Annotated in this window: 98 protein-coding genes, 4 tRNA genes and 1 other annotated feature (1 of these 103 running past the window's edge); of the genes, 15 read left to right on the top strand and 87 right to left on the bottom strand. The window is 42.6% G+C overall.

The window, feature by feature from the left end:
• From EDD59_RS00510 to EDD59_RS00400, 23 genes are all read right to left on the bottom strand, one after another.
• Positions 1 to 927, bottom strand: the 5' portion of a protein-coding gene (locus tag EDD59_RS00510) for a sensor histidine kinase (RefSeq protein ID WP_206172759.1). It extends 96 nt beyond the left edge of the window; the window shows 927 of its 1,023 coding nt (coding positions 1-927); its start codon is at positions 925 to 927; its stop codon lies beyond the left edge, outside the window.
• Complete coding sequence (locus EDD59_RS00505; RefSeq protein ID WP_128751582.1) at positions 917 to 1,603, bottom strand: response regulator transcription factor; 687 nt, start codon at positions 1,601 to 1,603, stop codon at positions 917 to 919. Before EDD59_RS00505 ends, EDD59_RS00510 begins: the two co-directional genes overlap by 11 nt.
• A gap of 18 nt (positions 1,604 to 1,621) precedes the next feature.
• The gene (locus tag EDD59_RS00500; protein WP_330571835.1) at positions 1,622 to 3,553 is read right to left on the bottom strand and encodes an ABC transporter permease; all 1,932 of its coding nucleotides are present in this window, start codon (positions 3,551 to 3,553) and stop codon (positions 1,622 to 1,624) included.
• Between the two features lie 115 nt (positions 3,554 to 3,668).
• The gene (locus tag EDD59_RS00495) at positions 3,669 to 4,445 is read right to left on the bottom strand and encodes an ABC transporter ATP-binding protein (RefSeq protein ID WP_128751580.1); all 777 of its coding nucleotides are present in this window, start codon (positions 4,443 to 4,445) and stop codon (positions 3,669 to 3,671) included.
• A gap of 524 nt (positions 4,446 to 4,969) precedes the next feature.
• Positions 4,970 to 5,054: transfer RNA gene (locus tag EDD59_RS00490), tRNA-Leu, on the bottom strand.
• A 120-nt stretch (positions 5,055 to 5,174) separates the two neighbouring features.
• Entirely contained in the window at positions 5,175 to 5,531 is a 357-nt protein-coding gene (gene rplT / locus EDD59_RS00485) for a 50S ribosomal protein L20 (protein ID WP_132377897.1), read from the bottom strand.
• A gap of 30 nt (positions 5,532 to 5,561) precedes the next feature.
• The gene (gene rpmI / locus EDD59_RS00480) at positions 5,562 to 5,759 is read right to left on the bottom strand and encodes a 50S ribosomal protein L35 (protein WP_009004123.1); all 198 of its coding nucleotides are present in this window, start codon (positions 5,757 to 5,759) and stop codon (positions 5,562 to 5,564) included.
• A gap of 61 nt (positions 5,760 to 5,820) precedes the next feature.
• Positions 5,821 to 6,315: a translation initiation factor IF-3 gene (gene infC, locus EDD59_RS00475; protein ID WP_132377895.1), complete on the bottom strand. Its 495-nt coding sequence runs from the start codon at positions 6,313 to 6,315 to the stop codon at positions 5,821 to 5,823.
• Positions 6,316 to 6,732: 417 nt separating this feature from the next.
• Positions 6,733 to 7,596, bottom strand: coding sequence for a DegV family protein (locus EDD59_RS00470; RefSeq protein ID WP_132377893.1), 864 nt, complete (start codon positions 7,594 to 7,596; stop codon positions 6,733 to 6,735).
• A 108-nt stretch (positions 7,597 to 7,704) separates the two neighbouring features.
• The gene (locus tag EDD59_RS00465) at positions 7,705 to 9,072 is read right to left on the bottom strand and encodes a spore germination protein (RefSeq protein ID WP_132377891.1); all 1,368 of its coding nucleotides are present in this window, start codon (positions 9,070 to 9,072) and stop codon (positions 7,705 to 7,707) included.
• Between the two features lie 105 nt (positions 9,073 to 9,177).
• Positions 9,178 to 10,323, bottom strand: a complete 1,146-nt coding sequence (locus tag EDD59_RS00460; RefSeq protein WP_132377889.1) for a glycoside hydrolase family 5 protein — start codon at positions 10,321 to 10,323, stop codon at positions 9,178 to 9,180.
• A gap of 4 nt (positions 10,324 to 10,327) precedes the next feature.
• Positions 10,328 to 12,193 (bottom strand): hypothetical protein, encoded by a 1,866-nt coding sequence (locus tag EDD59_RS00455; RefSeq protein WP_132377887.1) that lies wholly within the window; start codon positions 12,191 to 12,193, stop codon positions 10,328 to 10,330.
• The gene (locus EDD59_RS00450; protein WP_132377886.1) at positions 12,190 to 13,764 is read right to left on the bottom strand and encodes a glycosyltransferase family 2 protein; all 1,575 of its coding nucleotides are present in this window, start codon (positions 13,762 to 13,764) and stop codon (positions 12,190 to 12,192) included. The genes EDD59_RS00455 and EDD59_RS00450 overlap by 4 nt, the downstream gene beginning before the upstream one ends.
• A 10-nt stretch (positions 13,765 to 13,774) precedes the next feature.
• Entirely contained in the window at positions 13,775 to 14,488 is a 714-nt protein-coding gene (locus tag EDD59_RS00445; protein WP_132377884.1) for a GGDEF domain-containing protein, read from the bottom strand.
• 344 nt (positions 14,489 to 14,832) lie between these two features.
• Entirely contained in the window at positions 14,833 to 15,690 is an 858-nt protein-coding gene (locus EDD59_RS00440) for a tyrosine-type recombinase/integrase (RefSeq protein WP_132377882.1), read from the bottom strand.
• A gap of 318 nt (positions 15,691 to 16,008) precedes the next feature.
• On the bottom strand, positions 16,009 to 16,530 hold the full coding sequence (locus EDD59_RS00435; protein WP_132377880.1) for a dCTP deaminase/dUTPase family protein: 522 nt from the start codon (positions 16,528 to 16,530) through the stop codon (positions 16,009 to 16,011).
• Positions 16,531 to 16,542: 12 nt separating this feature from the next.
• Entirely contained in the window at positions 16,543 to 17,034 is a 492-nt protein-coding gene (gene nrdG, locus EDD59_RS00430) for an anaerobic ribonucleoside-triphosphate reductase activating protein (protein WP_132378217.1), read from the bottom strand.
• A gap of 1 nt (position 17,035) precedes the next feature.
• Complete coding sequence (gene nrdD, locus EDD59_RS00425; RefSeq protein WP_132377878.1) at positions 17,036 to 19,156, bottom strand: anaerobic ribonucleoside-triphosphate reductase; 2,121 nt, start codon at positions 19,154 to 19,156, stop codon at positions 17,036 to 17,038.
• Between the two features lie 182 nt (positions 19,157 to 19,338).
• Positions 19,339 to 20,358 (bottom strand): alpha-hydroxy-acid oxidizing protein, encoded by a 1,020-nt coding sequence (locus EDD59_RS00420; RefSeq protein ID WP_132377876.1) that lies wholly within the window; start codon positions 20,356 to 20,358, stop codon positions 19,339 to 19,341.
• A complete protein-coding gene (locus EDD59_RS00415; protein WP_132377874.1) occupies positions 20,345 to 21,373 on the bottom strand; it encodes a GntR family transcriptional regulator in 1,029 nt (342 codons plus the stop codon). Before EDD59_RS00415 ends, EDD59_RS00420 begins: the two co-directional genes overlap by 14 nt.
• A gap of 8 nt (positions 21,374 to 21,381) precedes the next feature.
• Positions 21,382 to 22,887: a xylulokinase gene (gene xylB / locus EDD59_RS00410; protein ID WP_132377872.1), complete on the bottom strand. Its 1,506-nt coding sequence runs from the start codon at positions 22,885 to 22,887 to the stop codon at positions 21,382 to 21,384.
• Positions 22,888 to 22,901: 14 nt separating this feature from the next.
• A complete protein-coding gene (locus tag EDD59_RS00405; RefSeq protein ID WP_132377870.1) occupies positions 22,902 to 25,286 on the bottom strand; it encodes a pyruvate formate lyase family protein in 2,385 nt (794 codons plus the stop codon).
• A 101-nt stretch (positions 25,287 to 25,387) separates the two neighbouring features.
• Positions 25,388 to 26,254, bottom strand: a complete 867-nt coding sequence (locus EDD59_RS00400) for a glycyl-radical enzyme activating protein (RefSeq protein WP_132377868.1) — start codon at positions 26,252 to 26,254, stop codon at positions 25,388 to 25,390.
• A gap of 383 nt (positions 26,255 to 26,637) precedes the next feature.
• On the opposite strand from EDD59_RS00400, the gene mgtA reads away from it, so the two are divergent.
• Positions 26,638 to 29,283 (top strand): magnesium-translocating P-type ATPase, encoded by a 2,646-nt coding sequence (gene mgtA, locus EDD59_RS00395; RefSeq protein WP_132377866.1) that lies wholly within the window; start codon positions 26,638 to 26,640, stop codon positions 29,281 to 29,283.
• A 54-nt stretch (positions 29,284 to 29,337) separates the two neighbouring features.
• On the opposite strand, the gene EDD59_RS00390 is transcribed toward mgtA, so the two are convergent.
• On the bottom strand, positions 29,338 to 30,426 hold the full coding sequence (locus EDD59_RS00390) for a radical SAM/SPASM domain-containing protein (RefSeq protein ID WP_132377864.1): 1,089 nt from the start codon (positions 30,424 to 30,426) through the stop codon (positions 29,338 to 29,340).
• Positions 30,427 to 30,564: 138 nt separating this feature from the next.
• Between EDD59_RS00390 and EDD59_RS00385 the strand changes: the two genes are divergently transcribed.
• Positions 30,565 to 30,987 carry a winged helix-turn-helix transcriptional regulator gene (locus EDD59_RS00385; RefSeq protein ID WP_132377862.1) on the top strand — a complete coding sequence of 141 codons (423 nt, stop codon included), beginning with the start codon at positions 30,565 to 30,567 and terminating at the stop codon, positions 30,985 to 30,987.
• A 49-nt stretch (positions 30,988 to 31,036) separates the two neighbouring features.
• Here the strand turns inward: EDD59_RS00385 and EDD59_RS00380 are convergent, their stop codons facing one another.
• The 4 genes from EDD59_RS00380 to EDD59_RS00360 form a co-directional block, all read right to left on the bottom strand.
• The gene (locus tag EDD59_RS00380; RefSeq protein WP_132377860.1) at positions 31,037 to 31,648 is read right to left on the bottom strand and encodes a DsbA family oxidoreductase; all 612 of its coding nucleotides are present in this window, start codon (positions 31,646 to 31,648) and stop codon (positions 31,037 to 31,039) included.
• A gap of 152 nt (positions 31,649 to 31,800) precedes the next feature.
• Complete coding sequence (locus tag EDD59_RS00375; RefSeq protein ID WP_074180249.1) at positions 31,801 to 31,980, bottom strand: hypothetical protein; 180 nt, start codon at positions 31,978 to 31,980, stop codon at positions 31,801 to 31,803.
• A 310-nt stretch (positions 31,981 to 32,290) separates the two neighbouring features.
• Complete coding sequence (locus EDD59_RS00370; RefSeq protein WP_279233309.1) at positions 32,291 to 33,292, bottom strand: collagen-like domain-containing protein; 1,002 nt, start codon at positions 33,290 to 33,292, stop codon at positions 32,291 to 32,293.
• Positions 33,293 to 33,368: 76 nt separating this feature from the next.
• On the bottom strand, positions 33,369 to 34,442 hold the full coding sequence (locus EDD59_RS00360; RefSeq protein WP_243117304.1) for a tetratricopeptide repeat-containing glycosyltransferase family 2 protein: 1,074 nt from the start codon (positions 34,440 to 34,442) through the stop codon (positions 33,369 to 33,371).
• Between the two features lie 326 nt (positions 34,443 to 34,768).
• Between EDD59_RS00360 and EDD59_RS00355 the strand changes: the two genes are divergently transcribed.
• Positions 34,769 to 36,790, top strand: coding sequence for a methyl-accepting chemotaxis protein (locus EDD59_RS00355; protein ID WP_132377856.1), 2,022 nt, complete (start codon positions 34,769 to 34,771; stop codon positions 36,788 to 36,790).
• Here the strand turns inward: EDD59_RS00355 and metA are convergent.
• From metA to EDD59_RS00325, 6 genes are all read right to left on the bottom strand, one after another.
• Entirely contained in the window at positions 36,787 to 37,710 is a 924-nt protein-coding gene (metA, locus tag EDD59_RS00350; RefSeq protein ID WP_132377854.1) for a homoserine O-acetyltransferase MetA, read from the bottom strand. The two genes, EDD59_RS00355 and metA, sit on opposite strands and share 4 nt — an antisense overlap.
• Positions 37,701 to 39,056: an AI-2E family transporter gene (locus tag EDD59_RS00345; RefSeq protein ID WP_132377852.1), complete on the bottom strand. Its 1,356-nt coding sequence runs from the start codon at positions 39,054 to 39,056 to the stop codon at positions 37,701 to 37,703. Before EDD59_RS00345 ends, metA begins: the two co-directional genes overlap by 10 nt.
• A gap of 140 nt (positions 39,057 to 39,196) precedes the next feature.
• Positions 39,197 to 39,544, bottom strand: coding sequence for a DUF1540 domain-containing protein (locus tag EDD59_RS00340; protein ID WP_132377850.1), 348 nt, complete (start codon positions 39,542 to 39,544; stop codon positions 39,197 to 39,199).
• 56 nt (positions 39,545 to 39,600) lie between these two features.
• Positions 39,601 to 41,526 carry a threonine--tRNA ligase gene (gene thrS, locus EDD59_RS00335; RefSeq protein ID WP_132377848.1) on the bottom strand — a complete coding sequence of 642 codons (1,926 nt, stop codon included), beginning with the start codon at positions 41,524 to 41,526 and terminating at the stop codon, positions 39,601 to 39,603.
• Positions 41,527 to 41,841: 315 nt separating this feature from the next.
• Entirely contained in the window at positions 41,842 to 42,558 is a 717-nt protein-coding gene (locus tag EDD59_RS00330; RefSeq protein ID WP_132377846.1) for a YdcF family protein, read from the bottom strand.
• A 9-nt stretch (positions 42,559 to 42,567) separates the two neighbouring features.
• On the bottom strand, positions 42,568 to 43,083 hold the full coding sequence (locus tag EDD59_RS00325) for an SEC-C metal-binding domain-containing protein (protein WP_132377844.1): 516 nt from the start codon (positions 43,081 to 43,083) through the stop codon (positions 42,568 to 42,570).
• A gap of 143 nt (positions 43,084 to 43,226) precedes the next feature.
• Between EDD59_RS00325 and EDD59_RS00320 the strand changes: the two genes are divergently transcribed.
• Complete coding sequence (locus EDD59_RS00320) at positions 43,227 to 43,451, top strand: hypothetical protein (RefSeq protein WP_132377842.1); 225 nt, start codon at positions 43,227 to 43,229, stop codon at positions 43,449 to 43,451.
• A gap of 4 nt (positions 43,452 to 43,455) precedes the next feature.
• Here EDD59_RS00320 and EDD59_RS17650 read toward each other — a convergent pair whose 3' ends face one another.
• Together EDD59_RS17650 and EDD59_RS00315 are read right to left on the bottom strand one after the other, a co-directional pair.
• The gene (locus EDD59_RS17650; RefSeq protein WP_165920824.1) at positions 43,456 to 43,623 is read right to left on the bottom strand and encodes a hypothetical protein; all 168 of its coding nucleotides are present in this window, start codon (positions 43,621 to 43,623) and stop codon (positions 43,456 to 43,458) included.
• Positions 43,624 to 43,821: 198 nt separating this feature from the next.
• Positions 43,822 to 45,102, bottom strand: coding sequence for an adenylosuccinate synthase (locus EDD59_RS00315; protein ID WP_132377840.1), 1,281 nt, complete (start codon positions 45,100 to 45,102; stop codon positions 43,822 to 43,824).
• 195 nt (positions 45,103 to 45,297) lie between these two features.
• On the opposite strand from EDD59_RS00315, the gene EDD59_RS00310 reads away from it, so the two are divergent.
• Entirely contained in the window at positions 45,298 to 45,597 is a 300-nt protein-coding gene (locus tag EDD59_RS00310; protein ID WP_243117303.1) for a hypothetical protein, read from the top strand.
• Positions 45,598 to 45,653: 56 nt separating this feature from the next.
• Here the strand turns inward: EDD59_RS00310 and pdxR are convergent, their stop codons facing one another.
• From pdxR to EDD59_RS00295, 3 genes are all read right to left on the bottom strand, one after another.
• Positions 45,654 to 47,063 (bottom strand): MocR-like pyridoxine biosynthesis transcription factor PdxR, encoded by a 1,410-nt coding sequence (pdxR, locus tag EDD59_RS00305; RefSeq protein WP_132377838.1) that lies wholly within the window; start codon positions 47,061 to 47,063, stop codon positions 45,654 to 45,656.
• A gap of 21 nt (positions 47,064 to 47,084) precedes the next feature.
• Positions 47,085 to 48,752: a glutamine--tRNA ligase/YqeY domain fusion protein gene (locus EDD59_RS00300; RefSeq protein ID WP_132377836.1), complete on the bottom strand. Its 1,668-nt coding sequence runs from the start codon at positions 48,750 to 48,752 to the stop codon at positions 47,085 to 47,087.
• 113 nt (positions 48,753 to 48,865) lie between these two features.
• Positions 48,866 to 49,207: a hypothetical protein gene (locus tag EDD59_RS00295; protein WP_132377834.1), complete on the bottom strand. Its 342-nt coding sequence runs from the start codon at positions 49,205 to 49,207 to the stop codon at positions 48,866 to 48,868.
• A gap of 274 nt (positions 49,208 to 49,481) precedes the next feature.
• On the opposite strand from EDD59_RS00295, the gene dtd reads away from it, so the two are divergent.
• Positions 49,482 to 49,928, top strand: a complete 447-nt coding sequence (gene dtd, locus EDD59_RS00290; protein WP_132377832.1) for a D-aminoacyl-tRNA deacylase — start codon at positions 49,482 to 49,484, stop codon at positions 49,926 to 49,928.
• Positions 49,929 to 49,995: 67 nt separating this feature from the next.
• Positions 49,996 to 50,068: transfer RNA gene (locus EDD59_RS00285), tRNA-Thr, on the top strand.
• 103 nt (positions 50,069 to 50,171) lie between these two features.
• Here the strand turns inward: EDD59_RS00285 and EDD59_RS00280 are convergent.
• From EDD59_RS00280 to EDD59_RS00240, 9 genes are all read right to left on the bottom strand, one after another.
• Positions 50,172 to 50,690 (bottom strand): superoxide dismutase family protein, encoded by a 519-nt coding sequence (locus EDD59_RS00280; RefSeq protein ID WP_243117302.1) that lies wholly within the window; start codon positions 50,688 to 50,690, stop codon positions 50,172 to 50,174.
• 52 nt (positions 50,691 to 50,742) lie between these two features.
• Entirely contained in the window at positions 50,743 to 51,357 is a 615-nt protein-coding gene (locus EDD59_RS00275; protein WP_132377828.1) for a sigma-70 family RNA polymerase sigma factor, read from the bottom strand.
• Positions 51,358 to 51,404: 47 nt separating this feature from the next.
• On the bottom strand, positions 51,405 to 52,175 hold the full coding sequence (rlmB, locus tag EDD59_RS00270) for a 23S rRNA (guanosine(2251)-2'-O)-methyltransferase RlmB (RefSeq protein WP_132377826.1): 771 nt from the start codon (positions 52,173 to 52,175) through the stop codon (positions 51,405 to 51,407).
• A 1-nt stretch (position 52,176) separates the two neighbouring features.
• Positions 52,177 to 52,617, bottom strand: a complete 441-nt coding sequence (locus EDD59_RS00265; protein WP_132377824.1) for a Mini-ribonuclease 3 — start codon at positions 52,615 to 52,617, stop codon at positions 52,177 to 52,179.
• Positions 52,602 to 54,008, bottom strand: coding sequence for a cysteine--tRNA ligase (gene cysS / locus EDD59_RS00260; protein ID WP_132377822.1), 1,407 nt, complete (start codon positions 54,006 to 54,008; stop codon positions 52,602 to 52,604). Before cysS ends, EDD59_RS00265 begins: the two co-directional genes overlap by 16 nt.
• 26 nt (positions 54,009 to 54,034) lie before the next feature.
• A complete protein-coding gene (epsC, locus tag EDD59_RS00255) occupies positions 54,035 to 54,745 on the bottom strand; it encodes a serine O-acetyltransferase EpsC (protein ID WP_132378215.1) in 711 nt (236 codons plus the stop codon).
• A gap of 48 nt (positions 54,746 to 54,793) precedes the next feature.
• Positions 54,794 to 55,020, bottom strand: a binding site (T-box leader).
• Between the two features lie 284 nt (positions 55,021 to 55,304).
• The gene (locus EDD59_RS00250) at positions 55,305 to 56,441 is read right to left on the bottom strand and encodes a GNAT family N-acetyltransferase (RefSeq protein ID WP_132377820.1); all 1,137 of its coding nucleotides are present in this window, start codon (positions 56,439 to 56,441) and stop codon (positions 55,305 to 55,307) included.
• Between the two features lie 17 nt (positions 56,442 to 56,458).
• Complete coding sequence (gene ispF, locus EDD59_RS00245; protein WP_132377818.1) at positions 56,459 to 57,004, bottom strand: 2-C-methyl-D-erythritol 2,4-cyclodiphosphate synthase; 546 nt, start codon at positions 57,002 to 57,004, stop codon at positions 56,459 to 56,461.
• A gap of 39 nt (positions 57,005 to 57,043) precedes the next feature.
• On the bottom strand, positions 57,044 to 57,382 hold the full coding sequence (locus EDD59_RS00240) for a hypothetical protein (protein ID WP_132377816.1): 339 nt from the start codon (positions 57,380 to 57,382) through the stop codon (positions 57,044 to 57,046).
• Positions 57,383 to 57,706: 324 nt separating this feature from the next.
• Here EDD59_RS00240 and EDD59_RS00235 point away from each other — a divergent pair, with 324 nt between their 5' ends.
• Positions 57,707 to 58,048: an FAD-dependent oxidoreductase gene (locus EDD59_RS00235; protein ID WP_132377814.1), complete on the top strand. Its 342-nt coding sequence runs from the start codon at positions 57,707 to 57,709 to the stop codon at positions 58,046 to 58,048.
• Between the two features lie 129 nt (positions 58,049 to 58,177).
• On the opposite strand, the gene EDD59_RS00230 is transcribed toward EDD59_RS00235, so the two are convergent.
• The 11 genes from EDD59_RS00230 to allE all read right to left on the bottom strand — a co-directional run bounded on the left by EDD59_RS00230 (position 58,178) and on the right by allE (position 73,455).
• Positions 58,178 to 59,155: an electron transfer flavoprotein subunit alpha/FixB family protein gene (locus EDD59_RS00230; protein ID WP_132377812.1), complete on the bottom strand. Its 978-nt coding sequence runs from the start codon at positions 59,153 to 59,155 to the stop codon at positions 58,178 to 58,180.
• Positions 59,156 to 59,950 (bottom strand): electron transfer flavoprotein subunit beta/FixA family protein, encoded by a 795-nt coding sequence (locus tag EDD59_RS00225; protein WP_132377810.1) that lies wholly within the window; start codon positions 59,948 to 59,950, stop codon positions 59,156 to 59,158. It abuts the gene before it with no gap.
• Positions 59,951 to 59,982: 32 nt separating this feature from the next.
• Positions 59,983 to 61,143, bottom strand: a complete 1,161-nt coding sequence (locus EDD59_RS00220) for an NAD(P)/FAD-dependent oxidoreductase (protein ID WP_132377808.1) — start codon at positions 61,141 to 61,143, stop codon at positions 59,983 to 59,985.
• 26 nt (positions 61,144 to 61,169) lie between these two features.
• Positions 61,170 to 62,411 carry a Zn-dependent hydrolase gene (locus EDD59_RS00215; protein WP_132377806.1) on the bottom strand — a complete coding sequence of 414 codons (1,242 nt, stop codon included), beginning with the start codon at positions 62,409 to 62,411 and terminating at the stop codon, positions 61,170 to 61,172.
• A gap of 192 nt (positions 62,412 to 62,603) precedes the next feature.
• On the bottom strand, positions 62,604 to 64,274 hold the full coding sequence (locus EDD59_RS00210; protein ID WP_132377804.1) for a PucR family transcriptional regulator: 1,671 nt from the start codon (positions 64,272 to 64,274) through the stop codon (positions 62,604 to 62,606).
• A 219-nt stretch (positions 64,275 to 64,493) separates the two neighbouring features.
• A complete protein-coding gene (locus EDD59_RS00205; protein ID WP_132377802.1) occupies positions 64,494 to 65,735 on the bottom strand; it encodes a M20 family metallo-hydrolase in 1,242 nt (413 codons plus the stop codon).
• 253 nt (positions 65,736 to 65,988) lie between these two features.
• Positions 65,989 to 67,599 (bottom strand): L-lactate permease, encoded by a 1,611-nt coding sequence (locus EDD59_RS00200; protein WP_132377800.1) that lies wholly within the window; start codon positions 67,597 to 67,599, stop codon positions 65,989 to 65,991.
• A 15-nt stretch (positions 67,600 to 67,614) separates the two neighbouring features.
• Complete coding sequence (gene arcC, locus EDD59_RS00195) at positions 67,615 to 68,550, bottom strand: carbamate kinase (RefSeq protein ID WP_132377798.1); 936 nt, start codon at positions 68,548 to 68,550, stop codon at positions 67,615 to 67,617.
• A gap of 16 nt (positions 68,551 to 68,566) precedes the next feature.
• Positions 68,567 to 71,569, bottom strand: coding sequence for a bifunctional FdrA/YlbE family protein (fdrA, locus tag EDD59_RS00190; protein WP_132377796.1), 3,003 nt, complete (start codon positions 71,567 to 71,569; stop codon positions 68,567 to 68,569).
• A gap of 19 nt (positions 71,570 to 71,588) precedes the next feature.
• A complete protein-coding gene (gene allD / locus EDD59_RS00185) occupies positions 71,589 to 72,641 on the bottom strand; it encodes an ureidoglycolate dehydrogenase (RefSeq protein WP_132377794.1) in 1,053 nt (350 codons plus the stop codon).
• Positions 72,642 to 72,666: 25 nt separating this feature from the next.
• Positions 72,667 to 73,455: a (S)-ureidoglycine aminohydrolase gene (gene allE / locus EDD59_RS00180; RefSeq protein ID WP_132377792.1), complete on the bottom strand. Its 789-nt coding sequence runs from the start codon at positions 73,453 to 73,455 to the stop codon at positions 72,667 to 72,669.
• Positions 73,456 to 73,748: 293 nt separating this feature from the next.
• Between allE and EDD59_RS00175 the strand changes: the two genes are divergently transcribed.
• Entirely contained in the window at positions 73,749 to 74,606 is an 858-nt protein-coding gene (locus tag EDD59_RS00175; RefSeq protein WP_132377790.1) for an alpha/beta hydrolase, read from the top strand.
• A gap of 6 nt (positions 74,607 to 74,612) precedes the next feature.
• Here the strand turns inward: EDD59_RS00175 and EDD59_RS00170 are convergent, their stop codons facing one another.
• From EDD59_RS00170 to allB (EDD59_RS00155), 4 genes are read right to left on the bottom strand one after another with little or no spacing between them, the layout of a single operon-like run.
• Positions 74,613 to 76,013: an NCS1 family transporter gene (locus EDD59_RS00170; protein ID WP_132377788.1), complete on the bottom strand. Its 1,401-nt coding sequence runs from the start codon at positions 76,011 to 76,013 to the stop codon at positions 74,613 to 74,615.
• Between the two features lie 34 nt (positions 76,014 to 76,047).
• Positions 76,048 to 77,421 carry an allantoinase AllB gene (gene allB, locus EDD59_RS00165; protein ID WP_132377786.1) on the bottom strand — a complete coding sequence of 458 codons (1,374 nt, stop codon included), beginning with the start codon at positions 77,419 to 77,421 and terminating at the stop codon, positions 76,048 to 76,050.
• Positions 77,422 to 77,441: 20 nt separating this feature from the next.
• Positions 77,442 to 78,806, bottom strand: coding sequence for an NCS1 family transporter (locus tag EDD59_RS00160; RefSeq protein ID WP_132377784.1), 1,365 nt, complete (start codon positions 78,804 to 78,806; stop codon positions 77,442 to 77,444).
• A gap of 23 nt (positions 78,807 to 78,829) precedes the next feature.
• On the bottom strand, positions 78,830 to 80,233 hold the full coding sequence (gene allB, locus EDD59_RS00155) for an allantoinase AllB (RefSeq protein ID WP_132377782.1): 1,404 nt from the start codon (positions 80,231 to 80,233) through the stop codon (positions 78,830 to 78,832).
• A 266-nt stretch (positions 80,234 to 80,499) separates the two neighbouring features.
• Here allB (EDD59_RS00155) and EDD59_RS00150 point away from each other — a divergent pair, with 266 nt between their 5' ends.
• Complete coding sequence (locus EDD59_RS00150; protein WP_132377780.1) at positions 80,500 to 81,351, top strand: oxamate carbamoyltransferase subunit AllH family protein; 852 nt, start codon at positions 80,500 to 80,502, stop codon at positions 81,349 to 81,351.
• 94 nt (positions 81,352 to 81,445) lie between these two features.
• Here EDD59_RS00150 and EDD59_RS00145 read toward each other — a convergent pair.
• The 4 genes from EDD59_RS00145 to EDD59_RS00130 all read right to left on the bottom strand — a co-directional run bounded on the left by EDD59_RS00145 (position 81,446) and on the right by EDD59_RS00130 (position 85,573).
• Positions 81,446 to 81,519 (bottom strand) — tRNA-Met (locus EDD59_RS00145).
• 23 nt (positions 81,520 to 81,542) lie between these two features.
• A tRNA-Val gene (locus EDD59_RS00140) sits at positions 81,543 to 81,615 on the bottom strand.
• Between the two features lie 146 nt (positions 81,616 to 81,761).
• Positions 81,762 to 83,618: a hypothetical protein gene (locus EDD59_RS00135; protein ID WP_132377778.1), complete on the bottom strand. Its 1,857-nt coding sequence runs from the start codon at positions 83,616 to 83,618 to the stop codon at positions 81,762 to 81,764.
• Positions 83,615 to 85,573 carry an efflux RND transporter permease subunit gene (locus EDD59_RS00130; protein ID WP_132377776.1) on the bottom strand — a complete coding sequence of 653 codons (1,959 nt, stop codon included), beginning with the start codon at positions 85,571 to 85,573 and terminating at the stop codon, positions 83,615 to 83,617. The genes EDD59_RS00135 and EDD59_RS00130 overlap by 4 nt, the downstream gene beginning before the upstream one ends.
• Before the next feature lie 184 nt (positions 85,574 to 85,757).
• On the opposite strand from EDD59_RS00130, the gene EDD59_RS00125 reads away from it, so the two are divergent.
• Both EDD59_RS00125 and EDD59_RS00120 read left to right on the top strand, forming a co-directional pair.
• The gene (locus EDD59_RS00125) at positions 85,758 to 86,297 is read left to right on the top strand and encodes a TetR/AcrR family transcriptional regulator (protein ID WP_165920823.1); all 540 of its coding nucleotides are present in this window, start codon (positions 85,758 to 85,760) and stop codon (positions 86,295 to 86,297) included.
• 144 nt (positions 86,298 to 86,441) lie between these two features.
• Positions 86,442 to 88,175 carry a methyl-accepting chemotaxis protein gene (locus tag EDD59_RS00120; protein ID WP_165920822.1) on the top strand — a complete coding sequence of 578 codons (1,734 nt, stop codon included), beginning with the start codon at positions 86,442 to 86,444 and terminating at the stop codon, positions 88,173 to 88,175.
• A 12-nt stretch (positions 88,176 to 88,187) separates the two neighbouring features.
• Here EDD59_RS00120 and EDD59_RS00115 read toward each other — a convergent pair whose 3' ends face one another.
• The 12 genes from EDD59_RS00115 to EDD59_RS00060 form a co-directional block, all read right to left on the bottom strand.
• Entirely contained in the window at positions 88,188 to 89,426 is a 1,239-nt protein-coding gene (locus EDD59_RS00115; RefSeq protein WP_132377770.1) for a M28 family metallopeptidase, read from the bottom strand.
• 23 nt (positions 89,427 to 89,449) lie between these two features.
• Entirely contained in the window at positions 89,450 to 91,942 is a 2,493-nt protein-coding gene (locus EDD59_RS00110) for a transglutaminase domain-containing protein (protein ID WP_132377768.1), read from the bottom strand.
• A gap of 5 nt (positions 91,943 to 91,947) precedes the next feature.
• Positions 91,948 to 92,703 (bottom strand): copper homeostasis protein CutC, encoded by a 756-nt coding sequence (locus EDD59_RS00105; protein WP_132377766.1) that lies wholly within the window; start codon positions 92,701 to 92,703, stop codon positions 91,948 to 91,950.
• A 23-nt stretch (positions 92,704 to 92,726) separates the two neighbouring features.
• A complete protein-coding gene (locus EDD59_RS00100; RefSeq protein WP_132377764.1) occupies positions 92,727 to 93,488 on the bottom strand; it encodes a DeoR/GlpR family DNA-binding transcription regulator in 762 nt (253 codons plus the stop codon).
• 17 nt (positions 93,489 to 93,505) lie between these two features.
• Positions 93,506 to 94,810, bottom strand: a complete 1,305-nt coding sequence (locus EDD59_RS00095) for an alpha-L-fucosidase (protein ID WP_132377762.1) — start codon at positions 94,808 to 94,810, stop codon at positions 93,506 to 93,508.
• On the bottom strand, positions 94,803 to 95,792 hold the full coding sequence (locus EDD59_RS00090) for an ABC transporter ATP-binding protein (RefSeq protein WP_132377760.1): 990 nt from the start codon (positions 95,790 to 95,792) through the stop codon (positions 94,803 to 94,805). The genes EDD59_RS00095 and EDD59_RS00090 overlap by 8 nt, the downstream gene beginning before the upstream one ends.
• Positions 95,789 to 96,790, bottom strand: a complete 1,002-nt coding sequence (locus tag EDD59_RS00085) for an ABC transporter ATP-binding protein (protein WP_132377758.1) — start codon at positions 96,788 to 96,790, stop codon at positions 95,789 to 95,791. Before EDD59_RS00085 ends, EDD59_RS00090 begins: the two co-directional genes overlap by 4 nt.
• Positions 96,791 to 96,801: 11 nt before the next feature.
• Positions 96,802 to 97,704, bottom strand: a complete 903-nt coding sequence (locus EDD59_RS00080) for an ABC transporter permease (protein ID WP_132377756.1) — start codon at positions 97,702 to 97,704, stop codon at positions 96,802 to 96,804.
• 11 nt (positions 97,705 to 97,715) lie between these two features.
• A complete protein-coding gene (locus EDD59_RS00075; protein ID WP_132377754.1) occupies positions 97,716 to 98,636 on the bottom strand; it encodes an ABC transporter permease in 921 nt (306 codons plus the stop codon).
• 94 nt (positions 98,637 to 98,730) lie between these two features.
• The gene (locus EDD59_RS00070; RefSeq protein ID WP_132377752.1) at positions 98,731 to 100,398 is read right to left on the bottom strand and encodes an ABC transporter substrate-binding protein; all 1,668 of its coding nucleotides are present in this window, start codon (positions 100,396 to 100,398) and stop codon (positions 98,731 to 98,733) included.
• 141 nt (positions 100,399 to 100,539) lie between these two features.
• A complete protein-coding gene (locus EDD59_RS00065) occupies positions 100,540 to 104,301 on the bottom strand; it encodes a phosphoribosylformylglycinamidine synthase (protein ID WP_132377750.1) in 3,762 nt (1,253 codons plus the stop codon).
• Between the two features lie 99 nt (positions 104,302 to 104,400).
• Entirely contained in the window at positions 104,401 to 105,099 is a 699-nt protein-coding gene (locus EDD59_RS00060) for a TIGR01906 family membrane protein (RefSeq protein ID WP_132377748.1), read from the bottom strand.
• 136 nt (positions 105,100 to 105,235) lie between these two features.
• Here EDD59_RS00060 and EDD59_RS00055 point away from each other — a divergent pair, with 136 nt between their 5' ends.
• From EDD59_RS00055 to EDD59_RS00045, 3 genes are all read left to right on the top strand, one after another.
• A complete protein-coding gene (locus EDD59_RS00055) occupies positions 105,236 to 106,111 on the top strand; it encodes a LysR family transcriptional regulator (protein WP_132377746.1) in 876 nt (291 codons plus the stop codon).
• Complete coding sequence (locus tag EDD59_RS18365) at positions 106,075 to 106,305, top strand: helix-turn-helix transcriptional regulator (protein ID WP_132377744.1); 231 nt, start codon at positions 106,075 to 106,077, stop codon at positions 106,303 to 106,305. Before EDD59_RS00055 ends, EDD59_RS18365 begins: the two co-directional genes overlap by 37 nt.
• 196 nt (positions 106,306 to 106,501) lie before the next feature.
• Positions 106,502 to 106,921 carry an Hsp20/alpha crystallin family protein gene (locus tag EDD59_RS00045; RefSeq protein ID WP_132377742.1) on the top strand — a complete coding sequence of 140 codons (420 nt, stop codon included), beginning with the start codon at positions 106,502 to 106,504 and terminating at the stop codon, positions 106,919 to 106,921.
• 61 nt (positions 106,922 to 106,982) lie between these two features.
• Here the strand turns inward: EDD59_RS00045 and EDD59_RS00040 are convergent, their stop codons facing one another.
• From EDD59_RS00040 to EDD59_RS00005, 8 genes are all read right to left on the bottom strand, one after another.
• Positions 106,983 to 109,340 (bottom strand): ATP-dependent DNA helicase, encoded by a 2,358-nt coding sequence (locus EDD59_RS00040; protein WP_132377740.1) that lies wholly within the window; start codon positions 109,338 to 109,340, stop codon positions 106,983 to 106,985.
• Between the two features lie 30 nt (positions 109,341 to 109,370).
• Positions 109,371 to 110,222: a sensor histidine kinase gene (locus EDD59_RS00035; protein WP_132377738.1), complete on the bottom strand. Its 852-nt coding sequence runs from the start codon at positions 110,220 to 110,222 to the stop codon at positions 109,371 to 109,373.
• Positions 110,219 to 110,938, bottom strand: a complete 720-nt coding sequence (locus EDD59_RS00030) for a LytR/AlgR family response regulator transcription factor (protein WP_132377736.1) — start codon at positions 110,936 to 110,938, stop codon at positions 110,219 to 110,221. The genes EDD59_RS00035 and EDD59_RS00030 overlap by 4 nt, the downstream gene beginning before the upstream one ends.
• A 29-nt stretch (positions 110,939 to 110,967) precedes the next feature.
• Positions 110,968 to 111,903, bottom strand: a complete 936-nt coding sequence (locus EDD59_RS00025; RefSeq protein WP_132377734.1) for an SPFH domain-containing protein — start codon at positions 111,901 to 111,903, stop codon at positions 110,968 to 110,970.
• Positions 111,904 to 111,905: 2 nt separating this feature from the next.
• On the bottom strand, positions 111,906 to 112,349 hold the full coding sequence (locus EDD59_RS00020) for an NfeD family protein (protein WP_132377732.1): 444 nt from the start codon (positions 112,347 to 112,349) through the stop codon (positions 111,906 to 111,908).
• 123 nt (positions 112,350 to 112,472) lie between these two features.
• Positions 112,473 to 113,234 carry a TIGR03915 family putative DNA repair protein gene (locus tag EDD59_RS00015; protein ID WP_132378213.1) on the bottom strand — a complete coding sequence of 254 codons (762 nt, stop codon included), beginning with the start codon at positions 113,232 to 113,234 and terminating at the stop codon, positions 112,473 to 112,475.
• 13 nt (positions 113,235 to 113,247) lie between these two features.
• A complete protein-coding gene (locus EDD59_RS00010) occupies positions 113,248 to 114,579 on the bottom strand; it encodes a putative DNA modification/repair radical SAM protein (protein WP_132377730.1) in 1,332 nt (443 codons plus the stop codon).
• 162 nt (positions 114,580 to 114,741) lie between these two features.
• Positions 114,742 to 115,343, bottom strand: a 602-nt coding sequence (locus tag EDD59_RS00005; RefSeq protein WP_132377728.1) for a putative PEP-binding protein, incomplete at its 5' end; no start/stop codon positions are given.

The raw sequence follows: 115,343 nt of genomic DNA, 5'->3' as shown, positions 1-115,343 counted from the left end.
ATTCGCGAGATACAATCCCATGCCGGTTGCCTTTTTTCGGGCTTTACCAGTATCACCGGTAAAGCCTTTTTCAAACAGAAATGGTAAATCCCATGGTTGCACCCCGATTCCATTATCCCTGATGCGAAGAATGACGGACCGTTCAGTTTGTTCTGCGGTTAGATGCAGTTCCGGTACTTCTGTATTTTGCGTATACGTGACGGCATTACTGAGAATCTGATTGATGATGAACAGCAATCCCCGGCGGTCTGAAAGGATAAAGAGCCGGGGCAATTCTTTGGTGATTCGAAAGCCTCGTTCATTCAGCAGCGGTTGGTAGTTCTCCAATGCTTCCTCGCAGCATTCTATAAGGGATAGCGATTCAAACAGATAATCCTTTTGTCTGCTCTTGAGCCTTGCATAGTAGAGCATCTGCTCTACAAATCCCTGCATCTGTGCACGTACATAATCGAGCCGTTGATAGACAGCGAGCGGCAATTCATCTCTGCGGTTGTCCAGCAGAAAGGTCAGAAGGGAAAGCGGCGTTTTGATCTCGTGTGCCCAAGATTCCACATATTCCTCATAGTCATTCACCTGTGTCATCAAAGTCCGGTTCGCTTGCTCATTTTCCCGCAGCAGAACCCCGATGTGATGGACAAGCTCACCGTCCCGCCTGCCCACCAACCGCAACAGGTTCGCTTCGGTAATTTCGTCCGGGTGATTGAGAAACTCCAGAAAAGTTTTTTCGCGCCGTTTTTCCAAACGGCAGGCAAAAAGAAGTGCTATTGAAAACAGCAGCAGCGAACCGAATACAAGCATAAGCCAAAGCCGGTGAAACGCATCGCTGTCTGAAAGCCACAAAGCCAGAGCGTACAGAAGATTAAGCCCCATAGGGAGCAGAAACCAGACAGCATATTTTTTTAATGTATGCAGGAGATTATTCATCATCTATTTTCTCCTCCGCTGTCAGTCGATAGCCAAGTCCGCGCACCGTCTCGATCTGCTGTACCATTTCCAGTTCTTTCATTGTCTTTTTCAGCCGGGTCAAATTCACCTGCAAAGCATTTTCATCAATATATTCGGTTGTTCCCCATAGCGCCATGCAGAGTGTTTCTTTCGTTACAAGCTCATCAGGGTGCGCTAAAAAAGCCGCCAGCAATTTACCCTGATTCTGTGGAAGCACCACAGATTGATCGTGGATATACAGCGTATAGGTCTGGCTATCCAGTAAAAAGTCCTTACCGGGACGCAGATGTCCGCGCCCCTCATACCGGCGCAGCAGATTGGCAGCACGGGCAAGCAGTCGTTCCTTTCGGCAGGGCTTTGTCAGGTATTCATCCGCACCCAAATTCAGCGCATGAAGCTCGTCCTTCATCTGATCACGGGAGGTTAGCACCAACACCGGCAGCATTGCTTTCCGCTTCAGCTCCCGACAAATCTCAAAACCGCTGATTCCGGGTAAATTGATATCCAGTAATACAAGGCCGGGAGCCGCCTGCAGAATATCATCCGTTACATGGCCAAATTCTGCAATACAAACGACTGGGTATCCCTCTTTCTCAAAAATCTCACGCAGTTCCTCCCGCATAAAAGGCTCATCTTCTACAATAACAATCTTCTTTATGGCGGCTCCCTCCTTTCTTTATTCTTCTCGACCTGCTTCCATACGTGTCAGGATATACTTTGAGCTGGCTCGTGTCACAACAAGCATATATCCGTATTCTACCACACAAAGCAGGAAAAGTATCACAAAAGCGATGCGATAGAGCCCATGGATGTTTTCGGCCAGATCCGGCGGCAGGAATCCGGAGAATAGTGCCCGAACGCCGAACACACTTCCCACTGCTGCAACGACTATTGGCAAAGCAAAAAACCAGCGGATTTGACGATTTGCAGAGAGACAAATCGCCTCATAATGACTGCCCAGTCGTACCAGCGTGCGGTAGCGCCGCCCCGTCTTGCGCTGCTGCGTTAGGAATTGCATGCCAATGACGGTATTCGCGATGATGAGGAAAATGACCGCAAGGTACAGTGTAAGATAGCTGGATGCCACCTGATAAAATAGCTGCCGTCCCATGCTTTGCAGGTAGCTTTCATAGTGAATATCCGTTGCATCCAGCTTGTGGTTAATCTGCTGAATGGCTTGCATCCTCCCGTTCTCCTGCACAAACCCGGGAGACAAGGTCGCATCCCAGTAGTGGGTGTACCTTTCCTCTGCCAATCGGTCAAAGGTCTCATCCGGAACGATGAGGGCAAAGTAAAGCGTTATCGCGCGGTCTGTTACAGGATTTCTGGTCTGTATGGTACCTGTTAATTGGAGGCGCTCTCCATTTGCTACTATTTCCGGCTCCTGCGAAAGGACATGGTTTATCAGTTCCGCTTTTTCTCTGTTGGTAAAAGAATCGTAGCCATAAAGAGCTGCCTGATTGTTATTCAGTGTGATTGGAGGCTCGCCTGCCGCCGCCAAAAGCTGATTATAGCCCGAAAGAGAGATAACATACGGATTGTCAATATTGCTGTACGCATTTAAAAGATCTGACCTTGCAGAAGAATCTGCCTGCTGCTCGATCAGTTCCAGCATCTCATCCATATGAATTGCTTCTGCCGGATCGTTACTCTCACTGCGCATTTGTCCAATTCTCATATCAAAAACAGATGCAAAGTACTCCTCCAATCCAGCGCTTTTCAGCTTTTCCGGAAGTTCCGATGGATTTTCTGAATTTTGAAAGGTGTAATCCAGCGTATGGGTATCGTTGCTACCGTAATACAAGGTCATGGAAGCACCGTACCCGAAGCAGCAAAGTGCTGCAAGAATTAAAAGAGAGCTGACCGCAAGGGAAAGCGGCTGACCAATTACATTCTCCTGAAGTTGGCGGAACGTGAACACTCCCAGCCCGGATTTGCCACTCTGGCGCTGTGCCAACATGCCCAGTACCGTTCGCAGGCCATAGAAAAGCAACAGCGTTCCTGCGATTCCAAACGCTAAAGTTATTCCCATAACAGCCAACGAATACCATGCTTCGCCGCTGATTGCCAGCAGGTAGGCCGCCGCCAAAAGCAGCACACCCAAAGCCAGCGCAATTCGATACAGGACTGCCGGACGCTGCCTTTTTGCGCCTTCCGGGGTGGGAGAAAGCAGAGCGCCAATCTCTTTGGATGCAAATTTGCCGCTGAGCAGAAGAAATGCAGCCAACTTAATGAGCACAAACCCCGCTATCGTCCAAAAAATAGCTGAGAGAGAAACGGCGGACTGGTGTCCCAGAATCCCCATGCCCACCGCCCGCGCAGTAACAAGGCTTATAACCTCAGAAAGAAGTATCGCCACCGGGATACCGACGACTATGGATACAAGGCTGCTCCACAGATCTTCAGCCAGCAGCATCGTGAACAGCTTGGTACGGCGCATCCCCATCATCAGGTACATGCCAAGCTCATGGCTTCGGCGTTCCAGCTGGTACCTGCTTGCAAAATAAATGAGGAAGAAAAGAATGAACAGCGTTACAGCATAAAAGGCGGGAATTAAGCTTAAAAGCCTATCCACAGCACCGCTCTCCATCTCCCGGAGAAAACCCATAATGTCCTGATTCGGCAGCGAGAGGATGATGTAAAAGGCCACGATAGCTGCTAAGAGCGAAAAGAAAAAAAGCCCGTTTTCCCGCCGGTTACGTTTGCTGTTGCGGCGTACCAGGTTAAAGAACATTTGCGCTCCCTCCCCCCAGTTGTGCCATGACTGCAAGGATGCGCTCGTAAAACTGCTCCCGTGTCTCATTCGGTACTTTTCTGCGCAGTTCATGAAAAATGACGCCGTCCTGAATAAACAGAATCCGGCTGCAGTAGCTTGCCGCGTTGGAGTCGTGTGTAACCATTAGAATCGTGGTCTGCTGCATTCGGTTGAGGCCGGCCAGCTTTTCCATCAAAACACGAGCATTTTTGGTGTCCAGTGCGCCGGTGGGTTCGTCTGCCAGAATGATTTGGGGATTCAGAATCAGCGCCCGGGCCGCAGCCACTCGCTGTTTTTGGCCTCCGGACATCTGAGAGGGAAATTTATTCATTACACCGGTGATTTCGAGATATTCCGCGAGCTCCCGCAGGCGCTTATTTCCCTCTTTTTCAGTCACACCATGGATGCCGAGAGGCAAAAGGATATTCTCCTGACCTGTAAGATTGTCCAGCAACTCAAAGTTCTGAAATAAATATCCGATTTCTTTTCCTCGGTAATCTGCCAGCTTACTGCCTTTGAGCGCACTAACTTCCACACCGTCCATCAAAATATGTCCCGCCGTAGGGCGAATGACTGTGGCGATACAGTTGAGCAGTGTGGATTTTCCCGATCCGCTGGCACCCATAATGCCAAGGTATTCACCGGGCATCACCGTAAATGAGATGCCGTCCAGAGCTTTTGTTTGATTTTCCTGTCTGCCATAATATTTTCGCAGAGATTCGATCTCCAGAATTGCCTGTTTCATAAAAACAACCTCCTTTGCTTTTGATTTTATTATAACGGAGCAAGACGATGAAAAACACTTACATTGCATGTAAGGTTTTGGGGGCTCAATAAATGACGGGCGGCTGAATCGTAAATTAAGCGTGAACATTTCCTAAATGAATCGGCCATTATATAGGAAACGATTGTTTTGTGTTTCCGTTTTGAATGTTTTTTATAGGAATGTGTGCTAATCTCAACGCAAAATACATGGTTTGCAATTCATCTTCGTGGGGTAATCCTTTTTCTTAAATTTTGAGCGCAAAGAACGGTTGTGTTTTTCTATAACCAAGAACACATCTATTTAAAGTTACCTATCAGATATATGAGCTTTATTTGTTTTCCGGACTGATTCCCGCCAAAAACGAGAAACACCCCGCTTTCTTGTTAAAAAGCAGGGTGCATCTATGAAAAACGAGGGTCTTGAATTTTTCATTCAAAACCCTCGTCAGGCCGCATAAACACTGGCTTTTTCAGCCCTGCATCTATTTTGACCTAATCTTCTGATGCGGAAGAAGGGACTTGAACCCTCACGAGCGCATTGCTCACAAGATCCTTAGTCTTGCTCGTCTGCCAGTTCCGACACTTCCGCATTTCCGGCGGTGAAAGAGGCTCCTCAATCACACGCCACAAACGATATCTTACTATTTATTTTTCCAAATGTCAACATATTTTTATATCTTTTTACATGTTTTGTAACAGTCAGCCTTTATTATGCAATCTTTTCTTTTGCAAGCTCTGCCAGTGTGGCAAATCCTTCTTTGTCACTCACTGCAAGTTCTGCCAGCATTTTTCTGTTTACATCAATATCAGCCTGTTTCAATCCATACATAAACTTGCTGTAGGAAAGCCCGTTCATTCTTGCAGCTGCGTTGATACGTGCAATCCACAGCTGTCTCATCTGACGTTTGCGCTGTTTTCTCCCTGCATAAGAAGAGGTAAGAGCTCTCATGACAGACTGCTTTGCAACTCTATACTGTTTAGAGCGTGCTCCCCTGTATCCTTTTGCCAATTTCAAAGTTCTGTTATGTTTTTTCTTAGCGTTCATTCCGCCTTTAATTCTTGCCATTTCCTAATCCTCCTTATCAATTTCCAAATCTTACAGATATGGTAATACTTTCTTCATGTTTTTTACATTTGTAGCATCTGTAATAGCCGGATGTCTGAGATTTCTTTTTCTCTTAGTAGACTTCTTGGTTAAGATATGGCTCTTGTATGCTTTATTTCTTTTCAGCTTTCCTGTACCTGTTACTTTGAAACGTTTTGCTGCCGCTCTATTTGTTTTGATTTTTGGCATGATAAGTTCCTCCTTCATTGTGTGATTACTGGGAGCTAAAAGCGCCCGTAATGATTTATTTTTAACGTTTTTCAGTTAAAACCATGCTCATATTTCGGCCTTCTAACTTCGCCGGCTTTTCGATAGACGCGACGTCCTCCAGTAAAGCAGCAAAGTCGTCTAAAATATGTCTGCTCTGCTGTACATGCGCCATCTCTCTTCCACGGAAACGCAAAGTTACCTTCACTTTATTACCTTTGGCAATAAACTTCTTTGCATTGTTGACCTTTGTATTCAAGTCATTGGTATCAATATTCGGTGATAAACGTACTTCCTTTAACTCAACAGTCTTCTGCTTTTTCTTAGCCTCTTTTTCTCTGCGTGTCTGCTCATACCTGTATTTCCCATAATCAATAATCTTGCAGACCGGCGGCTTTGCCATCGGTGCGATCTTCACCAAATCAAGCTCTGCATCCATAGCCTTCTTCAGGGCCTCTCTGGATGACATGATTCCTAATTGTTCCCCATCCTCACTGACCAATCGAACTTCCTTGTCCTTGATCTGCTCATTAATCATTAAATCGCTAATTGTCGTATACCTCCGTCAAATGAATTCTTTTCAGGTTCTTTCCGCGAAAACAAATTTAAAAATAAGAATTGTAGCTTTCTTTCACATAAAAAAACGAGTGAACATTATCCACCCGTATCTTGACATACACACTTTACAATAAAAAACATGTAAATGCATCAATATCAAACCAATAGTCACCCGTTTGTGCTATGGTGAGAGTGGACACTCTACTTTCTTTTTTGCTTTACGCACTGTTTAATTTATCATATCCCGAAATAAATGTCAATATGTTTTCCTATAAAACTCAATTAATTGGTAACAGTTCAGCCATGCGAATCTTCGACAGTGTAGGCAGGAGAAAGCTTGCTTTCGTATGCATATGCTGCCGAAAATTCATATGGCTGAACTGTTACATTTTGTCTTTTACCGCTCATTTCCCATAAAGAAAAGTGCAACGACACCGGGACCTGTATGGCTTCCGATTACTGTACCTATATTGTTAACCAAAACGTCTTTTGCTCCCAGCTTCTCTTTTGCGAGCTTTGCCACGTACTCGGCGTCTTCTATGCAATCGCCGTGTGTAACCATAATCATATCGTTTTCCCAGCCTTTGGACTGTTCCACTGCCATGTCTATAATCTTGTTCAGAGACCTTTTACGCCCCCGCTCTTTTCCGATTACCTGCAGAGCACCCGCATTGTCCATATGGATAATGGGCTTAATCTGTACCAGAGTCCCTACAACTGCAGTTGCCTTTGACACCCTGCCGCCGCGGTGCAGGTGATTCAAATCATCCACAGTGACATTGTGACAGATATGAAGCTTGTTCTCTTCCACCCACTCTGCAATCTCATCAATATTCTTTCCCGCATCTCTTAGCTGCAGTACTTTATAAAGGAGGAGCCCTTCGCCAAGGCAGGCACACAATGTGTCAATAACAATAACCTTTGCCTCGGGATACTCATCTGCCAGTTCTTCCCCCGCAATTCTCATACTATTATATGTACCACTTAATGCGGAAGAAAATCCCAGATGAAGCACATCCTTTCCTTCTTTTAAAAACGGCTCCAGAGCAACCTTTGCCTCTTCAGGGTTAACCTGGGATGTAACTGACATCTGTCCTTCCCGCAGTTTTGTAAAAAACTCCTTGCTGGTCAGACCCTCCATATCAGTATAGGTCTCTCCAGCAATTGTATATTTTAAAGGAATTACCTGGACATCCCTCTCCTCAAGCCACTCTTTCGGCAAATCAACAGTGCTGTTTACTGAAATTACAAATTCTCTCATCCCCGTCCTCCTGTTCTTCAGTTCATTTTTTTTATCATACCACCTTTTTCTCCTTTGCGCAAAATCTTTTTGTCTGCGTGGAGAAAAAGGTGTATTTAAAGCTCTCCATCACCGCAATTTTACATTCAGATAGTTCCTGCCGGACAGTGTTTTATTGAATGCAAGGAAGCATAGAATCAAAATACAACCGATAATGAACCCGGGTAAATTCAAACAAGCTGTCAGTATCAGGAGCAAAAGCCGCATAAACTTCAATGCGTAACCGAGTTCAAAGTTAGGCTGAGTATAGTTGGCAACCGCCACAAAGGCCATATACAGCATTACCTCCGCATTAAACCAGCCCGACTGTACAGAAAACTCACCCATAACAAGGCCTGCAATTACACTTAAAGGCGTGCTGAGCATACTCGGTGTATTCAATGCCGCAAGCCGCAGTCCGTCGATAGACAGCTCCAGTATCAGAAACTGAAATATTAAAGGAATATTAATAGTGTCCTTAACAGCCACAAAGCTAAATATATCTGGAAGCCAGCCGGGATTCTGCATAAACAGCATAAACGTCGGGGTTAAAAACATGGTGAGAATTGTAATCAATACTCTGGTAAACTTTAAGTAAACCCCTGTCACTGTAGGAAAATAATAATCATTGGCCTCCTCAATCATATCCAGAATAGAAGTAGGCAGGATCATCGCCGAAGGAGAATTATCTACCAGAATTACAACCTTTCCCTCCAAAAGGCACGCCACCGCTGTGTCCGGTCTTTCTGTAAATTTGAATTTTGGAAAAGGATTAAACCATTTTCTTTTGAACATCTCCTCTGCCAGTGTCTGCTGGTTCATCCGCAAATCGTCTATCTGAAGCTGATTGATGCGGCTTTCTATATTTTTCAGCAGCTCCTCGTCCACACGGTCAGACATATAGCAGATTGCAATATCCGTTCTGGTAGTATTGCCTGCCTCCACCATCTCCATAATCAGGTGAGGATCCCTGATACGTCTCCGTATCATCGCTGTATTACATACAATTGTTTCTACAAAGCCGTCCCTGGAGCCATGTAAGGATTTATCCTTTTCCGGCTCCTCCACACTCCTGGCTGGATAGGTACGGCAGTCAATAGCAATGCAGACCTCATACCCTTCAATAAAGAGACAGGTAATTCCGGACAGAACATTTTTTATCACCTGATCGAAGTTGGAAATAATATCCACCGAATCATAAGATATATATTTTTGAGAAAATGAAGTGGCATCTTTTGGCATTTCCCTATCCTTCACACCTAAAAAAGAAGCCATAATCTTCTGCATAGTCTCGTCTTTCATAAACCCGTTAATAAAATAGAAGGAAGCCTGCCTTCCTCCGATTATAATATCCCGCCGAAGCACATCAAAACTTTCCCCTACAGGCAGAACCTGATTCATATATTCAATATTTTCCTGGAAAGAACTGCCTACCTTTCCTTTTTCTTTCTTTACCATAGAATATTTAATCCTTTCTTATCGCCTGATATTCTATGGATATAATACCCAGAACTTTCCAGATTATTCTTAAAAGGGGAATGAGCCTTTAAAAAAAATTAGCTTCTATTCGGTTAACGCTTCCGTCAAATCAGGAAACAGCCATTGGCGGGTATACCTGTCATAAAGTGGGAACGGCCTGCCTGTCTTTTCACCCGAACCGGCATCCCACCAGATACAGGCGATCCCAAGTTTTTTTGCTTTTCCTCTGACATAGCGGGCCCAAGCTGTACGCTGCCGTTCGTTTTGTTTATCGACGGCGCCAAATTCTGTGATTATGACAGGCATACCCTTACTTATAAAAAATCGATCCAGGTCCTCAAACATCTGGTCCATCTCTTTTGTGTCCAGCGGGTCTTTAGGGTCAAACCCAGGCGGCCCCTGTATGTTTAAAGAAAAGTCATATGGGGAATAAAAATGTACCGATAAAATAAGTCTGCTCCCCTCAGGAAATTGAAAATCCTGTAATACCTCCCTATATGTCTTTGCACAATAGGTAGAAAGAATCAGGTACCTGTCATTGTTTTCTCCGCCGCTCTCGCGAATGGTGCGCACAAAAACTGCGTTTAATATATTGACTATTTCCCGTGAACGTGGGGTGCCCCCGCTCCATTCCTCGATTTCTCCAATCAGGCGTGGTTCATTCATGCCTTCAAATAAAAGTCTTTGGTCATATGCCTGAAAACGCTGAGCAAGCTGGCTCCACAGATGCCGTGTCTTCTCAACTGCCGTTGGCAAATGTACATCATCAGGCATATACCAGCTGTCATGATGTGCATTGATAATCACATACATACCTGCCTCTAAGCCATAATCCACCACCTGAGCGACACGGTTAAGCCAGGCCTTTTCTATATGATCATTTTCATCCATATGTTCCTGCCAAGTGACAGGAATACGCAGCACATCAAAACCTGTTTGTTTGATATCTTTGATCATTTCCCTGGTTGTAACCGGATTTCCCCAATATGTTTCAAAATCAGAGGGGTTTTTTGTCTCAAGGTGGAGGTCATGTGTATCCAGGGTGTTGCCCCAATTCAACCCCGGGCCCAGCTGCTTCACAAAGTTTCTGGTTTCTTTTTCCTGATATTTCATCATCCACCCTCTCTCTATCCCACGCCAACTGCTCAGCGCCAGAATTCCTGTTGCAGCAATGAAAATGACCGTTGAGATATGTTTGTAAACATAGAATCGGTAATTATGCCGTTTCATTCGATTACTTTCCCCCGCTTCCCTCCAAGATAAGCACTGCCTGCCCTTCCCTGCTTACAATCCTGTAAATTCCCTCCTTCCCAGTCACACCATAATGCTTTCGAAGCAAATACCGCGCACTGGTATCGCTTTCCACTATAATCAGATAATCATAGCTGCTCAATAAGTTTTCCATATTGTCCTCATAGAACAGGCAAATGCCATCCACCTTGGGTGCATATAGAAAATACCGTCCTGCATATTGCATGTAAAAATTGGTAACCTGTGCGTCTTTGTCCGGCGCATAAAAAAGATATCTGCTTTCATCCTCCTTACCATTTCCATACCAGCGGTCTCCTGTCACTATTTTAATCTTATGCGGCAGCGAGGTATTATAGCTTTGTATAGTCGAAAGAATGCCGTTATACTCCGACAGAAGCAGAGTAATTGCAAGCGCCATGCAAACCAGGACACCCTGTTGATAGAGGCGCTTGCTTTTTGCATCGTAAAATGCATGTCCGTCAGGCATCTGTCCAACTCTGTAGTAAAATGAATTCTCAATATCAACCGTGGCAGTAAGAACCAGTCCTCCTGCAAAAAGTACAACGATGCTGGAGGTGTACCGCTCAAATCCAGCCAGCCAAAGTGCCTCGTCCAGAGGCATCGAAAAAATATACAAACCTAAAATGCCCACATAGTACAGAACCAGTACAGCGTCAAGCGCAATGAGCGCCTTCCATAGCCTCCATTTCTTTTTCAGCACAAATGCATTGAAAATGATTGCCGCAATAGCCACAAGGTTGAATGCAAGGATTCCCATCGCGGATCTTGTTGTGATGTCCGTACTGGAGCGGAGAAACAACGTTACAATTTTCTGTACCTGTACAGCTGTTTTTTCTTCCGGCATATTTTGAATGTCAAACTTATTTGTCACACCGTTCAAATCTGTGTTCATACGCCATGACCATCCTATATATGGCAAAACTGCCACAAGCAATGTGATAACGGAAAAAGCCAAAATACGCCGTTTTGCTGTTGCCCCTCCATGCGAAAACACCATATATAATAAAAAAAGCAGACCAATTACCGCAAAAATAATACCTGTACTCTTGGTGACAGTCAACAGACCTGCAAGAGGTAAAACACTGATAAAAGCCCTCTTATGGTCTGCACGGTAATAATATGCCATCGCAAAAATAGCCAATGTATAGATTGGCAGCAAAAAATCCACCAATAAATTATTGATGCGGATGGTAATATTAAAAAGAGAAAGGGAAGCACAGCCCAGTCCTAAAAAAGCATACAACAAAAATCTTTTTTTCTCGGATATAATGCCAAACATGGCATAAAAACAAGAAAAAATCAGCATCCCCTGGGCCACAAGCATAACCTGCTGATCATGACCCACAAAACGGCAGACATAATATAGGAATGCGGATATGCCAAGGGGATAATTTTTAAAGTCGATTAGCTGAGAATCCGCCGTGGGAAACATATTGGTGCTGAGCATCTGCTTCACCACGATAGCCCAGTGGGAAAAATTGTCATAATGTATTAATTCACTTCGCAGCAGCAGTGAAAAGAATAGCAGAACGCCTCCAATCCAAAAAAAGTGAAACAGAGAAAATGAAATCTTAAAAGGCGGTTTTCTTTTCAGGCGCTGCACCAAAAGAATCCCAGAGGCGGTTAGGCCTGCCGCCATGACCACAATAGAGCCGGCAAAGAGGATATGCGCTAAGCCGCAAAAATAGACCATACAGGCCACTGCCGAAAAAACGAATACGGGGATAAACTCCCATCTCATCCCAATCACCTTTCGGGTCAGCAGCATATAGCCAAGAAAAGAACATGCTAACAACAGTGTAAAAACAACCCTAAATATAATTGTCATTTCAACGTCCTCCTACTTCTTTTTTTCATAAAGGGACTTGTCACACGCTTTCTTATGTTGCGGAGCATGTCGTCATAAAATGTCACCCAGGGGTCAATCTTTTTCGGCAGAGAATGAAGACGGTCATATATAATCTGCATATATTGACGTTTATCAGTCTCGTCCAGCGGTGTAACTGTGGCAGAGTAACGCCATACCTCTTTCTCCTGTCTCACGTAAACGATGGAGCCTTCCAGCCTTGCCTTATAACGCTCGGTTTCAATAACTATTTGAATCACATCTTTCTCCGGCAGATAAATTGGGGAGGAGGCATAAAATGAGATGCCTTGCTCAGACACATCCCCCGTCACCGCTTGATAGCTTTGGTTCTTATATCGAATATACACAGTCTCACTTGCCTGAATGCGCTCAGACCGTCGATAAGCGCGTCGTCCAAGCATAAAAAAAATAGCATAGCACAGAGAAACAATGTTGTAGGCCAGCCAAAAAATAATAATGCTGCTGTAAAAAAGGGTCCAGCCGTATTTTTCATGAACAAAACGAAACATAGCAATGATTGACAGCGCCAGTAAAAGAATATGGGGGATGGCATACCAAAAATCATACGGCCTGTCTTTGCCTGCCTCTTTCTCTTTATTCGTTACTTTAAACTTCTTCTCATGGATATGCAAAGTTTCAAGCAACACTGGAAGAATCAGATAAGGCATGAAAATCGTATCCACCACTTGGCTCCAGTGCTGGGTTCTGATGTCGCTGGACAGATAGCGCATTGCCCTGCCATAACATAAATAGGGGGGCAGCCAAAAAATTACAATGTTCCAGAACTTTGTATTGACAATCTGAAAATCAAACAGGGCAAACAAAATAGGGGCCATAATAAAAACCAACCGGTTAAAAAAAGACCACCAATACAGAAAACTGTTTAAATAAGTAACCCTGGCTGAGGAGGAAAACTTTTTTGAGAAGATGGCCCCGGTGTTCTGCAGACTTTGTAAAACACCTCGTGCCCACCTGACCCTCTGCTTAATCATATCGGGAATCATTGTCGTGGTCAGGCCGGCCGCCTGAACTTCTTCCGTTGCATATGTAATGTAGCCGGCCTGCTGTAATCGTATGCTCGTCTCAAAATCTTCCGTAATGGTTTTCAACGGGAAACCCTCAATGTCTTCCATTGCCTGACGGGAAATCACTGCATTGCTTCCAGTATAAGCCGCCGCATTGGATGCGTTCCGCAGAACATTGACCTCTTTCGAAAAGAAATCCTGCTCATTTGGAATAATTCCTTCCGCGAAAAGGTTAAACTGAAACAAGTCCGGATTGTAAAAGCTCTGAGGGGTCTGCACCAGACCCAGCTTCCATGTATTATCTTTTTCACCCTCTTTGCGAAGCCTCCATACACCATCCTCTTTGATGAATTCTGAAAGCAGAAAATAGGGACCGGAGCCGTCATCTACAATAATAATATCCAAAAGGCCATGTTCCTGTAACGCATTCACATAAGATAGGAGGCTCTGATCAGGTTCAAAGGCTGGAATCAAAATAATGGCTTTTTTATGATTTTGATCTTTCATTTGCTTCTTCTTAATTCCTCTTATTTCTTGCTCTGCCTTTATGATGTACACGCTTATACTCGTACATTTTCTCGTCTGCAATACTTAATATATCACTGGCTGACAGAGTATTATCTGTGCGGATCTCAACAATACCGTAACTAATATTGCGGTAGTAATGACGGCCGCTTATATGTTCGCAGTTTATCACTCTATTCCTCAACATCTCCATCTGTTCGTTAGCGCTGTCACCGCTCCAGTCTTGTGCCAGAATCATAAACTCATCTCCACCTATGCGGCAAAGAACAGCTTCTTGTGAAAAACCGCGCAATATATCGGCAACCGCTATAATATACTTATCTCCTTCACAGTGGCCGAACTGATCGTTTACGTATTTAAGATTATCAATATCAGCAAAGCAAAGGATGAATAATCTGTTGTCGCCGAGCCACTCATTTAGTGTCTTCATACCATAACGGCGGTTAAATAATTGTGTCAGATCATCTGTATATGCGGCAACCTGCAGATCATAAAGACGCCTCTTTTGAGAGCTTATATCATTGAACATAAAAGCGTGCTCTTTTACCAAACCGGCTGTTTCAATGGCACACTTAGAAAAATAGACAAGGCCTTCCCCAAACTCCCGAAATTCCTCCGGCAGCTGCCTCAAATCCAAATATGCATGTTCAGGATCGTTAATCACATTGTCGAGGTAATTCTGCAAAAGCGCAGCAACTGATTCCATAAATATTTCGCCTCTTCTCACATTATGTCAATTGAATTATTCTCATGCATCCTTTTTGCAGCATGAATCACATCATAATTTCTATTTTGTTGTAGTTCCTGCGTAATAAATGCAGCTTTTCGCTGGCGGAGAATATAAAAAATATAAAAAGGCACAGCAATCAGGCCGGCTGGAAAATATAGCTCCCACCGGCTTTATCTTCATGCATAAATTTCTAATTATGATTGATACAGATTGGATACTGTTATTAATTCATATAAAAATGCTTGCTATTTCTATATCAAATGGTATAGTATTATGTAAATATTGGTCGAATGGCAACTCATGCTACAACAAAATAGAAATTATGTGATAGCCAGCCGCATACGGTCAATCTGACGTGCGTGAATAGTACCGCTCTCCATAGTATAAATTCGGGTGGTATTTACGTTGGAGTGGCCGAGTATATCCGCCAGCCGAAACAGATCTTTTTCCAGCTTATAGTAAGTTCGTGCAAACAAGTGTCGAAGATTGTGGGGAAATACTTTCTCCGGCGCTACGTCTGCGCTTGCACAAATGCCTTTCATATCTCGCCAGATATTGGAGCGGTCAAGTGGTTTTCCCGTTTTTGTGATAAAAACCATCCCTGAGGTTCTCTGCTGTTTCCGAGTATATGCAATCAAGGTATGGCAGAGCTTTTTAGGCAGAAGGATGGTACGTGTTTTGCCCTTGCAGTTTACGACCGCCCGTCCCATGTGTGCCGCTTCTATGGTGATAAACTGCAGTTCAGAAACTCGGATTCCTGTGGCACAGATGGTTTGTAAAACAAGGCAGAGGCGCTCATTACCCTCTCTTTTGGCCGCTTGTACCAGACGCAGATATTCTTCCCGCGTAAGCTCCTTTTCCTCCCTGCAAAACAAACTTCTCTGTATTTTCAGGGGTTTTACCTTACAGTCAATCCAACTGACAAAGTTCAAAAAGGCGTTGACTCCAGCCAGCATAGTATTGACTGTTGTCGCTGCGTATTGCTGTGTCAGGGTCTCTTTCCACTTGATCAAGACACTTTTTGTGACCGGCTCACCGCCAAGAAATTTGCATAGTGAAGAAAGACTGCGCTGATAGAGTTCAATGGTGGAAACGCTTTTCTCCTGTTCTCGCAGGTAGACGGCGAAGCACTCTCTCATTTTAGGGGTAATTACCCGTTTCTTTCCTTTTTGCAACATAATTTAGATCCTCTCCTTTTCATATGGCAGGTTTATTGTGTTATTCATATTTTTTATAAGAAACACGATATACATGACTGCCTCTGTATCCTATATATTTTTATTCTATTTTCATAATTTATACAGTCTCCAGAAACGAATACCATTTACTAATATCGTCATCAATACCATAGAAGTAACCATATTTTTACCAAAGTTTGTGATGCATGATTGCAGCGAGCTGCGGGCAAACAAAAAGCCATAGGATAATTGATCCTATGGCAAATCTCAAAAGCTGAAAATATTCTTATTAATCCGGGAACTAACTTCCTGGTGCATTTAGCTTACGGTACGGGTTGTGCTTCCAAAACCTCCATTTCTGATTTCTGTGGCATCGTCATCTACTGTAATTCCATATTCTACGAATATGCCCTGCATGAAACCTTCTCCGCTGCTGATGTCTACTGTCTTATCCTCTTTTGTGTCGTTGGTCATTTTGGAAAAAATGTGTCCCTCATTGTCAGAGTAATAATAGTCACTGTCAATGATTCCCACAGTATTATTCATCTGCAGTCTGTATTTGAATGCAAGTCCGCTTCTGGGGTAACATTTCAAGACCCAGCCTTCTTCCATCTCTGCACGAATACCCGTGGGAACTTTTACTGTCTCACCGGGTTTTAATACCAAGTGCACCGGTGCATAAAAATCATAGCCCGCCGAACCAGAAGTGGCTCTTTTGGGCAGCTTGATTCCTTCATATATATTTCGAAGTGTCTCTTCATCTTCCAATCCAAAAGTGTCTGTCCAATCATTCTTAAATTGCTCCAGGCTTACTTTGTGAAATTTTGCAATTCTCTGCATATTCATCTCCTTTTACTCATCGTGCAGCACAACTGTACTGCCCTTAAGGCTCTGCTGTACATTAATTACTTTTTGATTTGCACTACCCTTCCAGTGCAGTTTTGTGTCTTTTAAATCCACTTCAAACCTTCCATCCACTACTACATCAAGATATTTCATAACCGGCAGATTTTTGACATCATCCCACTCATACCCTGTGTAAAGCCACTGGGTTTTATCCGGAAATTCTCCCTTTATCTCCTCCGCCAATGCCGTAATGCCGGATCTGTTGGAGAGAAGCAACGGGTCACCTCCGCTGTACGTAATACCTCTTATATAGTCTCTTCTCAAATACTCAAAAATTTCTTCCTTTGCATTATGGTCAAATATGATTCCTCCATCGGGATCCCATGTGACAGGGTTATGGCACTCTCTGCATCCATGAGAACAGCCGGCAACCCAGAGAACCACCCGCAGCCCATCACCGTTGAGCATATCATCCTTTGTAATGTTATGGTACTGCATGTTACATACTTTTCCTTTCTGCAATCTCCGCCATCTTGGCGTCATTAAGCCTTGTGTCCCCCTTCACACGGGAATAAGACAGATATCCATTCATTCGGTCTATTTTTGTCAGGTTTTTACTGCCGCACTCCGGACACACATCCATATCCAGTTCTTCATGTCCGCAGTCGTCGCAATAAGAAAGAGAAAGGTTCACCCCCTCGTAAAAGCCCTTTGCCATAGCTCTTCTCACCAGGGACTTCACAGCCTCTATATTGTAGTTAATCGGATACTTTACATACTGAATCTTTCCGCCGTTGCTCAGGTTCCAGAACCGCCCTTCCAGATCCTGTTTTTCTATAGGTGTAATGTCCTCACTCACATGACAGTGAAAACTGTTGCTTATATATTCTCTGTCAGATACATTTTCAATAATTCCGTATTTCTTGCGGAACTGCTGTACCTGCACACCGCAGAGATTCTCGGCAGGGGTGCCGTAGATTGCATACAGATGCCCATCTTCCTTCTTAAACTCATTGATTTTGTCGTTGATATAACTTAAAGTCTCAACGGCAAAGCTTCCGTCTTCAACCAGAGATTTTTTGTTGTACAGCTCCTGCAGTTCATTCAGTGCCGTAATGCCAAAAGAGGCTGTTGCCGACTTAAGGAGAGGTTTTATTTTATCATATAACCCGAGATGTCCGCCATAGAATCCGCCTTCACAGTACGCCAGCGGGTTGGTAGATGCCTTCAATTCTCCCAGATAATCATAGGTTCTCTGGTGCAGCTTCCGGATCAGATTCAGATAGTAATCCAACACTTCAAAAAACGGTTTATTTTCCTGCTGAGACTTTGCATATATCATGGGCAGGTGCAGACTGATAGCCCCAATATTAAATCTACCCACAAACACCGGCTCGTCCTTCTCATCTGCAGGTTCCATTCCTCCCCTTTGGTACCACGGAGATAAAAATGCCCGGCAGCCCATAGGGCTGATGATTTTACCATACTTCTTATACATGCCCGGAACATACCCTTCCCCGGTCAGGCTGAGCCAATCGGGGTACATAGTTTTCCTGGAGCATTCAATTCCGGCCTCAAACAAATCCTCCATAGGTTTTCCCGGCCCGTGAAGATTCTCGTCATATAAGAATACGATTTTTGGAAAAAGAACCGGCTTCTTGTGTCCTTCCTTTCCCTGTCCCTTGCGGCGCACCTCCAGCATCTTAACTGTTGCCAGCCTGCCGTATATACTGGTGCGGGTTCCCGCGCTCACTGTAATAAAGGGGTAGTCACCACGGCTGGAGGAAACAGAATTAAACTTGTACTCCCAGCCCTGAAAGCCCTGCTCCATCTCCTTCTCCAGATCCTTCCACGCAACCTCCTGAGCCTTCTCTTCGGGGAGTCCAAGTTTCCTGTACTTTTCGAGAAGCCGTTTGTGTGACTTTTCGGCATAGGGCTCCAAAATCTCATCTACGCTTGGAACGGTAAAACCGCCGTACTGCTGACTTGCAGCACTTAAAACAATGTCTCCTATAACATCAAAGGCTGTGTCCAAAGTTTTTGGCTCATTGTACCAGAGATTTCCCATCTCAAAGCCGCCGCTCAGCACGCTCTTTACATCAAAAAGGCAGCAGTTCATAGTATCTCTTCTAGCAGACATATCATGAATATAGATATACCCTTCGCGGATAGCCTGTATTTCCTCCACGGTCAGGAAAAATTTCTTATATAATTCTTTGTTCAGTTCATTAAAAATAAGGCTGCGCTTAGTGGATACAAGTGCACTGTCGGTATTGCTGTTCTCTTTATCACCAATGTACATAATGGACTGGCTCTTCTTGTATACCTCATCCAGCATCTGCACAAAATCTTGCTTGTAATTCCGATAGTCCCTGTAACTCTTTGCCACAACCGGATTCACTTTTTCGAGGGCGCCCTCCACAATGTTATGCATTTCTGCAATGGGAATGTCCATGACATTTAAGGACTTTGCCTTTTCCTCAACAAATTGACAGATATAATCCAGCTCCTCATCTGTAAATTTAATCAGGGCACGATAAGCTGACTTATTGACTGCTACCACAACCTTTTGTACATTAAAGTCTTCTTTTGTCCCGTCTTTTTTGATAATTCTCATCATAAGCCCCACTCCATTCATTCATTGATTCATCTACATTTAGTGTTTAGTCATCTCTGATTAACTATATACTGTGTCTTTATTAACAATACTACCACCCGACCGAACACAGAGTCAATACAGAATCTTTCACAAAAAAGAGAAGAGATTTTTGAAGAAATTCTATAAAAAAAGAGGTTATTTTCTTAATACTTCCAAATCATATCTTTTTGAATTTCAGAGATGGAAAATGCACCGCACATCGCCATGGTATCTTTCAATTCCTCTCCAATCTTTCTTATATATGCGGCAACTCCTTCTGCCGCTCCTCCGTACACCGCTGTCACGAAAGGACGTGCAATCAGAGCTCCGTCGGCTCCCAGAGCCAAAGCTTTGAACAGATCAACTCCAGAGCGGATTCCGCCGTCCACAAATATCTTCATTTCATCGCCCACAGCTTCCACAATGGAAGGCAAAACCTCGGCTGTTGACGGACACTGGTCAAGTACACGGCCCCCGTGGTTTGATACGACAATTCCCTGAACTCCTGCTTCCTTTGCCTTGTATGCCGCCCCGGGAGTCATGATGCCCTTTAGAATAAATGGTATCTCTGCCATCTTTACGATTTCTTTTAACTCTTCCACGGATTTACTTCCAGCCGGAGGATTTAAGTTTTGCAGAAATGGCAGCCCGGCCGCATCAATATCCATCGCCACAGCAAACGCACCCGACTTCTTTACCAGCTCCATCTTCTCCCGTATCGTTCCTAAATCCCAGGGCTTCACAGTAGGAACCCCTGCACCGTCTGCATTTTGAATCGCCTTTGTGGCCTCTGTCATCACAACAGGATCCGTCCCGTCACCGGTAAACGCAGCAATTCCGTTTTTTGAACAGGCCGAAACAAGAATGTCGTTGTACTCCTGTTCTTCATATTTGTCTCCGTAGTGAAGTTTTACTGCGCCTACCGGGCCCGCAAAGAACGGATAATCAAAGGTCTTCCCAAAGAGTTTGGCTTTTGTCTGTACCGATTTTTGTTCACAGAGGGTGTCCATATTGATACGTACCTCCTGCCACTTCCGGTAGTTTCTTATGGCCAGATCTCCGGTGCCCTTTCCCCCTGGGCCGGGTATTGTATTCTTGCATACAACCCCGTTGCAGACATTGCACGCCTTGCAATATGGCCCGATGCATCCTCTTGCATTTTTAATCACTTCACTGTATTCCATTCTTATACCCTCCACTCTTTAAATAAACATCTGATACCCAATGGGCCCCTTTTTGATTCTGCTCTTGCAGACATTCATAAATCTGCCTCACGCACTCCTTCAGATTCTGGACATACGTAATCACATGCCGCTTTCTAGCCTCCGGAAAATCATCTACGGACGCTATCTGCATCTGCAGTTTCAGACGGCCGGCCGCACTCGATACCACCATTCCGCTTTCTCTGTCACCGCAGATAATCGCCTGCGGAAGTTCCCCTTTGAAGGCGTTCAGACGCTGCAATACAAAGTTACAGCTGCTGTTACGACATTCCCAGGGAAGTCTAAGAAAAATCTCTTTTTTCCCTGATATCTCCAAGTAAGCCTTTTCACGTCCCCCGATACTGTAAATATCGCTCCGGTCCCAGCCTGCATACCCAATATCGGTGTACCCTGACTCTCTCAGTTTCTGATAAATCTCACAAATTGCCCTATTATTGTCCAATGCCACACAGTCTGCATAAGGAATTCCTTTATCTGTGTCAAAAAACACCATATTCATACCCAGTGCCCTAAGCCTTTTCAGCTTTTCTATATCCACCGGGAGATCCTCCAGCCACACTGCCACATTCTGAAGCCCTCTCTTATAAAGCCGGTACAGACAGCTTTCCAGGGATTCTCTGTGAGGCTTTTCTACATAAAGTAGCATGGAGCCCTTCTGCTCCGCATACATCTGAAAGTGGGCAATAAACTCAGAAAAAAACGGATTTTTAGCTGGAGCAATCAATACAATCATATCCATGCTGCCGGCAGTTCCGTAATTGTGAAAGCAAATCCTCGTTCCACTGCCCACTTCTCTTACAATTAGGTTGTCTTCTTCCAAAAGCGCCAGTGCCTTGCGCAGAGTTACCCGGCTTACGTCCAGCTCCTCCGCCAGAATACGCTCCGCCGGTATTCTTTCTCCTTCTTTATATGTGCCGTTGAAGATGGCATCACATATCCGGTTTTTCACATTGATATATAAATTTTCTTCGCCCATATGTGTTATTATAGTCCTTCGCAATGATTTCTGCAACCAAACAGATCCTTGTTCCTGGGATATAGTTCCTTATAAACCGCATATCTTTCCTCATATATTTTCTGATTTTCAGCATCGGGAATTACTACATCTTCACTGAGGCGGACAACACAGCCGCATGCCTCTTCATAGGAGGCGTATCCCCCAGTACCCACTGCTGCTGTAATGGCCGCACCCACACATGCCTGTTCTTTTCCCACGCTTGTATAGATTTCTTTGCCAAACATATCTGCCTGAATCTGCCGGAACAGATGCCCCCTCGCTCCGCCGCCGGAGGCAAAAATACGCTGAAACTCTATCCCCATGTCCTGAAAAATTTCCAGAGAATTTCTCAATCCGAAAATGATTCCCTCCATGGTGCTCCGAATCATCTCGGCCCTGGCATGCTTCAAAGTAAGCCCCAGATAAATCCCCTTTGCATCGGGATCATTATATGGGGTTCGCTCTCCGCTTAAATAAGGCAGGAAAAGGAGATCTCTGCTGCCTGCGGGAACCTTTTCTGCCAGTGCAGTCATCTCGTCATAGGACTGCATATCCAGAACATTTCTCATCAGCCATTTTAGTGCCACTCCGCCGCTTAAATTAGCGCCCATGAGCATCCACCTGTCCTCCCGCACATGGCAGAAGGTGTTCGTGCGGTACCGGCTGTCATACAAAGGCTCCGGGAGGGCACAGGAAAGCTGGCTGGAAGTTCCGATGTTGGCAGAAAGTGTTCCGGGAGATATAATTCCGTTTCCTATCCCCTGCATCAGACTGTCGCCGCCGCCGTACACAAGTTTCGTGCCTTCCCACAGGCCTGTATTCTTTTCACACCCGGCCGTCACCTCCCCGGCAATTTCATAAGCCTCATGGCAGGGGACGAAGAACTCCCTCTCCAGCCCAAGTCTGTCAATAAACTCCCAAGCCCACTGCCTGTTTTTTGTATCAAAAATGACTGCACTGGAGGCATCAGACATGTCTGTCCCCAGCTCGCCGCACATTTTATAACGCAGGTAGTCTTTTGGGAGCATGACTTTAAAAATCTTTGCATAAACCTCCGGCTCATGCTTTTTTACCCACATCAGAGAACTAATCAAAAAACCTGTGCTCAGCGAATTAAGAACCACTTTTTTATACTCTTCTTCCGGTATCACCGAATAAATATCCCGGATTTCTTCCCCGGAGCGCTGATCGGCCCATATAATTGCATCTCTGATGAGATTTCCGTCTTTATCAATCATCACCAGACCGTGCATCTGCCCGGAATAGCCGACTCCCCGGATATTGTCTCTTGTCCCGGGATGCTTCTTTAAAATTGCCTGTATTGTTCTTTCCGCTGCCCGACAAAGCAGGTTCATATCCTGCTGGGCATACTGCTGGTCGGGCTTTATAATATCGTATCCTTCCTGTGCGGTGTCGATAATCTCACCGTCTTCTCTCATCAGGAGGGATTTCACGCTGGAGGTTCCCAGGTCTATTCCAATATAATACTGCATCTTCTTTCTCCTTTTCACATGCTGGTGGATGCCGGATCCAGTCTTTTAATAATATCCTCCTGAATATCCGGTGATAAATCCAGGAAATTTACGAACGTCCCGTGAATCCTCACAATATATACACCACTGGGTGCATATTTTTTGGGTTCTGCCAAAACTTTCCTCAACATCTCAGGAGTGGCTACGTTCACATATAAATAAAACGGGGAGATTCCTTTTTTCTGCGGGTTATAGAACAGTGGGCCTATAATTTTGTCCCGGAATTCAAGACCCTTGCTTTCAAATGCAGGCGTCTTGAAATAATTTGGATTAATCCCCAGATGAGATGCATAGCCCCCGTTCATCTTCTCAAAGGGCAGCTTCATATTGGACAGCATACGAAAGCCCAGGCCCTGATGCGCCTCTCCATACAGTGGATCCACTCCATATCCCAGCTGCTCTCTTGTTTTTCTTCCGTCCGGTGTTGCCCCAACCCAGTATCCATACAAAAGATGGGTGGAAGGTGTGGACCAGTCTGCCCTGAATGGATTTTCCAGATAATTCTTTCTGGATGCAACCATGTCACTGACCTTGCCTGCAATCTCTGCCGCCTCATCATCCACCGAGGCTATATGGTTTCCGAATTTTGGCGCAGTCAAAAGGTATTGCTGCATTTCAGGATCGTTTTCAAAGTTTGTACGAAGCGCTTCTATCAGCCTGTCGACATCCTGAGGGCGTTCCTTTAATAAAGTGTCAATTGCAATGAAAGAATCTGCCACTACAGACAATCCGTGAATCAAACATCCGCTTCCGTTATATTTTGTGCCCTGTTTCTTTGTGTCTCTGGCATCAATACCGCTTTTTACGCCCCCCATCATAGTGGACAAAAATGGGACCTGAAGAAGGCCGATTGCCTCAGATGCTGCATTTGCACAGGCGGTCATTTTGTCCAGATATTTGTCCAGATTTTGATAAAATATTTCTCTGATATTCTCAAGCACCGTCTTCTTATCTGCATATCCCAGTTCTTCATCGCTCTTGCCCAGTCTTTTTCCGGTAATGGTGGATACCCCTCCGTTTAATGACAGCTCAAGCACCTTTCCTAGATTCAGCCAGCTGTTCGTTGTATTTCCATTGTCCTTTCCCATAATCAGCGGCTCCTGGCAGCCTGCTACAGCATAGTCCTCCAAATCTTCGGCACTTACACCGCTCATGTTCTGAAGTACAGAGAAAACAGCGTCGTCATTAAAAAGCGACGGTGTCAGACATCCGGGTGTAAAGAAAAATCTTCCCAGACTTTCATACAATTTTCTTGGTGTGTTCTTGTGGAGTTTTACGGAAAGTATGGGTTGAGGAAGATTCATGTCAAAGTAGGCATCTAAAAGAGCATAGGAAGTTAGATTTGTCATATCCTCCCCTGTATTTGATTTTCCACCAACAATGAGATTCTGGGAAATTGCCCAACTTCTGTCAGCCACATTAAAGAAAACGAGCAGATGTTTGAACAGTGCCGCTGCCGTCTCACGGTCTGTCTCCTCCCTTGCACGGTAGGTCTCAAATATTCTGTCTGCATTTCCCACTGAAAAGGCAAATGGATTAGGCGTCTGCTCCAGACACATAGTCTGCCAGATTAAAATGAAGGACTGGATAGCCTCATATAAATTATCTGCTCCTTCTCCCGGAACTTTTCTCAAAGTCTCTTCCATCAATGCGTATCGCGGCTTATCTTTCTCGTCTGCCGCTTCATACTTTTTATGTGCCAGTTTGGCATACCTGTCGGCCAAAATCAGTACTGCATCCAATGCAGTATCCATAGCCCGGAAATAAACCTTCTTCTCCTCATCTGTTTCTGCTTCCATGTTCCGGCGGATCTCAGCCTTTACACCCTGCACTCCATATCTAAGCAGGGGCCGCACATCCGGAACAAGATGTCCTGTTACCTGTTCAATGAAAAAGATAGCTTCACTTGTACTGTCCCCTGCAATGTCATATGCCCGGCGCAGCGCATCTGCAAATGCCGTATGATTATTATACTCCTTCAAATCGTCAATTCTTTCCTGTGTAATATCCCCTATAGGGTCAATATCCCCGAACACTGCCACAGGATCACAATATCCGCTGAAAGAGTCCACGGTGAAGGCAGGATTAATCAGCGCATAAGAACGGGCAAAAGAATCATCCTGTGTCCCTGCAAACAAATGATAATCACTAATCCACAGAGGAAGTTCCCCTGCAATCTTCTTCAGCGTCTTTGCAATACGGATAGAGTCCGGTTCATCCTGAAATTCCTCATCACAACGCCTCATAATCTCCTTTGCCAGAAACCACCCCTCCAGGTGGTCGATACTGCGTTCTTCCTGAAACCTTTCTTTTGCCAGCTCCGTAATTTCAGAAGCTGATAATCCAATTCTTGATACCATAATTCCATCCTTTCTAAAAGGGGACTGTCCCTTTTGCGCTCCGTTTTCAGAATATTCTCATTATTTCTTGTTAAAAGGGTCTGCCCCCTCCCCGCTCCATCTTATGTCCTCATATATTGAAGTCCTGATTCCGCAATTGCCTCCCTGAACTGCTTTACCCGTTCACCACTCACATGGGCTTCATCTGTCATCTGGTACTCCCATCCACACTGATGCCATTTTTCTTTACCGAATTCATGATACTGCAGTACTTCAAACGTTACATTCTTCTCATTTATAGATTTGAAGAACTCCAGAAATTCTTTCTGTTCCTCATCACTATCATTGACACCGCCTATCAGCGGCACACGGATGTGTACACAGGGATGTACTCTTGCGGCCTCTCGTATATTTTCCATAATCTTTACATTGGAGACCCCTGTAAACTGACGGTGCTTTGCATCATCACACAACTTGCAATCCATGATAAGCTGGCTGATATATGGAAAGCACTCCCGCAGACGTAGATGAGTTCCGTTAGTCTCCAGTGCAGTATGTATTTCCTCAGCCCGCAGCTTTTTCAACACCCCCAAAAGTTCTGAAAATTGTACGGTAGCTTCGCCCCCGGTAAAGGTAACTCCTCCGCCGTCATAGAACATCAAAGAATTGGACACGGCCTCTTCCACCAAAGCGTCTGTATTTACATCCTCATAAGAAAGCCGGATTCCCTTTGTCCGGTGTTTTGTAATGCACTGACGCTCCCGGCAGCTTCGGCATATTTCTCGTTCAAGCTTGCCATCTTGAATGGCATGCCGGGGACAGACCTCCTCCAGCAGCCACTCCTTTTCTGTAACTAATACCCCCTCTGGCTTCATACCTTCGGGGTTAGAGCACCATGGGCATTTCATATTGCAGCCCTGCAAATGGTAAACCAGCCGGTTTCCAAAGCCATCCTGAGAATAGTTGAAACCTTTCTGAAAAACTCTCATAAAATCTTCTCCTTTTAATTGGTATTATATAATAATACCAATTATTTGTCAATATGATGTAGGGAGCAAAATACCTTTTGCCCCTACATCATATGATTGCTTTCTAAAAATTGACATTCTGCATAAACATGTTATAGTTATAAAGTCACTGGTGACATAACTAATTATTTTTAAAGGAAGTGAGATAATGGATAGTAACCCTCGAAACCCGATAAACAATTTTAAATCTCAATATAAAAGCTTTGACCGGCATGTCGGTTCTTGTCACGGGCTGTTATCCATTATATTTATATACTAATGGTGTAACTTGCCTGTATACTCTACCCGCCGTCTGCCCGGCGGGCTTTTTATTGGGAAATTCTAATCAGAAAGGACTGGTTCCAATGAAATTTTTAAACAGAACTTCCTACAACAAGCAGCTTCAAAAAAACAGGCGTGATACCGAAATGAAACTCAGCTCTTATTCTTTTATGACAGAAGATGAATTATTTGCACTTCTCTCTGCCAGGCAAACCGGGCTTACAAGCGAAGAGGCTCTAAACAGGCAAGGTGAAAGCGGGAAAAATGTCATCACAACAGGAAAGAAAAATACAGTACTGCACCGTCTGAGAGAGGCCGTAATTAATCCTTTTAACGTGATCCTGCTTGTAATTGCTGTGATCACATATTTCACGGATGTTGTCGCATCATCAAAGCCTGATTACCTCACTGTTATTATTATTATATCACTGGTGCTCCTGTCAAGTCTGGTTGCCTTTGTGCAAGATTGGCGCTCCAACGCTGCGGCAGAGAAATTGTCAAAAATGATTTCCAATAATGCAGATGTGTGGCGGGATGGAAAGCTTATCAGCATTTTCATGGATGAAATAGTCCCCGGGGATATTGTCCGGCTCTCAGCCGGTGATATGCTTCCGGCAGATATCCGTTTTCTGACAACAAAGGATACTTTTATTGCACAGGCGGCATTGACAGGGGAATCCAATCCTGTAGAAAAATTCAGCATTTCAAAAAACAAACCGGAGGATGGACTGACAGATTTAACAAATCTTGGTTTTACAGGCTCCAATGTAATCAGCGGCAGCGCAACTGCCGTGGTACTTGCCACCGGCAATGACACCTATCTGGGTTCTATGGCAAAGTCCTTGTCCGGCGACCGGGCAAAAACCAGTTTCGAACGAGGTGTTGATTCCATCAGCCATCTCCTGATACGCATGATGCTGGTTATGGTCCCTGTCGTATTTATCATCAATGGATTTGCAAAGGGCGACTGGCCAAATGCCTTTCTTTTTGCCATTAGCATTGCTGTCGGGCTTACGCCGGAAATGCTGCCCGTAATTATGACTTCAACACTGGCTAAGGGCGCCGTTTCCATGTCAAAGCACAAGGTAATTGTCCGCACACTCGGCGCAATACAGACTTTCGGAGAAATGGATGTACTCTGTACAGATAAAACCGGGACACTGACTGAGGACAAAATTGTACTGGAAAAGTACATGAACCTTCACGGGGAGGACGATACCCGTGTACTTCGGCATGCTTATCTCAACAGTTACTTCCAAACTGGTCTGAAAAACTTAATTGACCTTGCTATTATCAACCGTGCTTCAGAAAATGGGCTGGAATCCATCCTGGAGAAATATAGCCGTATAGATGAAATCCCTTTCGATTTCTCCCGCCGCAGAATGAGCGTAGTTTTGACGGACAAAAGTGGAAAACGACAGCTCATTACGAAAGGTGCCGTGGAAGAAATTGCCTCCATCTCCTCCTTTGTGGAGATGAACGGACAGATCGTACCTATGGATGAAGAAACCCGGCGTATGGCTCTGTCTACTTATGACAAATACAATGCCGAAGGTCTGCGTATGATTGCTGTTGCCCAGAAAAACAATGTCCCCGGCAGCGGTGCATTCAGTGTGACCGATGAACAGGACATGGTTCTGATTGGCTTTGTAGGCTTTCTGGATCCGCCTAAGGACAGTGCAAAAAGCGCTATTTCCACACTTCGGGAACACGGCGTGCGCACCGTTGTCCTCACAGGCGACAGCGAAGGTGTAGCATTGAAGGTCTGCGGCAAAGTAGGAGTAAACACAGCAAGCCTTATAACCGGCCGCGATGTGGAGCACATGGATGATGCCCAATTATTGAAGACTGCCAAAAGCTGCGACTTGTTTGCAAAATTGTCCCCCTCCCAAAAAGAACGGGTGGTCAAAGCCTTTCAGGCGGTGGGCCATACCGTAGGCTATATGGGGGACGGCATCAATGATGCCTCCGCCCTGCGTCAGGCAGACGTTGGAATTTCGGTGGACAGTGCCGTGGACATCGCCAAGGAAACTGCAGATATCATCCTTTTGAAAAAGGACTTAATGGTGCTCGAAGAAGGTGTCATTGAGGGAAGACGTACCTTCGGAAATATCATGAAATATATTAAGATGGCCGCAAGCGGCAATTTCGGCAATATGATTTCAGTCATTGCAGCCAGCATTTTCCTGCCCTTTCTGCCCATGCTGCCCGTACAGATATTAACACAAAATCTGCTGTGTGACTTTGCCCAGATGGGTATTCCCTTTGACAGTGTGGACAAAGAATACATGAAAAAACCGCGAAAATGGGAAACACACTCTATCAAATCCTTTATGAGCTATATGGGCCCCTTAAGCTCCGTATTTGATATTCTGTGCTTTGCCGTTATGTGGTGGGTGATTGGTGCAAATACGATGGATAAGTCTCCTTTGTTTCAATGTGGATGGTTTGTATTTGGAACGGTATCGCAGGTGCTGGTCATTTACATGATCCGCACAGCAAAAATACCGTTCCTTCAAAGCAAACCCTCGGCGCCTCTTTTCCTGTCCACACTTGTGATAACCACTGCCGCGCTGATAACGGGCTTTACAGATTTTTCCATAGGCCTGGATATGTACCGCCTGCCGCCCCGGTTTGTTGTATGGTTAGCTATAATTCTGGCGGGTTACCTTCTGTGTGTTCAGCTTGTGAAAAAAATATATGTGCACAGACATGGAGAATGGATGTAAAAAACAGCGGGGTATCCGCCCCGCTGCCCGCTCTCAACCGCCCTTTTCCACTTTTTATATCACTGCCTGCTTCACTTCATCCTCACACTGAAATAAGGTACATCCTCCTTTATGATTCAAAACTTCTGCCGCACTTATTTCACGTACATTTTTGAAAAAGGATGACTGAAGTGTCTCTAAAATTGTTTCTTTCTTCAAGTTCATGACAGAATAAGGGGAAAAAGGACATGGCTCTGCCCCGCCGCCGGCGTTGATATGGAAAAAGCCTCTTCCTGCCGCCAAGCAGCCGCCCATCGCCTCTTCATCACCGGGAAAGGATAACATAATCATCCCCTTGTTTTTCTTGTCCACCCGAAGCATGCTAATTCTTTCCTGCAATTCTTTCAGCTCTTGAGAGTTTAGTATAAGGTACTCTGTACCTTTTTCTGCCGGCACATATTCAACATAAAATATCAAACCACAGCCTTGCTCTTTCAAGTTATGTACAAACCTGCTGTCGGCAACTTTATCTTTATTTACGCTCGTCACCGTGATGGATGTTCCGTACAAAATGCCTCTCCCTTTCAATTCTTCAGCAACCATTTTTATTCGTTTTGACACTCCGCTGCCGCGCCGTTTGTCGGTCTCTTTTTCGTTGCCCTCAATGCTCAGAACAGGAATCAAATTTCTGTGTTCATCAAACAGTTTCAAATATTCATCATCTATCATGGTACCATTGGTAAATATAGGGAAAAATAGATTATCGTACTTCGCTGCCAGCTTTATAATATCACGGCGCAGCAACGGCTCGCCGCCTGCCAGTAAAATGAATGACACCCCTATTTCAGACGCTTCCGTAAAAACACGCTGCCAATCATCAACAACCATTTCCCCCTGCACGTCTCCGCTGGAGCAGCCACCGTTTGCTCTCGCATAACAGCCGGCACAGTGTAAATTGCAGCTTGATGCAATACTGGCAATAAGGAAAGGCGGAATATGTATACCCTGCTGTTCGTACTGCTCTCTCATCTTTGCCTCTGAACGCAGGGTTGAGGCCATGCGGATCATAAAAGACCGTCCCCTCCGGCTGTCCGTATAAAACCGCCCGGCAGTATTTATAATATTTTTAATCCCCGTGTTCATAAAATCATTCAAATTCAACATAAGTTAATGCCCTCCCTTTTTGCTTGTGTTTTAAAAAACTTATGATATAATTATATTATAAAGTAAGTTTTATGCAATAACGCAGTTACTTCTTACTTAGTAAGATAAATCATACTATTAGAATTGAGGTGAATCAAAATGAGTTCAGCCAATAAAAAAAATGAAATTATAAAAGAGATTACTACCAGTAAGGAAACTACTGAAATAGAAGAATTGCTGTGTCCAATACGGTATCTTTTAAATATATTTGGCGGCAAATGGAAATTGCCTATTATTTGCATCCTGTCGGGCGGAACTGCCTTAAGATATAGCTCAATTAAAAGAAAATTAGATGACATCACAAATGTGATGCTGTCACAGTCCTTGAAAGAATTGGAAGCATCTGGGTTAGTCCACCGTGAACAGTATAATGAAGTTCCCCCCAGAGTCGAATATACCTTAACGGAAAAGGGAAAAAGCATTCTGCCTGCACTTGCACAGGTTGCAAAATGGGCAACAGAAAATATGGAAACCGAAACTGCCTGTCAAACAAAGTGCAGTGAATGCCAGAAAACAGTTTGAAATACCTTTTGACCCCTACATCATAAAATGGCGCTATTGGTACCTTCCATCACTTCTTCTGCTTAGCTTCACTCTCTTTATCCAAAAAATTAAGCACCTGCTGCCGTACAAGGCCCACACCGGGAACCGCATTCAAAAGTGCATCTCCAAGTCTGAACGAGGGAACCGCCTCCAGAGCATTTTCCTCCCAGCTATACTTATCCAGCATCAGCCGCTTTTCGCTGTATTTTGCAGACGTCAGTGACTGACGAAATGCCGGGACATTTCCTCCTGCCAAAACAGCACAGTCGCTAAGTACATCTATATCTTCAATATTTTTTCGTTCCCGAAAGACAGCAGCATACACTGCATCATTGTATCGTCTGAGGTCTGCCCCCTGCTCCTCAAGGCAGAGCAGACCTTGAATTGCCAAATCACTGTAATTGCCAGGCTCAAACGGACGATTTAACGGTAATCCCACATTTTCCAGGCGGCCTTTGAGTTCAGAAAGCCACTCCGAAGAGTCTTCCCAGTGAGATGGCACAGGTTCCGGACGCATATGGAGTTCGCAGGGACACCATTTCACGGACAAGCCAGGATAATCCGGCAGTATTTGGTTTAACTCATGAAGCCCTAGATAGCAATAAGGACAGGTGTAATCAAAAAATACTTCTAATTGCACAGAAAAGTACCTCCTCTTTTGTTTTTTCTGATTGTACCGTAAATACTAAGCTCGAAAATACCTCGCCAAGTAAGAGCATTATATCATCTTTTGCTGATGCCCGCAAAACATTTTATGCTGTAGTTATCCTTGACAAACATTTTATGCTGTAGTTATCCTTGAAACATATTTTCTACATAATTTCTCATCGCCTCATGGCTGTGCTTTTGCTTTGCACCCTCAACCACTTTTTCCTGCTCTTCTTTTGAAAGATGTGAAAAATGGTTCAGAGCATCAGAATGCTGTGCAAGCGCCATGGTAAAGCCGATAGGAAGTTCTTCATTATTAATCATAGTAAAATCTCCTTTCACAGGTTTTTTGTTAGTATGTGTTAGTTGCCATATTTCATACCAATATATGTTCTTTTTGCTTTGTTTTTGCAATGACTTTTATATAACAGACCACCGGCTATGATATGATACCCTCAAGCAGAACATTGAAATATAAAAGTCTGTCTGGGGGGGGATTTTATCATAGCCGGTGGTCTTAATTCATTTACAAATTATAACATATATGCGTTTCTTTGGTATATGAGGCTTTCACAGTTTCTCGAATTTTTAGATAGTCCTTCATCAGGGATTTAGGTTTCAGTTACATAATTATTTAGGAAATCTGGATAATAGTAAGGTTGGCCTGAACATCTGATGTTCCATAAGTGACTGGTACCCCGGTGTTGTTGAAAAGACTGAATGCGGTAGGCACGGTGGTTACCGTTATCAGGGCGCTTCCGGTTAATTGCAGTGTTGTCATTGGTGAAGGCGATGAGGATAAAATAGTGCCAGAACCTCCAGAAAGGATTCTTATCCCGAAAACAACAGAAGTTTCTGTCTGTGCGCCATCGGTGTTCACCCACCATGAAATATAATAATTTCCTGCTTCATTGATAAAGAAAGTTCCTGTCCCCGCATTATACGTGATGGCAGATGCAGGGGCATTAATAGTCGTGTCAAATAAAACATTGATGTTATTGTTAATTGTACCGCTACTACTGTTCTGCAGTTGGACTTGCAGCCCTGAAAGTGCTGCGGTGTCACCTGCCGGGCCTGTTGCTCCCGTAGGGCCTGTTGCTCCCGTAGGACCTGTTGCTCCCGTAGAGCCTGTTGCTCCCGTAGAGCCTGTTGCTCCGGTTGGACCTATCGCTCCTGCGGGGCCTGCTGCTCCGTCTGCTCCCGTTGCCCCTGTAGGACCTGCCGGACCTGCTGCTCCATTTGCCCCTGTTGCTCCCATCGGGCCCGTAGGACCTGCCGGACCTGTTGCTCCCATGACTCCTGCCGGGCCAGTTGCTCCCGTGGCCCCTGTTGGGCCTGTTGCCCCTCTTGAGCCTGTCGGGCCTGTTGCACCGGTTGAACCTGTTGCCCCTCTTGGACCTACATCACCTCTTGGGCCCACGTCACCTCTTGGGCCTGTATCACCCGCAGGCCCTTGACTGCCAGTAGGGCCTGCCGGACCTTCCGGACCCATTGGGCCCCTCGGTCCCATCGGGCCTCTTGGTCCCACAGGGCCTGTAGGACCCGTTGGGCATATAGGTCTTGGACGGCAATTGCAGGGATTACAGTTTGCATTATTATAGCAACTTTGTTGTTCTATATTTTCATTTTCTCTCATAATTTTAACTCCTTATACTAAAACTAATGTTCTTTTAGTATAGTATATACAGTATCCATAATGTTGGTTACCTTTGTCAAAGTTCTTTTGGTATTGCAGATTGCCGTTTATTCTCAAAATACCGCTTATTCTGTAACACTGCATCAGAACCGGGCTTATAGCTTTCTGCAAGATTATTATAAAACTCAGCTTTTTCATACTCTCCTAATTTATCATAGCAGACACAGCACTCTAGGGCAGGAATATATCCCCAATAATCTTCCTGGTGAAATCCCCATGAAATCGTTGGTTTTTCAAGCCTGAATACAAGTTCAAACCAAAAAACTGCCTGTCGATATTTCCTCTCTTCTTTAAAATATGTTCCAATCTGACAGCACATTTCTCCTCTGGGAGTGTCATACCAAAATCCCCTGAACATGCTCTGCAGTGCCTTTTGAGGGTTTCCCGTAAGCTGGTAACAATCCGCCAGTTCACTGCAGGCCACAATATTATCCTCCACCCAGCCCGATCCTGAGTCAAGAAATTTAGTAAACATCAAAATGGCATCCTCATATCTTTTATGATCCTTTAACTCTCTTGCATAGTAGTAAGTCCCCCTGGCAGAAAGCTCTTTTCCGTCTGCCAACAGCCTTTCGTATATTTTAAGGTTCCTATCGTTTATGTTTTCTTCCGGCTTTGCATGTGTAATTCCTATATCCGCATGAATGATATTTCCCCCGAACTGCAGGCATTCGTGAACCGGCTCAAACCATTTAAATTTATTACTTCTCTTTACCAGTCTTTCTCTAAAATAGGAAAATGTCACCCTTTCACTTTCATCAAATCCAATATTATAATGCATCATCACAACATCGGTCTCGAACGTAAGCTCTTTTTTTAAAGCCATAAATTTTTCCTGGTCTGACTGCATAATAATATCATCCGCATCCAGCCACAATATATAGTCCATAACCGCCTTATCAAAAGCAAAATTGCGGGCTGCGGAAAAGTCATCAATCCATTGAAAATCAAAAATCTTGTCAGTAAATTTCCCTGCTATTTGTTTGGTTTTATCTGTGGAACCGGTATCCACAATAATAATCTCATCGACCAGCCGGGCGACAGAACTAAGACATCTCTCTAAAACATTTTCTTCATCTTTTACAATCATACACAAACTTATAGTAATCAATATCTGCTCCAGAATCTACTTTTACCTATAATTTATGCAGAAAATATGTTATGTTGCTTCACCCGCTTCAAAGTTTGTTGTGGAGTCTGTATTATAATTAAGTACAATTGTGCCGATATATGTAATAGAAAGGGAAAAGATACCGAGATGTTTTATCCACCGCCCCTTTTTGCCGAGTAAGTATATGATTATTATGTGACTCAATTAGCATTTTAAATAGACAAACACAGATGAAAGTTGTAAAATGGATAGATATAAATGCTTAAAAAATATAAACAAATATCTACAAAAAAGGAGAGCCAGACATGAAGCTAAAGAGGAAACACAAAAGTGCTGTGAAAGAGGTGAAAACAACAACAATCAAACGGGAAATTCAAAAAATCATCATTGGCCTGCTGACAGTAGCATTGCTATTGTCAGGCGGAATATCCTGTTACATGAATTATATATCCATTACCAGTATATTGAAAGAAAGTATGCCGGTCACGGCAGCTGAAGCAGCCGGGGAGGTGAAGGCCAACTTAAAGACCACCATGAATACTGTGGAGATGCTTGGTACAATTCCTCAGTTATCATCAGATGCGGTTTCTGCGGATGAGAAACAGTATCTGATGAACAGATATAAGCAGCGCTACCAATGGGATACTGTGTTTGCCACAGACAAAAAAGGATTAAATAAGGCAAACAATGCAGATATTTCTGACAGGCCATACTTCAACAAGGTTTTGTCGGGCGCTACAGTTATAAGTGACCCTGCATACAATAAGGTGACCGGAAAATTTACCGTTGTCATCGCAGCTCCCCTGTGGAAAGACGGCAAACAGAATACACAGATTTCAGGTGTTGTGGGTGTCTCTATAGATGCCACGTTTCTTTCAGATATTGTATCAGATATTAAATTAAGCAAGAATGGCGACGCCTATATTATAAACGGTGCCGGCAAGACAATTGCACATGAAAATTTCGATTTAGTTACGAAAGAAGAGAATAATATTGAGGCCGCCAAGGAGAATGCCTCCTTAAAAGAACTTGCTACCTTGCAGAAAAAGATGACCCAGGGCCGGTCCGGATTCGGAAAATATGCCTATAATGGTAGATCCGAATATCTGGCTTATGCTCCTATCGGAATTAATGGCTGGAGTCTGGGAATCACCGCTCCGACCTCCGACTATCTGGGTAATACCTTTAAAGGTCTTATTGTTATTGCTGTATCTACAGTAATTATTCTGCTTTTTGGTGCCCTTATGGCAAGAAGAACCGGCAAACATATCGGAGAGGCCATCAGTTTATGTACAGAGCGTCTGAAGCTGTTGGCTGTAGGAGATTTAACTACGGAAGTCCCGGATATTAAGTCGAAGAACGAAACATTGGTTCTGTCACAGTCAACTTCTGCGATAGTTTATGCCCAACAGACTATTATCGGTGATGTAAGTTATCTTCTTTCAGAAATGGCAGAGGGAAACTTCAATGTACATTCCAGGGTGAATGAAAAAATCTATATCGGGGAATACCACGAAATATTACTATCCATGCAGAAGCTGCGGCAGACACTTTCCGGAACAATCCAATCTATCAGAGATGCCTCCGCACAGGTAGAAGCCGGCTCCCGCCAGCTGGCCTCGGGTGCCCAGGGACTTGCCCAGGGAGCAAATGAACAGGCCGGTGCTGTAGAAGAACTGCTCTCTACCACAACAACTGTAACAAAACAGGTGGAGGACACGACAAAAGCAACAGATATGGCCCATACTAAAGCAAAAATGGTCAAAAAGGAAGCCGCTGTAAGCCAGGATAAGATGACGGAATTAACTGAAGCAATGGAACGTATAGAAAATACTTCCAATGAAATCAAAAATATCATTGGAGGAATCGAAGATATTGCCGCTCAGACCAACCTTTTATCTCTGAATGCTTCTATTGAAGCTGCAAGAGCCGGGGCAGCAGGAAAAGGGTTTGCTGTAGTGGCAGATCAAATTGGAAAGCTGGCAGAACAAAGTGAACAGTCCGCAGTCAATACAAGAAACCTAATAGAAACGTCCATTTCTGAAGTGTCCGGCGGCAGCCAAATTACAAGTGAAACCGCCGATGCACTGAAACGGGTGATTGATGGTCTGAATGAAATTGTTCAGTCAATGGCTGACGTCCAAAGTGCCTCTAACAAGCAAACCACTGCCATAGAACAGATAGAAGAAGGAGTATCCCAGATATCCACTGTTGTACAGAGCAATTCTGCCGCTGCTGAAGAAAGCTCGGCTACCAGTGAAGAGCTGTCCGCACAGGCACAGTCATTGAACGACTTAGTATCCCAGTTTAAACTGGAGGAAGGTTAGAACGCCGGCGCTCCATACAGGTCATAAGGGGTCATTTGATATACATAATAATTCAGCCAGTTAGAGTACAGATTATTTGCATGTGCCCGCCAAATCAGTTCCGGTTTATTTTCGGGATCATTGTCAGGATAATAATTGGCAGGTACCTGTATATCCAGCCCCTTTACCCTGTCTCTTTTGTACTCTGAGTCCAGTGTCATTCTGTCATACTCGGGATGCCCCATGACAAAAATCTGCCTTCCGTCTTTTGCCATACATAAAAAGACACCGGCTTCCTTGGAATCAGCCAATATAGTAATTCTTTCATCCTTTTCAAGAAGCTCCTGGGAAATCGTAGTGTGTCTGGAATGAGGGGCGTAAAAAACATCATCAAAGCCTCTCACGAGCGGAATCTTGCGATTCCTGACTTTGTGTTTAAATACACCAAACATTTTTTCCGGGAGCTGTACTTTATCAATTCCATAATGATAATACAAGCCTGCCTGCGCCCCCCAGCAAAGATGCAGGGTGGAGGTCACGTTTGTTTTTGTCCACTCCATAATATCTTCCAGCTCTCTCCAATAATCCACATCCTCAAAAGGCATCTGCTCAATTGGCGCTCCTGTAATAATAAAACCGTCAAATTTATTGTCTGCGATGTTTTTAAACGGCTCGTAAAACTTTAAAATATGACTGGTGGAGGTGTTTTTTGACACATGGCTGCTGACCCGCACGAAGGTTACATCTATCTGTATAGGTGTATTGGACAGAGAGCGGAGAATCTGAAGCTCCGTGTCCTCCTTTAAAGGCATCAGATTCAACAGCCCAATGCTTATAGGACGTATATCCTGATGTGTGGCACGGTATTCGTCCATTACAAATATATTTTCTCTCTCCAGTATTTCTTTCACCGGCAAGTCATTTTGTACTCTTATTGGCATCTTTCATTCCCCTCTTCTTCCTGTACTTCTTTTTCTTCCTGATGTATATATTTTCCTTCGGAATTCACATAGCTTTTTTCTCCGTAAGCTTTCGTATTCACAGGCAGTTTCTTTTTCTCCAGCAAATGGTCAAGCAGCATGTTTACAATATAATAGATTACCGCAAAAGTAGGCACACCCAATATCATACCCGGAATACCAAACAAACCTCCACCCAGCATAATTGCAAAGATTACCCAGAAGGATGAGAGGCCCGTTGTATCCCCTAATATTTTCGGTCCTATTATATTTCCGTCAATCTGCTGCAGCACTATGATAAATATAATGAAATAAATTCCCATCCTGAAATCTGCCAGCATGATTAGAATGGCACTCGGTATGGCACCGATGTATGGGCCGAAAAAAGGAATCACATTAGTGACACCCACTATCACACTGACCAACATCGTATAGGGCATCTTCATCAGCGAAAGACCTAGAAAGCATAATACACCGATAATAGCAGAATCTATAATTTTTCCAATAATAAAACCGCCAAATATCTCATTACCTTTAGCCGTCAGGTGAAGAATCATATTTGCCTGGGACGGGCGGAAAATCGCATACATTATTTTTTTGCACTGACTTGCAAACTTTTCCTTACTAAACAGTACATATATAGATACTATAATACCTATGACAGCATTCAGCAGTTCGCTTACAATATTAATGACCCCAACCGTCAGGTTAGACATCACAATATTAATCCGGTTCAGCAAATCACTGCGCATCCAATTCTGTATATATTCCGTGCCCTCTTTTAGTATATTATTTAAAAATCGGCTTAAAGTAGAGTTTTGTGAGTTCATCTCCATGACCTTATCAACCAAATGACTTAACTGACTGGGTACAGTAAGAACCATATCTCTGATACTTGTATACAACTCCGGAATCATCATATTTAACAAAGTAACAATCACAAAAATGAGTACAATAATCGCGGCAAAAATTCCAACACACCTGGCAATTCCACGTACCTTCTTCCGGCTCGAAATCTTTTTCTCCAGAAACGGAGTTAACTGGGAATCTACGAACTTGACGATGGGATTCAAAAGATAGGCAATTGCAAGCCCATATATAATTGGTTTCAAAACCTGAAAGATTTCCCTGATCACTCCTGAAATGACAGGGAGCCTAAGCAAAGCGAAATAAAAAAGAAGACCTGCTGCTATCACCAGAAAAACAGACATTCCCCGGCCCACTTTGCGTCGGAATCTTGAAGAACCATTTTCTTCTAATACCGGTCCGTCTGAATAATATCTCCTTTCCTCTTTCTTTTTTGCTTTATCCTGTGTTTTATCATCCATTCACTTTATGATTCCTTTCCGTTTTTATGCAGATATAATAATTATAGCTCCACCTGTGCTCACTCGTCAACAAAAGAAAGGAGCGATTTCTTGTCAATCGCTCCTTTTTGGTATTCATATATTCATTTTGTTTTTCTAAATCAGCCTTTACATGTAAAGGTTGCACAGGCGGTGCCTTCACTTTGACAGGCATCGCTTCCTTCTACACTGATTTTACCGGCGTGGCACTTACAGCTGTCATTGTACTCGCAATCTGTTGCCTCACAGTCAACATCACTGCGGTCAGATGCACTTCCCGTGATATCATCCCCATAGCTGTTCGAATAGTTGCCGCTTGCATAAGCGTCCCCCGTTCTCTCCTGAAAACTGTCACAGGATGTTTCCATCGGCGTTTTTGCATCGCTTCCGCCTACTTGGATTTTATCAAGGTCACATAAAAACTGCTTGTTGTGCGTACATGTCTGCACGGTACATTTCAAATCTGGCATAATCATACCTCCTCTTATAATGAAATCAGTATCATTATGCCCCGGCAACAGTCAAATTATTCTGTGCCCTTCTTTTCATGGACAGACTTTTCTTCAATTTCTTTTTTTAGAAATATAATAAATTCATCCAGATTCATCTGTCCTTCATCTCCCGCTCCTCTGCTTCTTACCGAGACAAGTCCTTCCTCTTCTTCCTTAGCGCCCACTACAAGCATATATGGAATTTTTTTCATTTGGGCCTCACGGATTTTATACCCAATCTTTTCTGCACGGGTATCAACTTCTGCGCGGATACCGGCATCTTGTAATTTTCCCAAGACTTTTTCGCCATACTCTTTATGCTTATCTGAAATTGGCAGAATATTTACCTGAACCGGTGCCAGCCATGTGGGAAATGCGCCTGCAAAATGCTCGATTAAAATGCCGATAAAACGCTCGACAGAGCCGAATGCCACACGATGGATCATAATCGGTCTATGTTTTTCCCCGTCTGCTCCTGTATATTCCATTTCAAAACGCAGCGGAAGCTGAAAGTCGAGCTGGATTGTACCACACTGCCATGTTCTTCCAATGGAATCCTCCAGATGAAAGTCAATCTTTGGTCCGTAGAATGCACCGTCTCCTTCATTTACAACATAAGGAAGACTCAGCTCTTCCAGTGCATCTTGCAGTGCATTTGTAGCCATATTCCAGTCCTCATCGCTTCCCATACTGTCCTCAGGCCTGGTAGAGAGCTCAACATGGTACTTGAATCCAAAGAGTGCGTACACTTCATCAATAAGTTTTGCAACCCTTTTAATTTCATCACGGATTTGTTCCGGTGTCAAGAAAATATGGGCATCATCCTGTGTAAAGCATCGTACCCGCATCAGTCCATGGAGCTGGCCGGATTTCTCGTGGCGATGGACAAGTCCCAGCTCTGCCAGACGAAGCGGCAGGTCACGGTAGGAGCGGGGTTCTGACTGATATACCAAAATGCTGCCCGGACAGTTCATTGGCTTAATTGCAAAGTCCTCATCATCAATTACCGTTGTATACATATTGTCCTTATAATGATCCCAGTGTCCTGATGTCTCCCACAGATGGCGGCTTAGCATAATCGGAGTATTGATTTCCTGATATCCGTTTTTATTGTGTATCTGACGCCAGTAATCCAGCAGTGTATTCTTGAGTATCATTCCATTTGGAAGGAAGAACGGGAAACCAGGTCCCTCATCGCGCATCATAAAAAGTCCAAGCTCTTTGCCTAATTTCCTGTGATCGCGCTTCTTTGCCTCCTCCATCATTGTCAGGTATTCATCCAGCTCAGCCTTCTTTGGAAATGCTGTGCCGTAAATTCTCTGCAGCATTTTATTTTTTTCACTGCCTCTCCAGTAAGCGCCTGCCAGGCTTGTAAGCTTAAATGCTTTTATGGGTTTTGTACTCATCAGATGAGGCCCTGCGCACAAATCTGTAAATTCTCCCTGGGAATAAAAGCTGATCACAGAATCCCTTGGAAGATCCTCAATGAGTTCCACTTTATATGGTTCATCTTTTTCCTTAAAATATTCAATTGCTTCCTCCCTCGGTTTTGTAAACTGCTGGATAGGAAGTGCTTCTTTTACAATCTTTTTCATTTCCGCTTCAATCTTTTCCAGATCATCGGCGGCAAGCGGCTCATCCCTGTCAATGTCATAATAAAACCCGTCTGCTACGGAAGGCCCAATCGCAAGCTTTGTATCCGGGTACAGTCTTTTTATAGCCTGCGCCATAATGTGAGATGCAGTGTGACGAAATGCTCCCTTCCCTTTCTCATCCTGGAAGGTCAGTATATTCAGATTACAGTCCTTGTCAACAACTGTCCTTAAATCCACAACCTCACCATTTATTTCTCCGGCTGTGGCCATTCTTGCCAACCCTTCACTGATATCTTCTGCAATCTCAATCACTGACTTGCTTTCTGCATATTCTTTACTTGATCCATCTTTTAAAGTAATCTTCATATTCTTCTCCTCTCATAACATTTTTGCACGAAAAAATCCCTTCCTGCAGAAAAACCTGTAGAAAGGGACGAGCTTACAATAATCTCGCGGTTCCACCCTAATTGAGCCGGCAGACTCGCTGCCAGAACCACTTCATTTTGATGATAACGGAATCACCGGACTGTTTTCAGCCACTCAGAGGTAGTTTTCAGATGTTTCCGCAATCGGAAGCTTCCAGCCTTTGACTTCCTTCTCTGTATCCTTTCACACCCTACTCGTCTCGTCAATGTGTTTTCTTCTAAATCTAGACTCATTATAACACTGCTGCCATTTTTGTCAACCGATTTTTTTCATCCAGATCACGGCAAAAAATTCTCTTACCAGATAATTTAACTGTAACACCGGGTTCGATGTGGCAACAATTCCCCGGATATTTGTAAACCCGGCCTTTCTGCCAATCTGCAATGCACGGTACATATGAAAATCATTTGTCACAACTCCAACCGGCAGGCTTAACTTATCTATTATTTTACCACTGTTTTGTAAGTTTTCCCATGTGGATCTGGAAGTATCCTCCAGAACAATACGCTCATCAGCAATTCCATGCTGATGCAGATATTCTGCCATAGCAGATGCTTCGCTGATATCTTCCCCTTTGCCCTGCCCGCCTGAAACAATCACGTTCGTTTCAGAATTTTCTTTCAGATAGCAAAGAGCTGCATCAAGCCTCCTCATCAATGAATTGGTTATTCTTGTTCCGCGGACCTGGGCTCCGAGGACGATAATATACGGAAGTCCGGCTTCTGCTCTCTTCGCCATTGCAGTGCAGATTTGTATTTCCACAGCCAGAAAAACAGCCCAGAGCAAAAGAATCACCATCCAAAGTAAAATATTCCACTTCCCCTTAAAAGAAAGAAGACTAAGCAGAATATGTATCCCGCCAAATGCCGGCCAGAACAATGCAAAGGTAGAGTTGAATTTTCTTGTATACAAACAAATGACACTGTAATACAATAGGCATATTATACCCACAACTTCAAAATATATTCTCATCCGCTTTAATTATGCATTTCTTCCACAGCACTTTTTGTATTTCTTGCCGCTTCCGCAGGGACATGGGTCATTTCTCCCTATTTTCTTTTCTTTTCGTATGGTTCCCGACTGCTTCTGCTCACGGTACAGACGCTTTCTTGTCTCTTCATCAAAGATCTCATCCCACTGTGGAAGCTCATAAAGCCAGTCTGCTTTTGCATCGACCATGTTTTTATATAACTTTTCCTTGTCATATGCCAGACTCACCTCTGTTGTCTCATCCATTGTTTCAATAGGATTGGGATTCTTCAGGCTGTCGTTGATACCGTCCAAAAATCCTGCCATTATCAGGACTTCTTGTCCATACTTTTCAGCCAGTTCCTTCACGGTACCTTTTACCTCTACATCCGGTTCTTCCAGAAGCTGCTCATAAATCTCTTTCTCAATATTAAAATACGTCCCCCAGAACTTTTCCAGCTGTTCTCTTGTCTGTTCTTTATCATAGGCCATATCTCTCCACTGGTCTAATAAACACTTTTCACTCATGGTATATAACTCCTTTTTCTAAGTTTCACTCGCGCACCTATTATATAACAAAAAATTATCATTTTCAATTCAAAGTTGAAATGCTCCCCTGTTTCAATTATAATAAACCTATCCCTTAATGATGTGAAAGGATTCAGATTATTATGAAAAAATCCAAACGTATTCTTGCCTTGATCGGTGCTGTTCTTCTCATTTGTTTATATGGAAGCACTCTGGTTTTCGCCATTTTTGACCGCTCTGCTTCGGCTGATTTGTTGAAAATCTCCATAGCCGCCACAATTTTTGTGCCTGTTCTTTTGTATGCCTATGGTTTGATTTACCGTCTGTCTCAAAATAAAAAATCAGATGATACAGATGAAGAGCCTTAAGTGTCTATACATACAATTGTACAAGTTCCATTGCTGCACTCCATTCTGCCGCTCTCCTGCCCTTTACCGGATCCTTCGTTATTTCTGTTCTTCTTCTCTCTTGTCTTCTCTCCAGGTATTCTTCCATCGAAATCATCTCTTGTACTGTCCCATTATTGTTGTTCTGACGCATAAAAATACCTCCTTGCCGGTAGATCCCAGCCTTATTATTATATGATTGCCCCCTCTTAAGTATGCTAAAAATTTTACCAGGCAAATGTGATAAAGCTGTGGAAAAGATATTAAGATTTTATAAGAAAAGTATAAGAAAAAGAGCCCGGCGAAAAAACGCTGGGCTCCGGCAATCAATTATGACCGCTCTGTTGACTGTCTATTTATTTCGGTAAATGATATCTTCCCGGCCGGGTCCGTTACTGATCATAGTAATCGGATAGCTGATTTGTCCCTCTATAAATTCAATATAGTTTCTGCAATTTTCCGGCAGATCCTCGTACTTTTTGATTCCCCGGATATCACATTTCCATCCCGGGAATTTCTTCCATACCGGCTTTGCTTTTTCAAGAAGATGTGTAACTGGGAAATCAGTAGTTACCTCTCCATTAATCTCATAGCCCACACATACCGGAATCTCATCAAGATAACCCAGTACATCCAGAACAGTGAACGCTACATCTGTCGTTCCCTGCATTCTGCAGCCGTATTTTGATGCAACACAGTCAAACCAGCCCACACGTCTCGGACGCCCGGTCGTAGCGCCGTATTCCCCGCCGTCACCGCCGCGGTGTCTCAGCTCCTTTGCTTCATCTCCAAAAACCTCACTGACAAAGGCACCTGCTCCGACTGCACTGGAATAGGCCTTGCACACCGTAATAATCTGCTTAATCTCATAAGGAGGAATTCCGGCCCCTATTGCACCGTAGGCTGCCAGTGTAGAAGAAGACGTAACCATTGGATAAATGCCGTGATCCGGATCCTTCAGGGAGCCAAGCTGCCCCTCCAGCAAAATATGTTTTCCTTCTTTCAAGGCATTGTGCAGATAAAGAGAGACATCACATACATAAGGTTCAATCATCTCTTTATATTCTTTAAGTTCTTTATATAAATCGTCCGGGCTCATCGATGGCTTGTGGTATAAATGCTCCAGCATCACATTCTTCTGCTCTGCCACACGCACTACCTTTTCTTTCAGAAGCTCGTCGTCAAACAGCTCGCTGACCTGAAAACCAATCTTTGCATACTTGTCAGAATAAAATGGTGCAATCCCTGACTTTGTAGATCCGAAAGATTTTCCCGCCAGCCTTTCCTCCTCATATGCATCAAAATCCTTATGATATGACATTACAATCTGTGCTCTGTCAGATACAAGAATCTTTGGTTGTGGGACTCCCCGATCAATAATGGACTGGATTTCTTTAAATAAAACAGGAATATCCAGCGCTACACCATTACCAATAATACTGGTTATATGGTCGTAAAACACTCCGGATGGCAGTGTATGCAGTGCAAATTTCCCATAATCATTGATGATTGTGTGGCCTGCATTTGCTCCCCCCTGAAAACGAACGATGATATCGGCCTCTTTTCCAAGCATATCTGTAATCTTGCCTTTCCCTTCATCGCCCCAGTTAGCACCTACTACTGCTTTTACCATTTTGAACCCTCCTGCGTATATTGTCACTTTTAGAACTTCATTAGCGTCTCTTATGAATCGGCCGCCTCATGAATTATACTATATTTTCATCATTATGTAAAATATTATTTCGATTTCCTCATTGTAATTCCGCCTGAAAAGTATTACAATAAGCCTTAAGTTCAATTATTACCCCATAGAAAGGAGACTTATAAATTGAAAAAGTTTTTAAAATGGTTCATAAGTCTTGCAGCCGTTGGTACTGCAATTGGTCTTATCATAGCTTATTTTTGTAAAGGAAGATCTGATAAATGCAGCTGTGATGACAGCCAGGACCTTACAGAAGATGAGGATTTTGATTTGGACAGTGATCTTCAGCCTGTCCGTGACAGAGAATATGTCCCGCTTAAAAAAGCAGCTGACAGTACTTCTGAGGGCGATGCCGCGGAGGCTTCTCATGAAGCGGTTTCAGAGAAAGAGAAATCAGAGAAATCGTCTTCCATTGAAATTAAATAATAACTTGATTATTCTCACGGGACCGGAGGCAGCTGTCTTGGGTCCTGTATGTTTTGTCAAATTTCTTTCTGCCTCCATGCCCTTTTCAAAATAGAGACTGCTTCTTTTATTTGTTCTTCGTTCATGTTTGCATACCCCAATAGTATCGTAGCATTTCTTTTTTTCTGGGGTTCGACATAATGCTCTGTCAGTCCGTAGACTTTTATTCCTCTTGCTTCTGCTCTTTTTATTAATTCTTCCTCGGACAGTCCCTCTCTAAAATGCAGCAGTAAATGAACACCGGAGTTTTCTCCCGACACTGTGCAGATATCCTGTATCCCTTTCAAGCATCCCAGCAGTACATCATGTCTGCTTTTATATAGAGCTCTTGTTTTATTCAGATGGCGCTCATAATATCCTTCTTCTATGAATTTCTGTACAATCAGCTGATCTACCTTTGAGACAGTAGAATTCAGGAAACCACTTCTCTCCTGATACAATGAAAGCAGAGAGGCAGGAAGTACCATATAGCTCATTCTTATTGCAGGTGCAATAGACTTTGAAAAGGTACCCATATAGATTACTTTGTCATGGCTGTCATATCCCTGCAGCGCCGGAATAGGTTTCCCTTTATAACGGAATTCACTGTCATAATCATCCTCTATAATATAACGAAGCTCTTCCTCATCCGCCCATCTTAAAAGCTCCAGACGTCTCTTGATGGGCATGACAATCCCCAGAGGATATTGGTGGGACGGCATCACAAAGGCAATATCCGCCCCAGTTTCTTTAAGCTGGTTAATTTCCATTCCCCTGGAATCCATATTCACCGTACAAACCTCATAGGAAAGATTTTTAAAAAGTCTGTAGGCCTGCTTATATGTGGGATTCTCCAGGGCAACCTTGTGGTTCTGCCCAATTACCGTTGTCAAAAGCATCAGAAGATAATCATTCCCGGCCCCCACAATAATCTGTTCCGGGAGGCAGTTGACCCCTCTGGCCTGATGCAGATAATTACAGATGGCATTCCTAAGTCCATATTCCCCCTGAGGTTCTCCCAGGCGAAACATTTCAGCTTTGTCGTCCAGCAGGCAATCTTTGGACAACTTACGCCACGCATGATAAGGAAAGCTTTTTAAATCTACTCCATTAGGTGTAAAGTCATATTTGTATCGGCTTTCTTCCTTCACAGGCTTTTTTTGAATTGACCCGGCAGCCTGATTTAACTGATATAGTTCTTCTATCTGGGCAACAAAATAACCACGGTAAGGTTCTGCCTCCACGTAGCCTTCAGACAAAAGCTGCTCATAGGCCAGCTCCACCGTGCTTCTGCTGACCTCCAAATATTTACTTAGGGAACGGGTAGAAGGCAGCTTTTCCCCACTTTGAATTTTTTTGCCCTGGATATCTTTTTTTATATAGTCATAAATTTGCTCATAAAGAGGAGTTTTGGAGCCAGGCCGAAGGTTTATCGTCAATTCATTCATCTTATTTTTTCCCCACAGGGTTTACTTCGGCAATTTAAAAGAGCTCTTAAGAGGCACAATCCGGTTGAATACAAGTGCGTCTGGTTTTGAGTCCTTTGCATCTATACAGAAGTAACCATTTCTGACAAACTGAAAGCTATCATACGATTGTTCCTCATCAAAGTTGTTTTCTACATAGCAATCCTTAAGAATAGTAAGAGAATTAGGATTCAGGTTTAGAGAACCGTCTTCTTTGTTATATACACCCTTCTCCTCATCCACCAGATTTTCATAGAGACGCACTTCTGCCTTTATCGAATCAGAAACCGGTACCCAGTGAATTGTTCCCTTTACTTTTCTTCCAGTAAAGCCTCCGCCACTTTTTGTCTCAGGGTCATAGGTGCAGTGAACCTCCGCCACATTCCCCGCCTCATCTTTGACAAAGCTTACGCATTTTACGAAATAGGCATACATAAGGCGAACTTCATTCCCGGGGAAAAGACGGAAATACTTCTTTGGAGGCTCCTCCATAAAGTCATTTCTTTCGATGTAAAGTTCTCTGCCAAATGGAACCTTCCTGCTGCCAAGTGTCTCATTTTCCAGGTTGTTTGGCACATCCAGATATTCTACCTGGTCTTCCGGATAATTATCGATCACCAGCTTGATGGGATCAAGCACCGCCAGCATACGGGGCCTCTTCAGCTTCAAGTCCTCTCGGATACAGTAGTCCAGCATGGCATAATCTACAGAGCTTTGGCTTTTGGATACGCCGCACATATCAATGAACATCTTAATTGATTCCGGCGTGAATCCTCTCCTTCTCAGTGCCGCAATGGACACAAGACGGGGATCATCCCAGCCATCCACAATATGGTCTTCTACCAGCTTTTTAATATAGCGTTTCCCTGTCACCACATTGGTCAGATAGAGCTTTGCAAACTCAATCTGTCTCGGCGGCTGCTCAAATTCACACTCTTTTACAACCCAGTCATATAATGGCCTGTGATCCTCAAATTCCAGAGTACAAATGGAATGAGTAATTCCTTCAATTGCATCCTCCAGCGGATGGGCAAAATCATACATCGGATAAATACACCATTTGTCGCCTGTTCTATGATGAGGTATATGGGCAACGCGGTAAAGAATCGGATCACGCATGTTCATATTAGGGGAAGCCATATCAATCTTCGCCCTCAGGACTTTCTCCCCGTCTCCGTATTTTCCGTCCTTCATAGCCCCGAACAACTCCAGGTTCTCTTTTACAGAGCGATTTCTGTACGGACTGTCTTTCCCCGGCTCAGTCAGTGTTCCCCTGTATTCACGAATCTCTTCCGGTGAAAGGTCACATACATAAGCCTTTCCCTTTTTTATTAATTTCACAGCAAACTCATACATCTGGTTAAAGTAGTCTGACGCAAAATACAGATGATTTTTCCAGTCTGCCCCCAGCCAGCGGATATCCTCCTTAATGGAATCTACAAATTCTACCTTTTCTTTTGTCGGATTTGTATCATCGAAACGCATGTGGAATGTTCCGTTATATTCCTGGGCCAGACCATAATTCAAAAGTATGGATTTGGCATGTCCGATATGAAGATACCCATTAGGTTCAGGCGGAAATCTGGTACTCACATGGTTGTATACACCCTCCGCAAGGTCCCTATCTATTTCCTGTTCAATAAAATTCTTTGAAACTGTCTCGTTTTCCATTGTTTCCTCCTCAAATACTTACATTCTGCCCAACTATATTACCACAAATCCTATGTAACGACAAGTAATCTCCTGACAACAAAAGAACGAGGTTTTCATCCTCGTCCTTCCGGTCAGCCCTGTCCCTCCTTTAGATATTGCTCTACATTGGAAACAAGTTCAAGAAACCTGCAGTTCAACTCATCTCTTTTGTCAGGATTGTCCGCATGAATATCAAATCCCGGGATTCCCAACAGCATATGATTTGCTGCCTTCCAATCCCTCTTTAAAATTTTTTCCAGCTGCTCCCACCCCTCATATTGAACCAGACAACAAATTTCAAGATTATATTTCATGTTTTCAATGAATCTGTAAAAGTACGGAATCTCTTCTACCTTTAGTCCCTGTATAAATTCCAGTAATTCCTCCAGACATTTTCTCAGCGGAACGAGCTCACTCTTATACAGGCCGTCCATAATGTTCCTCTTTACCTGTACTAAAAAAATTCCACAACTTTAATTTTGATTATATCATAATCTCACGGTAATCACACGCTTTTATCAATACTTATCCTTGGATTCGACAAATTGTTGCTATTTGTAGGTGTTTCTCCTCTTCTAATTAGCGTCATTTTTAACTACATAGTAACAGTTCAGCCATCAGCTCGATTTTGCCTGGACTTTATACTACAGAGAGTATAAAATAAGTACTATATAAAACTACACATATGAAACATATAAGGAGTGCAGCATGAAATTTGTAATACAAAGAGTTACGGAAGCATCCGTAACTGTTGAAGAAAAAATAATCGGTAAAATAAAAAAAGGATTTCTTGTTCTGATTGGAATTTCAGACAGTGACACAAAAGAAACAGCAGACAGGCTCATCCGGAAAATGATTGGGCTCAGAATCTTTGAAGATGCAAATGGAAAAACAAATCTTTCCCTCTCCGATGTAAACGGGAATATTCTCCTTATTTCTCAGTTCACCCTGTATGCGAACTGTAAAAAAGGCAACCGTCCCAGCTTTATTGAAGCCGGCAAACCTGATATGGCAAATGCCCTCTACGAATATATCATAGAAAAATGCAAGAAAGAAGTCCCGATAGTCCATACTGGAAGTTTCGGAGCCGAAATGAAAGTCAGCCTTGTCAATGATGGCCCCTTCACAATCATACTGGATTCCGAAAATATTTAACAAATCATATTGACAATACTGCTCATTTTAGTGTATATTATCAATGTTGCGTGTAACCCACGTACAGGCTGCCTTGGCTCAGTAGGTAGAGCGTCGCCTTGGTAAGGCGGAGGTCGGCGGTTCGAATCCGCTAGGCAGCTTGACTTTTGATACAATACTCTCCCCCTGGTACTTACACTTACCTACCGGGAGATTTTTAAAGCCCGGAATCTACTCCAGATTGCGGGCTATTTCTTATTACTCCTAGTTTTCTATAGGCCATAGATATACACTAAGCTGGTCTCCCCACTCTTTAATTTCTCCGCATGCTATTCTTTCCCCGGCATTACCATGAGGATGGGTTATGAAATCATCGGGATGTTCATGAATTTCTACAGTCCTGCCAATCACCTGCTCAGGAAAGAATCTGCCAGTATACACTTCGAGCCAGGCGATTCCCTGAGTTGAGAGAAGTATCGTCAAATCTCCTAAATGTTGCGGGTGTTGTGCAAATTCTGGGCTAAAATGGGTTGATGTATAGGCTAAGGGGCCTGGCTCATCCCCTGTACAGATACTCTCTTCACAAATGTGAAAGCCAAAGAATTTTCCCATGTTCCGCGTGTGTTTATCAGGCAGTCTGTAAATCTCTGCCATTACAATAGTTCCTCCATAGACATCAAAGAAATACACCAATCCATTTATTTTAGGATATTTGTCCGTTCCCCTTATCTCGGCATATGCGGCCGGTACCCTGGCCACTGCTTCTGCCATACACCCAGACATAGCATCACCTCCTCTGTTAGTATATGTAACAAAGAAGAAAATGGCCCTCTGTTTATTCCGGCAGTAATTTTTCAGCCTTGCTTCTTATTCTTTGCAGTGCATTGTCTATTGCTTTAGGACTCTTGTCGAGCAGTTCTGCAATTGTTCTATAGTCAGTCCCCATGAGATGAAGGTATAGCACCCGGTTTTCCAGAGCGCTTAAATTTTGCTTCAATTCCTCGGCAAAAGCTTCTGTATATTCTTTGCCAAAGTACAGGGTTTCCGGGTTGTTTTCCACCTCCGGTTCAATCGTGTCTATCAGAGGAATACTCTTCTCTTCATCTGTATTGCCTCTATCTTCATACAGGGATATATAAGAGTTTAACGGTAAATGCTTTTTCCTTTTTGATGCTTCAATTGCAGTATACATCTGCCTGGATACACAAAGCTCCGCAAAGCTGGCGAAGGGGGCCTTCTGAGAAGGATTATAGTCTCGGACTGCTTTGATAAGCCCAATCATTCCTTCCTGTATCAGATCTTCGTTTTCCCCTCCGATTAAATACATTGCTCTTGCCTTTTTACGGACCATTGACTTATATTTTACCATGATGTAGTCCATAATTTCTGAATTGCCATTCCGGAAATCTGAAATTAACTGCTCATCCGTTACCGCATCATATTTATTCATCAGCCCATCCCCTTCTCATTCCAACCACCCGTTCTATTTCCCGTGTTTTATTTCATTCTCTGACGGACAATTTCATATGCAAGAACTCCGGCCGCAACAGACGCATTCAGGGAGTCTATTTCTCCTTTCATGGGGATACCTGCAACAAAATCACACTTTTCTTTTACCAGCCGCCCTACTCCTTCTCCTTCATTCCCTATAACCATGCCAATGGGGCCTGTGAGATTTAAACTGTACATTGTTTCCCCACCCATATCTGCGCAGACAAACCAAAGTCCTCTTTCTTTAAGTTCCTCTATTGTCTTAGCTATATTTGTCACTTTTGCAACCGGGGTATAATTCAGAGCTCCGGCCGAGGTTTTCACAACTGTGGAAGTAAGGCCCACCGCCCTTCGTTTGGGTATAATGACACCGTGTGCTCCCGCTAGATTGGCAGTACGTATTATTGCCCCCAGATTATGAGGATCCTCAATATTATCAAGCAAGATTAAAAAAGGTGGTTCCCCTCTCTCTTCTGCCAGACAAAACATGTCTTCTATGTCCGAATAACCGTAAGCAGCCGCACACGCAATAACCCCCTGATGCTTTCCGGTCCCGGAAAGCTGTGAGAGTCTCTCTTTTCCTACAAAGTTTAAAATCGTATCCTGCTTTTTTGCTTCTCTTACAATCGTCCGGACAGGGCCATCCTGGCAACCGTCCAGAACAAAAAGTTTATCAATTGTTCTACCTGAACGGAAAGCTTCTAAAACTGCATTCCTGCCCTCAATTATTAATGTATTGCTCTCATTTTCCATTTCCTTTTTTTCTTTTTCCTTCATATTATTCCTCCAGACTGTCCAAACCGATTTTTACTAAATCAATAAGTCTTTTATAGTCTTTTTTCAGGTACAGATATCCCAAAAGTGCCTCAAACCCTGTGGCTCTTCTGTAATCTGTGATGGACTGGTTCCTGGCAGGAGAAACAGATTTTGCGTTTCTTCCCCTTCTGTAAATCACATGTTCTTCTTCTGTCAATTGGTCCTGCATTGCCCGCATCATCAGTGACTGGGCAGATGCCTGTACAAACCTGCTTGTCTCCTCATGCAGATTATGTACCGGTTTATTTCCACCGCTGATAACCATAGTCTTAATAACCAAATCATAAATGCAATCACCAATATATGCCAGAACAAGAGGTGAATAACTTGCAATATCCACCTCTTGAAGATCCAATACCTCTTTTATATAATCATGAAACTCAAACTCTACGCCTTTTTCCATTTTACTCCTTCTCGGGTATCTTCCAGTATAATACCCTTTTCCAGAAGTTCATCTCTGATTTCGTCAGCTCTTGCAAAATTTTTATTCTTTCTGGCAGCCTGACGCTGTTCAATAAGAGCTTCAATATCCTCCGCCAGAATTTCCTCGTTTTTATCCACAATGATTCCAAGAACATCAGTCAGCTTCACCAATAAATCCAGAAGGCTTTGCAGATACTCTGCGGAGCTCTCCCCCCCTGCCGTAGTATTGATGTATTTCACCAATTCAAAGATGGAAGAGATTGCGTCTGCCGTATTGAAATCATCATCCATCGCTTTTTCAAATCCAGCCACATACTCCTGGGTCTTTCCAAAGGCTTCTCTTTCTGCGTCTGTCATATCCTGTGCTTTCGCAGTACCCTTCAGGAACTTCAGATTCTCCGCAGCGGTTATAATTCTCTCCAATCCCGTCCTGGCTGCATCCATCAATTCTGTGCTGAAATTCAACGGGCTTCGATAGTGGGCACTGAGCATGAAAAAACGCAGAATCTGCAGATCATATTTCTCACTGATCTCCCTAACTGTGAAAAAATTTCCAAGAGATTTTGACATCTTCCTGTTGTCAATATTGAGAAATGCATTATGCATCCAGTATTTTGCAAATTCCTTACCATTTGCGGACTCACTCTGGGCAATTTCATTTTCATGATGAGGAAATACCAGATCCTCGCCTCCTGCATGAATATCAATCTGCTCTCCCAGATACTTTTTTGACATTTCAGAACATTCTATATGCCATCCGGGGCGCCCCTCACTCCAGGGGGATTCCCATGCCGGCTCTCCCTCTTTTTTCGGTTTCCACAATACGAAATCGAGAGAATCTTCTTTTTGCTCCTGCCCGGATACTAAAAGTGAACGGCCTCCTGACTGCAGGTCATCCAGGTTTTTATGAGACAACTTTCCATAATCTTTAAACTTTCTTGTACGGTAGTAGACGGTTCCATTTTTCTCATAGGCATATCCTTTATCTATCAAGGTTTGAATCATGTTTACCATGCCGCAGATTTCTTCTGTCGCAAGAGGTGCCTTTGTAGCCGGCTTCACATTCATAGCCTTCATATCCTTTTTGCACTCTGCAATATAGCGCTGAGAAACTTCTGACGTCGTCACTCCCTCCTCAATTGCCTTCTTAATAATCTTGTCATCCACATCCGTAAAGTTAGACACATAGTTGACCTCATACCCTTTGTACTCAAAGTATCTTCTCACCGTATCAAATACGATCATGGGTCTTGCGTTTCCAATATGGATATAATTGTAAACAGTAGGTCCGCAGACGTACATTTTTACTTTTCCCTGTTCCAGAGGAACAAATTCTTCTTTTCTTTTTGACAGTGTATTATATAATTTCATGTTTCTTCTCCTCTTGCCATTTTTTATTATTCTTCCTGCTTTATCTTTTCGGACTTCCCTCTCTGTCCGCGGTTCATGTCCAATAGATGTTTCATTTGCTTTTCCATGTCTTCAATCTGACCATTGAGCCGGGCACATGATGCCTGAAGCTCTCTGATGTCGCCCAAAACCGGATCCGGCAGATGAATCTGATCCATATCTGTCCTAGGTACTTTCTTATTGCCCATACGGACCACACGTCCGGGAACACCGACAACTGTACAGTTAGGCGGAACTTCTTCCAATACAACAGACCCTGCCCCGATTTTTGAATTTTCACCAATCGTAAAAGACCCGATAATCTTTGCTCCTGCGCTGACCATTACATTGTCCTCCAACGTAGGGTGTCTCTTTCCCTGTTCCTTTCCTGTACCCCCCAGAGTAACACCCTGGTAAAGGGTCACATTGTCCCCTATGATAGTTGTTTCCCCGATAATAACGCCGCTTCCGTGATCAATAAACAATCCCTTTCCGATTGCCGCACCGGGATGTATCTCAATCCCGGTCTTCCTTGTGGCCCTCTGTGAGATCCAACGGGCCAGAAAATAATGCTGCTTGAGATATAGCTTATGAGCCACTCTATAATTAAGTATAACTTTAAAACTCGGGTAAAGCAAGACCTCCATATTCGATTTTATTGCAGGATCGCGTTCCCTGATTACCTGAATTTCATTTTTAATATAAGATATTATTCCCATAAAACTTTCTACCATCCCTTCCTGTGAAAGAAAAAGACCCCGTCTCCTATAAGAGACGAAGTCAAATCCGCGGTTCCACTCTACTAAAAGAATTTCTTCTTTCACTTATCACATGTAACGTATGCTCCCCGTACTCTGCTACTTGTGCCTGTCACTTTTGCAGAGTCAGCTCCCGGACGCACTTCACAAACTCCTCCCTTGAAACCACTTTCAGCCGGTGGCGGTTTCTCTCTGAAAGTTCAGAATCGGCTACTCTTTCCGTTCATCGCCTTTGAAACTCTATCTATATAAATACATATGATGTAGGGGTCAAAAGGTATTTTGCCCCCCGATACCTACGGATTGCTCCGCACTTTGTGCTCCCGCAATCCTAAAAACATTCGAAATCCGCCCTACTCGGGCTACTTTCTCATGTTTTGCGGGTCCCAAAGTCATGCTTTTTCATGCAAGCATGAAACGCATGACCTTTTGACCCTGGTATCATATATATTATGCAAACTTATCAAATTTGTCAACCTGAAAAGGGGACTGTCCCTTTTGCGCTCCATTTTCAGAATATTCAGACTACTTCATTTAAGTATGTTTGATTCAATGGCTGAATTTTCTGTAGTTCGCCCGCCAATTTTTCAGAAATTACCACATCTTCCTCCTGGCTTACTTCTTCCAGCGTCTTATAACCAAATAGAAGACTTGTCAGTGCACTGATTGTCAGCACGCCCTCCGAATCTTCTGTCTCCTGTACCTGTATCAATCTATCGGCTCCGATGCTGTTTTCTACACTCTGCAGTTTCCACACCCGGCTATTTGCTGTTAAGATTGGATCTAGTACTGCAAAGGAGCAATTCAATCTTTCTCCTTCTTTTACACACAGGGATTCCAGAAATGTCTGCAGGTGCAGTATCCTCACCATAATTGTGGGGACTTTTTTTGTTTCTGCACCTTCATTCCCGGCATATACCTTCGCCGGTGCCTCGGCTTTGTCCCGCAGTCTATAAACAGCCTTCTGGAAGTCCTTCTCATATTGCTTAAGATATAAAGGCTCTCTGATGTAAAGATTATCCTCCCTGGCGTAGGCAAACATTCCGACAATATGTCCAGCCTGCTTCATCAGCTTTACTCCGCCGTTCTCACTCATCTGCTCAAATACCATAGTCTGGTAATACTTTTCATCCCGGACGGCATAAACCTGGTATAAGGGTGCAAAATATTCTCTGAAAAATTCTGCCATATCAGAGGCATCTCCGATTCCCGCATCCCTTAAATCCACTTCCATGTTTCCCTCTTTACCATACATTTCTGTCTGATTCTGTTTATAAATAAAGCGGAAATCATAGGGCGTATAGATAGCTTCTGCCGCAGGCATCAAAAATGTAAACGGTTCTTTTCGTCCATACATATCTCTCATAGATTTTCTTAGCAATTCGCCCATATATCCGCGCTTCCGATAACCTTCCTCCGTGGCGACAGCAATGATATAATTACATGAGAACTGCTTCTTATCCACCTGGAGAGTATAGGGATTTAACTGGAGCATGGAGCGGATCTCCCCATCCTCCTCTATCACATAAATCTGATTGTCCCTGACCTTTATAAAATAATAGTAGTCCAGAAATTCTTTGCTGTCCTCTTTAAATACTTTCTCCCATAATTCTCTTGTCAGGCTGTGTTCACTGCCGTCAAGTTTTCGAAGCTGCATCTTTTATTTCCTTTCCTCTACTGTCTCTGGCAGCCCTGGCATCCCGCACATCCGGCCAGAGGCTGGGTGACATCATAGCTGCTGAAATTCGTTATCTTCTCCAATGCACAGATTGCCTGTGAGGAAATTCCTTCTCTGCTTCCGGTAAATCCCAGCCCCTCTTCAGTTGTCGCTTTAATGTTAACTTGATCATCAAGAAGGCCGAGAGCCTTTGCCACGTTGCTCCTCATGTGGTCAATATGGGGCAGCATCTTAGGCTCCTGTGCAATTATTGTAGCATCAATATTTTCTACAATATATCCTTCTCCATCAATGAGCTCTGCTACATGCTTTAGCAGCTCGATGCTCGATACCCCCTTATACTGCGGGTCTGTATCTGGAAAATGCTTTCCGATATCGCCGAGAGCTGCTGCTCCCAACAAAGCATCTATAACCGCATGAACCAGTACATCCGCATCTGAGTGTCCCAAAAGCCCTTTTTCATAAGGTATATCCACCCCTCCGATTATCAGCTTTCTTCCATCGGTCAGTTTATGGACATCATAACCTATTCCTACACGCATTCTTCATTACTCCTTATATCTGTCATAAAATTCACTCTGTCACTTGTCCTCATCTGTTGTTTCTGTGCTTCTTTCTTCATCAGTTTCATTATTGTCATCTTCAGCAATTTCCAGGCCGTCCTCCGGCTCTTCTGATTCCTGAATCTCTTCCTCATCACTTTGTTCGCCGGATGCTTCTATACCCTTAAGTCCCCTCATATCTTTGATAGAAAATATGGCAAATACAGCGCCAACAATGATAAAAACTACAGCTATTATAGACATAATGACCATATTTGCAGGTTTGTCCGCCATAAGTCCCTGGATCAATTTAATTCCCGTATACACAAGATACAAACCTGCCACAAGTCTCAGCACAATTCTGGATTTTTCGTTCATCACTTTTTCCTCCATTTGTTTCTCATTTCCTGATTTTATCATAATCAGAGAAGTATTACCACTAGAAAAGGAAGAAAAGATTGAAAGCATGTTATTCGCGTGAACTACAATATTTTACCCTCAGATCACATATCATTTTAAATTCCAGTTCTAATTTTTCCTTTTCCACTTCTCTGAAATCAGTAGATTTGGGAAGGTACTTGCCGCCCTCAAGCTCGGTGGAATACCCATTATAAAAGTCTCTTTCCGTTTTTAAATAATTTTCTCTTTTATCAAGTATTCTTTCTATAGAAAGCTTATCCAGTATATAAAAGAAGCATACTCTTGTTAGACAAGATATTATCCGAGCCATTGTTTCCAATAGATTCAATGATGCTGGACAAGATGATTGGCGAAAGCGGAATCACTATATTGACTGGCACTGAGCTTTCAGGTGTAGAAGATGGTAAGATATTAATTGAATCAAATGGACAGCAAAGCTCTGTAGACTGTGATACTGTCGTACTTGCTATAGGTTTTAAAGCAAATAATGGCCTGGAAGAAAAATTAAAAGATAAAGTAAAAGATATTGTTACAGTTGGAGACGCTGCCGTCCCCAGAAAAATATTAAATGCTACTTGGGAAGGATATCATGCAATAAGAGCATTAGCTGAAAGGGATGCATAATACAAAGATAACTATAATATGAGTTAAAGCCACCGGCCTAGTCGGTGGCTAGCTTAAAAGTGCGCTTTCTATTAAAATTTTCTCCTTTTAGCACCTGTACTCCGCCAGTGCAACATCCTGACAAATCTTCTAACTAAGATATGCTTCTAATAACTCTTTCATATCTCCTACAATTCCATAGTCCGCAACATTGAAAATCGCAGCATTTTCATCTGTATTTATCGCAACAAACAATTTCGTATCTTTAATTCCTTCTGTGTGCTGAATTGCTCCAGATACGCCTATTGAAATGCAAATTCTTGGACGAATTGTAAATCCTGTCTGCCCAATCTGATTTTGGAATGGGATCTTACCACTATCTGCCAGTGGTCTAGTTCCTCCAATTGCTGCATCTAATTTTTCTGCAAATGCTTTCAATAATGCGAAATCCTCTTCCTCTTCTGCTCCACGGCCTCCTACTACAACTGTCTCAGATGCAAGAATGCTGTTTGTGTCATTCCTTGCAGGAACAACTTCTACTACCTCTAATTTTGATGCAGGGATTTCAATATTTTCTAAATATGTTACTTTCACTGCATCTGTTTCTCCCTCATAAGCTGTATATACGCCTTGCCTTATCGTCATCATCTGTGGGTAAATGCCTGGTTTTGTTTCAATCGTAACAAATACATTTTCTCCAAAAGATGGTTTGTTCTGTTTTATATAAAAAGTACCATCTTCTCTCTTTGCCGTCAATACCTCTGTACAGTCAGCAGTTAATCCACATCCTAATTTCGATGCTACACGTGAAAAGATAGATCTTCCCATTGGTGTAGCCGGTATAAGCACACTTGAGGGCTCAATCTTTCGAATCATATCTGTAATTACACTGCTAAGCGCATCATCCTGAAATATACAATCTCTTTTTGTTTCAACAGCATAAACCTCATCTGCTCCTGCCGGCTCAAGCTGTTTTACAAGCTGGTCACAATCTTTGGCTACGACAATCAGTTGAATTTTTTCGCCTGTCGTTTCTTTAATGAAATGTGCTGCAGTAATCAGCTCTGCTGTAACAGGCTCTATTTTACCATTATAATATTCTGCAAATATGCAAATTCCATTCGCCATCTATTCTTTTCCTTTCTCATTGTCGATTAATTCCTTTAGTTTCGCAGCCATTTCCTGAGGTGTCCCTGTGAACATCTCAGCTCTTCTTTCATTCTCCGGCTCAAATGAATCCGTAACAATTGTCGGGGAACCGCTAAGCCCAATATCTTCTGCTGCCATCTGAAGTTCTTCATTCGTATAAACATGAAGGGGTTTTGTTTTTGCTTTTCTCATACTTCTTAAAGTTGCAAATCTTGGCTCATTTGATCCAAAGCACACGCTCATAACTGCCGTTAATTCTGTTTTTATATGATATTCCTGATCTTGGTATTTCTTAATTGCAACTACATGTTCTGCGTCTGTTTCATCATACTTAATCCCCTGAATCTCCCCGACATATGGTGCATCCATATATTCTGCTACCATTGCACCTACCTGTCCGGTTGCTCCATCTGCCGACAATGCTCCGCTTAAAATAAGATCAAACTCTCCATACTTTTTGATACCTCTTGCCAGTACCTTTGCTGTTGCGATTGTGTCTCCACCTGCAAAGCATCGGTCTGTAATGAGAACACTCTCATCACAGCCAATACCCATAGCTTCAATTAGCGCTTTCTGTGTACCTTGCGGCCCCATGGTAAATACTACTGCCTTGCCGTCTGTCTGCTCTTTTAACTGAAGTGCAGCTTCAATGGCATTTAAATCTGCAGGGTTAATCATTCCTTCAGAGCTTGAACGAATCAATGCATGTGTTTCTGGATCAACCGATACATCATTCGAAACCGGAACCTGTTTCATCAGTACTGCTATGTTCATACTCACACTCCGTTCTTCCTTTTTACTGTTGATTATTTTAATAACCGGTTGAATTCCCAGTCTTCAAGAAGTGGTGTCATCTCATCACGCATAATTAATTTTGCAAGATCTCTGCTGGCTGCCGGCGCTTCGATTACTCCATTTCCGCCGTATCCTGTAGCAAGCATATATCCCTCTACTGGTGTTTTTCCTAAAATTGGAAGGAAATCTTTTGGCTCTGCACGATAAGACAGCCACGAAGAAACAAGACCACTGTCAACAATTCCCGGTACTCTCATTTCCAACTGATCAAGCAGGAAATCGATGAAGTAATCATCTGTCCCACCTGTTGCAGGAAGTTTATCAGGATCCCACTGTCCTGCATGCATAGGATTATTCAAATCCATTGACAAATGAGACTTGCAAATAAAAATATTATCTCCAGCTCTTAATCCATAGAATGCAGGATACTTAAGCACTGGGAATGTATAATCAAGTTTCTTTCCTGGAGGGCATAAGAAGAATGCTTCTGCTTTTGTATGCCAGATTGGAATATCCATCCCAACCATTTCTCCTGTGAATTTGCTCCATGGACCTGTACAGTCTACAATTACATCAAACTCATAATCTTCGCCTTCACTTGTTGTAAGTCCTGTAGCTTTGTTATCTACAACTTTTACATCTGTAACTTTAACACCTGTCTTAATGGCCCCTCCATTTTTCTGCATTTTCTTAGCATAAGTATTAGAAATCATTGTTCCATCAAAATATCCGTCTTCCTGAGTATATCCAGCTCCAAGGATATTATCTGTAGCAATATCCGGAAGAATCTCTTTGATTCTGCCTTTATCTGTAATATACTCTCCCGAATATCCGGCGGCTTTTGCAAGGGCAATTCCAGTCTTAATTGTAGCCTCTACTTTTTTATCCGTTGCGACAACAAGAGTACCTGTCTTGTCAAATCCCGCAGAACCTTTTTCTTCTGCTTCCATTTTCAGATAAGATTCGAAACCGTATAATCTTACGTCCCAATATCTGTTTTTTAGAGAGTCATCAAACAGACATACTGTTCCTGCTGACTTTGCTGTGGAAGCACCTCCAATAGTGTCTTTCTCAAACACAACAACCTCTGCATTATCATAGAGGCTTAAGTGATAACCAAGACATGTTCCTGAAATTCCACCGCCAATAATTCCAATTCTCTTTTTTCCCATTTCTTTCCTCCTTTACTTTTTAGGGTTTATTCTGCTACATCATCTACTTCAAGAATTGTTTGAAGTAATGCATTGCATCCTTGTTCAATATCTTTGTCCAGTGTCTTTTCATATCTTGAATGGCTAATTCCATCTACACTTGGCACAAAAATCATGCCTGTTGGAAAAGCTGCCGTCATAATTAGTGAATCATGAAAAGCACCACTTGGTACGATTTCATATTGAATGCCTAATTTTCTCACAGCACATTCAATTGCATCTTTTACCCAACCAGCCATTGGTGCGGGTTCATGATAAGAAATCTTTGTAAATGTACAAGTCTCTCCCATCTCGCGGCAGATTTGTTCTATATGTTCTTTCGCTTGATTGCAAATATTCTTAATGACTTTTTCATCCTGATCACGCACTTCTAATTGGAAAGTACAACTTCCTGGCACTACATTTACAGAATTTGGAGTTACCTTAATTGTTCCTACAGTGCCAACCGTGTAATGATTTCCACAAGATTTAATGATATTTGGTAACTTTGCAATAAATTTGGCTGCTGCTGCAAGTGCATCTTTTCTTTCATCCATAACCGTACTTCCAGCATGATTCGCCTCTCCTTCTATTGTTACTTCATAGCGGAGCACACCTGCAATTGAAGATACAATTCCAATCGATGTTTGATTCCTATATAAAGAAGCACCCTGTTCAATATGTAATTCCATAAAACAGTGAACAGAATCTTTGTCTCTCTTAGCTTTATATGCATCCATTACAGAAATACCACATTTCTTCATTACCTCGCTGCGCTTTTCTCCATAAAGATCTGTGTCATTTTCTGATATGCCAAGTTTTCCGCCTGCTATTGCGCTACTTCCAAGAAGTCCATTGCCGAATCGAAATCCTTCTTCATCCGTAAAAACAATCACTTCTAATGGGTGATTTAACTGATAATGATTTTCCACCAAAGTTTCACAAACCTCCAGGCCGCCGATACAGCCAAGAGCACCATCATACCTTCCCCCATCGGGAACAGTATCAAGATGAGAACCCGTCATAATCACCGGAAGGTCTGGATTTCTTCCTTCTAATCGCACAATATTATTACCAGCTTCATCAATCCTGGGGTCTAAGCCTAACTTGCGAAAATAATTTTGGAATACTTCCCTGCCTTTTAAATCTTCTGGTGAAAAAGCCATTCGCGTGTGATTTCCATCTTCGAGCAAGCCACACTGATATAGCTCTTCCAAGCGTGAGAGAACCCTTTCTAAATTAATTCTCATAACTGCCTCCATTCTTTTAGCATTTCTCCAATATGACATCCATTTATTTATGGATTTTATTTATTTATTGACTTTATCTATTTTATACTTTTATTATAGATAATTTTTTAACAAATTACATCGTTGTAATTTGATAAAAAAAGAAAGATAGTTTATCTAGTGTAGATAAACTATCTTTCAGTTACAATATTTTTATATGTAATCCTTATTATGCTTTTCTATCATTTTATAGACAACTAATCCAATACGGAATGCTAAAACTTCATTCGCATTATCAAAGTCAATTCCCGTAATTTTAATGATTTTTTCTATACGATAAGATGCTGTTTTGTAATGTACATACAAATCTCGTGCTGTCTTTGAAAGATTCAAATTTCGGTCGAGATATGTCTTTAAAGTTATCAATAAGTCATCCCTTTGTGGTCTCTTATAATCTAACAACTTCTTAAGCCCTTCCGGAATATATTCCAAAAGTTGTTCCTGCTCATTCAGCTGGGCTAATAATTTAAAGATTCCAAGATCGGAAAAGAGTATAACACAAGAATCTCCGTCTTCAGATATATCTCCGGCAATGTCTATAAACTTAGATGCTTCATTTGCTTCTTTAAAGCTCTCCGGCAGATTTATAATTCCTTCTACAACTTTTCCTACACCGGCCTTTGCTTTCAAGTTCCTTTTTCTTTTTGCTATATAAGACTGAATTTCCACAACAGCACGGCGTATTTCTATGCGGTATTCTTCTTGGGTTTGTTCTTCTCTCACTTCCTGAATCACAACAATCCTATCAATTTCATTATGAACTCTTACGTTCTTCAGCGAATTAACAATTGCATCTGCAAGAATATTCGTGCCTTTCACCTGTTCCTGTAAATCAATGCTATTTTTTCGTGAATCTTCCAGGCCAAACACGATCACGCGAAAATGTCCGTTGAAAGAAACACCCAATAAACTCGTATTCTTCCTTAATTCTTCCACAGAGTGAATTTTTCCATTTAACAAATTATGCATAATATCGTTCTGAAACTTCTTTTCTAATTCCAGCACTGCATATTGTTTTGCAAACTCAAGTTGAAGTGCATTAATCGCACTTTCCGTTGCGATGCAATCCATAACATTAAATTCTTGATTTTTCTCAGTTATTACAAGGTGTAACTTTTCCTCAAAATTTAATTTAACCTTAATCAAATACTGTACGTATTTTCCTTTTTGTCTCCGATATTTGTAGTTGGAAAATATCTCCGGCTCAAAATTCCGCGCATTATTTTGAATTTCAAATTCTTTTTCTGCATCATCACTTGCAGCAACACATGCCGTATGACGGTCAAACACAGCTACCGGGTTATCGATAGATTTTGAAAGAACATCTATGATTTTCTTTATCGCTCCATCGAAAGAATCGGCCTGAAGTACAAGTGCCTCAAAGTTATCATGAGTTGTCTTAAAATACTTAAGCCGTGTTACTTCTTCATTGAACAAATGCTCCATGATAAGACTCATAATATTCCGAAAAGATATGTCAAATGGGACATCTAATATCGGTATTTTATGTTCAGCTGAGAATTCCATCAATACTTTTATTTTAAGATCCGCATTGTCTACATTTCTTCCCCTTTTTAGAGCAATTGCACTAACCTCTTTTCCTGCCAGCTCATTCAAATATTCTAAAAATGCTGCAATGCTGCAATCTTTAAATGCATAAAGTCCAGTAAGCAGTACTTCTCCACCATTAATAAACTTTACAATATCCGGGGCCTCTATAATAGTAACTCCCTTGATTTCATTGTCTAATCCTTCATTTTCTGATAGAACGCTTACACCCTCTAGCTCTTTTACCTGAAGAAGGTACTTTACACTGATTCCCATACTTAATCCTTCCACAAAACACAAATTTTGTCTATATTATGATACCAGGGTCAAAAGGTCATGCGTTTCATGCCTGCATGAAAAAGCATGACCTTGGGGCCCCTACATCATATTATACTAAAGATTACATAATTCTTCAATCAAAAACGGGAAATTAGCGTTTGCCAACTCAAGTATGTTTTCTGGAATACCTATACCTCAAGGAACTCTTTTTGTCTACTATCTCATCAACAGATCTTTTGTAAGTTTTTCCATAACTACTGCCGCTTTTGCAAATTCACTATATTTTGTAAATTCTACCGGACAATGACTTCTGCCTTCCAAGCTTGGTACAAATAACATAACCGTCGGGATGACCTGGCCGATTTCAAGTGCATCATGGCCTGCTCCACTTGGAAGCCGTTTATATGTATATCCTCTTACTTTACATTCTTCTTCCATGATATCAAGCATTTCTTCTGATAATTGCACAGGTGTAATTGTAAGCTTATTATCCATCTCAAAGCTTCCGCCATACATCTTAACTTCCCTTTCCAATGCACATCTGATACGATTTGCAATATCATTGATATTATCATTATTTCTTGAACGAATATCAACTGTAAACTGAACCTCTTCTGCAACAATGTTCATGCCGCCAGGCACAGTATTAATATAACCTACAGTAGCAACCGAGCCATCCGCTTTTTCCCTGGCCCAATCACCAATTTTGGAAATTACCTTTGCAGCTGCATCTACAGCATCCATTCTCATATCCATTGGTGTTGTTCCTGCGTGGTCCGCCCTTCCATGAACTGTTACCATGTATCTCTGAATGCCTACGATACAATCTACAAGCCCGAGGTCAAAACCTTCTGCATCAAGTACAGGCCCCTGTTCAATATGTACCTCTAAGAAATGCCCGATACTGCCTTCTTTCCAGGCTGCATCTTTTATTTTTTCCGGATCAAGCCCATATTCTTTCATCGCGTCATACACCGTAATCCCAGAAGTATCTGCAAACCTCTTAGTATAAGCAACATCACGGTTTCCAAGCATTGCTCCTGAGCCAAAATATCCGGTACAAAAACGCATACCTTCTTCATCGCAGAAGCCAACTACAACAAAATTCCTCTTAGGAACAAGCCCTGCATCTTTTAATTGTCTTGCAACCTCAATTGCACAAATAACTCCACCAATTCCGTCGTAATCTCCCCCATTTACCACAGAATCATAATGAGAACCCATCAAAACACTTGGTGCTTCAGAATCTTCTCCTTTTAACACACCAATTACATTTCCCGCCGCGTCTTCTGACACCTCAAGTCCTGCTTCCGTCATAAGTTCTTTCAAATAATTTACAGCCTCTCTGGCCTCTTTTGTAAATGGTAATCTTGTACATCCGTTTCCTGGTGTTGCAGTATACTGTTTCAGATGTTCAAGGTCTCTGGCAATTCTCCCTGTAATTTCTTCAATTCCCATATGTATCCCTTTCTCTTCTTACCTTTCAAGAAGTGGTTTTGTTCTATATATTCATATGATGTAGGGGTCAAAAGGTATTTTTCCCCCCTGATACCTACGGATTGCTCCGCACTTTGTGCTCCCGCAATCCTAAAAACATTCGAAATCCGCCCTATTCGGGCTACTTTCTCATGTTTTATGGGTTCCAAGGTCATGCTTTTTCATTCAGGCATGAAACGCATGACCTTTTGACCCTGGTATCATTCATATACTTTTAAATCACAATACAGACAAACAAGATCGCACCTATGACCAATGCTGCAGCTGTTGTGATCGGTATAATTTTCTTTAATACTTGACCTTCACTTCCGAGAATTTCGGCTGTTGTTGTTCCAAGAATAATCTTTCCCGGACTAATCGCACTTCCGATTGCCCCGCCGGTTGTCTGTGCTCCTAAAATTGCAGACTGGTTTACACCAAGGAATTTCGCTGTCGTAACCTGGAAATCCCCAAATAAGATATTGGAAGTCATATTACTTCCTGTCATGAATGATCCAATCATTCCGACTACCGGCGCCAAAATTATATATACTTTACCAAGTATATTTGCAATTCCATCTGCAAGAACCATTGTCTGACCGGTTCCGCCCATAATTTTTGACATAATAACCAAACTAATAACAGCGATACCTGATGGCATTGTCATGACCGCTGATTTTAAAAATGCAGCCTTCGCTCCACCTTTTTTGATCCACCCGTTTTTCTTAAAATATATAAGTCCTGCGATTGCAGAGATGAATAAGAACATGCTCGCATGTGTAAATGGTGCCAGCGGTGAAAAATGCTCAACTGCTTCATTTATAAAACCATAACCTGTCTTAGTCTCCGAAAATGCAAACGAAATGGAAAATTGGCCAAGGACTCTATTCACAGGCCCTATCATCAGAACAACAATTGTAACTACAGTTAAAAGAATATAAGGAATAAAAGCCTGAATTAATGTCATATTTGCAGGTGCTTCATCCTTTTCTTCTGTCTCTTTTGTTCTGTCCATAATCGGGCTGTCTTCAATTCTCCACTCATCTTTGTACATTTTCATACGTCCTAGTAAGAACAATACAACCAAAGATATGCAAGCAGGTATAAAACACGAAATTGTTGTATTTATTTGTGTAAGTAGGAGTTCTCCTCCTCCTTGAATGACAGACAAGATAACCACTGCCAAAAGCCCTTTTTTAATGGCTTTTCCTTTTCCATAAAACCAGCATATTACAAGTCCTGTGATTAAATCAAAAATCCAAATAAAAAGTGCACTCCACAAAGCTGTTTTAAAATACTCTGCAGAACCTTCAGTGATCTTTGTAGCAACCACCAGGGAATCCCAAGCTGCACCTAGAGTTCCAAAAGTATTGCCCCATGCCTGCCCTAAAAGTGGAATAATAACAGCGTAAAGTGGATTTACGCCAATACCGATAAGAAGAGGTGCCCCCACAGCAACAGGAACTCCAAAGCCTGTAATTCCCTGAAGGAAACTTTCTAGAATCCATCCAAGGGCCAATACCACCAGAAGCTCGTTTGGCAGTAATTTTTTCATTCCATTACGAATAACAAGAAATGCTTTTGCCTGATCAGCTACCTGATATAAAAGAATTGCGCTCCAAACAATCAACAATATAGGCAGTGCACTCCATATTCCTTTTGCACTTTCTGAAGCAATTAATTTCATATCTGCTTTATAAAATGCAAATCCTGTAATCGCTGTGATAATCAGCCCAACAGGAGCAGCCTTTGTCCCGCCCCACTGAAACTTAATCATCAAGATTAATAATGCTGCGATTGGCAAAAAAGCCATAATCCACATAAACAAATTTGTTGGTACGTTCATTATCCATCTCCTAAATTACTTATATATCACTGTCCCTGTCTCACCGGCAATTCCTGCTGCGGCTTTTTCAAGTTGTGTAATCAGAGTCCGGCGTCCCTCTCCAGATTCAGCAAAACGGATTGCAGCTTCAATTTTGGGCAGCATAGAGCCTTTTGCAAACTGTCCCTGTTTAATATACTCTTCTGCCTGCTCTACCGTCAAATCACTAAGCCATTCTTGATTTTCTTTTCCAAAATTAATTGCCGCCTTTTCGACTGCCGTCAGAATAATTAATAAGTCTGCGTTCAACTCTTTTGCTAAGAGACTGCTGGCATTATCCTTATCAATCACCGCACTGACACCTGAAAGTTTTCCATAGTCATCGATTACCGGAATTCCACCGCCTCCACATGTGATTACAATATGACCTGCTTCTAACAGAGTTTTAATCGTCTGAAGTTCACGGATTTTCTTTGGCATTGGGGAAGCGACTACAATTCTGTAGCCTCTTCCTGCATCTTCCATACATTTAATGCCATCTGCTTCTTTTTTTTCTGCTTCTTCTCTTGTTAGAAATCTTCCGATTGGTTTTGTGGGATTTAAAAAGGCTTCGTCTTCTTTATCTACCTCTACCTGTGACAGGATTGTAGATACCTTTTTATCTATATTTCTACTATATAATTCATATTTGATTGCATTTTGAAGATCAATGCCAATATAGCCCTGGCTCATGGCAACACTCGCGGGAAGTGCAGTCTGTCCATATTCCGACTGGATCATTGCGAGATTATCCATAGCATTTTGGATCATCCCAACCTGCGGGCCATTTCCATGTGTGATTACCAGATTCAACCCTTCTTCTGCCAGATCCACAATTACTTTCGCAGTCTTAGCAACAGCCTCTTTCTGTTCTGCACCATTCTTCCCAAGCGCATTTCCCCCAAGTGCAATCACAACTGTGTTGTTATCCATATTAATTCCCCCAATATCAGCCTTCGAAACCAAGTTTTTTCGCATATGCCGCAATTGCTTTTTGGAAGCATTCAATTGGCGGATGTACAGTACCTGCTCCAATTTGACCATATCCCGCAGTCTTATGAGCAATACCTGTATTGATAACTGGTGTAATACCTTTTTCAACAACCAATCTTGCATCGATTCCAAGGCATATTCCCTGGAAATCCCATGTCGGGACTGTGAAATTTGGGTTTCTGCTAATACAGATTTCAGTCATCTTATTACTTGTACAAAGTGCATCTTTATATCCGCCTGCACCAATGAATCTTGTTACTGCAGGAGCTGCAATCATTGCCATTCCTCCAACACCAAATGTCTCTGTAATCGCACTGTCGCCCATATCCGGGCAGGCATCTTCTCCATCATATCCCGTAAAGTACAGACCTTGAGGAGTATTTACCGGGCCCGTAAACCATTCATCCCCCATACCTGCAATACGTATGCCAAATTCGTAACCATTTCTGCACATTGCCGTAACAATGGTGCCCGCCTGGATCATGCGAGCTCCGTCCATAACAGCTTTACCTGTCGCCATCATAATGTTAAGAAAGAACTGATCTGTATCTGCAAGAAATTTAATGACATCGTAACGATCTTTTTCATTCATATCAAATGCTGTAATGTATGGTGCCACTTCTTTTAAGAATGCAAGAGAAGCAGCTATATTTCTCTGATGGAACTCATCTCCCATAGCAACTGCTTTTGCAATTAATGGATTGATTGCAAGACCGTTTTCCATTGTACGAAGTACTTTTCCAAGTGTTGGACCAAGTACATCCCTCATCCAGCGAAGTCTCTCTACAACTTCTTCTGAATATGCCCCGAAACGAAGTACTTTACCAATACCTTCATTCATTGTACAGTATGCATGATTTCCATCTGTTTCATTTTCGACAACGAATACAGCCATATTAGGGGATGTGATCCCCCCCATTGGTCCAACTGCGTTTACATGATGACAAGGAATAAATTTCACTTCTCCACTTTCTAAAAGCTTTCTGGCATCAGCTTCATCGTCTGCCCATTCTTCGAATAGTGCAGCCCCTACACAAGAGCCCTGCATTGGATCTGGCATGTTCTCATATGCAACCGGTGGACCGGCATGAAGAATTACTTTTCCTTTATTCAGTTCTGGAATCACTTCTTTTGCACGGACATTATCTTTCAATACCGGCTGACTTGCCACCACTTTCGCAATAACACTCTGATTGGCCTCATCAATTTCTTCATAATGCCTCAGGAAATTAAGAGTCTTAATCAGCTCAACGTCTCCACCTGCTGGCGGCATCCAGTCATACTGAACCACTTCACATTCGAACTTTTCTGCAACTTCGGCAAAGCTCTTAAGCCCAACGTTAATAATATGTGGTTTGTCTGAAAGAAGATGGCGAAGTTTCTCAGAAGGTGTATGTTTTTCTACCTCTACAACTTTTTTTGCACGGATTTCTTTCACTGGTTCTTTGAAATCTCTTCCAATTGCACGAATTGCTGTACGGCATGCAAGTTTATTATTTTCACATACAATAACGCCTGCATCTTTCAGCTTTTTAACAGCTTCATCATATCCCTGATAGTCTTTCCTTGTTCCGCAAACAGTTGCAATGAAGAATACTCTTCTTCCTGTTTTTTTTGCTTTGTCACGGAGACGGATAATAGATGGAAGAAGTGCTCCTGCCATGTCTTCATGTGATCCATATCCCAGCATAATATCAAGAAGAATCACACCCGTTGACTCATCATCGATTGCATTTTCCATGCACTCAATTCGCTTTGCCGGATCAATCATCGGATGTGGTTTTCCTTTTGTATATGCATCATCACCAAGGTCAACTACAATATTGCCCTCTAACTGAAGCATATATCCTTCAATATCCTCTGGTGGTACTTTTACATCCATTGCATCTTTGATGAGCATCGCTGCTTCATTTGCGAGTGTTCCACCTGAATAGTATGCTTTAATTGTCTTATTTTCTTCTGCTTTGAAAAACTCTGATTCGTCTGCATCGGCACTTGCTTCTGGAGCTTTGGTCCCTCTTACAAGACTAACGGCAAGACGTGCAGCTTCATCTAATGTATATGCGTGGTAGAAGTTTTCCTCATGATATTCTGGTTTTTCTCCCACAAACAGCGTAACAACTGGTTTACTGAAGTTGCTCAGTCTATCGGAAATGTTATCTCTTACCTCTTTTGCCGGTGGTTTAGAAACAATAATTAAAACCTTTACTGTATCATCATCTTCCATAGCATCAATCATGTCCGCCATCGTGATACCGCCAACTGCAGCATTGAGGTCACGTCCGCCAATTCCGATTGCATTCGTAACCCCTTCACCAAGTCTGTCAATAATTGTCGTAAGTTCCTGGATACCTGTTCCTGAAGCGCCAATAATTCCTATAGAACCTTTTGACACGTTATTCGTAAATGCAATAGGTACTCCCTGAATAATTCCTGTACCACAATCAGGTCCCATAACTGCCAGTCCCTTTGCATGCGCTTTTTCTTTTAACGCTTTTTCATCTTCAATTGTTACGTTATCACTATACAGGAATACATTCATGCCTTCATCCAGTGCACGCTCTGCCTCAAAAGCCGCATATTCACCTGGAATAGAAATAACTGCAAGATTAGCATCCGGCTGTTTTGCCAGTGCTTTACCCCAAGATTTTACACTTTCAGTTCCTTTATTCTTTGCATTTACTGTGGATTGTTTCTTAAAGAAGTCTTCCATCTCTGCTTCGATTGTATCAAGAAGACTATCCTCCTCCACATCAGCAACAATAACAAGATCATTGGCAGATGCTTCTTCAAGCGCCTCTGTTGAAAGTCCGCTCTGTCTGTAAATATCTTTATTGGCCGGTGTTGCCATCATAATAGATACTTTCTTAACACCTTTAATCGTTGAAATCTTATTTGTTAAAAGCATAAGAACAACGGAATCGTGATAGCTTCCTTTTTTTACAACTGTTTTTAACATCTGTTTTCTTCCTTTTCCCTTAGTCCGCGAATCTGTTTTTATGATCATAGCGGTTGAAGTGAATTGCATCACTCTTCAGATAATCTACCAATTCATCAACCACTTCAATTCCGCCCTCTGCATAAGCTTTATCTCTTCTCATAATTGCACGTTCTCCAGGATAATATACTTTTCCATATCCTTTTGCTGCAGGCATTTCTCCAAGTTCATCAAGCACCATTGACATCCTCTTTTTGAATTCTTCTGTACCGATAAATCTTGCAGGATCTATTACAATATGCATCTGTCCTAATTCTCTTCCCTTAGAAAGGTCATGATACATAGAACTTACATGCTTTCCAAACGGTACTCCAAGAAGTACGCCTGCGAAAATATCAACCATCATCATAAGTCCGTATCCCTTTGCACCTGCAATCGGGACTAATGCATTTACCAAATACGGATCTGTCACAGGCATTCCTTTTTCATCTACAGCCCATGTATCCGGAATAGATACCCCTTGTGAACGTTTGTCAAGAATCTTCCCCCAGGCCTGAACAGTTGTTGCCATATCAAACACGACCGTTCTGTCATCTGCTGTAGGAGCTGCAAACGAAATTGGGTTTGTACCATAATATGGCTCTGTTCCGCCATAAGGTACTGCCATCGGATCTGACTGGCAGAATGTGACTGCAAGAAGATCTTCCTTTGCAGCCAGCTCTGAATAATATCCAATAGAACCACTGTGTGACATATTTGCCATGCCTACGACAGCTATCCCATTTTTTCTAGCCATTTCAATTCCTTTTTTCATTCCTTCTTCTGCTACTACATAGCCAACCCCATTGTCTCCGTCAAAGATTCCACTGCAGGGCCCAGTCTCTTTCCATGTAAAGTTTGGTTCTGTTGTGATGCCACCTTTAGAAATTCTTTCTGCATAATACTCTACACGGACAGCTCCATGGGATGCATATCCTCTCTCATGGGCCCATGTAAGAATTTCGGCCGTTGTCTCAGCATGTTCTTCCTTTAGGCCTGCTGCAATTAATTTATTTTTCATTAAGCTTTTTAGCTCTTCCCGAGAAAGTCTCATTACTCCATACCGTCCTTATAATGAATTATAAAGCAACATCTCTGTTACAATCTTTTGAGTAAATATAAACGAAATCTTCCTCACGTCCTACTGCATAGCAAGCCTGCGGACAATAAGCATCAAGAAACATATAATCACCTGCTTTTACAGGAATCCATTCATCATCTACACGATATATGCCTTTTCCAGAAAGGAAGTACATACCATGCTCTTGAATATGAGTTTCAATATATCCATGAGAAGCCCCGAGTTTGAACTTCAAAATATGCATGTTCATATCAAATCCAAGATCCTTTGCTGAGGGAAGAAGATCTTTACTGTGGCAGTTTGCCATTCCTTCATATTCCATCCATTCCATGTTGTTTACATTGTTAACAACCGTATAAGCATTATATCCTTCCAAAGCTTCATATCTGCGTCTGTAAACATACAATTTGGCATCCTCTGTTCCCTTGCTTTCAAATGTGATATTGTTTCCTGCCGGTGAGAAAATGTATCCGCCTGCTGTAAGGTCAGCTTCTTTGTCATCATTCTTCACAGATACTTCACCGGAAATTATATACAAGAAAGATTCAATTCCTTCTCCTCCTATTCCTGTATTTTTTCCTCCCTCATGTACTGTAATGAGATAATCCGCAAATGACGCTCCCATAGATGGTGACCCAAGAATTGTTACGTCACAGTTTGAGTAACCAGGAACAATATTTTTTACCAGTCCATCTGGCTCAAGAATTACATAATTTCCTTTTTTTACTACTGTACGGGTTTCTAAAAGATCCTCTCGATAACCTACCTGATTATTTAAATAACTCATTTTTCATATCTCCTTTTTTTATATGATTATATTAATTAGTTTTTATAGTATCATTATGCCCATTCATAACTTTTTTTTCAATCCTTACTTTAGACAAAGTCATTCTATTTTTTTATCCATTTTATCCTCTTTGTTAATAAATTAACATTTTATTATTTTTCTTGTTTGTGCTATAATATGCTTTATATATGGGAGTTTTTTATGATTTTTCTATTAATTCAGACTTTTTATGCAAATAGGATTTTTTATCTAATTTGTATCCATTCAAATTATATCAAATAAGGAGGATTCTTATGTTACAGACAAAGAATATCAAACTTCAGGATAAGCCCTTTCTAAAGTCAGCTACTATTTACACCGATTTCGAGGTTAAGCTCAGAGCTTGTGTCTTGTATTTTCATGGGGGAGGACTTCTGTATGGCAATCGTGAAGATCTGCCAGAGCTTCACAGGGGTCTGTTTACGCAAGCTGGATATGCAATTATCTCTTTTGATTACCCCCTTGCTCCAGCTGCCCAAATCGATCAGATTCTGGAGGATGTGTGTAAATCCATAGAGGCATACTTAAATCAGATAATTCCTGGTGTTCCTGCAAATCTTCCTTATTTTCTCTGGGGAAGATCTGCAGGTGCATACCTCTGTCTGCTTTCTGCAGCCAAAGGAACTTTTTCCAAAAACCCTTGGGGAATAATTTCTTATTACGGATATGGCTTTCTTTGCGATAATTGGTTTGAATGCCCGAGTCCTTTTTATCTTCGGATGCCGGCTGTTCCTAAATCCTTTTTAGAATCTCTGCCTCTGGAAACCCATAGCTTTGGCCCTATGGACACGCACTACAGTGCCTATGTATATGCCAGACAAAAAGGTACCTGGACGTCTTTCTTTTACAGAGGACGGAACAGTCAGTTCCTCATGAACTATTCTTTGCGCTGTGTAGATACCTTTCCCTGCCCATTATTTTGTGCTCACAGCATCAACGATCCCGATGTGCCATATGATGAATTTTTAAACCTCTGCAGCAAATATAATACGAAGCGCTACATCTCTGCATCCACAGGGCATGATTTCGACCGGACCGACAGCCCCTTTTCAGTCACTCAACTTTTAAATTCTACCATCCAATTTTTAAACAACAGGCTGCAAGATACTTAACAAATCTTAGAGTAGAGCAGTCTCCACCTTCTCTTCAGTTTGTTCCTCTTCAAAAATTGTTCCAACGCGAAAATTTCTAGAAGCTGGAAGCTTTTTCATGAGGAAGTAATATAGTAGTCCTGTCGGTATCAGACTTATATACCAAGACAGCTCTACAACTACCAGTGAACAGAGGGAGCCAGCTAAGATTGCAATAATAGCCGCCCAGTTAACTCCTTTATAAGGGCCTTCTTTATCATACATGCGATTGATATCCAGCTTTTTCTTGCGAAGGATGTAATAATCAATTGCCATAACAGCGAAAATGGGGCCTAAAAATGCAGAATAAACTTGGGTAAACAAACTTAATCCTTTTGCAGAATTAGCTGTTACTAATTTCCAGGGCATACAGCATGCAGACAAAATCCCCACCAAAATAGTTGCATGTGTCCATTTCATATGAAATGATTCCATTAATACATAAGCAGGCGGAACGATATTGTTTAATACATTCGTTGTTACCTGGGCAAATGCAATGAAGAGAAGTGTCAGGATGGTTAAGAATTTGCTTCCCATTGTTGTTGAGAATACAACAACCGGATCACTATTTCCTGTTGCAGCTGTAACCAATAAGCCAATCAATCCCATGAATAAAGTAACTGGCAAAATTGCAACTGTATAAAGCGTTCCTGTGAATTTGGGCCCTACATTTTCTTTTAAGTTTCTTGTATAGTCAGACGCATTGATAATCATTGTAGAATATATCCCCAGGAAAGAGGTCGTTGCTGCCCAGAAGGGCATACCCCATGTGCCTTTAATATCAGAAAACGTTTCACCGATTTCTGTTCCAAACCGGGTTTTAACAACGTATAACATGTAAATCAAAATAACAATGATAAAAATGCTGGAAATATTTTCAAGCCATTTAATCCCCTCAAAGCCCTTGATTGCCAACGCCACTTGGAGAAGAGTAAATAGTGCATACACTATCGGAAGGTTATCAAACCCAAATAAAATTTTTAAACAATTGTTAATTGCACCGGCACCAACCCAACTCTGAAAACCGAACCAGATGACAGCCGGCACACCTCTCAACAATCCAGGTACTTTTAAACCAGTCGTACCAAAGCTGCTTCGAAGCTGTATTGTGTACGGAATACCATATTTGTGTCCGCAGTTGCCGATAACAACCAGGGCAACTGCGATGACAGCACAACCTATGATCATGGCTAAGATAGCCTGTGGAACTGTTAGGGCGCCAATCAGACCAGCTCCCATAGAGAACGTCCCTATAGATACACATCCACCCATAAAGCTTGCTGCATAAGATAGCGGAGTCATAATACGCTTCTGTGTGGGTTGTAGATCTTTATCTACATTTTTTATTAATTCAGGATTTAACACTTGATTTTCAACAATATTATCCACTTATATATCTCCTTCCACCACGAATATTTTCAGGTTATTTGTTTTTTTTAACGAAACGCCCATAGCCTTTCTCAGCCACAATTTTGCCCTCTTCTGCGACAACAGTTCCACGGATCATTGTCAAAACCGGAAGTCCTTTTCCCTTCTTTCCTGTGAAGGCTGAAATTTTGTTTACATAGTACAGTGAATCATTGGTGATTTCCCATTCCTTTTGGGGATCAAGAATAACAAGATCCGCATCAAACCCAGGTTTAATATCACCCTTCTTACCATAGATTCCAAATGCTTTTGCAGGCAAGTATGCCATAGATTTTGCAAGTACAGTCGGGCTTATGTTACGTTTTACGCAGCCCTCATCAAATGCAACCTGGAAGCAACTCTGGATTCCACTGATTCCACCCCATACATCAAATACATTGCCAATCTTGTTTCCAAGGATTTCATTGTATTTTTCGTCATATGAACAAGGAGAATGATCACTTGCAATACCGCTGAATACCCCCTCTTCTACATATTTCCACAATCTGTCAACCTCTTCCGGTGTCCGAAGAGGCGGTGCACATTTGAACAGCGGGCCCTTTGCTATAACGTCGTCTTCTGTAAGGCTTAGATAATGGGCACACGTCTCAGCAGTTATATCATAACCTTCTTCCTGTGCCTCTTTAATTTTCTGTGCCACATCAGGGCTGCTCACATGACAAATATGTATCTTACATTCAGTTGCTTTAGCGATTTCAATCATATCTACTGTCGCTACCATCTCGGCGATAACAGGTCTGGAATCAAGGAAACCTCTCCAATTCATTCTTCCTTCTTTTTTCATCCTCTGTTCCTGCCACTTGATTATAGAATAGTCCTCACAGTGAAATCCTACACGTCCATCAAATTCCTTTATAATCTGCATTGCTTCGTATGCCTGCCCATAGTTTAGGGAGCTATAGTCCGGAGACACCGGGCCAATAAAGGATTTGAAGGATACGCATCCCTTCTTATCCAATTCTTTCAAGTCATCGAAATTATCTGGAATTAGTCCGCCCCAGAAACAGTAGTCCGTATATGCATTTGTGCCAACCTTTGCAAGTTTTTTATCCATTATACCTGCATTTGTCATTGCCGGTTCGTTCTGAAGAGGCATATCAATAACCGTCGTGTAACCACCGACTGCTGCTGCCGCAGTCCCATGCTCATAATCTTCCCTCCACTCATAACCGGGATCATTTAAATGTGCATGTGTATCGATTGCCCCAGGAAAAACATATTTTCCCTGGGCGTCAATTACCTTCATTGCTTCAAGCTCAATTCCAGGCTCTAAAACTGCTGCAATTTTACCCTCTTTAATAGCAATATCAGTTTCATAAATACAATCTGGCGTCACAAGTTTTCCGTTTTTTACCAATAAGTCATACATTTATTTCCCTCCTATAGCCACTATTTATTTTCCAAAATGGTTCCTTTACGGAATCTTTCACAGGATGGCATTTTTTTCATGCAGAAGTAGAAAACGAATCCAGTAGGAATTGTTGCTGTAAAGAAAGAAACATCTACGTTAAGCAATCCGATTACCGCCCCTACAGCAATTGCAATAATTGCTGCCCAATTAATACCTGCATGATTTCCATTTGGATCATACAAATCTGCCAATGCTGCTTCTGAATACTTTCTCTTATGAAGAATAAAATAATCTGTAATTAATACTGCGAAGATTGGTCCAAAGAATGCAGTATATGTTTTACTAAACAATGCAAGTCCTGCTGCTGAACTGTCATTTGTCAAAATCCAGGGGCATGTACATACTGCTAAAATACCAATAAGGATAACTGCCGTTCTGTGTTTCATCTTAAATGCATCCATAAATGCATATGCAGGGGGAATTACATTACTTGCAAGATTTGTTGTAAGCTGTGCAAAGATAATAAAAAGTAATGTAACAACCATAACAACCTTATTGTCTACCATTTCTGCAAAAGCATTGATTGGATTTGCGTTTCCTGTAACCGTAGATGCCATTGCACCAATAATACCAAGAAGTACTGTTGCAGGAACCATTGATAGGAAATAAGAAACTCCACGTTTCATAGTAGAATATCCGCCCTTCATCTCACGAGAATAGTCACCGGCATTGAGCATAACTGTAGTACTATTTCCAAAGAAAGCAATGATAGCAGCAACAAATGGCATTCCCCATGTTCCTTTTTTGTGCATCAAATTAGCTCTTATTACATCACCATACTGAGTAATGCATAAAAACAGAAGATAAATCATAGCAAGAGAAATGACTACTCCCCCAATGTTTCCAACCCATTTAGCTCCTTGGAATCCCTTAATTGATAATAAAATCTGAATAATCTGGAAAAGAATGAAAAATACCCAGATGTTATCATATCCAAACAGAGCTTTGGAAATATTGTTGATAGCAGCTCCCCCAAGCCATGTCTGAAAACCATACCACACAATTGCAGGAATTCCTCGGATCATGCTTGGCACTATATTACCTTTTGTACCAAACGCACTTCTAAGTTGTACAGCATATGGTGCTCCAGTTCCATAACTAAACTGGTCATTCATAGAAATACCTACAACCAGAATCATGGAACCTATTGTTACCGCCAGAAATAACTGTAATAAGTTTAGTCCGGCTTCCAATTGAGAAGAGCCCATTGCGAGCGTTCCAATGGAAATACATCCTCCGAGCCATAACATTGTGTTGGAGCCCCAACTCATAATACGATCCTTTTCGGGAATCGGCGCTAATGTACTAGTGTTTTCTTTTGCTTCGTTGTTAACGTCACCCATAATCTCTTTCTCCTATTATCTATTTATTTTACCGGTGTAATAAATTCACCATATCCAATGGCTTCATCCTTATACAGCCCATCCTCAGCAACAACTTTGCCGCGAATAATTGTACAAACAGGAGCTCCTTTACCTTCCATGCCATCAAAACAAGAGACATGCCCTTTTGTCAGAAGTTCTTCTTGTTTGCATTTCCATGCCTTTTCAGGATCAACAATTACAATGTCCCCATCAAATCCAATCTCAAATGCACCTTTACGTCCATATAGGCCAAATACCTTAGCAGGATTGTAGTCCATAACCTTTGCTATCAAGCTTGGGCTTAATTTTCTTTGATGAACAACCATATCAAACATCATTGGAAGAAAGAATTGGATAGAGTTAAGTCCGCCCCATGCGTGCCAGATATCTTTTGTCGCATTATCTTTTTCTTCATCTGCTGCCGGCGAATGATCACTTCCAATACAGGACAATGTTCCGTCTAATACATAATCCCAAAGTTTATCCATATCTTCTTTTTTGCGCATCGGAGGAGTACATTTTGCAGGAGCCCCCTTTTCAAATACAAAATCTTCTGTAAATCCAAGGTAATGTGGACATGTCTCCGCTGTAATCGGAAGACCTTCATAAATAGCATCCTTTACAACTTGGGCAACCATTGGATGGCTGACATGGCAAATGTGAACACGTCCGCCCGTCGCTCTTGCCATATCAATGACATTTTTTGTAGCAACATATTCTGTCCAAACATCATGAGAGTCCAAAAAATCTCTAATTTTCTCCTGATTTGTTCTTCCTTCTTTCGCTTTTGCTTCTTTTTCCCTTTCCAGAACTTGACCATATTCTTCACAGTGGAATCCACAAAGTGCATTATATGGTTTCAGTATCTCGAGTGCTTTTCTAACGTTTCCCATACTTACTGTTGGAAAAAGATTTCCATTTGGACATGTAAAGCCTTTGAATGCAGCAACGCCACAGTTATGTAGATCAATCAAATCATTCATATTGTTTTTTACTGAATCTGGTTTATCATCATAGTCTCCTACAATTCCTCCCCAAAGTGCAAAATCAACAGCTGAGTGTTTACTGATTTTTCCCATTTTAAGGTCAAAGACCTCTTTGTTCATCAATGAAGGATCATTGTTCAGTGGCATATCGATCAGACATGTACATCCGGCAGAAACAGCAGCCCTTGAACCAGTCTCAAAATCTTCACGATATTCAAATCCAGGTTCATTCAAATGTGCATGACAATCAATAATGCCTGGAAATACATAGTTTCCTTTCGCATCAATCACCTCGTTCGCTTCCACATCAGTACCTTTTGCCAAAAATGCTGCAAATACACCATCATCCACTGCAATGTCTGCTTCATAAATACAGTCAGGCGTTACAATTTTTCCGTTCTTTACCAATAAATCATACATATATTTCCCTCCTATAGCTCCCTTTCCAATGTTGCCAGAAAGTGTTGTTGTAATTCGGTCGGCCAAAGCGAATTGATATAATATATTTTAAATAGGATTTTACAACATTACAATTACGTGAACCAGAGAAAATATATTTCTTTTTTGTCTGATATGTATAATTTTTTTATTTTTTTGTATTATAATTGTATTTTTTATCCCTTCATATTAAAATTAATTTGTGATTGTCATAAAATCATATCATTTTTTTGGAGGGCTTATCATAAATGTTGCACAACATTACATACACATCTACTTATGCACGGCAAATTCTTTCAGATAGCAAAACCGGTACTATTCATTCTGTATACCGAAAAACAGTCAATATTACATTAGGGAATTTCCTTCTTGCGCTGCAAACAGCTGATTCTCCTATATCAGCAATTAGTTTAATCACTAACCTATCCGCATCCGATATGGAGTGCTTAAATTTAAAACCAGGTATGCCCGTGCGTATTGCTGATTGTCAAATACAAATCGGGATCCCTGCCGATGTTATTTTTTCATACTCCAATGTTTTCAGATATAATTTAAAATTAAACAATATCCCCCCAAATTTTTCTATTAATTTTCTTAATGAAGCCTTAAAACAAGCATTGTTAGATTTTCCTCCAATTGGATTCCAACCACTTTTTAATAACTCTGATTCCATGCCGGATTCTATTGTTTTAGACATTGCTGAGAAGTATCTTGCAGATTGTACTATGTTATTTCAAAACAAAGATTATAAAAAAGCCGCTGAAAAATTATCACTTCTAATCGGTCTTGGAATCGGATTAACACCAAGTGGCGATGACTTCTTGTGCGGAACACTTGCTGGTTTTCTTCTATCGGGCCAATCCGATTCTCCTTTTATAACTTTTTTACACCAGGAGATACAAAGTCATTTAAAAAATACGAATGATATTAGCGGAGCCTTTTTATCTTGTGCACTGGAGAATCAATTTAGTCTTCCTGTTGTATCTCTTTTGAAGCCAGACAAACATTCAATATTTGATAACTTTAGTAAGATTGGTCATTCTTCAGGTTCAGATACACTTTGTGGAATTCTTTATGCTATTCAACTATCATTATCTTAATAGCATATTGATATAGACAAAACGGCAGAAAACCTTAAAGGCTTCCTGCCGTTTTTGCTTCAAAAAAAGCCCATAAAATCGGGCTCTCCAATAGTAGCGGAAACTGGATTTGAACCAGCGACACCACGGGTATGAACCGTGTGCTCTAGCCAACTGAGCTATTCCGCCATATGCAATATTTAAAAATATTATGGGGCCTATAGGGCTCGAACCTATGACCCTCTGCTTGTAAGGCAGATGCTCTCCCAGCTGAGCTAAGACCCCATAACTTCACCGGTTTGCGATTGTTTCACCCGCAACCCGCTTTGCTATTATACTATTAAATTTCATCAGATGTCAACACCTTTCTTCTTCTTTTTTAAATGTTGTAGTTTTATGATAATTCTATTGAATTTTCAGACATTTTTATTCTATTTAAAGAGCTCAGTGAATTTATCTATCAATGTACTTTTCTCTTTCTTCTTCGGTTCTTCTTTTACTTTTTCTGCTTCTTTGACCGAATCCGTAGTCATAACAAACTGAACACTTTTTACATCTTTATTGTTCGGAGAGACAAAGGAAACCATCTGGAAATCGTCAAAGTTATACTCATCTGTCAACTTGCGGATTTCTTCCTGTACTTTATCCGGCAGCTTTGAAGTTTCTCCCGCAAGCTGGGTGCTTCCTTTATGCAGTTCCTTACTTCCTTGGGCCATGATGTCAGAACCTTCTCTAAGCTCCTTTACGCCTCCCTCCAGCTGTCCATAATTGGAGCTTAGCTGGTTCACACCCTCAGTATAGGAGGCCAGACCCTCATGAAATGCTTTATATTCTTCAGAAATTTTTCCAAGGCCATTGCTAAGTTCCTGAACCTGCGCCAACAGGTCATTATTTTCGACAGCACCTTCCACCCCGCCGGCAATGTTATTAAGCTGCACACTGATTCCTCTTAAGCCTGGATTAGTTTCACTTCCGTCACCCTGAATCATTGTGTCAAGGCCTGCACTTAACTGGTCTGCCTGTGCCCGAACTCCCCGGTAGGATGCCTTAATCTGCGTTGCTGCCATGTACCCGCGGGCCAGTACCTTCACTCTGTCCTGATTTACGGGATCTGATGCAAGAGCCGCCTGCAGCTCCCCAATATCACTCTCTGATATTGCCGCCCCGTCAGGAAGTGCCGAGATGAGTCCATCCATGCCAGAAAAAAAATCTCCGTACCCTGCTTTAACTCCATCAAGACCATCAGCAAGAGCATTCAGTCCCTGGGCCATCCCTGCCAGTCCCCGGGGCAGCTGCGCAAGTTCACCCATGCCTTCACCCGAATTGCTTTCCAGACTGGAATTCAACCGCTTTGACATCTGTGTAAGAGCATTTTTTATCAGCTCAGAGCTGTCTATAATCTGATTGGAGTTTTTACTCAGCGCTGCTATTCCAGAACCATATGTCTTGGCTCCGTCCGCCAGTTTTGATATACCTCCGTTTAACCCTGAAATTCCCTGACTTAAAGACCCAATACCGTAATCAATACCATTGATTGCCTCTGTCAATGTGCTAAGTCCGTCCGTCATGTCACTCGTGTCCGGCAATTCTATCGCCATAGAAAAAGGCATTGCAGCAATCTGGATACCGGCCATAGAAAAATCTTTTACATTTGCCTCTAAAACATAGTCGGCATCCTTACCGGGCATTACTGTGTAAACGACCGTTTTATCTGACCCGGCATTTGCAACCGCGGCATCTTCTGCCTTAATATCACTACACTTATCGCCGTCCATGGTTAAGGTAATCTGCAGCATATAATTATCATAAAATGTCTTGCTAATTTCCTGATTTTGTTTACTTTTTATACGTATATTAAGTAGGCCGTCAGCACCGGCAAGTCTTTCCTCCTGTACAGGCTCTCCATCAAGTAAGTACTTTATCCCGAACTGCCAGGGCAAAGCCTTTTTTGAAAGCGTTCCCTGATACCGGAAGACTTCCGGCTTTGCTGTCATTTTAATCTCATCTTGCGCCTGTTCTATTGTTTCGGTACCTGAAAGGTTTTCCACTTTACAGTAGTCCCCATAATCTGTAATTTCTCCCTTTGAGGTCACATCGAACTGATTTACTACATAAATATCATGCACCGTTCCGGCTTCAGATAATTTGGCATAGACAATCTCATCTTTACCCTCAGACAACACAGCCTCATTCTTCTCTTTGGCCATTGCCGGTACAGCATCTAAGCATCCAAATACCAGTGCTCCTGTCAGTAAACCGGCAAATAATCCTATCTTCTTTGTTTTCATTGTTTAGTTTCCTTTCCGTTAAAATTAATTTCTTTAGCCTTAAAAAAACCGGCTTTACAAGTAGTCCTTCTAATTACCCCATCAAATATTCGGAGCAGTGCGGGCAGCAGGCAGAACACCATAAACATAGAAAGAAGGGTCCCTCTTGCCAGCAGCATACCTAATTCCCCCACAATCGGATTCGAGGAGGATATATTAAGTGCCAGACCGGCTATCGCTAAAACGCTTCCCGATACCAGTATGGATTTGAAGGTTTCACCCATCGCCGTATGGATTGCCTTTTTGGAAGATGTTTCTTTGCGCAAATCCAGATAATGCGTGGTAAACAAAATCGCATAATCGACTGTCGCCCCCAATTGAACTGTACTGATAACCAGATATCCCAGGAAATTTAGCGCCGACCCCGCAAAATAAGGGATGGAGAGATTAATCCAGATACCAATTTCTATAGTGAAAATCAGTATAAAAGGCAGGGAAACCGATTGGAGAGAAAAAAGTAACACCAGGAATATTGCTGCAATTGCTATAAGATTCACTCTGTTGTTGTCTATCGCCACCACACTTTTCATATCATATAGATTGGCACTCTGCCCCGCAAAATAAAACTCTTTGTAATATTTGTTTACCGTAGCTTTTATTTCCTCAACAGTCTTAAAAGCAGCCTCACCCTCCTGCTTTGTATCGGTGTAGATAATAATTCTGGCATAGTTTTTGGAATAAAATTGATCAATAATCTCCGGTGCCAGAAAGTCTTTAGGGATTCCTGTCCCCACCTGAGACGCAAAAGACATTATTCCTGTTATATGCTGTAATTTCCCCTCTCCATTTCCATAAAGAAAATCAACTTTTCTTTGCCCCAAAAAGGCCGGAATCGTTAAAACAACTACAATCACCATCACAGGTATTGCAACTTTTGAAAAAAAGCAGTTTACATTTTTAAAGCTCGGCATAAATTCGCGGTGCTGGGACTTCTGGATCAGCTTGTTACACATTAAGGTCAGACAGGGCAGAAAGACCATACAGCTAATAAAGCTCAGGGCAATACCCTTTGCCAGATTGAGGCCTAAATCTGCGCCGATGCGAAAATCCATAAATGCCAGAGCTATAAATCCAAACAAAGTTGTAAGGGCACTGGCGGCAACAGTTTTAACCGACTTTTTCATTGCTGCTCTCATGGCATTCTCCGGGGTGTCATATTGCCTTTTATAATCCCCATAGCTATGCAGCAGGAATATCGCATAATCAAGAGATACCGCCAATTGTAAAATAGGGCTTACAGAATTGGTAATAAAGGAAATCCGCCCCAGGAAAATATTCGTTCCCATGTTTATGACAATGGAGGTTCCAATGGCAGCAACAAATAAAAAAGGTTCCAGCCAGGAAGTTGTAGACAAAATCAAAATCAGCAGAATGGTGGGGACGATGATGAGCACAGCCATTTTGACCTCCCCGCCGGCGGCGCTGCGCATGGCGTTGGTATCCGCTGCCTCTCCGGAAACGGCGCCATCTTTTCCTGTCAGTTTCCGGATTGCCTTGATTGTCTCCGGTTCCATCCCTTCTTTAATCGTTACCGAGTACAAGGCCTTCCCGTTTTTATAAAAGCCTTCTACAGTATCTTGATCATACATTTCCAGAGGTTTTGCAACATCTACCATATCATCCAACCACAGCACCTCGGTAATCCCGTTTATTTTAAGCAGCTTCTCTTTGTATTCCAGAGCTTTTGCAACTGATACATCCGAGACCATTACACTGCTGTTTGGTACCGCCTGGGTGAACTCCTTTTCCATAATCTTGACAGCCTTGGTCGACTGTGCACTTGGCGGCAAATAATCTGCCATTTTGTAGTTGACATTTACTCTCATCAGGAGAAGTATGCTGGCAATTGTTAAAAGCGCAAAAACTATTACTACAGACTTCCGATGTTTAATAACGAAATTTGTGTACCAATTCATAATTAATCCTTTCGCTGTTTATATTTTTATCTTTTAACACAGTGTTGAACTATTGACACAATGTTAGTATAATCAGATTGAAAGAGCATAACAATAAGCACTTTTTTCAATTAGTGTTAAAACTCCAACACACTCTCTTTCGACTGTTGGAAATGTACTTTTTTACAAAGAAGGGATGATTTTTATGAGTGATACAATTGATAACAGAAGACGCATGTTTACTAAAAGAGTCATTCAAGAAGAATTTTTAAAAATCTTAAAAGAGAAGAAGCTATCAAAAATAACTGTAAAAGAAATATCTGCGGCTGCAGGAATTAACCGGGGAACATTTTACTATTATTATGCAGATCCATTTCAACTTTACTCCGAAATAGAAAATGAATTTATCAGTCAGATTATGAATTATATAAAAACAGATGAAGAAGACATTAGCAGTTGGCTCGGTACGCTTTTGCATCTGCTAAAAGATAATCAGGATATGACAATCGTTGTGCTGGCAGACAGCACAGAGGGAATGCTTCTGGATTCAGTATTAAACACTGTAAAAAACAAAACAATAACAAGTTTCATAAAAAAGTATCCCCATTCTTCTTCCGAAGAAAGGGAGCTCTTTTTTACTTATTTTGCACAAGGTTCAATCTCCGTAATAAAAAGATGGCTGCTGGAGTTTCCCTATATCCCGCCGGATCATATCGCTGATGTGCTAATCAATTTACTTTCTTAAAAACGCTTCATAAAGTATATCCTGAACATTTACTTTGATTTAAAGAAAAGTAAAGCAGATAATTTTTATGATATTAGTTATTATTACTAGCTATTGGCCGATAATCATATAAGGATTTTAAATCATAGAAAAGAGGTGCATAATTTGCAAAGTTTAAAAAGAAAACTGACCTTAAATATCCTTACTCTGGTCATTATAACATCACTTTCCACTGCAATAATTGGCATTTATGAGAGCTTCAAAACCACAGATAAGATTATTCAAAAACAGGTTGAAGACCAACTGGCTGCAGCAGATAACATGCTTTCTGTTCAGCTTGCTGAACAGTTCGGAGCTTTATCGCTGGATAGTGATGGTGTGCTCATTGATGAAAATAACCACAAAATCGAAGGAAACTATGAAGCCATCGACCTGATTTCTAAAAAAATGAACGTCGTCGCAACTGTCTTTGCTAAAGATGGCAGTGATTTTAAAAGGGTGCTGACCACTATCAAGGATGAAAATGGGGAACGGGTTGTAGGAACCAAACTGGATACTGCCGAAGATGCATACAAAAAAGTGTTGAGTGGAGATACATATTTCGGTGAAGCTGCTATCCTTGGTTCTCAGTACATGACTCAATACACGCCTTTATATGACAGCGGCCGGCAAATCATAGGCATATATTTTGTGGGAATACCTATGGATACAGTAAATAACATTCATAACAATGGGCTTCGGTCTGTGATTACCATTGTGTCCATACTTATGGTCTTTGTTTTGATTGCGATTCTCGTAGTCACCAATATTGTAAGCAGTAACATTGTAAAACCTATCCGCCAAATTACAGCTGCCGCTACCCGCATTGCCGAGGGTGACTTCGATGTAGAGCTCGCAGTCTCTTCAAAGGACGAGATCGGACAACTCGCTAAATCCTTCCAGCTTACCATAGGACAGCTTAACAATTATCAGTCTTATATTGATGAAATTTCCCATGCGTTGGAACTGATTTCTGGAGGGGATTTTACTGTTGAACTGCACAAGGAATATGAAGGACAATTTCAAAAATTAAAAATCCACATGCAGACAATGCTCATGAACCTGAATGCCATGTTAGCCCAGATCCATAACTCAGCAGAACAGGTAAACAGCGGTTCCGCACAAATAGCAAATACTTCACAATCACTGTCCCAGGGCGCAACAGAGCAGGCAAGTTCTGTTGAACAATTATCCGCTTCTATCGAACAGATTACAGAACAAATCACCCAAAATGCAGAAAACTCAAAGTCCGCATATAAGAAAGCCACCCTCGCTGGTACAGAGATGCACACAGGTAATGATGAGATGCAGAATATGGTTATCGCCATGGAACAGATAGCGCAGCAATCGAATCAAATTTCAAGTATCATTAAAATGATCGATGATATCGCCTTTCAGACCAATATTCTGGCATTGAACGCAGCTATTGAAGCTGCCCGCGCAGGAGAAGCCGGAAAAGGCTTTTCCGTTGTGGCAGATGAGGTACGTAATCTCGCCGGCAAGTCGGCGAAAGCAGCAAAGGATACCGCCTCTCTAATTGACGCTGCCACTGAAGCAATTGACAAGGCAGCCTTAATTGCAGCCGCCACCGCCGAATTGCTGCAAAAAAGTGAAGACACTACAAATGAATCTGTCGCTCTGATTAACAAGATTGCAGATGCCTCGCAGATGCAGTCTGTTGCTATAACCCAGATAAATCAAGGCATTGAGCAGATTTCATCGGTTATCCAGGCAAATGCCGCCACGTCTGAGGAAAATGCTGCTGCCAGTCAAGAACTCTCGAGCCAGGCAGATATATTAGAAGAACTGATTGCAAAAATCAAACGAGACAAACAAAGAGAATACTCATCTTTTACATAGGTGAATCCCCTACTATTCCTCAAAATATATCTCCAGCCTGTTTTTCATATCCTCCGGCACTTCTCGTCTAAATGGAAACACCTTCGCCTCAGCCAAACTTTCGGCAATATACAGAAGGATATCTGCACTGCGCTTTAACGAACATGGAGAAATCAGTTCAATCGTATCATAGCGTGTATGCATACCAAATCCGTCCCGGTTGAGCGTCATAGCCGGGATTCCCCTCCAGGCAAATGTGTTGGAATCGCTTCCCCAGACATCATTCTTAAATGAGACACCCATACCAGCTTCATGCATCATATAAGCAAGCATCTGACATACTGGGGCCTCTGCCGTGACACCAATCACTGTTCCGCCGATAAGCTGCCCTGCCAGATCCACATTCATATTAAACCTATGCCTTGGAAGTTCCGATTCATGAGCCTTCACATAAGCCTGACTCCCGCAAAGTCCCGCTTCTTCGGCTCCGAACCAAATAAATTCAAGAGTACGCCTGGAGGGATTCTCAGCAAAATATCTGGCAAGTTCCATGATAATCGCGGCACCGGACATATTGTCATAGGCACCCGGACCCTGAGGGACAGAATCATAATGCGCACTTAAGGTCAGTATTTCCTCCTCTTTATCAAGTCCTTTTATTCTGGCAATGATGTTCCTGGATGAGCGTGTCACTTGTTTTTGCTGCAGCTTTAAGCTTACACGGGAAGCCCCTCTCTCTACTAGTTCCACCGCATCCTTATAATGCAGATTCACTCCCTGTACAGGAGACTCTTTCACACCCCGCAGGCTGGGGTCTGCAGGCTCCAGATCTTCGCCTTCATCGATTGGAGTTCCCGACATAGTGATAAAACCAACGGCCCCATGGGAAACTAATTTTTGGTATATTTCTTTCTTTACCAATCCGTTCACCATGACAATCTTTCCTTTTGCATAAGAAAGGCTGATTTCATCCCCATTTTCAATATAAAGAAATGGTGCCTCTATACCATTTTCCGGTGTATTTCCACATCTTTTGTACCCTGTTACCCGATACTCTTTTTCATATGGCTGTGTAACCTTAAGTCTCGCCTCTGTAATCTCATATGCAGAAAACTCAAATTCTTCTGTGACAGCTATAAGACCTATTTCCCGAAGATATTTTAAGATTTCATCCGACGCCCTTTTTTCACCTTCTGTACCAGCCTCCCGTATATAGTTAAATTTTTCTACAAACTGATATTGTCTTTTCCCACTGATTTTACCTAGGCCCATTCTCAATGTTCTCTTCCTCCACATTATTTGCAAGCGTTTCCGATTTCTTCCAGAATCCTGAACATCATATTCCCGGTTCCTACATTATATCCGCTTTCCGCATAGACCGCGGTTAGTTTTCTGGATGTAACTATGATTAATGGAAGTTTCTCATGGTCCACATACACACGTCTGCCCAACAGCTCTATATTTTTCTCAAAATCATCGTAGAAGACCCGTATCCCGGGAAATATCTGCAAAACCTGGGCAATATTTTTGTCTGTAAGTATCGCCTCTGACCGGACAATAAAAATCATCTTATCCTGATACCTGGCATAATCTGTCTCTTGTCCCAGCAATTCATTTAAAATATGAATTGTAGGCTCTCTGCTTCCCTCCAGCCAAAAGAAAACATGGAATCCATTATTGCTCAGCTCACTTCCGCTGACCTCTCTTCCGTCAAGATCCCGGACATAAAAATCCGGCATATCGATATTTAACAGCATGTCACTTAAGTCTGCCTCTCTCTTTATCAGCTCAATCTCCTTTTCTTCTCCCCTCTCCAACCGGAACTCATAACGATTTGTCAGTACAGAGCCATTCGGAAGCCGGTTAGCCGTCAGAAGTCTATATATACCGGGCTTTAGCTGCAGCTGCAGTTCTCCATCCGCCCAAACGGCATCCCTAAGCTTTAAAGAGGTATATTTACCTCCCGCAAAACGGGCCATGCTCCAATCTTGAAAGTAAGTCCAGGCTTCGTCTGACTCTCCCTTAAGAATCAGACGGCAATCTGGTGCCTCCTCCGGCAAAACAGGAACAAATACGCTTTCCAGTATATATTCCATAGTTCCGCTGACAGGATGCAGTCTTGCCGGAATTCCGAGCGTCCTTGCAATGGCTACAAAAAGTACCTTTTGAGAGCGCAAGCTTGCCGCATGAAGCTTCAGGGCTGCTCCAGGAAGGGTGATAAGGCTGTCATGCTCTTTTTCCGGGCAGGAACGGATATTTAGAGTAATCCAGTCCCATATGACGGAAGGGGTTTCCTGAAACTTTCTCTTTTCTTCCTCATGAAACATCAGATTAATCTTCTTACGGTAAGTAAAGAGTATCTCATCTTCCACTCTCGGATTCAAGACATAATTTACAAAGATATCATGAGGCCATTGCTCTCTGTAGGGAAGAGCATAATGCAGATGTTCTTCCAGAACTTCACGCCTGCAGTCTGTCTGGTCTTTTATTGTCAAAACATCAAGCAGTGCCTGCCGCAGGTCTCTATTCTCTCCCGACTTCATATCCCCGGCTAAAAAGGCTTCTCTGTCCGGATTCGTAAAGGCGGGGATATGTGACGCTCTTATCTTAGCTGCTGCTTTAAGCCGTACATCGCCTGACAGAATCTGCTCCTTTGTAGGGGCATCTGTATGTACAGGCATGTCATGGGGAGCAATCATATCATAAGCCAGCCACTCTTCCTCAGGAATTTTTTTCGTCAGCGTAATAGTACAAATCGCCTCCCTGCCGGTATCAATGAACGCATCTCCACACAGTTGTACCTGCTTTTTTATCTCCGCATGTATGTGTAAACTGCCAGCTCCCGTAAACAAATAGGTCTGCCCTGCTTCATCTGTGACAGTCCGGGCAATAGGGAGAAATTGTGCATAGTTAAGCACCTCAAAGGAAACCCGTGCACCAGAAACAGGGCCGCCCGTCTCATCTGTTATACGAACTGTGATCTTTTTCACCACTGCATAGCGGTCCAATTCATTGAACATCACAGCTATTCCCGCTTTCCCGATAACACGGCCGGCAGAGGCCTTTTCCACCCCGGAGTCAAACCGGCGGGAATGTACCAGCATAGCCCTTGAAGATGCATTGGTGAACCAGCCTCTGTTCAAAATAGGCTGGGGCTCACAGGCACCTGTAAAGTACCAAATTCCATCACACCACATTTCCACCCAGGCATGATTATCATCACAGTGGGACCAGCAGGGTGCATAAACCTGTCTCGCAGGAATTCCCACACTTCTAAGGGCATTCACCATAAAGGTGGACTCTTCCCCACATCTGCCGGTTCCTCTTTTATACACTGCCAGTGCAGACAAGGTTCTGCTATCGGTACTCTGATAGGTTGCTTTCTCAGCGCACCAGTAGTTAACCTCCAGCATACGCTCCTTTGTAGTCATTCCCTGTACTCTGTTTTTTAACTGATTGTAAAACAGGCTCCGGCAGGGCAAAATCTCTTCTTCATTTACCCTATGGCAAAGCACATAATTTAGAAATATTTCTTCCGGAAGCTTTTGTACTTCTTCAGACTCCTTCCAAAGCTTCACTCCATGTTCTGCAAAGTCAAGAAAATACTCAAAAGGATAATTTCCCACATCACTATAGGTTGAATACGTATATAAATACTGTAGGGCAAGAGCCACCTCCTGACAGCAACCTGTCAATTTTTCATCTATTTCCGCAAATACCACAGGCAGTTCCATCTGTCTGACATGATATTCTCTTTCTATTCTCCCTTGGTTTTTTTCTAGAAACATATTAATCACCTCTGCTGCAGTTTATCCAGGACCCGTCTGGCTTCTTTAATTTTATTTTCATCCGTGCGCCAGATTTCATATTCATCGATGCCCGGTCCGCCCATATTCAGATTTTTATTTCGATGTTTCATAAGACTGTTCAATACGATTTTACCCGACATATGATAAGCGGCAGCGCCTGTATATTCATACATATCGTGGATCACACCGGCGTCCACACTACTGCCGGCCTGAATGGAAATTCTCCCTGCACTTTTCTTTACAAGTTTTTTGATCAGATCCTTCCCCAAAATGCAAGTATCTTCCTGCCCTGATGTGAGGATTGTATCGATTCCAAGATCGATGGCCTGCTCCATGGCCGCAAAGGGATCGGCACATACATCAAACGCTCTGTGCAAAGTGACTGACATATCACCTTTTTTCTCCATGAGGATTTTCATTCTTTCCATATCCAGGGTTCCGTCCGGTTTCAGGATTCCGATGACAATTCCTTCTGCCCCCAATTCATGGAAGGCCTGCACAGCATCACAGATTAGATCAAACTCATAATCGGTATAACAAAAATCACCAAATCTCGGCCTTATAAGTACATGGATTCTAATGTTTGTATACCGTCTGATTTCCTGAAAAAGCCAAGGTACCGGCGTTGTCCCACCAATCAGCAGATTTTGGCACAATTCGAGCCGGTCGGCACCTCCCTTTGCCGCCGCAATGGCGGACTCCACAGAGTCCACACAGGCTTCTAATATAAATTTTTCCATCGTCTGTCCTCCCGGCATACATTTTAATACAAATGTACCCCTGCGCTTTCTAGTGTCTTGATAATTGTGGAATCCGGATTTTCGTCTGTGATAATCCCATGTACATCATCAAGATGTGTAAATTTATAAGATTCATTAAAATAGAACTTTTCTCTTTCCATCATGACATAGCTGTGGCGGCTATTTTCAATGGCCGCCTTTTTGGTCAGCCCATCCTCGGGCCCCAATGTTGTCACCGAAAGATCTGTCATATCTATCCCACAGCTTCCGATAAAAGCACGTTCAAAGCTATACTGCCTGATGGCTTCAATGGCAGTCGCCCCCATAAATCCATTAACAGTCTGATACATCATTCCGCCTGTCCCGATTGCTGTAATCAAGGGGTTCTTAGCCAGTATCTGCAGAATGTCTATCATATTCGTGACAACAAAAATCTTCATTTTTGACTGGGCCAGCAGCTTGGCCAGCTGAATATTTGTTGTAGAAATATCCAAAAAAATCGTCTCATTGCTATGAATCAGGCCGACTGCTTTTTTTGCAATCACCTTTTTCTTATCCAGGTGGTAATTTCTTCGGTCTATCACATCCCTCTCCAGTGGGTATTCCTGAGAAAGGATTGCCCCACCGTAGGTTCTCTTGAGATGTCCGCCGTTTTCAAGAGTCTTGAGGTCCTTTCTGATACAGTCTTCTGTCACCTGAAATGCTTTGCTCAGCTCTTTCACATATACTTTTCCCTGCTCCCGAAGGAGCTTTAGTATCCGTTCCTGTCTTTCTTCAGTAAACACAATTAAAAATCCTCCGATTATTTTAATGTAACTTCCAGAACAGTGTCTATTTCATCCGGAAGTATCGGGTCAGGCCCTAAGTCGGCAAATACAATGTCGGGATAATCGCTGTGTACCCAACTTGTGGAGATAGGAATTTCCGCTTTCGATCCCAAATATCGTATCTTTTTAACCTCTTCTTTCTTTATTCCAGTGAGAGGAACAGGGCCGATGGTATTCTCAAATAAATGAAAATAAAGCTTTTTCCCGTTTCTTGTAATTCGTCCATAGTCCGGTTTTTCTATGCCTGCCTTCCCGCAGCCATAGATACTTTCTCTATTCTTTTTCATCCACTCTCCGATTACCCGCAGAATGTTCATGGATTCATCCGGAATATTACCTCTGGCATCCGGCCCCACATTCAAAAGCATATTTCCACCTTTGGAAACACATTCCACCAGCTTCTTGATCAGCATGCCCGCCGGTTTAAAGAAATGATCTGTGGCATGGTACCCCCAATTGTTGTTCATAGTCACACAGGCTTCCCATATCAGGTCATTGCCATTCACATCACAAATACCATCTGGCGGAATCATCTGCTCCGGGCTTACAAAGTCCCCATGGTACGGTGTAGGATTTCCGGTGGCAAGTGAGCCATAACCCTCCCCGCTGACCTCCAGGCGGTTGTCAATCACAACGTCCGGCTGCAGCGTGCGCACCATATCCATCAATTCTGTGGCACGCCATGTTTCCCCTCTCATATCATCATAGGAAAAGTCAAACCACAAAAGATCAAGCTTCCCATAATTGGTGCATATTTCCCGAACTTGATTGTGCATATAAGTAAGATAGTTGTCAAAGTTACGGTTTTCATTTCCATATTCCGGATTATTCCGCATTGGGTGAATCTTATCCCCGTAATGCGGATAGTCTGGGTGATACCAGTCCAGGAGAGTGAAGTATAGGCCGACCTTCAATCCCTCTGCTCTTACCGCCTCGATAAATTCTGCCACAAAATCTCGTCCGCACCTGGTGTTGGTGGATTTAAAATCTGTATACTGGCTGTTAAACAGGCAGAAACCGTCATGATGCTTTGCAGTCAGTACCACGTACTGCATGCCGGCTTCCTTTGCCGCTTTTGCCCATGCCGAAGGATTGTAATCCGCAGGATCAAATTCCTCAAAATACTGCATATAGTCTTCTTTCGGGATTTCTTCCGTACTGCGCACCCATTCTCCTCTGGCTGGGATCGCGTAAAGTCCCCAGTGGATAAACATCCCGAAACGGGCGTTTGTATACCACTCCATCCTTTTTTCATAGTTACCTCTGTCAAATTTATACATTTTTACCCTCCTCATTGCATATTGGATAATGACATTTTACAAAATGTCCCTCTCCAATCTCTTGCGTTTCGGGTCTCTCTTTGATACATTTTTCCTGGCAGTACGGACATCTTGTGTGGAACAGGCAGCCGGCCGGAAGATTCGTGGTACTGGGCAGATCTCCCTTTAGCAGAGTCCTCTCCTTCTTCTTTGCCGGATCCGGAATCGGAACTGCTGAAAGAAGGGAACGTGTATAAGGATGCATTGGATGTGCATACAGATCCTTCTTTGGAGCTGTCTCAACAATGGTACCCAGATACATAACCGCAATCTTGTCTGAAATCATTTCCACCACACTCAAATCATGAGAGATAAACAGATAGGTAAGGTTAAAATCTTTCTGAAGCTGCTGAAGCAGATTTAAGACCTGCGCCTGAATAGATACATCCAGGGCTGAGACCGGCTCATCTGCAATAATCAGCTTCGGATGTACGGTAAGAGCCCTTGCGATTCCGATTCTCTGTCTCTGTCCTCCTGAAAATTCATGAGGGTATCGTTCACCGTGAGCAGCACTTAATCCCACAACCTCCAATAATTCATATACTTTTTTTAGTCTTTCTCCTGCTGAGAGATTTGTATGGATTAATAACGGTTCCCCAATCAAATCCTGCACCTTAATTCTCGGGTTCAGAGATCCATAGGGGTCCTGAAAAATCATCTGCACATCCGAGCGGAGCGGACGCATTTCATTTTGACTTAACTTAGATATTTTCTTTCCGTCAAACCAGATTTCTCCTGTATCCGGGATGAGGAGATGGTCAATTAGCCTGCCTGTTGTCGATTTTCCACAACCTGATTCGCCTACCAGTGAAAACGTCTCCCCCGGCATAATATTAAAGGAAATATCATTTACTGCATGTACCTTTGTCTTCTTCGCAAACATGCCTTTCCCTGCGTCGAAGGTTTTTGTTACATTCTTTACAGAAACAATTGGTGTACTCATAATTTCGATACCTCCTTCTCCTCAAGCTTGTGCAAAACGCATCTGCTGCAGCGGTGCTCCTGCCCCGGAACGGCAACAAGCTCCGGCTCTTTCTCTCTGCAGATATCCATGGCATACTTACACCTCGGTGCAAACTTACAGCCTTTGGGCATAACGGAAAGATCCGGAACGCTCCCCGGAATGGAAGGCAGGGATGTCATATCACTCCCCAGTTTGGGCACAGACTCGATCAGACCCTGCGTATAGGGGTGCATGGGGGCTTCAAACAATTCCCTCACAGGCGCCTCCTCCACAATACGGCCCGCATACATGACAATGACTCTGCTACACATCTCTGCAACCACACCAAGATCATGGGTGATCAGTAGAATTCCTGTATTGCGCTCTTCTTTAATCTTTTCCATCAGGGCAAGAATCTGTGCCTGAATGGTTACATCCAATGCTGTTGTAGGCTCATCTGCAATGAGAAGGTCCGGCTCGCAGGACATTGCCATTGCAATCATAACACGCTGGCACATACCGCCCGAGAGCTGATGAGGATAACTGTTCAATGTCATGTCCGGATCTGGAATACCAACGGATTTCAGCACGTTAAAAGCACGTTTGTAGGCCTCGTCTTTTGAAAGGTCATTGTGCAGCAATATTGCTTCTGTAATCTGCTTTGAAATACGCATACAGGGATTCAGGGAACTCATAGGCTCCTGAAAAATCATAGAAATCTTGTGCCCTCTGATTTTTCTCATTTTCTTTTTGTCCACCTTCAGAATGTCTTCCCCGTTAAAAAAGACTTCTCCTTCGGAAACCCTGCTGGTTCCTATCGGAAGAAGGCGCATCACAGACAGAGAAGTCACAGACTTTCCACATCCTGATTCGCCGACCAGTCCCAATATTTCTCCCTTGTTGATGTGGAAAGAAACATCATTGACAGCAGTGACCCAACTTTTATCACGTTTAAACTCCGTTCGGAGATTTTTTACATCTAATAATTTTTCTGCCATATCGTTTCCTCCTAACTCATTTTGGGATCCAGCGTATCCCGAAGTCCGTCGCCCAGCAGATTAAATGCCAGAACAGTTAAGAAAATCAGAATACCGGGGAATAGTACAATATGAGGAGCCGTATTCAGGTAATTTCTTCCCTGTGAAAGCATAGCACCCCAGTCCGGCTCTGTTACATTTGCCCCAAATCCAAGAAAGCTAAGAGATGAAGCCGCAAGAATCGCCGTACCTACCCGCATGGTAAAGTTCACAATCATAGACTGGATTGTTCCGGGAAATATATGTACCCACAGAATTCTCCAGTTCTTGCACCCGATAGATCTGGCAACTTCTACATAGAGAGATTCCTTTACCGAAATCGTTGCGCTTCGCATAATACGTGCAAAAGAAGGAACTGTAAAAACTGCAACCGCTATAATTACATTGATCATGCCGGGTCCCAGAATTGCCACAATGGCAATCGCCAGCAAAATGTCTGGAAATGAAAAAAGGATATCGCAGCATCTCATAATCAGCGAATCAATCCATCCGCCGTAAAATCCGGCAATCAAGCCAAAAAGAATCCCTAGAGCGGTTCCCACAATCGTTGCTGAAAGTGCCGAGGCAAGAGACAGCCTTGTGCCGGCAAGCAGACGGCTGAAAACATCTCTTCCAAATTCGTCCGTTCCCCATATGTGTGCTGCGCTGGGCCCCTGCAAAAGATTAGAATAGTCTGCCTGACTGGCATCATAAGGTGCAATATAAGGTCCCAAAATTGCTGCCAGAAGAAGAAGCACGATAAAAATAAAGGAAATGACTGCAGTCTTTCGTTTTGTGAATTTCTTTACAAACTCCTTCACTTTGCTCTTCGGTTTTGGAAGAGCTTCCACATTCTCAAAGTTCTGTATGTTAACTGTTGATTTCATTTCTGCCATAACCATTCCTCCTAATTGTAGCGGACTTTGGGATTAATTACACCATACAGCAAATCGACAATCAGATTAATTACGATATACTCCAGTGCAAAAAACAAAAGTAATGCCTGAACGACTTTATAATCCCTGAACTTAATAGAATCTACAAGAAGACGCCCCAGACCTGGAATGGAAAATACCGTCTCAACCATTACTGAGCCGGAAAGGAGCCCTCCAATCTGCAGCCCGCCTACCGTAACAATCTCAATCAGAGAATTCTTGAATGCATGCCGCATCACAACCGGAAGCTCCGAGAGCCCTTTTGCACGGGCTGTACGCACATAATCCTCGCGCATAGATTCTAGCATGGAAGAGCGGGTAAACCTTGCCAGTATAGCCATAATCCCGGATCCCATAGTCAGGGAAGGAAGGACATATGCCTGCCAGCTCTCAAGTCCTCCTGTCGGAAGCCATCCAAGCCCTACAGAAAATATCTGGATCAGTTCCAGCCCCAGCCAGAAGCCCGGAAGAGAAATTCCGGATATAGCAATCAGCATCGCGATGTAATCAACGGCTTTGCCTTTCATAACCGCGGAAATAATTCCCAGTGACACTCCGATAATCGTTGCCCAGATCATAGATGAAATGGTCAGCATAATCGTCGGTTTAAACCGGGGCGCAATCGCCTCAACCACAGTTTTTCCGTTTTTAATCGAATATCCCAAATCTCCTGTGACAAGACCTTTCATGTATTTTCCGTACTGTATAGGCAGTGGCTCGTTTAGCCCCAGCTGTTCTCTTACAAGTTCTACATCTGCTTTCGTGGCATCCTTCCCTGCAATCAGCCTCGCCGGGTCACCCGGGATAAGATGTATGAACATAAAAATCAAAAATGAAATAACAATAAGAAGTGGAATTGCGCTTACAATCCTTTTTAATGCATAACGCCCCATTCAGCTTTCCTCCTATTCTAAAAGAACTGCCATTACAGAAAATGGCAGTTCTATATCCGTCTAAGTTCTATACCTGTTTAGATCCTATATCCGACTATTGTGCCAGGGATGCGTGGGCATAATTAAATGCTCCGTCCGGAGACACATAAACGCCTGACAGGTATGTCTTCTCTGAATAAATCACCCGGTCATTGCCAAGGAACAGCCATGGGCATGCCTCCCATGCACGTTTCTGTGCATCTGCATATACCTTTGCCTGTGCATCCGAATCTGCATTGGTAAGTCCATCATCCAGATCTTTGTCAAAATCTTTATCACTGTAATATGCCGTATTTGCACTTACCGGCGGGCACATGCTGCTATAGAGCAGTGAGCGCAGTGAACCATCCATTGTGAAATCAGATGCCGACCAGTTTACATACCACATATTTACCTCGGCTTCATCTGCGTCTACATAAATTTTGTCACTGATTGTTGCCGGCTCCATAGGCTCTACATCCACTTCAATGCCAATCTGCTCAAGCTGCTGTTTGACAAAAGTCATACCTTTGATTTCCTGTGTGCTGTTGTCCCCCCAAAGTGTCAGCTTAAATCCATCCTCATATCCGGCTTCTTTCAACAGGTCTTTTGCCTTATCCAGATCAAAATCATATGCCGGCTGTTCTTCATAACCGGTGATAATCTGCGGTACCACTGAAGTGGCGGGCTTTCCGTAACCGGAATACATAAGCTGAACATACGCATTCTTATCGATTGCATAGTTCATAGCCTGGCGTACTTTCTCATCTTTCAGTTCAGGAAGGTTCATGTTCAAGGTAACATATCTCATAATGTTAGAGTCAGCAGCCAATACATTCAGATTCTTTGTATCCTGCACTGCCTCAATCTGATCTACAGGCATAGGATACACAAAGTCAGCCTCCCCTGTCTGGAGCATTGCAGTACGTGTTCCGGCTTCAGGAACTTCTTTAATTGTAACGGTGTCTACTTCCGGCTTCTCACCCCAATAGTCATCGTTTTTCTTCATTGTTGTATGATCTCCCTCTTCCCACTCTACAAAAGTATAAGGGCCTGTGCCGACGGGATGATTCATAATATCATTGCCGTACTCCTCAAGAGCTTTTGGGCTGATGATACAAAACTGTGACAAACGATTGATAAATGGGGACCATGCTTTTGTCAGCTTGAAGACAACTGTGTAGTCATCCGGTGTTTCAACACTTGCCACACGGGGCTCCTCTGAGCCATCGTCATTTGTAACGATAAAGGTTCTTCTCTGCCGTAAATTATTATCCTTATTTACAACTCTGTCGTAATTTGCTTTTACAGCTGCAGCATTGAAATCTGTTCCGTCATGGAATTTAATTCCTTCGTTCAAATGGAATGTGTAAGTGAGGGAATCATCAGAAATCTCCCAGTCCTTTGCCAGCTGGCCGACAAGTTCATTTTTCTCATTAAACTGAACTAGGTTCTCATAGACACCTCGTGTTGCAGAAATTGCATTGGTATCCGGAATGTTTGCCGGGTCCATGGAACTTACGCTTCCTTCAATTGCGATTACCAGGTCATTATCCTCGGATTTGGATTCCGTATCAGTGCCTTTCAATATGTATCCGTCCTTGTCTACTTTGCCAGTTTCCTCTGTCTTCTGATTACCTTTGGAAGACGAATCTTTGTCTTTCTTGCCGCCAGAACATCCGGCCAAGGAAAATAACATCGTACCAGCAAGCAGAACTGCAATAATACTCTTGTAATTCTTCATAATCTTTCTCCTCCCATAGAACTCTGAAATAATTTCTTGTTTCTTCGTGTTTGATACAGTTTTTTATTACTTCGTCTCATTATATCAATAGTTCCGGCAAAATTCAAGATTTTTAATGCAAATTTTATTCTCTTTTTTGTCTTACCTTCCCGAAAAATATTTCACTCCTGATTCAAAGATTTTCATATCCTGTTCTCCATAGATGTTGATTGCCACTGCATTTCCCCGCCTCTCTGCATGGACCATCTTTCCCAGCACACGTCCGTCAGGACTGGTGATACCTTCAATTGCCCGGTAAGAACCATTTACGTTCCATTCTTCATTCATGCTGACAACACCGTCTATATCACAGTATTGAGTTGCTGCCTGGCCATTTGAAAACAACTTATCCATGCACTTTTCGCTGGCGACAAACCGCCCTTCCCCGTGGGATGCCGGGCTAGTATACACTTTTCCAACCTCCGCTCCCCAAAGCCATGGTGATTTGTCTGAAATCACTTTTGTGTAAACCATTTTGGAAATATGCCGTCCGAGCGTATTGTATGTCAGGGTGGGAGATTCTTCTGTCTGCTCCACAATGAAGCCATAAGGAACAAGCCCAAGTTTAATGAGAGCCTGAAATCCATTGCAGATTCCCAAAACAAGTCCGTCGCGTTCATGAATCAATTTTTCCACCGCTTCCTTTATCTTTGCGTTTTGAAAAGCCGTTGCAAAGAACTTTGCGGAGCCGTCAGGTTCATCTCCCGCACTAAATCCTCCCGGAAACATAATAATCTGAGCTTTTGAAATTTCACGTTCAAATGCTTCCACAGATTCACGGATATCCGCTGCATCCATATTTCTAAATACTTTTGTTGTCACTAAAGCACCTGCCCGCTCAAATGCCCTTTGGCTGTCATATTCACAGTTTGTTCCCGGAAATACTGGTATGAATACGGAGGGCTGTCCTATCTGATGACTGCAAATGTGTATGTTCTCTGTGTGGTAAAGTTTTTCTTTTATTACTTCACTGTTATCTGACGGAGATTTCGTGGCAAATATGTTCTCCAGTGTATGCATCCAGGCCCCTTTCGCTTCCTCCAGGCCAATTGCCGTGTCTCCATAATGAAAGGTCCCGTCTGCTGTTACTTCACCAATTACAGTACAAGTGCTTGCAAGTTCGCCGACTTTATCTGCCGGAACTTCAGCCACAAGGTCTCCGAATGCCGGGGCAAACAATTCTTCCGCCTCTATGCTATGCTCTATTTTCAGGCCAAAGCCATTGCCAAATGCCATCTTGCTCACAGCCGCAATGACACCGTGCCTATCAAGTGCATAGGCTGATACAATCATGCCATTATGAATATCTTCAGAAAACCTACCGTACTGCTCCTTCAGTTGACTATATACAGGAACATCATATTCATTTTTTTGGGTTTTCATCCATATAAGTTTATTTCCTGCTTTTTTTAATTCCGGAGTTATGATTTTCTTGTCGGTTGCCATGGCAACAGCAAAGGAAACCAGTGTGGGCGGAACATCCCTGTCCTGAAATGTCCCCGACATACTGTCCTTTCCTCCAATGGCGGCAAGTCCGAATCCAAGTTGAGCATCATACGCTCCGAGCAGTGCCGCAAAAGGCTGGCTCCATCTCTTCGGATCCGCTGTCATCCTGCGGAAATACTCCTGAAAGGTAAAATGTATTTTCCTGTAATCGCCCCCCGACGCCACAATCTTTGCCACAGATTCTGTGATGGCATAAATTGCCCCATGATATGGACTCCAGCTGGAAAGATAAGGGTCGAATCCAAAACTCATTATGGAAACACTGTCTGTTTCCCCTTTTAAAACAGGCACCTTTGCCACCATTGCCTGGGCTTTAGTCAGCTGGTATTTTCCTCCGTAGGGCATGAGTACAGAGCCTGCCCCGATGGAGCTGTCAAACATTTCTGTCAGCCCCTTCTGAGAGCACACATTCAAATCTCCCAGCACACTAAGCCACTTTTGTCTTACATTTTCTATTTCTTCTTTTGTAAAAAGGCTTGACTTGCTATCCGGTATTTCCACCTCTACGTCCGTCTCCTGGTGTGCCCCATTGGTGTCCAGAAATGTACGGGAGATATTCACAATTTCTTTCCCCCTCCATATCATCACCAGCCTTGGAGACTCTGTGACCACCGCAGTCTCCACAGCCTCCAGATTTTCTTCTTTTGCAAAATCCAGGAATTGTGCCACATCCCGGGGGGCTACAACAACAGCCATTCTCTCCTGAGATTCGGAAATTGCAATTTCAGTTCCGTCAAGCCCGGCATATTTTTTTGGCACCTTGTCCAAATCTATGCAAAGTCCATCTGCCAATTCACCTATGGCCACAGAGACGCCCCCTGCACCAAAATCATTGCATTTCTTAATTAATCTGCTGACTTCTTCCCTTCTAAACAGACGCTGAAGCTTACGTTCTGTGGGCGGATTTCCTTTCTGTACTTCTGCACCACAGACTGCAATGGATTCCTCTGTATGAACTTTTGAGGAGCCTGTTGCCCCACCGCAGCCGTCCCGGCCGGTACGTCCTCCCAGCAAAATAATTTTGTCCCCGGGATCTGAAGTTTCCCGGATCACTGCTCTTTTCGGTGCTGCCCCCAGCACCGCACCAATCTCCATGCGTTTTGCCACATAGTCAGGATGATATATCTCCTGCACAGCACCGGTGGCAAGACCTATTTGATTCCCATAAGAACTATAGCCGCGGGCTGCCAGGCGCACCAACTTCTTTTGAGGCAATTTTCCCTTCAGTGTATTCTGTACAGGTACCGTTGGGTCGGCTGCCCCGGTGACCCGCATAGCCTGATACACATATGTACGTCCGGAAAGAGGATCCCGGATCGCGCCGCCAAGGCAAGTGGCGGCACCTCCAAAAGGTTCAATTTCCGTTGGATGGTTGTGAGTCTCATTTTTAAAATTAATCAGCCACTCTTCCTCTGCACCATCCACCTTTATGGGAACTACAATGCTGCATGCATTGATCTCATCAGATTCCTCCTGATCCGCCAGTTTTCCCTCTTTCTTCAGTTTCCGCATTGCCATCAATGCCAGATCCATCAAACAAATAAATTTATCCTCCCTGCCCTCAAACATCTCACCGTGATCCTTTAAATACTGGCGGTAAGTTTGAGCCATGGGCTCTTTATAGTCACCCTCATGAAAAGAAATATTTTTCAATTCCGTAGAAAATGTGGTATGGCGGCAATGATCCGACCAGTAAGTATCCAGCACCCGGACTTCAGTTATTGTAGGGTTTCTTTTTTCCTCATCCCTGAAATATGCCTGTATATGCAGAAAATCCCTGAAAGTCATAGCCAGGCCCAGGGAATCGTACAAAGCCTTCAGCTTATCCCGGGACATAAGGCCAAATCCCTCAAGAATCCGGACATCCTCCGGTTCTTCAAAGGGTACCGCCAGTGTTTCTGGTTTCTTTTGGCCGGCTCCCCTGGAATCCACAGGATTAATACAGTGGTTCTTTATTGCTTCCAGCTCCTTTTTTGTCACATTACCCTCAACGACATAGGTTACAGCGCTCCGGATCATAGGGCTTTCCTCTTCTCTGATAAGCTGTATGCACTGCTCTGCAGAATCTGCCCTCTGATCAAATTGTCCGGGCAGATATTCCACAGAAAAAACACGACATCCTTCCTGCATAGGGAAACGTTCATGATACAGCATATCGACAGGTGGTTCTGCAAAGACCCCCCTGCATGCCTTTTCAAAGGTCTCATCAGAAACATTCTCCACATCATAACGAATAAGGACACGAATACCAGTCACAGTCTCTATTCCGAGATAGTGCCTAATTTCATGTCCTAATTCCTTTGCCGCAATATTAAATTCATCCCTTTTTTCTACATATATGCGCCTTACTCTACTCATAAACCAACAGTCTCCTTTGCGTTTTCGCTGTCTTTAGTACCCTGTGCATTTATTCTACCACGGCGCGCTTGATAAGAATAATTAATAATATTAAACTAATTAATTAGTTCTTCTAATTCTTGTCTTCCTTTTCCATATAATACTGCAAATTAGCAGGATAACCAAACCAACTGAAAGTATAATACCTATTCTCACAGCAAAATCAGAAAAAAGTCCTTCCGGCAGCATCCGAATCATATAGTCCTCGGCCGGATCGAACAGCCACAGGTCATTTGTAAAGAAAATCTCATGAAATCTTATAAAGGCCGCTGTAAAATCTCTGGAAAGCAGAAATCCCAGTACTGCCACAGCCGCCCCCGTTACACCCAATGTAATCTGGAATGCCCGGGGAATAATATATTTCCAGTCCCCTCTGGTGAACATCAGAAGAAGCAGACAAAAGATCAAGACAACAACACCCCCTAATCTCAAATGGAGACCTCCTATAAACAGGCCCTGCACATCTTTCATATGAAGCTTGTCCTGCTCATTAAAAAAGTCCTGCTTCCTTCCTTCAACCGTTGTAATCACCTCAAGATCCTTTCTGTCCCCTCTCAGGTAATCCATCATTTCATGGGTAACATACATTACATCTTCCATTTTCATATCCAGCTCAGGAAGTACATTATATTTTTTATATTCTTTTTCATAAAAGCTGAAATCTATATACATTGCTGCTTCAAAGCTTGAAATCAAAAGAATCACAATTACAGCAAACGATAAAATAACTCCCAATATCCAGTGTCCTGCCTTTTTCATCCTCATATCTCCTGTCCGTTTTTTCACATGATACCTGCGGATTGCTCCGCACTTCGTGCTATCATCTTATCATAATAGGGGTTGTAATTCATCTCAATCTATCTTATAATACAGATAGTATTTATTAGGAGGCCTAATAGTGGATATTAATTATGAACTGTACAAAGTATTTTATCATGTGGCAGCTGCCTTAAGCTTTTCTGAGGCATCCAAACAGCTTTTCATTTCCCAGTCAGCAGTAAGCCAATCCATAAAGACTCTGGAAAATAAGCTTGACCAGACACTGTTTATCCGCAGTACAAAACGAGTTCAGCTGACTCCCGAAGGGGAAATTCTGATGCGCCATATTGAGCCGGCCATGCATCTGATACAGCGGGGAGAAGCACAGCTTTTGGATGCGCTTTCCACAGGAGGGCAAATTCGCATTGGAGCCAGTGACACTATCTGCCGCTACTTTCTGGTTCCCTATCTTGAGAAGTTTCATAAGGCATTCCCAAATGCACATATAAAAGTTATCAACCAGACCTCCATAAAATGCGTGGAGCTTCTGGAACTTGGGCAGGTAGACCTGATTGTAGTAAACTATCCCAACAGCTATCTGAGCAATGTTTCTTCTATAAAGAAAATCAAGACATTCCAGGATGTTTTCATAGCCAATCAGTCCTTCAGCGATTTGAAAGATAAGAAACTCAGCTACGGACAGCTTGCGCAGTATCCTATCCTGATGCTGGACAAGCAAAGTACGACAAACGAGTTCCTCCACCGGCTGTTCCAGCAGCACCAGCTGGACCTCATTCCTGAAATAGAGCTGACCAGCAATGATCTTTTGATGGACTTGGCCCGTATAGGTCTGGGAATTGCATTTATCCCGGACTACTGTATCAATGATAACCTTAATAATTTGTTCATTGTAGAAACAGAAGAAGAACTGCCTGAGAGAGAACTTGTCATCGCTTACAACGAACAAATCCCCCTATCCAGAGCAACTCAGGAGTTCTTGAATTATTTCTAAATAGTATAGGCATAGCACCTGTAAGTTATCTAAATGATTACAGAATACGTGCAGCAGCAAAAATGCTGCTCCAGACAAATGACAGTATTATGGATATTGGTGAGAAATGCGGATTCAGTTCTAACAGCTATTTTGGGAAGGTATTCCGGGAATCCCTGGGCTGTACCCCCAAAGAATATCGGGAAAAATTTTGAAAATTCATTATTAAAATTATCGTAACTATTCAGAATAATAATATGATATAGAGGGACAATAATTGTGGAGCCTATCTTTATAGTGCTTCACACATTTTTCACACATCATTAGCACTCACCTATTGACAGTGCTAACAGTGTGTGCTATATTACATTTAGAACAAAGTTAAAGAATTTAGTTTAGGAGGTATGGTTTATGTTATTAACAAATAGAAATTTTTTCAATGATTTTTTTAAAGATCCGTTTTTCGAAAGTCCTTTTGATCACTCTACAACACAAGTAATGAGAACTGATGTACATGAGAATGACAGCAACTATCTTGTAGAGGTTGAACTGCCGGGATATAATAAAGAAGATATCAAAGCAGATTTAAAAGATGGATATCTCACCATCACAGCTTCTCATGAAGAAAATCAGGAAGAAAAGGATAAAAAAGGCAACTGCATCCGCAAAGAACGCTACACAGGCTCCTGCCACCGCAGCTTCTATATCGGTGATCATCTGACACAAGAAGACATCAAAGCTTCTTTCAAAGACGGGGTTTTGCACTTGTCTATTCCGAAGGATGCTCCTAAAGAAATAGAGGATCAGGCTAAATATATAACCATCGAATAATACTATGATTGCAAAGAGCACAAAGTGCGTAGCAATCTTTAGGTATCAAGGGAGGGGCAAATCACTTTTTCTCCTCCCAAAATTTTTCTATATTTTCCCTAAAGTTTTCCAGCCTGCATGTCCGGTATCTTTCCCACTCTCTCGGAAAAATCTCCCTATACTTTCTTTGTATAAAGCGTTCATCCAGCAAGGCTATGATTCCTTTATCCTCTTCTGTGCGTATCACTCTCCCCGCAGACTGCAGCACCTTATTCATTCCAGGATACAGGTAGGCATAATCAAATCCGCTCATGCCCCTTTTATCAAAATACTGCTTTAGTATTTCTCTGTCATTGCATACCTGGGGTAAACCTGTCCCTACAACGGCCGCCCCTATCAGTCTGTCTTTTGTAAGATCTATCCCCTCTGAAAAAATGCCTCCCATCACACAGAATCCCACAAGGCTGCATCCTCTATCTTCCTCAAAACTTTCCAGAAATATTTCCCGGGACTCTTCTCCCATATACTGAAACTGAATAATGCAGTCTATATCCTCCCTCGCCTCAATTTCTTTCTGAAAATCTTCATAGACATCTTTCATGAACTGATATGAAGGGAAGAAAACCATATAATTTCCCCTCTTTGCTTCAACCATGTTCAAAATATAGCTAGAGAATTTTTGGTACATGGTATCTCCTCGCATGGTATATTTGGAGCTTACGTCTGTTCCCAATAAAATCAGGCAATTTTCCCTTGGAAAAGAGGAGGGGGCATAAATAGCATAGTCTTTTGCTTCACTTAAAAGTTGTTTATAATAATGCATGGGAAGCAGTGTGGCTGAAAAAAATACTGTACTGTTCCCCTGGTCCATGTAAGTTCTGAGGTTGACAGCCGGATTCACGCAGAATAATTTTAATTTAAATCGCCCGTCACGTTCGAATTCTGTATATATCACATAATTTTCGTCCAAAATATCGTGGATACTCAAAAAATTTCGAAGTTGAAAATAGAAATTTAATATCTGCTCCCTTTTTTCCTCTTCCTGAACTTTTTCCAGGTACTCTTCTATTCCGGACATGATATTCATCAGCTTCACAGCAATATAGGAAACGTTGTCCAACACCTGATAATTTTCACATTCTCTTTTCAGAGCCAGAAGCTGCCTGTTACATTCATCCAGTCTTTTTGCCAATCCGGGGGCATCCGGTTTCACCAAACGCTTCATTTCGAGCACATCTTCTTTATACAAAACCGCACTGTACATCTCACGGCCCCGCTCTACAAGATTGTGTGCCTCATCAATCAGAAAAAGGTATTCTCCCTTGCTCCCTTCAGAAAAAAAGCGTTTCAAATGCGCATTGGGATCAAATACATAATTATAGTCGCAAATAACAGCATCTGCCCAGGTTGATACATCCAATGACATCTCAAAAGGGCAGACATTATATTTCTTTGCCTGGGCTTCCAGAGACTCCCTGCTCATATCATCGGAATGAGTGAGCATATTGAATACTGCATCATTTACTCTGTCATAATGCCCCTTTGCATAAGGACAATGATCAGGATTGCAGACCGTCTCCTCACAAAAGCAGATCTTTTCCTTTGCGGTAAGGGTAATGACCTTAAACTTTAACCCCTGCTCTTTTAATGTGGAAAATGCCTGTTCCGCTACCGTTCTGGTAATGGTTTTCGCAGTAAGATAAAAAACCTTTTCGCCCAAGCCTTCACCCACCGCTTTCACCGCAGGAAATACAGTCGCCATGGTCTTTCCCACTCCTGTGGGGGCCTGTATAAACAACTTTTTCTTTCTGTGTATTGTCCTGTAAACGGAAGCCGCAATGTCGTGCTGGCCTTCTCTGTAGTCAAAAGGAAATTCTACAGGTTTTATAGACTCCTGCCGCACTGCCCTCCATTCCGTCTGAAACCTGGCCCATTTTTCATATTGCCTTACCAGATTGATAAACCAGTCTTCCAGTTCCGGAAAGGGGTAAACGTAGGAAAACCGCTTTACTTCTTCTGTCTCTAAATGACAATATGTCATCTGTACTCCGATTTCTTTTAGATTCCCCTGTCCGGCATAGATGTAAGCATAGCACTTCGCCTGCGCAAGGTGCACATTTAAGGGCTCTTCAATATGAGTCAATTCCCTCAGCACCCCTTTAATCTCATCTATTATAATCCGGCCCTGTTCTTCCATAATTCCATCTGCCCTGCCTTCTACCTGAAGTAGAAATCCCTCGCAGGGAACCTGGATTTTCAGGGGGATCTCGGCACGATAATTAGAGCCCATCTGCCGCTGTATCTTGCGGTGGATTCTGCTCCCCTGCTGCATAATGTCCTTATCCATGCTGCCACGTATTCTATTGTCTATGTCCCCCTCCCGCAGAATAAATTCTACCAGATTACGAACAGATATTCTTATTACTTCACTTTCACTCATATCTTCCACTCATTTATTCTTGTACATTTGTTAAATGACAACAGTAAACTGAATAAAATTTCCCCCATCCAGCTCATTTTGTTCAACGGTAATCTCCCCGCCTGCTTCCTGTACAATAGCCTTTGCGCGGTAGAGGCCCAACCCCCTGCTGCCCTTCTCTCCATTTTTGGTAGAGTATCCATTTTCGAAGAAATGTCCGATTCCTTCCAGAGAAACCTTGTCATGTTGATTCAGTATCTGAAAAATCAAACGATCCTGGCGGGAGTCCAGAATCATCCGGACTTTTCCTCCTTCCACGGAACATGCCTCATAAGCATTGTCAACCAACACACCCACAACCTCTATCAGACTATGCTCCGATACTCTAGAAATAATCTCCTTACTCAATACTTCTATCTCTGTTTCAACACTTTCCCCCCAACTTACAATTTTACTATACAAAAAGCCTGCAAGAATCTTATCGCTGATACGCAGAAGAGGGAGATATTGTTTTCCCCCTTCCGCACTGATTTCTTTAATATACTCTGATTGACGCTCTACCAGTTCCTCATAGGTACCAACTGTAAAATGCATATTCACAATAGCATTAAGATGATTGTCAAACACATGCTGTCTGGATCTTATTTCCTTTACCAGCTCTTCCATAGGCTGAATATAAAGTTCATACATCTTCAACTCTTTTTCCTGTTCTCTGATAATATCATCATTCAGTTTCCATTCTATGATTCCCCAGAGAATAACACTAAGAAGTAAAAGGAAAACGGCAATCATCTTCAGGTCCAGAGTATGACTTACTTTCAAATCGACCACAAGATACACGGCAATAATAAGAGAAATAAAACAAAATGCTCTGTAAAGAATTCTTAGCCACGATTTACTCACTTAAACATCCTCCTCACCCCTGCCTTGTATGTTACTCCGATATCGATACAATCCGAATAACCCTCCAGCTGAATCATCTGATTCACCAGGTCATAGTACCTCACATATGCCATATTCACAACGAACATTCTGTGGCACTGAAAAAAGCCCTGCCCCGTCAGCTTATCCAGAAGCTGACGAATAGAAAGATATGGAATTTCCATCTGCTCGTCTTTAAGATACAGACAAACCCCCCGTGGAATCGCCTTGCAAAAAACAATCTCCTTGCAGAAAATTTTGTAATTAACACCATTCTTTTTTACAATGATAAACGGCTTTTCTACTTTCGGAATATGTGACAGGACTTTTCTCACCAGTTCAACTACCTCTGCCTCATTATAAGGCTTAAGTATATACTGATAGCAGTATATTTTTCTATATGCCTCCATCTCCAGCCCGGTAATGGATGTAATCATAACAATAGGCGTAAACTCATACTTTGTCAAACTACGCACTTCTTTGGCAAATGTAATTCCGCCTGAATCATCACCGTTGTCTTTGTCCAGATTTACATCCAATAAAAATAAATCAAAAGAAACGGTGCTATCCAGCAGCTGCCTGGCTTTTGCCAGGCTTCCTGCCGTATCCACCGTTATATCAGCCGATATACTATATAGCATCTCTTTTAAAGCGTCTTTGCTTGCTTTATCATCCTCAAGCACAAAAATTCTTGCCATGTTTAACCCCTAATTAGAAGCCCCGTGCCTTATGCCTCCGGCTTTTCATACTGTGCAACCTCTGAAATCGTTTTGGTCAAACCTGCGATTCCCTGCAGTTCGGACGGAATAATAATTTTCGTTGCTTTGCCATCCGCAGCCTTGGCAAATGCCTCCAAGCTCTTGAGAGTCAGCACTGCATCGTCAGCCCCCGCCGATTTAATAAATTCAATACCATCCGCAGTTGCTTTCTGTACACTTCGAATAGCCTCTGCCTGGCCTTCTGCTTCACGGATTCTCTTTTGCTTCTCGGCTTCTGCCTTCAAAATAGCAGCCTGCTTTGCAGCCTCCGCTTCCAGAATGACAGATTCCTTCTGACCTTCTGCCACAAGAATCGTGGATTTCTTCTCGCCCTCTGCTCTCAGGATCGCTTCTCTTCGCTCACGCTCTGCCTTCATCTGCTTCTCCATCGCATCCTGGATAGCCTTGGGCGGCATGATATTCTTTAGCTCCACACGTTTTACCTTAATTCCCCACGGATCAGTGGCAATGTCAAGAGATGTACGCATCTGAGAATTGATTGCTTCTCTCGAGGTCAGTGTCTCATCCAGCTCCAGGTCACCGATAATATTACGCAGCGTGGTGGCTGTCAAGTTCTCAATGGCGGCAATTGGATTTTCCACACCGTATGCATACAGCTTTGGATCTGTAATCTCAAAGAATACAATCGTATCAATCTGCATGGTTACGTTATCCTTTGTAATAACCGCCTGTGGCTCAAAATCCACCACCTGTTCTTTCAATGAAACTTTTCTGGCCACTTTTTCAATGATCGGCACCTTAAAGTGAAGTCCGACACTCCATGTAGCCCTGTAACCTCCCAGACGCTCCAGTACATAAGCATGTGCCTGAGGCACAATTCTGATGCTTGTCATAAGGACAAGCAGTATAATAACCAATATCACTATTAAAATAAAAGCACCCATACTTATTCCTCCTCATATCTCTTTAAAATCAGTTTCACACCGGATATTCTGACCACCTTTGCCAGTGTCCCCGGCTCCAGTACATCCCCATCCGTCTCGGATCTTGCTGTCCATTCCTCACCGCCTACAACTGCGGTTCCTGTCTGGGCTAGATTGTCTACTGTCTTAGTGACCCTCACTATCTTGCCAATTACTCCTTCATAATTGGTTTTCTCGTGATGACTGTTTATGTATTTTACCGCAAAAGGGCGGGTAAAAAACAAAAGTAAAAAGGAGACAACAAAAAATGCAATCACCTGCCATACCAGACTCAAACCGGCAATATTGAAAAGTAATGCTGCCAGAGATCCTCCTGCCAGCCAGATTGATGTCAGCCCAACGGTAATAATCTCAACAACCAAAAAAACAATAAGCAGTCCGAGCCATATAAAAACTTCTCTCTCCATACTACTCCCTTCTTTCAAGATTCATTTCATCCGGCTTCTTTACTCTTCCTGATGATAAGTATATGTTAATCTGGTTTATCCTATTATACAATACTTTTTGCGTGAATGCAGTGATTTTCTGTTTTAATTAAACTCCGTCATATTTTTCCGGTAACAAATGGGAAGATGCCCCCTTTGCAGGTTTGGGTTTCCACGCTCATCAATAGAAATTGACCTGCAGAACATTTTCCAGAGATTTTCAAATTTTCCTTCTTTTTCTGAAATCTTTCCGGCTGCTTCAGTATTCAATGCCTCTCCCTGAACCAGCACCCATTTTCTCCTGGCCTGATGTGCAAGAAATATTTCATGAGTCTGATCATAGACTATCCAGTTTTCCAGAGGGAATCTATTCGTGAAATGATCCGCAATACAGGTCAGCACCTGACTCTTTGGTGCAATCTCAGAAAAGAGTACTCCGTTCTCAAGTTCCCTAAACCTGATAAATTCTGTAAAAATATGAGCCTCATTTCCTACCTTCCTGCTAAGCTCAAATACCCTTGCCACATGTGGATTGCTCAAATGCTCCATAATCCTTTTGCTGTCCTTTATCTGCCTTGCATCCAACATCGTATGATATACTGCATCCGCCTTCTCACAATCATCCGACAAAAGCGCATGATAAATGTCCCAATATGCATTATACCCCAGATTCTTCTTTATCAACCGTTCCACTGCAATGGACTTCTGTTCATTCTCTTCCACTTCAGTATATTCACAGAACATCTTGGGCATCATCTGGCCGCGCAGAGCAATACCCGAATCATCGTCCCTGTTCTCCATCCATGCATCGTGTATAGCAGAAAAAACCCCTATAATTGTATCCTGACATATATAGACCTGTTTCATCTTCATCCTTCCTTTATCCCAGAATCTCCGGGACCTGTGCTTCCCTGAAATTCATATCATCAAACAGTGATAACTGCCGAAACGTCATTCCCGATACCGAATCCGGAAGCTTTTCTCCCGTGTTCAGCAGATTTCTCATGATATAATCTTCCTCCATTTTTGTCCGATACATCATCCTGCCGCTGCATGTCAGGAAATAGAGAGCTCTCTTTAGTACAACTCCCATCCTTTTCAAATCTTCAAACTGCAGGATTCCCATCCTTCTCGCTTTTACAATCCGGGCTGCAGATTTACAGCCTATTCCAGGAACACGGAGAAGTGTATTATAATCTGCCCGGTTCACCTCCACCGGAAAATATTCCAGATGCTTCAGTGCCCAGTCACACTTTGGATCCAAAAAAACATTAAAATTAGGATTCTTTTCATTCAAAAGCTCATCAGCCTCAAACCGGTAATATCTCAGCAGCCAGTCAGCCTGGTACAGCCTGTGTTCACGCAGCAGGGGCGGCCCCTCATCAGTTCTCGCGGGAAGAGCAGAATCCTTATTTACCGCAACGAAGGCCGAATAAAATACTCTTTTCAGCTCAAATCTTTTATACAGTGACTCCGCAACACTCAAAATCTGATAGTCCGTCTCCGGAGTAGCGCCTATAATCATCTGGGTACTCTGTCCTGCCGGAACAAACCGCGGTGCATTCTTATACAGAACAATTTCCTGTCTATTATCCTGCATCTTCTGCTGAACCAGTCTCATCGGTGTCAGAATATTCTTTCGGCTCTTGTGGGGGGCCAGCTTCTTAAGCCCCTCCGCCGTAGGAAGTTCCAGATTCACACTCATTCTATCCGCCAGAAAACCAACTCTCTGAACCAGCTCCTGTGAGGCTCCGGGAATAGCCTTCACATGGATGTAACCCTGAAAGTTACATTCATGGCGCAGCTTATATAGAGCCGCATAAATCAGCTCCATCGTATAGTTTGGACTTTTTAGAATTCCCGAACTTAAAAACAGCCCCTCTATATAATTCCTTCTGTAAAATTCCATAGTTAACGTACATATCTCATCTGGAGTAAAGGAAGTCCGCACCACATCATTGGAAGATCTATTAATGCAGTATTTGCAATCATAAATACACTCATTCGTAAACAAAATTTTCAGCAAAGAAATACACCTTCCATCGGCTGAAAAGCTGTGGCATATTCCCGCTTTCTGGCAGTTTCCCATCCCGGTTCCGTCATTTTGCCGGTCAACACCGCTCGAAGTACAGGCAACATCATACTTGGCAGCGTCACTTAGTATATTCAGTTTATCATATATTGACATGTGCTCTTGAATAATCTCAGTCATCCCAATACGCCTCTTCAAACTTATCAAACTTCATTTTTGAAACTTTTCATTCACTTAAAGCAGCAAAACAGAACATATGTTCTATTTTCATGATAGCACATATGTTCTGCTTTTTCAATAGCCTGTTTTATGTTTTCTATTCACATTGTAACAGTTCAGCCATCAGCTCAATTCTCTGATTTTCTTTCTCAAAGGCAGAACCATAGCCGGAGATACAGAGAGTTCATCCAGTCCCATTTTGAGAAACTCCTCTGTCAGCTCCAGGTCCGCTCCCAGCTCACCGCAAATCCCGATCCACTTGCCTTCCGCGTGTGCATTTTCCGCAGCCATCTTGATCATGGCAAGTATCGCCGGATGGTGCGGGTCATAGAAGGCATCAAGCTTGGAGTTCTGCCGGTCTATGGCAAGTGTATACTGTGTCAGATCGTTTGTCCCCACACTGAAGAAATCCACCTCGCGGGCCAGCTCGCGGCTGATCATAACAGAAGCCGGTGTCTCAATCATCACACCCAGCTCCACATCTTCCCTGAAGGGAATTCCCTCCGCTTTCAGCTCCCCCTGTACTTCGGCAATAATCTCTTTAATCTTTTCAATCTCCTTCATGGAGATAATCATGGGAAACATAATGGAAATATTTCCAAACACCGCTGCACGGTAAAGGGCACGCAACTGCGTCTTAAAGATGTTGGTTCTTGTCAGGCAGATGCGGATAGCTCTGTATCCAAGTGCCGGATTTTCTTCCTTATCCAGCCCAAAATAATCCG

The organism is Muricomes intestini (assembly GCF_004346165.1).
Classification (GTDB): Bacteria; Bacillota; Clostridia; order Lachnospirales; family Lachnospiraceae; genus Muricomes; species Muricomes intestini.
Note: the sequence above shows the minus strand (reverse complement) of the source record. Positions and strands in the feature narration are given on the sequence as shown.

Coding starts and splice junctions, on each gene's coding strand:
- EDD59_RS00500 (WP_330571835.1), bottom strand. CDS start 3,553: ATGGGTTTTCTCCGGGAGATGGAGAGCGGTGCTGTGGATAGGCTTTTA.
- EDD59_RS00495 (WP_128751580.1), bottom strand. CDS start 4,445: ATGAAACAGGCAATTCTGGAGATCGAATCTCTGCGAAAATATTATGGC.
- rplT (WP_132377897.1), bottom strand. CDS start 5,531: ATGGCAAGAATTAAAGGCGGAATGAACGCTAAGAAAAAACATAACAGA.
- rpmI (WP_009004123.1), bottom strand. CDS start 5,759: ATGCCAAAAATCAAAACAAATAGAGCGGCAGCAAAACGTTTCAAAGTA.
- infC (WP_132377895.1), bottom strand. CDS start 6,315: ATGATTAATGAGCAGATCAAGGACAAGGAAGTTCGATTGGTCAGTGAG.
- EDD59_RS00470 (WP_132377893.1), bottom strand. CDS start 7,596: ATGAGAGAATTTGTAATTTCAGTAAACAGCACTGTTGATTTGCCGAAA.
- EDD59_RS00465 (WP_132377891.1), bottom strand. CDS start 9,072: ATGGTAAAGAAAGAAAAAGGAAAGGTAGGCAGTTCTTTCCAGGAAAAT.
- EDD59_RS00460 (WP_132377889.1), bottom strand. CDS start 10,323: ATGAAACGGCATAATTACCGATTCTATGTTTACAAACATATCTCAACG.
- EDD59_RS00455 (WP_132377887.1), bottom strand. CDS start 12,193: ATGACAATTATATTTAGGGTTGTTTTTACACTGTTGTTAGCATGTTCT.
- EDD59_RS00450 (WP_132377886.1), bottom strand. CDS start 13,764: ATGAAAGATCAAAATCATAAAAAAGCCATTATTTTGATTCCAGCCTTT.
- EDD59_RS00445 (WP_132377884.1), bottom strand. CDS start 14,488: ATGGAATCAGTTGCTGCGCTTTTGCAGAATTACCTCGACAATGTGATT.
- EDD59_RS00440 (WP_132377882.1), bottom strand. CDS start 15,690: ATGTTGCAAAAAGGAAAGAAACGGGTAATTACCCCTAAAATGAGAGAG.
- EDD59_RS00435 (WP_132377880.1), bottom strand. CDS start 16,530: ATGCAGAGAATTGCAAAATTTCACAAAGTAAGCCTGGAGCAATTTAAG.
- nrdG (WP_132378217.1), bottom strand. CDS start 17,034: ATGCAGTACCATAACATTACAAAGGATGATATGCTCAACGGTGATGGG.
- nrdD (WP_132377878.1), bottom strand. CDS start 19,156: ATGATGAGAATTATCAAAAAAGACGGGACAAAAGAAGACTTTAATGTA.
- EDD59_RS00420 (WP_132377876.1), bottom strand. CDS start 20,358: ATGGAATACAGTGAAGTGATTAAAAATGCAAGAGGATGCATCGGGCCA.
- EDD59_RS00415 (WP_132377874.1), bottom strand. CDS start 21,373: ATGGGCGAAGAAAATTTATATATCAATGTGAAAAACCGGATATGTGAT.
- xylB (WP_132377872.1), bottom strand. CDS start 22,887: ATGCAGTATTATATTGGAATAGACCTGGGAACCTCCAGCGTGAAATCC.
- EDD59_RS00405 (WP_132377870.1), bottom strand. CDS start 25,286: ATGGTATCAAGAATTGGATTATCAGCTTCTGAAATTACGGAGCTGGCA.
- EDD59_RS00400 (WP_132377868.1), bottom strand. CDS start 26,254: ATGAGAGTTTTTCAGAAAGGTTTCAACTATTCTCAGGATGGCTTTGGA.
- mgtA (WP_132377866.1), top strand. CDS start 26,638: ATGAAATTTTTAAACAGAACTTCCTACAACAAGCAGCTTCAAAAAAAC.
- EDD59_RS00390 (WP_132377864.1), bottom strand. CDS start 30,426: ATGTTGAATTTGAATGATTTTATGAACACGGGGATTAAAAATATTATA.
- EDD59_RS00385 (WP_132377862.1), top strand. CDS start 30,565: ATGAGTTCAGCCAATAAAAAAAATGAAATTATAAAAGAGATTACTACC.
- EDD59_RS00375 (WP_074180249.1), bottom strand. CDS start 31,980: ATGATTAATAATGAAGAACTTCCTATCGGCTTTACCATGGCGCTTGCA.
- EDD59_RS00370 (WP_279233309.1), bottom strand. CDS start 33,292: ATGAGAGAAAATGAAAATATAGAACAACAAAGTTGCTATAATAATGCA.
- EDD59_RS00360 (WP_243117304.1), bottom strand. CDS start 34,442: ATGATTGTAAAAGATGAAGAAAATGTTTTAGAGAGATGTCTTAGTTCT.
- EDD59_RS00355 (WP_132377856.1), top strand. CDS start 34,769: ATGAAGCTAAAGAGGAAACACAAAAGTGCTGTGAAAGAGGTGAAAACA.
- metA (WP_132377854.1), bottom strand. CDS start 37,710: ATGCCAATAAGAGTACAAAATGACTTGCCGGTGAAAGAAATACTGGAG.
- EDD59_RS00345 (WP_132377852.1), bottom strand. CDS start 39,056: ATGGATGATAAAACACAGGATAAAGCAAAAAAGAAAGAGGAAAGGAGA.
- EDD59_RS00340 (WP_132377850.1), bottom strand. CDS start 39,544: ATGCCAGATTTGAAATGTACCGTGCAGACATGTACGCACAACAAGCAG.
- thrS (WP_132377848.1), bottom strand. CDS start 41,526: ATGAAGATTACTTTAAAAGATGGATCAAGTAAAGAATATGCAGAAAGC.
- EDD59_RS00330 (WP_132377846.1), bottom strand. CDS start 42,558: ATGAGAATATATTTTGAAGTTGTGGGTATAATATGCCTATTGTATTAC.
- EDD59_RS00325 (WP_132377844.1), bottom strand. CDS start 43,083: ATGAGTGAAAAGTGTTTATTAGACCAGTGGAGAGATATGGCCTATGAT.
- EDD59_RS00320 (WP_132377842.1), top strand. CDS start 43,227: ATGAAAAAATCCAAACGTATTCTTGCCTTGATCGGTGCTGTTCTTCTC.
- EDD59_RS17650 (WP_165920824.1), bottom strand. CDS start 43,623: ATGCGTCAGAACAACAATAATGGGACAGTACAAGAGATGATTTCGATG.
- EDD59_RS00315 (WP_132377840.1), bottom strand. CDS start 45,102: ATGGTAAAAGCAGTAGTAGGTGCTAACTGGGGCGATGAAGGGAAAGGC.
- pdxR (WP_132377838.1), bottom strand. CDS start 47,063: ATGAATGAATTGACGATAAACCTTCGGCCTGGCTCCAAAACTCCTCTT.
- EDD59_RS00300 (WP_132377836.1), bottom strand. CDS start 48,752: ATGGAAAACGAGACAGTTTCAAAGAATTTTATTGAACAGGAAATAGAT.
- EDD59_RS00295 (WP_132377834.1), bottom strand. CDS start 49,207: ATGGACGGCCTGTATAAGAGTGAGCTCGTTCCGCTGAGAAAATGTCTG.
- dtd (WP_132377832.1), top strand. CDS start 49,482: ATGAAATTTGTAATACAAAGAGTTACGGAAGCATCCGTAACTGTTGAA.
- EDD59_RS00280 (WP_243117302.1), bottom strand. CDS start 50,690: ATGTCTGGGTGTATGGCAGAAGCAGTGGCCAGGGTACCGGCCGCATAT.
- EDD59_RS00275 (WP_132377828.1), bottom strand. CDS start 51,357: ATGAATAAATATGATGCGGTAACGGATGAGCAGTTAATTTCAGATTTC.
- rlmB (WP_132377826.1), bottom strand. CDS start 52,175: ATGAAGGAAAAAGAAAAAAAGGAAATGGAAAATGAGAGCAATACATTA.
- EDD59_RS00265 (WP_132377824.1), bottom strand. CDS start 52,617: ATGGAAAAAGGCGTAGAGTTTGAGTTTCATGATTATATAAAAGAGGTA.
- cysS (WP_132377822.1), bottom strand. CDS start 54,008: ATGAAATTATATAATACACTGTCAAAAAGAAAAGAAGAATTTGTTCCT.
- epsC (WP_132378215.1), bottom strand. CDS start 54,745: ATGGGAATAATATCTTATATTAAAAATGAAATTCAGGTAATCAGGGAA.
- EDD59_RS00250 (WP_132377820.1), bottom strand. CDS start 56,441: ATGCAGCTTCGAAAACTTGACGGCAGTGAACACAGCCTGACAAGAGAA.
- ispF (WP_132377818.1), bottom strand. CDS start 57,004: ATGCGTGTAGGAATAGGTTATGATGTCCATAAACTGACCGATGGAAGA.
- EDD59_RS00240 (WP_132377816.1), bottom strand. CDS start 57,382: ATGAACGAAAAATCCAGAATTGTGCTGAGACTTGTGGCAGGTTTGTAT.
- EDD59_RS00230 (WP_132377812.1), bottom strand. CDS start 59,155: ATGGCGAATGGAATTTGCATATTTGCAGAATATTATAATGGTAAAATA.
- EDD59_RS00225 (WP_132377810.1), bottom strand. CDS start 59,950: ATGAACATAGCAGTACTGATGAAACAGGTTCCGGTTTCGAATGATGTA.
- EDD59_RS00220 (WP_132377808.1), bottom strand. CDS start 61,143: ATGGGAAAAAAGAGAATTGGAATTATTGGCGGTGGAATTTCAGGAACA.
- EDD59_RS00215 (WP_132377806.1), bottom strand. CDS start 62,411: ATGAGAATTAATTTAGAAAGGGTTCTCTCACGCTTGGAAGAGCTATAT.
- EDD59_RS00210 (WP_132377804.1), bottom strand. CDS start 64,274: ATGGGAATCAGTGTAAAGTACCTTCTTCAGGTAAAAGAGCTAGAGGGT.
- EDD59_RS00205 (WP_132377802.1), bottom strand. CDS start 65,735: ATGGGAATTGAAGAAATTACAGGGAGAATTGCCAGAGACCTTGAACAT.
- EDD59_RS00200 (WP_132377800.1), bottom strand. CDS start 67,599: ATGAACGTACCAACAAATTTGTTTATGTGGATTATGGCTTTTTTGCCA.
- arcC (WP_132377798.1), bottom strand. CDS start 68,550: ATGGATAACAACACAGTTGTGATTGCACTTGGGGGAAATGCGCTTGGG.
- fdrA (WP_132377796.1), bottom strand. CDS start 71,569: ATGTTAAAAACAGTTGTAAAAAAAGGAAGCTATCACGATTCCGTTGTT.
- allD (WP_132377794.1), bottom strand. CDS start 72,641: ATGAGACTTTCTCGGGAAGAGCTAAAAAGCTTAATGAAAAATAAATTA.
- allE (WP_132377792.1), bottom strand. CDS start 73,455: ATGAGTTATTTAAATAATCAGGTAGGTTATCGAGAGGATCTTTTAGAA.
- EDD59_RS00175 (WP_132377790.1), top strand. CDS start 73,749: ATGTTACAGACAAAGAATATCAAACTTCAGGATAAGCCCTTTCTAAAG.
- allB (WP_132377786.1), bottom strand. CDS start 77,421: ATGTATGACTTATTGGTAAAAAACGGAAAACTTGTGACGCCAGATTGT.
- EDD59_RS00160 (WP_132377784.1), bottom strand. CDS start 78,806: ATGGGTGACGTTAACAACGAAGCAAAAGAAAACACTAGTACATTAGCG.
- allB (WP_132377782.1), bottom strand. CDS start 80,233: ATGTATGATTTATTGGTAAAGAACGGAAAAATTGTAACGCCTGACTGT.
- EDD59_RS00150 (WP_132377780.1), top strand. CDS start 80,500: ATGTTGCACAACATTACATACACATCTACTTATGCACGGCAAATTCTT.
- EDD59_RS00135 (WP_132377778.1), bottom strand. CDS start 83,618: ATGAAAACAAAGAAGATAGGATTATTTGCCGGTTTACTGACAGGAGCA.
- EDD59_RS00130 (WP_132377776.1), bottom strand. CDS start 85,573: ATGAATTGGTACACAAATTTCGTTATTAAACATCGGAAGTCTGTAGTA.
- EDD59_RS00125 (WP_165920823.1), top strand. CDS start 85,758: ATGAGTGATACAATTGATAACAGAAGACGCATGTTTACTAAAAGAGTC.
- EDD59_RS00115 (WP_132377770.1), bottom strand. CDS start 89,426: ATGGGCCTAGGTAAAATCAGTGGGAAAAGACAATATCAGTTTGTAGAA.
- EDD59_RS00110 (WP_132377768.1), bottom strand. CDS start 91,942: ATGTTTCTAGAAAAAAACCAAGGGAGAATAGAAAGAGAATATCATGTC.
- EDD59_RS00105 (WP_132377766.1), bottom strand. CDS start 92,703: ATGGAAAAATTTATATTAGAAGCCTGTGTGGACTCTGTGGAGTCCGCC.
- EDD59_RS00095 (WP_132377762.1), bottom strand. CDS start 94,810: ATGTATAAATTTGACAGAGGTAACTATGAAAAAAGGATGGAGTGGTAT.
- EDD59_RS00090 (WP_132377760.1), bottom strand. CDS start 95,792: ATGAGTACACCAATTGTTTCTGTAAAGAATGTAACAAAAACCTTCGAC.
- EDD59_RS00085 (WP_132377758.1), bottom strand. CDS start 96,790: ATGGCAGAAAAATTATTAGATGTAAAAAATCTCCGAACGGAGTTTAAA.
- EDD59_RS00080 (WP_132377756.1), bottom strand. CDS start 97,704: ATGGCAGAAATGAAATCAACAGTTAACATACAGAACTTTGAGAATGTG.
- EDD59_RS00075 (WP_132377754.1), bottom strand. CDS start 98,636: ATGGGGCGTTATGCATTAAAAAGGATTGTAAGCGCAATTCCACTTCTT.
- EDD59_RS00070 (WP_132377752.1), bottom strand. CDS start 100,398: ATGAAGAATTACAAGAGTATTATTGCAGTTCTGCTTGCTGGTACGATG.
- EDD59_RS00065 (WP_132377750.1), bottom strand. CDS start 104,301: ATGAGTAGAGTAAGGCGCATATATGTAGAAAAAAGGGATGAATTTAAT.
- EDD59_RS00060 (WP_132377748.1), bottom strand. CDS start 105,099: ATGAAAAAGGCAGGACACTGGATATTGGGAGTTATTTTATCGTTTGCT.
- EDD59_RS00045 (WP_132377742.1), top strand. CDS start 106,502: ATGTTATTAACAAATAGAAATTTTTTCAATGATTTTTTTAAAGATCCG.
- EDD59_RS00040 (WP_132377740.1), bottom strand. CDS start 109,340: ATGAGTGAAAGTGAAGTAATAAGAATATCTGTTCGTAATCTGGTAGAA.
- EDD59_RS00030 (WP_132377736.1), bottom strand. CDS start 110,938: ATGGCAAGAATTTTTGTGCTTGAGGATGATAAAGCAAGCAAAGACGCT.
- EDD59_RS00025 (WP_132377734.1), bottom strand. CDS start 111,903: ATGGGTGCTTTTATTTTAATAGTGATATTGGTTATTATACTGCTTGTC.
- EDD59_RS00020 (WP_132377732.1), bottom strand. CDS start 112,349: ATGGAGAGAGAAGTTTTTATATGGCTCGGACTGCTTATTGTTTTTTTG.
- EDD59_RS00015 (WP_132378213.1), bottom strand. CDS start 113,234: ATGAAACAGGTCTATATATGTCAGGATACAATTATAGGGGTTTTTTCT.
- EDD59_RS00010 (WP_132377730.1), bottom strand. CDS start 114,579: ATGACTGAGATTATTCAAGAGCACATGTCAATATATGATAAACTGAAT.